Genomic DNA, 115,343 nt, shown 5'->3' with positions numbered 1-115,343 from the left:
ATCGACCTGGTCGCCCACACCGGCGGGCTGAGCACCTACCACCAGCAGGTCGACTGGCTGTACTACGCCGACCGACAGGTGCTCACGCCGGCCGAGGTGGCGACGCGGGTCGCCGGGCAGCGATCCGCCGGCAGGACGCACACCGACACGGTCGGCACGGGCGGCACCTGCCCGACCCCGCCGCCGACGACTACGCCGACGACACCGCCCCCGACAACCCCGCCGCCGACCACTCCGCCCCCGACCACGCCGCCGGCGAACTGTGCCGGCGTACCGGCCTGGGACCGCAACACGGTGTACCTCGGCGGGCAGCGGGTGCGGCACAACGGCCGACTCTGGGAGGCGAACTGGTGGACGCTCGGCTCCGAGCCGGGGCTCACCGCCCAGTGGCGCGACCTCGGCGCCTGCTGAACCCGGTACGGGAGGCGCCGCCGTCACCGGGCGGCGGCGCCCTACCGCCCGCGACCGTCGGGCGGCCGGCGACGCCAGCCGGCGGCTGGACGAGTTCATCGTCTGCCTCAAGGTCTCGCTCGGCCCGCAGACCAACAAGGGGTGTCCGCACATCCTTATCGGCCGCGATACGCGGGTACGGCGCGGAGGGCTGCCGTGCGGTTCACCGGCGAACGAGGCCCTGGTCGAGTTGCCCGGTTCGTTGATGATGATGGGGTGAATCTGCGCCGTCCGGTCAGCTCCCGCGTGCTCGCGGGGGTTTTCGCGGCGTTGCCGGCGGGAGGCCTCGGTCCTCTGGTGAGCCTGCAATTCACTGCCGGCGGCTCGGTGTCCGGACGGCTCTGCACCGGCCTGATCTCGCTGATCGCCCTGTTCATGGCGGCCAGCTTCCTCTCGTACGCGTTGCAGCGGTTTCAGGTTGATGTCGACCGGGACGGCTGGAGGGTGCGGATCGGCCGGTACCGACGTGACCTGCGATGGGCCGAGATCTCAGCGGTGGTGATCGAGAACCGGGAGCGTGGCCGCCGTCAGATGGCTCCCGCGCTCTACCTGGTCCCAGACCCGGGCGTCAACCTGGATGTTCCGAGTGGCCTGCGGGCCACCGTGGACGGGCGACCGGCGGTGCGGCTGTTCGACCTGGACGAGCCGAAAATCGAGGAGAGGCAGTTCGTCCGCGACCTGGTGGGTCTGGCCGGTGACCGCCTCGAGGTTCGGGTCCACCGCCTCAACGTGATGCTGCCGAGCGAGGACGCCCGGCAGCGGTTGAACGGCGGGAAAGCTCTCCCCGCCTTCCCGCCTGGCGCGGAGGGCGTGCGGACGCAGCGCTGGCTGAACCGGCGGCGCTTCCTGCTCTTCGTCGGCTGGTACCTGTTCGTCGTCGTCCCCGCGCTGCTGCTCACCGGCTTCACGGCCGAGCTGCACGAGCTGCTCGGTGCCGTGGTCGCGGTGCTGGGCCTGCTTGCGGTCGTCGCCGCGTACGCCCAGTTCGTCACGCTGTTCAGCGATGCCACCAACCTCGTCGACACCAAGGTGGCGATCGCCGGCACGGAACTCGTTCGGGTGATCGGCGACCGCACCTTCCGCGACGACATGCACGGCGGCACGATCGTGGTGCTGCCACCGGGGGCTAAACGTGGCTACGGCAGGGCGTGGCTGCTCGGGGTCCCGTACGCCGTGGCGCTACTCGGCGATCCGCGGACTGGACGGCTTCGCCACCACGACGACCTGCGCGCCCTGTCGGCAGTGCTGGGCGAGTCGCCACACGAGACCGATCGGGCCGCTGCCCGGGACATCGACAGCCTCGCCCTTCAGTCCCAGGTCGGCGACTCGACGGAGCCAGACGGCGCCGAAAACGCCCGCCTGTGGATGTCGCTGACCAAAGCCGGCCGCATCCTGGCCTGGGCCGTCGTCCTGGGCTCCGTCCTGCTGACCGGAGGCTGGCTGTTGGAGAGCACCCACCACCTGGGTGACGCGGTCCTCCTCATCGGTGTGCCTCTGGTCGCCGTGTGGGCGCTGTACGCGCTGTACCGGATCCTCGAGCTGCTCGGCGCGGCGTGGGACGCGGTCCGGAAGAACCACTGACCAGCTACAAGCGCCCCACCGCCGCTGTTCCTCGGCGGGGATGATTATCTCTTTTACACTTTTGATCACCCTTGGGCTTTGTGCCCGTAACCGCCCGCCAGCTCACCACGCCAGGGCGGCAGCCAGCGACCCGGCCACCCGGCGCTGCGCCGTGTCAGCGGCAGGTGAAGACGCGGCTGGTGCGGAGAATGATCTCGACGGGCACGGGCGCCTCAGGATGATAGGTGCCGAGCGGCGGAAGTCCAAAAGGTTTCCGGCGCGGTGTCGGATCTGCCGTGGGTCGTTCGTAGAACAGGTGAGGGCAGTCGGTTCTGGCCTTCCGGGACAAGGGCGTCGCGAGACAGCCCGATAATTGATCTGGTTCGATCGACCATCGAGAGGGAACGGCATGGGCAAGCTCATCTACGTGACGAACGTGTCGCTTGACGGCTACATCGAGGACGAACGCGGCGCGTTCGACTGGTTCCCCGTCGACGACGAGGTGTTCGCGTTCACCACCGACCTCCTGCGGTCGGTGGGCACGTTTCTCTACGGACGGCGCCTGTACGAGGCGATGGCCGTCTGGGAGACCGACGCCGCTCTGGCCGCGCAGTCCGACCTCATGGCCGACTTCGCGAGCGCCTGGCAGGCGGCGAGCAAAGTCGTGTACTCCACGACCCTCGCCGCGGTGTCAACTGCCGACACCCGACTCGAACGCCGTTTCGACCCCGCCGCAGTACACGAACTGAAGGCCACGGCCGGCAGCGATCTCACCGTAGGAGGTGCCAACCTCGCGACGCAGGCTTTCCGGGCCGGGCTGGTCGACGAGTGCCAGCTGTTCGTCCTGCCCATTGTCGTCGGCGGGGGCAAGCCAGGGCTGCCGACCGGCATGCGCGCAGACCTCGAGCTCCTCGATGAGCGCCGATTCCGAAACGGCGTCGTACACCTCCGCTACCGCCCTCGGGCAGTGCACGACACCCCTGTCCGTTCGCCGGCGGCGCTTGCCTGACAGGCGGAGCGCTGACGACTGATTCGGCCGGATGAGGTCGCCCACCACGAGCTCGGGTTGCGTCACGTCGCAGTATGCGCAGGCGTCAACCGCCGCGTCGGGACGACGGTGGCGACAGCGAACCTCAGTCCGGGGAACGCCCCGGTGGAGTGCAGGATCAACCGGCTGAAACGGGACCGGGCCGTAGCCACGAGATACGACGAACGTGCTGTTCGCTATGTATTGAGCGTGCTGGTCGTCGCTGTCAACGAGTGCCTGTAACCAGCACAGCGCAACGGACCTTACGACCTCGTGCACGGTTAGGGGGCGGGGCTCGTGGCGAGTCCGGTGCAGGCGTGTAGGACCGTGTACTCCCGGCGGATCCGGGCCGCGTCCTCCCGGCCGGCGAGTTCGGGTCGACCGGTGCGGCGGGAGATCGTCGCGGGCACCAGTTCCGTCTTCGAGATCGCCGAAGCGTCGAGGGTCACCCGCAGCACACCGGTGTCGTTGCTGTACGCGTCGTCACGCCACCACAGGAAGTTGCCGAGTCCGTACTGGACGAAGGTCTTGCCGAGCCATCCGTCGCCGAGTAGCAGGTGGGCGTGGGTGCCGACCACGATCGTGGCACCCGCCTCGGCCATCTCGCCAGCGAATGCGCGAGCCTCGGCGGGTGGACACGCGTCGCCCTCCGTACCCCAGTGGACGTAGACGACGACCACGCTGGCCTGGCTCCGAGCGGCGCGTACCGCCGCGACGGCGCGCGGCAGGTCCCGGGTCATCGCGATGCCGGCCCGGGTGTCCGTGGCTCTCCACTCCGACCACAGCTCGGAGACCTGGTTGAAGCCGAGGACAGCGATTCTGGTGCCGCGTATCTCGGTGAACCACGGCGCGTAGGCGGCCGCCGCGTCGGCGCCGGCCCCGACGGCGGGCATCCCGGCAGCCCTGGCTGCGTCCACGGTGTCGGCCAGCCCCGTCCGCCCGTAGTCGAGCGCGTGGTTGTTAGCGATCGACACGACGTCGATGCCGGCGGCCTTTACCGCGTCATACGCGCTTGCCGGCGCCCGGAAATGGAACTCCTTCGGCTCGGGCGTCCCGCGGGTGGTGACCGCCGTTTCCAGGTTGACCATCGCGAGGTCCGCGGCCGACAGGGTCGCCGAGATCGGCCCGAACGCGGTCGCTGGGTCGCCCAGCAGATCGCCCGTACGATCGGCGAAGTGCACGTCGCCCGCGAAGGCCAAAGTGATCTCGGTGGAGTGCGACGGGGAGCCCGCAGGGGCGGAGCGGGTGGGCGCACCGGCCGGCGGGGTCCGGGCTGCATCGCACGCCGTAACAGTCAGGGTCGCCGCCAGCGCGACGAAGGAACGTGCCCACTTCACTCTGCGCAGCGTACGGAAACCTGCCCAACCCTGGGCCTGTTTGTCCAGGAATGCCCTCGGCCTGATCTGTATGATGTCGGGGCCGAGATGGCGAGGTGGGAGATGACCGGGCGATGGTCCGCTGGCCGGCACCCGAAGTCTCCGGTGCCGGCCAGCGGAAGATCCAGTCATGGTGACGGCTCATCCGGCCCTGCCGGGGCAGAACCCTGGCGTACGGATGAACCGGCTCAGGCTATGCGACGAAGCGACGACGCCGTTGCGTGAGGAGCAGTACGAGGCCGACCACGATGAGACTGCCGCCCCCGCAGCGAGCTTGCCGAGCGTCGGACCGGAGATTCCCGCGCCGGTCGCCGGCAGGCCCGGGCTGGGTGTCCCGCCTGTCGCCGGGCAGGTCTGCGCCAGGTCGAATGTTCCGTCGGTGCCCGAGATCACCGCCGTGGCGTTGGTGAGGGCGAACGGATTTACCAGCTCGCCGGTCGAGGACAGGCCGGCTGGCGTCCTGATCCACGCCCTGTCGCCGACAATCGCGCGGTCATCGGCGGGTGTGGTCGTGATGGTCTCCGTGACGGGGCCACCCTCCGTGGCGAACTCGATGGTCAGCGAGGTGAAGGTGCCCTGCTGCTTCGCGGCCGGCAGGGCGAAGACCCAGACGTCCTCGGCCTGGAAGGGGCCACCCCCGAGGTTCGGGTCGCACGCATGGGTGCCGAACGCCGCCGCCGTCGTGCCGGTGTCAGCCGGATCGATGTTGATCGTCGTGCCACCCCCAGCCAACACTGGTGCGGCAGACCCAAGGCCGATCACGGCGGCCAGCGCGGCGGCCCCCGCAAGGCGGGTGAATGATGGTTTGGTCAACTAAATCCCCCCAGACGGCACATTTCTCCTAATGGCTCATGAAGCGGGGCGCGACCCAATGCCAGGCAACCACGGATGGCGCCTGTTGATTGCCAGAATCCAGCTCTTCCCTTGAGGGGCAGAGGGCCGTGATAAGCCATCTGCGAGCTGCGACTCCCGGGAAAAGCCTCCCGGCCCAACCGATGTAGCAGCTCGGCCGCAGTCACCCGTGCTCGTTGGGTGAACCCTCGCGGCCGATGGCCAGGACATCAATCAACGCGCGGGACAGGCCCGTCAACCGCCGGCTCAACATGATCGCAGCACCACGGCACGGACAGCGATCATCGATACTCAAGGAATCGCAACCATGCACGAGGTCGTCAGTCGACCCTGACCACGTACTTGCCCCGCACCCCGCCCGCCTCCAGCGCCCGGTGTGCCGCCGCTGTCTCCTGCAACGAGAAGTACCTGTCCACCACAGGGCGCAGGCCACCCTCCACCACGTGGCGGGCGAGGTCGTCGAGGAGTGCCCGCGTGGGGTTGCCGCTGAAGAAGCGCACCCGGCCGCCTCCGTGTACGGCGCTGGCGGCGATGTAGCCGAGTGAGGCGGCGGGCCGCGCCGGGTCGAAGGCGATAGTGACCATGCGTCCGCCGGGTGTCAGCAGGCGCCGGAAGGCCCGCAGGTCGGTGCCGGCGGTGTCGAGGACCACGTCGAACAGGCCCAGTTCCCTCGGCGGGACGGTCCGGTGGTCGATGGCGTGGTGGGCGCCGAGCGTGCGGACGAAGTCAAGGTTGGTGGCGCGGGCCAGGGCCGTCACCTCGGCGCCATATGCCTGTCCGAGCTGGACGGCGGCGTTGCCGACGCCGCCCGCAGCGCCGCGTACGAGCAGTCGTTCGCCGGGGCGCAGCCTGGCCTTGTCGCGCAGCGCCGTGACGGCCGTGGTTGCCACCGGCAGTGCGGCGGCTGCCGCCAGATCCAGTCCGTCCGGGACCCGGCCGAGCCGCTCGACGCGGACCGTCACGTACTCGGCGGCGCTGCCGAATCCGGTACGGCCCACGATGCCCCACACACGGTCGCCGACCGCGAAGTCCGTCACGCCGACGCCGAGTGCGGCGACCTCGCCGGTGAGGTCCAACCCGACGCGCTGCGGGAACTTCCGTCCGGTGAAGAGACGGAGGCTGCCGGAACGGGCCGCCAGTTCGCCGCCGTTGATGCTGAACGCGCGCACCCGCACGAGCACCTCGCCGGGCGCCGGTTCGGGGCGTGGTACCCGGCCCACGTACAGCACCTCGGGGCCGCCGAAGCGGTCGAAAAGTATTGCTTTCATCATGCGGTCGTCCATCGTTCTCACCTTCGCCACCAGTGGCCCTGCGGGGGACCTGGCGCCGAGCGTAGGCTATTAAGTGGACGACATCGTCCGGTTGAAGCGGAGGTGAGAAACAGTGGTGGAGGAATCCTCTCGGATCGCGGGCCCGGCCAGGCTGCGGGCCGACGCCCGGCGCAACCAGGAGCGCATCCTCGTCTCCGCCCGCGCGGTCTTCGCCGAGCACGGGATCGACGCGCCCATGGCGACCGTGGCCCGACGGGCCGGGGTCGGCGTAGCGACGCTGTACCGGCGTTTTCCGACCCGGGATGCTCTGGTGCGGGCCGCGTTCGCGCAGCAGATGGAGACCTGCGCCCGAGCGCTCACCGAGGCACTGGCCGACCCCGACCCCTGGCGGGGCTTCCAGCGCCTGGTCGAGACGGCCTGCGAGCTTCAGCGGGAGGAACAGGGGTTTTCGGCCGCGTTCGTCGCGGCCTTTCCGGACAGCACGGTGGAACACGCGCAGGCCCGAGAACGGACCGAGCGGGATCTCCTGACCCTGGTCCGCAGAGCCCAGGCAGCGGGCGTGTTGCGGGCCGACTTCCACCCTTCCGACCTCGCCGTGGCCCTGTTGTCCCACTGCGGTCTGGTCACCGCGCTGCCGCGGGACAGTGCTGCGTCCCGGCGCCTGGTGGCGTACCTGCTCCAGTCGTTCCGCGCTGAGGCGGCTCACTGGGCCCTACCTCCACCGAGCACTCTGTCGCTGCGCAGTCTCCCGCTCGCGGCCGACAGCTCCCCAGGGCGGCGGCCCTCCAGAGCCTGACGAGCTGCCCCAGCGACCGATCACCGCAGAGGCGATCGGCGAGCGGTCCGCACTGCAGCGGGTGCTGCCCGCCCTCAACGACGTCTCGTTCGACGAACGGTTCGCCTTCGGCGTCGCCCGGATGCTGGCACGCTGACTTGCCTGGCGACCGCTTGGCTCGGCCGATCTTCAGCCGATTAGAAGATCGTGAAGCGCTTGGCCGAAATCGTGCGCAGGCGCTCGGTCAGGCGGGACCGGTCGACATTTCGCTCGGGCTTGTCTTTGCGGAGTAGCAGAGAGGTGTCCCGGTCGGCGGGTCGACCCGGGGCGCCGTCTCTGGTGCCCGGGCCGACCCGCCCTGGAAAGCCGTTGTCGTCACATGACGTGTATGAAGGTCGCCCAACCGTGTCCGATTTTCGTCGGGTTGGCGAGGCCGGTTCCGCTGTGGGGGTAGTACCAGAGGTTTCCGTTTGCGTCGACTCCGAGGATGTCGGCGGCGCCGTCGCCGCTCCAGTCGGCGGCCATGACGTGCTTGAAGGTCGCCCAACCGTGTCCGATTTTCGTCGGGTTGGCGAGGCCGGTTCCGCTGTGGGGGTAGTACCAGAGGTTTCCGTTTGCGTCGACTCCGAGGATGTCGGCGGCGCCGTCACCGCTCCAGTCGGCGGCCATGACGTGCTTGAAGGTCGCCCAACCGTGTCCGATTTTCGTCGGGTTGGCGAGGCCGGTTCCGCTGTGGGGGTAGTACCAGAGGTTTCCGTTTGCGTCGACTCCGAGGATGTCGGCGGCGCCGTCACCGCTCCAGTCGGCGGCCATGACGTGCTTGAAGGTCCCCCAGCCATGTCCGATCTGCGTGTAACCAGACAGTTTGTAGCTGTTGTTGGGGTAGTACAGCAGCCTCCCGGAAGAATCGACTCCGAGGACGTCGGCCGCGCCGTCACCGCTCCAGTCCGCGGCCATCACGTGCTTGAAAGCCGCCCAACCGACCCCGATCTTGACCGGGGTGCTGAGGCCGGCGAGATTGTGCGGGTAGTACCAGAGGTCACCGTTGGAAGAGACGCCCAGGACATCGGCGACACCATCACCACTGAAGTCGGAAACCCGTTCGCCGTCAGCCCCGGGCAGGCTGGTGGAAAGGCGATTCTGGCTCACGGGTGCGGTGCCGGTGGGATAGTTGATGCCCGTCTCCACCGTATTGGGGATTTCGCGGCTGAGATGAGAGTCGCAGTAGACGACATTCCAGTGAAGATGCGGCCCGGTCGCGTTTCCGGTGGCGCCGGACGCGCCGATGTGCTGCCCCTGTGCCACCCGCTGCCCTCTGTTGACGATGGTGCTGCTCAGATGGGCGTACTGAGAGCAACGATTGTTGCCGTGGTCGATCAAGGCGATGATGCCTCCGCCGGTGCTCCATCCCTCGTAGTAGACGGTGCCGGCCGCCGAAGCGACAATCGGGGTGCCTTGCGGCATGGCGAAGTCAACGGCATGTCGATTGTAGCCATCGTTGTGTGAAAAGCCGCTGCCGGGCGTCTGGGTGATGGTGTACGCGTGTCCAGCCCGGTAAGGCAGCTTGAACGGTGCGCCATTGCCGGCGAGTGCGGGCTCCTGCGGAATCAGGATTCCGAGCACGGCGACAAGTGCAGCCAAGCTGACTGCGATATCACGCCGCAAATGAGCCTCCTTGTTTCTGCGATGGATGCGAACTTTGAATTGTTGACCGTGCAACTGCATGCCCATGTGCTGCGGACTTTCGGGCGCGATCTTGCCCAGAGGGTGTCCCAACAGGACTGAGGCTGTCAAGAGTGCAAATGTTTATCTGCGTGACGACCCGTTGCCCGCCGTGGGCGGCGTTGCGGGACTCCGAGAGCGGAAGGACGCAGCGCGGTGTGCGCACTCGGGGGACCGTAGGGGATCGGACGTCCCGGAACGAGATGATGCGGCTCCGGCGCAGCGCTTGGCACGTACGTCACCGCCGGGTCGGACGGCTCACGACGGACGTGTGGCGTTGCCGTGCGCCGCCAGCGCGTCGAGGATCAGATCGAGACCGAACTCGAACTGCCCGCCGAAGTGGTAGCCGGGCTGCTGGACGTGCTGCGTGGCGAGTTCGACCAGATGTGGGTACTCGCCGGCCGCGAAACCCTCCATGATCGCTCCCGCGACCGCGTCGGCGGAGTCCGCATTGTCGAACGGCAGCGACGCCTCCTGGAGCACGAAGCCGTAGACGTACGCGTCGACGACCGCGTACGCGTGGGCCGTCATCTGCAACGAGAAACCCCCGGCCCGCAGCGTGCCCAGCATGGCATCGTGATGGCGCAGGGTGGCCGGCCCGGGACTGGTCCGGCTTTCGACCAGGGTCAACGCCCAGGGGTGCCGGGCGAGGACCGTGCGGGCGGAGAGCGAGCGCCGACGCACCTCGGCACGCCAGTCGCCGCCGACCTTCGGCAGTTCGATCTCCGCGAAGACCCCGTCGACGAGGGCGTCGAGGAGTTCGTCCTTGTTCCGGATGTAGTGGTACAGCGACATCGGCTTGGCGTCCAGCTCCGCGGCCAGCGACCGCATGGTCAACCCACCCAGGCCGCGCGTGTCGGCGATGCCGACCGCAGCCCGCAGCATCCGCTCCCGACTCAACTGCCGTGCCGGTTCGCCCACTGTGTGTTCCCGTCCCCTGACCTGCCGTTGACCAGTGTTGCCGGCAGAGCCTATCGTACTTAGTACCACGTACTTAGTACGATTACCCTGGGAGGCAAAGATGTCCCTCCGCGTCGCCGGCAGACTCGTCGGCGCGTTCGTCCTGTCGGCGTTCGTCTTCTACGGCATCGGCAGCGCTCTCACCGGGCAGTTCGCCGGGACCATGCTCGTGGTGCTCAACTCCGTCCTGGTGGCGGCCATCGGCGGGCTGGTCTTCCGGGCGCTGCGCCGACCGCACCCCGGAAGCGCCTGGACATACCTCGTCGCGCGTGGCGCGGAGGCGTTCCTGCTCACCGCCGGGATCGTCCTGCAAGACCGGGTCGGGGCCGGCGCGGCCGACATCGCCTACCAGGTGGCCATGTTGTCGCTGGCGCTGGGCAGTCTGCCGCTCTGCCTGGCGCTGCGTCGGCGGCGCTGGCTGCCGGGTTGGCTGGCGATCTGGGGATTCGGCGGATACGCGCTGCTGGCGACGGGCGCGGCCGCAGAGCTGATGGGGGTCGGGGTGGGGCTCGTGCTGGCGATCCCGGGAGGCCTCTTCGAGATCGTCTTCGGTCTGCTGTTGCTCGCTCGTGGCTTCGCGCCGTCCACCGTGGCGGATCCGGGCACCGCGCTCGACGGGGCGTCGAACGCGAACGCGGACCGCGACTCCCGGGTGAGTCGGGCGGCGTGGGCCGCCGGGCTCGGCCTGCTGGTGATGGCGGTTCTCGCCGGGCTGGCCAACTTCGGCGTGGTGGAGCGGATGGTCTCCACCGACGCCGCCGGGAGCACCACCCTTGCGCTGTCGAACGGCCGTGCGCTGGCCCTCGCCGTCGTCGCCCTGTGCACGGTGGTCTGCCTCGACGTGCTGGTCGCCTGGGCGCTGCGGGCGTTCTTCGCCGACACGCACCGCACCGTCGCGCTGCTCTCGGCGTGGTGCCGCACCGTGTACGCGGTCGTCTTCGCCGTCGCGATCACACACCTGATCGCCGCCGCTGGTCTCCTGCGTGACGAGCCGGCAACCGACCGGATCAGCTCCAGCGTGTACGCGCAAATCAGCGAGTTCCAGGAGATCTGGAGCCTGGGTCTGATCCTGTTCGGCGTCCACCTGCTCCTGGTCGGGTGGCTGGCGTGGCGGTCTCCGTCCGCGCCGACCTGGGTGGCGGTGCTCGTGGCGATCGCCGGTGCCGGCTACCTCGCCGACTCGATCGGAGCACTGGTCTCGGCCGCGTACACGATCGAGGTCGCCGCCGTCACGTTCGGCGGTGAGGTCGTCCTCATGGGGTGGCTGCTCGTGTTCGGCGTGCGCTCGCGCAGCCACCGTCGGTCCAGTCTGGACGGGCCCGTCGCCCGACCGGCGCAGCTGGAGGCGGCCTGAGGGCCACCTCCGGCCAGCAAGCCGCGCACCGGCGTGGAACCGACTGGCGGGTCAGGTGCTGATCCAGTACCGGCGGGTGGCGCCGAGTTCGGTGACCTGGGTGCCTTCGAGGACGCCACCGCAGCGTTCGATCGTCCTCGCCGAGGCGATGTTGTCCGCCTCGCAGATGATCAGCACTCGGTCCAGGCCGAGCCCTCGTGCCTCGTCGAGCATCCGGCCCAGCGCCCAGGTGGCCAGGCCCCGCCGACGTGCGGACGGCCGGATGCCGTAGCCGATGTGCCCGGCGGCCCGGAGCAGGGAGTCGTCGGGTGCGTGCCGCAGCGCGATCCCACCGAGCACTCGGTCGTCCTCGACGATCCACCGGTGGGTGCACCGCGCCCGGCCGGCGTCCGGCGGCCCCGTCGGATCCGACTGGTCGACCAACCGGGCCACCCAGGCGGCGAATCCGGCCGGGGAGTCGACCTCGTCGGACGGCCGCAGCCCGAACCCGTCCTCGTGGAGGCCGGGGCCCCACTCGCGGTGCGCCTCAAGCCAGGCGGCGTGCAGCCGGACGGTGGGTGCGACCAGTTCGGGCATGCGGCGACGATAACGCTCGCGCGGTGGCCGAGGCGCGGCTCATCGCGGGCCCGCCCCGGTCGCACCCCGATCGAGGTTCGTCCGGAGCGCTTCCATGACCTGCGCGGCCACGGCCTCGTGGCGGCGGGCGCGGAGGTCCAGGACGTTGTCGGGGACGCTGACCTGGTGCGCCACGAGCAGCCGCATGATCGCCAACAGCGGGTCGAGCCGGCCGGTGAGGTCGAACTCCCGGCCGTCCGGAGCGATCACGAGAGCCGGGGTGACCCCAGCGGCGAGGTTGCTGCGGTTCCAGTCGATCTCGTAGCGCCGGCGGTCGGGGCTCACCAGTGCGACGAGGTCCTTCGTGCGGTGCAGCAGCGCGAGGTAGTTCATCGGCACCGTCAGCTTCTTCCGCGCGTCGAACGGCTCTCCGCCCTCGACGGGCCAGATCCGCAGGACGGTCTCCAGTACCGGGCCGTGGTACTGGTAGGTCGTCGTGCCCCGCAGTTCCAGGAACCGGGCGCGGGTGAGCTGGCCGCCGTGGCGCGCCCACCGGCGGTCGACGTCGCCGAACGCGCCCGCCTCGCCGGGTAGGTCGTCGACCACCCACCGGGGCCGCCCGTCCGGCGTCGGTTGAAGCGCAGGTCGCTCGGCGGGTTCGCCGACCCGCTCGACGAGGCCCTGGAGTCGTGTCGCCACCGGGGGAGCGAGGTTGCGGAGGTCGATCGTGTCGACGTCCATCCGGATTCCGCCGACCGTGCCGGCGATCCGTATCTGCTCCACCAGGAGGTCGGGGCGTCCGGTCAGGTCGACGCGTCGGCCGTCGAGACCGATCAGCCGGCAGGGCCGGGCGCCGGCCAGCAGGGCGCTGCGCGGCCAGTCGATGCGGACCTCGGCGGGACGGGTCGACTCGACGACGGCGACGAGACGTCCGGCGGTGACGGCGGAGAGACACAGGGACGGCACGCGCCGTTCGCCGGTCCACTCGAACGGCGCGCTGTCGTCGGGGTGGATCCGCAGCCGTAACCGGATGAGGGGTTTGACCTCGTCCGGGTCCAGGTCGCCGCCGTAGCTCTGGTAGGTCGCCTCCCAGTCGCCGCCGTATCGGACGAACGCCGCCTCCAGGACGTCGGCCGCGGTGAACCGGCCCTGCGGGGTGGGGACGTCGGCGCGCGGCGCCCACAGGGCGAAGCTGTCGTCCGGCCGGACCGGGGCGTCGTCCAGCCGGTCGCGGCGGGTGACGGCCCGGTAGTCGGCCCGTGCGCCGGAGAGCGCGAGGACGGGTATCGCCAGCGTGCCGGCCAGCCCGACGAGGAGGAAGACCAGTGGGATCCGGCGGTCGGACTCCCCGGGATCGGCGACACCGAACGCGCCCAGGACGAGCAGAATCGGTCCGGCCACGGTGCAGACCGCGGCGACGACGAGGTTGCGGGCGAACGTACCGGCGAAGCTCTGCACTGCTGCCCCTCCTCCGCTGGCGTCGGTTCTTGATACCACCGCGACGGCGTCGGTGTCCCGCCCGAAACCCGGGCGGCGACTACCGGAGCCGGCGACGGGTAACGGTGGCCGGTGAGCCCGGAGGAGATCCTGCGCCTGGGTGACCAGGTTCTGGTCGCCCTGGTGGAGGTCGCCGGAGCGGTGGTGATCTTCGTCGGCGCGTGTTGGGCGGCGGCGCGGTTCGTGGTGGAGGGGCTGCGGCACCGCAGCGCGGCCGTGTTCACGCCGATCCGGCTCTCCCTGGGGCGTTTCCTCACCCTGGGACTGGAGTTCCAGCTCGCGGCCGACATCCTGCGGACGGCGGTCTCCCCGACGTTCCCCCAGATCGGTCAGCTCGCCGCGATCGCGGCCATCCGGACCGCGCTGAACTACTTCCTGCGTCGGGAGATCGCCCAGGAACAGCAGCAGGTCGGTGCCGCCGGCCGGACCGACCGGTGATCCGCGTCGGGGTCACCATGCTCGGCGCGGCGGCGTCGGTCTGTGCCGTGGTGGTGCTGCTGACGTCCGGCTCGTGGCGTGCCGCACTGCGGATCCTGCTGGATCTGCTGACCGCTGCCGGGCTGCTGCGTCTGAGCGGGGCACCCGGGTGGGGCGCCCTCGCCGCGGCAGCGGCGATCGTGGCGCTGCGTCGCCTGCTCTGGGCCGCCCTGGCCGCCGCCGAGCCGACCGTCGACGGGGCGCCGGACGACCGTCGTGCCCCGACCCCGGCCCACCGGTGCTGACGGGGCCGGGCTCCTCACCGGTTGGGGTGATAGCAGGGGGCCTCGGGGTGGTAGCAGGGGTCCCCTGCACGACAAAAAGCGGTAACAAGGGCCCCCTGCTACCACCCCTGCTACCACCAGGGCGGGCCGGCGCGGACGCTGTCGACGACGATCGGAGGCCGACGGCCGGGCGTCGACGACGGTCCGGTCAGCCCGACGAGGCCGGTCGCTGCTGGTAGACGTCCGGGACCCCGTCGCGGTCCTCGTCGCGCCGGTCCTGTTCGTCGAGGCGTCGGTAGACCTTGTTGCGCCGGACCAGCAGCACCGACGCCACCACGGCCGCGATCAGCGAGCCGGCCAGCACGCCGGTCTTCACCTTGTCCTCGGCGGCGGTGCCCGCGCCGAAGGCCAGCTCGCCGATGAGCAGCGACACGGTGAAGCCGATGCCGGCCAGGCACGCGACGCCGAGCAGGTCGGACCAGCTCAGCTCGCGGTCGAGTTCGGCGCGGGTGAAGCGGGCCATCAGCCAGGTCGAGCCGAACACCCCGATCGCCTTGCCGAACACCAGCCCGACCGCGATGCCGATCACGATCGGGTCGGTGAGCAGGCCGCCCAGGTCGGTGCCGCGCAGCGAGACCCCGGCGGCGAAGAACGCGAACACCGGCACCGCGAAGCCCGCCGAGACCGGCCGCCAGCGGTGTTCCAGGTGCTCGGCCAGGCCGGGGCCCGAGCCGCCACCGAGGACCGGGACGGTGAAGCCGAGCAGCACCCCGGCGATCGTGGCGTGCACCCCGGAGGCGTGCACCAGCGTCCAGCTGGCCACCGCGAGCGGGAGGAGCGCCCACCACCAGGTCTTGCGCCGCTGGACCAGCAGGGCGAACGCGGCGATCGGCAGCAGCGCCGCGACCAGCGGCAGCGGGCTGAACCCGGAGGTGTAGAAGATCGCGATGATGACGATCGCGAGCAGGTCGTCGACCACGGCCAGGGTGAGCAGGAACGCCCGGAGCCCCTGGGGCAGGTGGGAGCCGATGACCGCCAGCACGGCCAGGGCGAACGCGATGTCGGTGGCCACCGGGATGGCCCAGCCCTGGAGCGCGTCGGTGCCGCTGACGAGCATGACCCCGACGTAGAACAGCGCCGGCACCAGCATGCCGCCGACGGCGGCCACCACCGGCAGGGCGGCGCGCCGGGGGTCACGCAGTTCCCCGGCGACGAACTCGCGTTTGAGTTCCAGCCCGACCACGAAGAAGAAGACGGCCAGCAGGCCGTCCGCCGCCCAGGTGGCCAGGTCCAGGTCGAGGTGCAGCCGCTCGCCGCCGGACCAGGGCACCCACGCGCCGAGCGCGGCGTAGGTGTCCGACCAGGGGGAGTTTGCCCAGACGAGGGCGAGGACCGCACCGAACAGCAGCAGGCCGCCGCCCACCGTCTCGGTACGCAGGACGTCGCCGAGGAAACGGGCCTCCGGCCACGAGGAACTACGGGTGAAGAGGCGGCGCTTGTCGTCCGGGCGCGGGGGAGTGGGGTGGCTCATCGGCGTGGCTCTTCTCGGGTGTCTGGGGTCGGCAGGGCACATCGCCGACCAGACTTCCCGGCACACCGGCTCCGACCTTACCGACCAGGGCCGGAACCGGCGAGCGGTGGTGCTGGGACGCAGCTCACTCGGTTCCGGCCAATGCCGTTGGGCGGGATCCGCCGGCCAATGCCGGCGGGCGGATCAGCCGGGCAACGCGCGGGGGCGTGGACTCACCCGCGGGGCGGGTGCGCCCCGTCCGAGTCGGTCCGGGGCGCAGAGGGCGTCGAGCCGCTTCACCAGTTCCTCCGGGTCCGCGTACGGGTCGAGGGCGTGCAGCTCCTCCGGTGCCAGCGCCGGCACCGGTACGTGCGAGATCAGCGGGTGCAGCGGGCGGCTGTCGGCCTCCCCGGGGCCGAAGAGGTCCTCGTGCAGCTTCTCGCCGGGGCGCAGCCCGGTGAAGACGATCTCGGTGGGGTGCGGGGCCTCGGCGGCGAGCCGGCGGGCCACGTCGGCGATCCGGACCGGCGCCCCCATGTCCAGCACGAGCGCCTCGCCGCCCCGGCCGATGCTGGCGGCCTGGAGGACCAGGTGCACCGCCTCCTGCACGGTCATGAAGTACCGGGTCACGTCCGGGTGGGTCACCGTGATCGGCTGGCCGGCCTCGATCTGGGCGCGGAACGCGTTGAGCACGGAGCCCCGGCTGCTGAGCACGTTGCCGAACCGTACGCTCAGGAAGGCCGCGCCCAGGGCCCGGGCGTGGTGCGCGGTGAGCCGCTCTGTCACCCGCTTGGAGTAGCCGAGCACGCTGATCGGGCTGGCCGCCTTGTCGGTGGAGATGTTGACGAACCGGGCCACGTCCCGGCAGGCCTCCAGCACGTTCAGGGTCCCGAGGACGTTGGTCTTGACCGCCTCGCCGGGGTGCCGTTGCAGCAGGGTCAGGTGCTTCAGGGCGGCGGCGTGGAACACCACGTCCGGCCGACGTTCGGCCACGATCCGGGCGATGCCCTCGGCGTCGCGGATGTCGGCCAGGATCAGCTCCGGCCCGTCGAGCAGGGCCCGCCCGTACAGGGACATCTGGAGCGCGTGCAGCGCGGACTCGTCCCGGTCGAGCATCATCAGCTCGCCCGGCTCGTACCGGGCGATCTGCCGGCAGAGTTCGGAGCCGATGGAACCGCCGGCCCCGGTGACCAGCACCCGCCGTCCGGCCAGCCCGCTGCCGCCGACGGTCAGGTCGGCGGCCCGGTGTGCCCGGCCGAGCAGGTCGGTCAGTTGCAGGTCCCGCACGTCGGTGACGGCGACCGGCCGTTCCAGCAGTTCGCGTACCGGGGGCAGCACCTTGAACGCGGCCCCGGTCTCCAGCGTCCGGCTGCGGACATCACGCAGCAGGTCGGCGTCGGTGCCGGCCATGGAGAAGATCACGGTGGTGGCGCGGGTGCGGCGGATGACCTGTTGGATGTCGGCCCGACCGCCGAGCACCCGCAGGCCGTGCAGGCGCAGCGGCCACCGGTCGGGGTTGTCCTCCAGCAGGCCGACCGGCAGGTACCGGCTGCGCGGGTCACTGAGCAGGGCGCGGATCAGTCGTTCGCTCGCCGCGTCGACGCCGTAGACGAGGGTCCGGCTGGCCGAGGGCACGGGCCGGTCCCGGCGGTCGCGGTGGTGCCGGTAGCCGGTCCGGGCGGCGACCATGAGCAGCAGCGCGACCGCGCCGCCGAGCAGCGGCGTGGTCGCCGGTACGGGACGCGCGGCCATGGGCAGCAGCGAGGCGAGCATGGCGGCGGTGGCCAGCGTGACGGTCGCCGCCAGGCAGCGCGCCTCGTCGGCGCTGCCGACCGGGTGCCGGCCGCCGACGGTGAGCCAGAGTTGGTTGATGCCGGTGTGGACGACGGCGCAGACCAGCGCGCTGGCCAGTACCAGCGCCGCGTACCCGGCGGTGAGGTCGAACTCGAACCGGGTCCAGGCGGCGGCCATGAAGCCGGCGACCCAGGCCAGGACGTCGAACGTGATCAGGGCGAGGGTCGCGGTGCGCCGGGTCACCCAGTCCCGGTGCGGCGCCGGATGCTCCGGTTCGGCAGGAGAAGCCTGGTCCATCTTGTGCCCTCAACGGTAGGTGAGTAATGGTCGGTGTCCCATTGAGGGGAATGGGACCTATTGCGGCGATTCATCGACTACATTCGGCGAGATGGTTCCTACGGCCGGTGAGCGGTCTTCATCCTGTCACGGCTTATATCCAGTTTGGGGGAATTTCGTGCAGTTCATCCACGTGCTGGTCGGGATGCGGGGGCGCGCCTGATGGATCTCCGTACCTACCTCCAGTTCGTTCGCCGCCAGTGGTGGATCGTGCTGGTCACGGTCCTGCTCGCTCTCGGGGCGGCCGGCTGGCTCACCGTCCGGGCCGAGCCGCGCTACGTGGCGTCGGTGACCTTCTTCGTCACCACGCCGTCCCAGGGCGTCACCGACGCCTACCAGGGCAACCTCTGGCTTCAGCAGCGGGTGAAGTCCTACGCCGACCTGTTGCGCAGCGACCGGCTCGCGCGCACCGTCGCCGCCGACCCCGTGCTGCGGCTGACCCCCCAGCAGGTGCAGGACCGGCTGGACGCCAACCTCCAGAACGGCACGGTGCTGATCGAGGCCACGATCACCGACACCGACCGGAACCGGGCGCTGCGCGTCGCCGAGGCGGTGTCGGTGAAGTTCGCCGACCTGGTGAAGACGGTGGAGACCCCGCCCGAGGGGCGCTCCTCGGTCAAGATGGAGGTGGTCAGCGGTCCCGGTGTCGGCGCGAACCCGGTCTCCCCGCGTATGGACCGCAACCTGCTGCTCGGCGGACTGCTCGGACTGCTCGCCGGGATCGGGCTGGCCGTGCTGCGGGGTCTGGTCGACACGCGCCTGCGCGACGGGGACACCCTCCAGCGCGCCACCGGCAGCCCGCTGCTCGGCGAGATTCCCTTCGACCCGGTCGCACGAACCGCGCCGCTGGTCGTCGGCGACGCGGCGACCTCGGCCCGCGCCGAGGCGGTCCGCAAGCTCCGCACCAACCTGCGCTTCGTCGACGTGCACGAACCGGCCCGGATCATCGCCGTCACCAGTGCCCTCCAGGGAGAGGGGAAGACCACGCTCTCCTGCAACCTGGCCATCACGCTCGCCGAGGCGGGGTGGCGGGTCCTGCTGGTGGACGCGGACCTGCGCCGCCCCCGGGTGGCCGAGTACCTCGGTCTGGAGCGCGGCGTCGGCCTGACCGACGTGCTGCTCGGCGACGTGGAGGTCGGTGACGTGGTGCAGCGGTGGGGAGACCGGTCGATGCTGGTGCTCCCCAGCGGCTCGAACCCGCCCAACCCCAGTGAGCTGCTCGGCTCGAAGGCGATGGCGGACCTGCTGCTCGCCCTGCGCGAGTCGGCGGACATCGTCATCATCGACACCGCGCCGCTCCTGGCGGTGACCGACGGGGTGGTGGTGGCGGTCCAGGCCGACGGCGCGCTGATGGTCAGCCAGCAGGGCCGTACGTCCCGCAACCAGGTGGCCCGGGCGGCGAAGGCGCTGCACGCGGTCTCGGTGCGCACGCTCGGCTGCGTGCTCAACATGGCCCGGGTGGCGAAGGCCGACGCGTACCAGTACGAGGCGTACCGGGTGGCCGCGGACCGCCGGAACGTGCCGGCCGACCGGGCCACCGCCCGGCACGGCGCGGGCCACCGCTCCGGCGCTGGTCAGGCCGCCCAGGACCTCACCCGGCTGCCGCGATGAGCACCCCGATCGGCGCCATCGACCGTTCGATCTCCTCGGCACACCGCTGGAAGTCGGCTGCGGTGCCGCCGATCGGGTCCACCAGGTCGTCCGCGTCCGGCATCGGTTGCAGCCGGCTCCGGGCCCGGGCGGCGGCCTCCACCGCCGCCCGCACCGGCCGATCCGCCGTCCTCGGCGGCGGGTCGGCCACCGCGGCGAGGCGGGCGAACTGGTGCAGCGTGAACGTCCGGTGCAGCGTCGCCGGGGCCAGCCCGACGCAGACCGAGCGCTGCCGCCGGGTCGCGGTCAGCACCAGCGTGGCGTCGGTGAGCTGGTCGGCCCGCAACCGCCGGCTGCGGAACCCGCTCGCGTCGATGCCCCGGGCGGCGGTGATGACCGCCGCGTACGGGTGGATCGGCCGGCCCGGGACGGCGTCGGTGCCGGTGCTCGCCACCGTCACCGGCCACCGCTCCAATGCCCGTCGGGCGAGGTACTCGGCCATCGGTGAACGGCACAGGTTGGCGTGGCAGACGAACAGCACCTGCTCGGTCATGGGGGCCCCTCGGTCACGGCACGTCCTGGAGCCGGCCGCGCCAGGTGGCGACCGGCGATCGGGTGAGGGGATGCCGGCATCGTATGCGGTGGGCCGCCCGGTGTGCCCGGGTGCCGCGCCGACGGGCGGGACGGGGGTGCTCCGGTGCGCGTCGGCGTCCTGACCTACCACTTCCCGCCCGAGCCGGCGTTCCTGCCCGGGACTCTGGCCGAGGAACTGGTTGCCCGGGGCCACGAGGTGCGGGTGCTGACCGGGTTCCCGCACCACCCGGGCGGCCGGATCCACCCGGGGTGGCGGCAGCGCTGGCGGTACGAGACCCGCAGCGAGCGACTGACGGTGCGGCGGGTGCCCCGGTACGCCGCCGACATCTCGCCCCGCGCGCGGCTGGCCGGTCAGCTCACCTTCGCCACCGCCGCCGCGCTGGCCGGACACGGGTTCCTGGCCGGCGTCGACGCCTTGGTCGTCTGTCAGACGCCGGCGGTGACCCTCGCCGCCGCGGCCCTGCGGCGGGCTCTGTCCGGGGTGCCGGTGCTGCTGCACGTCCAGGACGTCCGGCCGCGCGCGGAGCTGACCGGGGAACCGGGCGGCGAGCGTACCGCCGCGGTCCTGCGCGGACTCCTGCGCGCCGCCGACGCGGTCGCGGTGAGCGCGCCCTCCATGCGGGACATGGCGACCGTTGCCGGCGCGGATCCGTCCCGGGTGCGGCTGGTGCTGCCCTGGACCGACGAGCGGATCTTCCGGCCGGTCCGGCCGAGCCCCGCCGTCCGCCGCCTGGTCGGCGGCGCCGGGCGCTGCGTGGTGATGCACACGGGTGCGATCGGCGAACGGCAGCGGCTGGAGACCGCCGTCCGGGCGGCCGCTGCGGTGCCGGACCGGATGGACCTGGTCCTCGCCGGCTCCGGTGCGGACGAGCCCCGCCTGCGGGAGTTGGTGGCCGACTGGGGGGTCCGCAACGTCCGCTTCGTCGAGCGGCGGTCACCGGCGGAGCTGGCCGACCTGTACGCCGCCGCCGACTACCAGTTGGTGGCGCTGCGGGACCTGCCCGAACTGCGCGGCGTGGTGCCCGCAGAGCTTCCCGCCGCCTTCTCCTGCGCCACGCCGGTCATCGCCGCCGCCGCCGGTGACCCGGCGACGATGGTGGAGCGGGCCCGGGCGGGCCTGTCCTGCCCACCGGAGGACTGGGCGGCGCTGGCGGACCGGTTCTGGCTCGCCGCCACCATCGACGCCGAGGCGCGCACCGGGATGGGCCAGCGGGGCCGGGAGGCGTACCAGCGGGACATGTCCCTGCGGGCCGGCGTGGACCGGATCGAACGGATGCTCTACGACGTCGCCGCCGGACGGGCGACGGCACCGAACCCGAATTGAAGTCGTAAAACCTCCATATCGCCAAATCTTGTCAAAACGCCACGCATGGCCCACCGGACCAGGTAGAAAACGGGGAGAAAGCGCTTTTCGTCCTTTTCCCTGGAGGTCGGGTGACCACACGCGCAGCGCCGTGGTGGCGACGCGGTCGGTCCCGGTCGCGGCTGCGCCGAGCGGCGGTCGCCGGGTTGCTGGTGGTCTCGCTGGCGCTGGCCGCCGTCGGCTGGGTCGGATTCCGGGCCTGGCAGGCGCGGGATCACCTGCTCGGCGCGGCCGGGCTGGCGCGCGAGCTGAGTGTCCAGGTGCTCGACGGGGACGTTGCCGGCGGTCGGGGCACCCTGGCGGAGCTCCAGGAACGGGCCGCCGCCGCCCGACGGGCGACCGCCGATCCCGGCTGGGCGCTCGGACGGCGGGCGCCTCTCGCGGGCGACGACCTGACCGCGGTCCGCCAGGTGGCGGTCACCGTGGACGACCTGGCCCGACACGCGTTCCCCCGGCTGCTCGGCGTCGACCTCGACGCGCTCCTGCCCCGGGAGGGCCGGCTCGACCTGGCCGGGCTGCAGGCGGCGGAACAGGAGCTGTCGGCGGCCGACGAGGTCGTCCGGGCGGCCCGGACCCGGCTGGGCGGGGTGGCGACCGGCGGTCTCACCGGGCAGGTCGACGCGGCCGTCGCCGAACTGCGCGGCGAGGTCGACCGGCTGGCCGGACTGACCGGCGCGGTGAGTCGGGGGGCCGCGCTGCTGCCCCCGTTGCTGGGCGTCACCGAGGGCCGGGACTACCTGCTGGTCTCCCAGAACCTTGCCGAGTTGCGTGCCACCGGGGGCATGTTCGGCGCGTACGCGGTCGTCCGGGCCGAGCGGGGACGGATCCGACTCGTCCGGCAGGGCACGGCGGGCCAGCTCGGCCATTTCCTGCCGGCGCTGCCGGGGGTCGGCCCCGAGATGCGTGCCCTCTACACCGACCTGCCCGGCATCTGGCCGGCGGACGTGAACCTCACCCCGCACTTCCCGACCGCTGCCGCGCTCTACCGCGAGATGTACCGCCGTCGTACCGGCGAGACGGTCGACGGCGTCCTGGCCACCGACCCGGTCGCCCTGTCGTACCTGCTGGCGGTCACCGGACCGGTCGAGGTGCCCGGGTTCGGCCGCCTGACCGGCGACAACGTGGTGCGGTCGCTGCTGTCGGAGAGCTACCTGAAGCTCGACCTGCGTCGCCAGGACGAGTTCTTCGCCCGGTCGGCGGCGGCGGTGTTCGAGGCCCTTCTCGCCAGACCCGTCCCGCCTAAGCCGCTTTTGTCAGCATTCGACCGATCTGTTGCCGAAAGCCGGATATTGTTCTGGAGTGCCCACCCGGAGGAGCAACGGATGCTCGGCGAGAGCCGACTGACCGGCGTGCTTCCGGAGCGGGAGGCCGAGCCGACCGTCGGCGTGTTCCTCAACGACGGCAGCGGCGCGAAGCTCGGCTACTACCTGGAACCGGGCGCGGAGCTGACGGTCGGCACGTGCCGACCGGACGGTCGACGCGAACTGCGGCTGAGGATATCGCTGCGCTCCTCGGCGCCGAGGTCGGGGCTCACGCCTTCTGTGCTCGGAGTCGGCCGGACGGGCGACCCGTACGTCGTCCGCACCCTGGTCCACGTGTTCAGCCCGGCGGGCGGCGCGATCGTGCGGGCCCGGCTGGACGGCGTCGACACGGCGCTGGGCAGCGGGACCGAGCGTCGCCGTCACGTCGCCGTCGCGACCGTCGACACCGGGCCCGGTCAGACCCGGAACCTCGAGGTCGACCTGCTGACCGACCGGAGCGGCACCGGTGGGGCCGGGTTGCGGCTCACCCCCACCGCCACTCCGTGGACCACCCACATCCAAACCGCGTCACCCTGTGACCAGTAGGAAGGATCCATCATGCGGCTATCCCGCATCATCACGACCATCGCGGTCGGCCTGGCCGCGGCGGCCATGCCGGGCGCTGCGGGGGCGGCACTGTCCCAGCCGCAACCGCCGCCGCAGCCGTCCCAGTCGGCGCAGCCGCCGCCGTACCAGCCGCCGCAGCGGGGCCTGACCGTCTCGCCGAGCACCGTGGAGGTCGGTGAGATCGCGACGGTGACCGGCCGGGGCTACTACTACGAGGAGCAGGTGGAGATCACCATCACCAGCGGTCCGCTCGCCGCCGGCCTGCCGGGACAGGAGACCGCCCGGCGCGGCGACGGCAGCACGGTGGCGCTCGCCCCGGTGTCGTACCACCGCGCCGCCCCGCAGCCCGGCGAGCCGAACGGCCCCGAGCACGTGCCGAGCAAGGGCCCGTGGAACGGTTCCCCCGACGGGGCGCGGCAGGTCTTCTGGATCCGCGCCGACGACGACGGCGGATTCCAGTTCGCCTTCCGGCCACGTCACCCGGGGACGATCACCATCACCGCGCGGGGCCTGACCAGCGGTTACGTCGGGACCGCCACGCTGACCGTCCTGCGCCCCCACCAGGGTGACGACGACGACCCGTTGCCGGTGACCGGCAGCAGCCTGGAGACCCCGCTCAAGGTCGGCGGCGGTCTGGTCGGCGTCGGCGCGGTGCTGCTGCTGACGACGTTCGCCCTGCGGCGGCGCAACCGGGTCGGCGCGGACACCGCGAGCTGAGGCGCACCCGACACGCGGACGGTCGCCCCGCCGGACCCCTCGGTCCGGCGGGGCGACGCCGTCGTGACCGGCACGCCTCAGCGGTCGAGGTACCGCCGCAGGTGCCGGGCGGTCACCGTGTCGGCCCGCGCGACCAGGTCCGCGGGGGTGCCGGTGAACACCACCCGCCCGCCGTCGTTACCGGCGCCCGGCCCGACGTCGACCAGCCAGTCGGCGTGCGCCATGACCGCCTGGTGGTGCTCGATGACGATCACCGTGGCGCCGCCGTCGACCAGCCGGTCCAGCAGGGCCAGCAACTGGTCGACGTCGGCCAGGTGCAGGCCGGTGGTGGGCTCGTCGAGCACGTAGACACGGGACCGCTCGGCCATGTGGATGGCCAGTTTGAGTCGCTGCCGCTCGCCCCCGGAGAGGGTGGTGAGCGGCTGGCCGAGACCGAGGTAGCCGAGGCCGACGTCGGCGAGCCGGTCGAGGACGACCCGGGCCGGTCCGGACGGGAAGAAGTCCCGGGCCTCGCTGACCGACATCGCGAGGACCTCGCTGATGTTCTTCCCGCGCAACCGGTAGGTCAGCACCTCCCGGGTGAACCGCCGGCCCTCGCACTGCTCGCAGACCGACGCCACCCCGGCCATCATCGCCAGGTCGGTCCAGATCAGGCCGATGCCCCGGCAGGCCGGGCAGGCCCCCTCGGAGTTGGCGCTGAACAGCGCGGCCCGGACCCCGTTGGCCCGCGCGAACGCGGCCCGGACCGGGTCGAGCAGGCCGGTGTACGTCGCCGGGTTGCTGCGCCGGGAGCCCCGGATCGGGGACTGGTCGACCACCACCACCCCGTCCCGGCCGGACAGCGAGCCGTGGATCAGGGAGCTCTTGCCCGATCCGGCGACCCCGGTGACCACGGTCAGCACGCCGAGCGGGATGTCGACGTCGACGTCCCGCAGGTTGTGCAGGTCCGCGCCACGGATCTCCAGCCGGCCCCGGTGCGGACGGACCCGTTCGCGCAGGGTGACCCGGTGGTCGAGGTGCCGCCCGGTGAGCGTGTCCGCGCGGCGCAGCCCGGCGACGTCGCCGGTGTAGCAGATCCGTCCACCGGCCGGCCCCGCGCCGGGGCCGAGGTCGACCACGTGGTCGGCGACGGCGATGGTCTCCGGCTTGTGCTCGACCACCAGCACGGTGTTGCCCTTGTCCCGTAGCCGCAGCAGCAGGTCGTTCATCCGGTCGATGTCGTGCGGGTGCAGTCCGACGGTCGGCTCGTCGAAGACGTACGTGACGTCGCTGAGGCTGGAGCCGAGGTGGCGGACCATCTTGACCCGCTGCGCCTCGCCGCCGGAGAGGGTGCCCGACTCCCGGTCGAGGCTGAGGTAGCCGAGCCCGATCTCCACCAGCGAGTCGAGGGTCTCCTGGAGGCTCGCGACCAGCGGTGCGACGGACGGCTCGGTCAGCTCCCGGACGACCGTGGCGAGCTCGTCGATCTGCATCGACGAGCACTCCGCGATGGTGCGTCCGGCGACCCGCGCCGACCGGGCGGCGGCGTTGAGCCGGCTGCCTCCGCAGTCCGGGCAGGTCGTGAAGGCGACCGCCCGGTCCACGAACGCCCGGATGTGCGGTTGCATCGACTCCCGGTCCTTGGTCAGGTAGAGCCGGCGTACCTTGACCACGAGCCCCTCGTAGCTGAGGGTGCTGCCGTCGATCTTGAGTTTGGTGGGCTCCTTGTAGAGGAAGTCCTGCCACATCTGCGGCGGGAAGTCCTGCACCTTCAGATCCGGGTCGACGAGTCCGGACTGCACGAAGACCCGCCAGTACCACGAGTCGACGCCGAAGTTCGGCACCGTGATCGCGCCGTCGTTGAGGGAACGTTCCACGTCGACGAGTTGGCGCACGTCCACGTCGGAGATCCGGCCGAGCCCCTCGCAGGTCGGGCACATCCCGTCCGGGGTGTTGAAGCTGAACGCGCTCGACGTGCCGACGTACGGGGTGCTCAGCCGGCTGAACAGGATCCGCAGCATCGCGTACGCGTCGGTGGCGGTGCCCACGGTGGAGCGGGAGTTGGCGCCCATCCGTTCCTGGTCGATGACGATCGCGGCGCTGAGGTTGCGCAACGCGTCCACGTCGGGTCGGCCGATGCTCGGCATGAAGGACTGGAGGAAGGCGGTGTACGTCTCGTTGATCAGCCGCTGCGACTCGGCGGCGATGGTCCCGAAGACCAGTGAGCTCTTGCCGGATCCGGAGACCCCGGTGAAGACGGTGAGCCGGCGTTTGGGGATGTCGACCGAGACCGAGGCGAGGTTGTTCTCCCGGGCACCGCGTACCTCGATCATGTCGTGGCTGTCGGCGGCGCGTGTCGGCTGCTGCATGGTCACCCTTTCCGGGCAGGGTGGGTCCCGCCCGAGCTACGCGATGAGCTGGCGGGATTACATTCTCCCATTGACGAGCACGTTGAGGGTTTCGCGGACGATCCCCGGTGATCGCCGAAAGAAAGGGCGGAAAAGTCTCAACCGAGGGGGAGGCGCTAAGGTGGGCCGGTGGTGGAACCGTCGCGGCTGCGCGCCGTGGACCTCGCGGCGAGCGTCGGGATCTCGGTGCAGCAGGTCCGTAACTACGTCGACCTCGGGGTGCTCCCGCCGGTGACCCGCACCCCCGCCGGCTACCGGGTCTTCACCGCCGCGCATGCCGAGGCGCTGGTGGTCGTCCGGCGGATGGCCGAGGGGCACGGGTGGGCCCGGACCCGGGAGGTCATGGCCGCGGCGCACGGGGGAGACCTGGCCACCGCGCTGGCGGCGCTCGACCGGGGCCACGCCGAGCTGGACCGGGAACGGGCCGAGATCCGGCGGGTGCTCGGCGCGTTCGACACCGTGGTGGCCGGCCCGGCGGTCACCGTGCCGGCCCGCCGCCGGGGCGTGCGCATCGGCGAGGTCGCCGACCTGGTCGGGGTCCGGACCTCCCTGCTGCGGCTCTGGGAACGACGCGGGCTGCTGCGACCGGTCCGGGAACGGGGTACGTCCTACCGGCTCTACGACGCGGCCGAGCTGCGCGCCGCCCAGGTCGTGGCGCTGCTGCGCCGGGGCGGCTACCCGTTCGACATCGTCGCGTCGGTGCTCGGTGAACTGCGCACGACCGGCAGCCCGCAGCGGGTGCGGGCCGAGCTGGCCCGCCGGGAGCAGGAGCTGCACCGGCGCAGCCTGACCCGACTGGCCGCCTCGGCGGCCCTGTACGACTACCTCCGACGCCGGGGGCTGGTCGGGGGCGACGGTCCCGGCACCCGTCCCGCGACCGGCGACTGGACCCGACCGCTGGTCCCCGTGACGGACGCGGCGCCGTCGACGCCGTAATCCACGAACCGGGCCCGGGCCGGCTCGCCGTCGAATCCGCCGTCGCCCTCGTCTCCGGGTCGTCCGGCCGCTGCCGCGTCTGGTCCGGCGTGCCGGGTCAGCAGTCGCTGATCTCCCCGCACGCCTTCGCCCCGTGCGTCGTGGCAGCGGTGATGGCTCTGGCGGCGTCGCCGAGCGCGGAGAGCTGCTCCGGGGTGAGCACGTCGACGACGAGACGACGCGCCTCGCGGACGTGACCCGGGGCGACTTCCTGGAGCTTCGCCCAGCCGTTGTCGGTGAGCAGGGCCTTCGCGCGCCGGCAACCGTCGGCGAGGTGGCGCCGCTCCACCCATCCCGACCGTTCGAGCCGGGTGAGCGCGTGGGAGAGCCGGGAGAGTGACCCCTGGGCCGAGATGGCCAGCTCGGTGAGCCCCAGCGTGCGGTCGGGCGCTTCGGACAGGGCGGCGAGTATCTGGTACTCGAAGCCGTTCACGCCCGCGTCCCGCTTGAGTTGCGCGTCGAGCGCCGACGGCAGGATCGCCAGCAGTTCGACCAGGGCGCGCCAGTCGCGCTGCTGGTCAGGCGACAGCCACGGCACGTCGTCCGTGACCACGGTTTCGCTGGTGCTGTCGGTGCTCACAGGAGCCATCCTACCGGCAACTTGAATGTTCAAGTATCGTGATAGCCTCGACTTGAACATTCAAGCTTTCACCGGGAGATCCGCATGTCCTTGCTCCGCGTTGACGCCAGCATCCAGGGCGACCGCTCCGCCAGCGGCGCACTTGCCGACCTGGTCCTCGACACGTTCACCGCCGCCCGCCCCGAGGTGCCGGTCGTGCGCCGTCACCTCGGTCAGGACCCCCTGCCCGCGGACGCCTGGGCCGCCGCGATCTCCGGCAGCTTCACACCGGTTGGGGACCGTACCGCCGCCCAGCGCGAGGCGCTCGCCACCGCCGAGCGGATCGCCACCGAGTTGCAGCAGGCCACGAGCGCCGTGCTCGCCCTGCCGCTCTACAACTACGGCATCTCGCAGCACGCGAAGAGCTGGATCGACCTCGCCCTCGCCGGCGTACCCCAGGGCACCCGTCTGCTCGACGGGACGCCGACCGTCCTGATCACCACCCGCGGTGGCGCCTACGGCCCGGGCACCCCGCGCGAGGGCTGGGACCACAACAGCGACTACCTCCGGCGGATCCTCGTCGACGTCTGGGGCGCCGACCTCACGGTCGTCGAGCGAGAGTTCACCCTCGTCGGCGTGAACCCGGCCCTCGACGAGTTCGCCGAGATCGCTGCGATGATGCGCAAGACCGCCGAGGACGCAGCGGTCGAGGCCGGCGCGACACTCGCGAACCGTCACGCCGCCTGAGTCGCCGTTCGCCGGCGCTGACTCCAGAGAAGAAAGGCCGCGTAGCGGTTCACCGGCCCCCGGCAGCACTCTGGTCGGCTGGTCGTACGGCACCGCCGTACGACCAGCCGGTCCCGGTGCCCCGGTACCGGGACACCGGGATCACCTCGGCCCCCGGTGGCATCCGCTCCCGGTACAGACGTCCCTCCAGATGGTCGACCTCGTGCGCCACCAGCCGGGCCAGCCCGTCGCGGAACCCGGTGACCGTCGTCCGCCCGTCCACCTCCTGATGGGCCACCTCGATCCGGGACGGCCGCCGCACCAGGCCCCGGACGTCGAAGAAGCTCAGGCATCCCTCGAACTGCTCGTCGACCTCCGGGGACTCGGCGACCACCCGGGGATTGAGCAGGACCAGTTCCGCGCCGTCCGGTGCCCGGACGACCGCGGCGGCGCGGCCGACGCCGATCTGCGGCGCGGCCATCCCCATCCCCTTGGCGAACGGGTGCACCGAGGCGACCCGGGACATCGTGGCCCGCAGGCGCTCCACCACCCGCAGCGCGTCCGGTGTCTCGGCGGGCAGCGCGAAGGGCACGGCCGGACGGGTCAGGACCGCCGCGCCCTCCTGGGTGATGCCCAGCTCGATCATGTGCTGGCTCGGTGTCGGCATCCTCTGGTCGCTCCCGTCCGTCCCCGGTCCGGCGGGCTGATTCTGCGTCGCCCGGCGTACCGCCCACCACGCCCGTCGGCTGTCGGGTATCCGTCACCGAACGTGCCGGCGCCGACACCGCCTCCGGTGGGCGGTCGCGTCGACAAGCCCGAACCGAGTCCATAGACTGCGATCTTTCCGCCCACCGTCGTGCAGGAGGACCCGTGTCGCGCACACCCCGACCACCATCCGCCGCCCCCGCCCGGACCCGACTCCTCGGCGGCGTCCTGGTCGCCGGGGCGCTGCTCGGCGCCGTCGGCGTCGCCGTGCCGGCCGGCGCGGCCGAGCCCGCCCGGACCACGCCCGGCCCGTGCGGCTACACCGCCACACCGGACGACCCGCCCGCCCGGAAGGTCCCGCTGCCCCCGGACCCGCGCCGCACCCCCGACCACGGGACCGTCCGGGTCACGCTGCGCACCAACCAGGGCCCGATCCCGCTGGTCCTCGACCGTGAGCAGGCCCCCTGCACCGTGCAGAGCTTCCTGCACCTCGTCCGGCACCGCTTCTACGACGACACCTCCTGCCACCGGCTCACCGCGTACCCGACGCTGAAGGTGTTGCAGTGCGGCGACCCGTCCGGCACCGGCGCGGGTGGCCCCGGCTACCGGTACGCCGACGAACTCCCCACCGACCTGCCGCCCGTCCCGACCGACCCGACCGGTGAGCGTCGCCTCTACGCCCGGGGCACCCTGGCCATGGCCAACGCCGGCCCGGACACCAACGGCAGCCAGTTCTTCCTGGTCCAGTCCGACTCGACGCTGCGGCCGAACTACACCGTCTTCGGCTCGATCGAGCCGGCCGGACTGGCCACCCTGGACCGGATCGCCGCCGCCGGCATCGCGCCGACCGACGAGGACCCCGCCCCCGTCGACGGCGCGCCCGCCGTGCCGGTCGACATCGACCGGGCGGTCCGCCGGCACTGAGCCCGTCCCGGGGCGGGACCGGTCCGGTCCCGCCCCGGCGATATGTGTTGCGGGTCGCCGGGCGCGCCCCTACCGTGAACGACACCCGTCCACCGACGATCTTCGGGAGTCACCGTGACCCGCCTGCCCCGTACCGGCACACCACGCCCCTGCCGGCGTGGGTCGGTCGCGGTGCCCGCGCGGGCGCGTCGTGTCCGCGTCGTGGGCTATCCGCAACGTTCCCGGGGTGGCGGCGCGTGACAGCGCCCGTGTGACGGCGCTCCCGCCGCCCACCCCCAGCCGGGTCGGGCGGCTTTTTCGTGCCCGGCCGGCGGCCCTTCCCCTGCCAGCCGACCTCCAGGAGACGACCATGAGCTTCACCCCGCTGCCCGGCACCCGGGCCCCGGTCCGGGTCTGGACCGACCCGTACGCCATCGAGGCGCAGGCCCTGCGGCAGCTGCGCAACATCGGCGCGCTGCCCTGGGTGGAAGGCGTCGCGGTGATGCCCGACGTCCACTTCGGCAAGGGCGCGACGGTCGGTTCGGTGATCGCGATGCGCCAGGCGGTCTCCCCGGCGGCCGTCGGTGTGGACATCGGCTGCGGCATGTCCGCGGTACGCACCTCGCTGACCGCGTCGGACCTGCCGGACGACCTCGCCCCGCTGCGCAGCGCGATCGAGGCGGCCATCCCGGTCGGCTTCGCCAAGCACGACCGGATGGTCGACCCGCGTCGGGTACGCGGCCTGGAGCAGCGCGGCTGGGACGACTTCTGGGGCCGATTCGACGACCTCGACCGGCGGGTCCGGCAGCTCAAGGACCGGGCCCAGCACCAGATGGGCACCCTCGGCGGCGGCAACCACTTCATCGAGGTCTGCCTGGAGCAGGGCGGCGACGACGAGGGTCGGGTCTGGCTGATGCTGCACTCCGGCTCCCGCAACATCGGCAAGGAACTGGCCGAGCGGCACATGGCGGTGGCCCGGGGCCTGCCGCACAACACCGACCTGCCCGACCGGGACCTGGCGGTCTTCCTCGCCGGCACCCCGGAGATGGACGCCTACCGGCGGGACCTGTGGTGGGCCCAGGAGTACGCCCGGCGCAACCGGGCCGTCATGCTCGCGCTGCTCTGCGACGTGGTGCGGACGCACCTGCCGCAGGTCCGCTACGACGAGCCGATCTCCTGCCACCACAACTACGTCGCCGAGGAGACGTACGACGGCGTGGAGGTGCTGGTGACCCGGAAGGGCGCGATCCGGGCCGGCGCCGGCGACCTCGGCATCATCCCCGGTTCGATGGGCACCGGCTCGTACATCGTGCGCGGACGGGGGAACCCGGACGCGTACTGCTCCGCCTCGCACGGGGCGGGCCGGCGGATGTCGCGCGGCCAGGCCAAGCGGACCTTCACCACCGACGACCTGGCCGCCCAGACCGCCGGGGTGGAGTGCCGAAAGGACCCCGGGGTGGTCGACGAGATCCCCGGCGCCTACAAGGACATCGTCGAGGTGATGGCGCAGCAGGAGGACCTGGTCGACGTGGTCGCCCACCTCAAGCAGGTGGTCTGCGTCAAGGGCTGACCGCTTCGGTGTAGCACCTCAGGCTGGTATCGGACATGCCATGGCGGTACGCCCATTCGGCGCCCGAGCTTCTTGAAGCGCCTGGCCATGACCGTCGAGGCGTGGTGGCCGGAAATCCTCGCGTTCTTGCACACGGGCATCACCAACGCGGGCTCCGAAGGCGCCAATCGAGTCATCAGGACCGTCGCCCGCGATGCCTACGGTTTCCGCAACCCCGTCAACCAGCGCTTACGCACTCGCTGCGCGACCACCCGGCGAGCCCGTGGACACCTCGACGCGCGCCAGTTTTGTTGAGCCCGCACCCTGCTTGGTGTTGGCTGCTGTAGCGGCACCGAACTGTCGGACCGTTGGTGTCCGCTTGGCTGTAGCAGGGAGTTAAACATGCAGGACGTTGTCGACCCCGTTGCCCATAATCGGGCAGCCTGGGACAAGTATGTCGATGAGGGCAACGAGTGGTCGAGGCCGGTGAGTGCTGAGGATGTCGAACGCGCCCGCATGGGCGACTGGTCGATTGTCCTCATCGGGCGTGAGCCAGTAGACCGCTCCTGGCTGCCGGCGGACGTGACCGGCAAGGACGTGTTGTGCCTGGCCTCCGGCGGTGGCCAGCAGGGTCCGATCCTCGCTGCCGCAGGGGCGCGGGTCACCGTCTTCGACAACTCGCCCCGCCAGCTCGGCCAGGACCAGATGGTGGCGGCGCGCGACGGACTGGAGCTGCGCACCGTCCTAGGCGACATGCGCGACCTCAGCGCCTTTGGCGACGAAACATTCGACGTCGTATTCCACCCGGTCTCGAACCTATTCGTACCAGACTTGGCACCAGTGTGGCGTGGGTGCTTCCGCGTCCTGCGGCCGGGCGGAACTCTGCTCGTGGGCTTCCTAAACCCTGATGTGTACTTGTTCGACCACGAGGCGCTCGACGAGCGCGGAGAGCTAGTCGTCGTGCACAAGCTGCCCTACAGCGATGTCACGCAGTACTCCGCCGAGGAACGCGCCACGAAGTTCGGCGCGGATGCCCCTCTTGAATACAGTCACACCCTCACCGACCAGATCGGCGGGCAACTCGCCGCGGGGTTCGTCCTCACCGGCTTCGCAGAAGCACCGGACCAATCCAACGCATCCGCTCAATACATGTCGAACTATTTTGCGACTCTGGCGGTCAAGCCGGGCTGACCCAGCCACGGGGCTGGCCAAGATGGCCGTGTCTCCGAATGGCCAAGTGGAGCGCTGTGCCAGCCCGACCCCCACCAACTTCGCTGAGCCGGTATACGTGGAAGCCGGTCTCGTTGTTGGACTGGTCGATGACGGTGAAGGTGAAAGCCCCGTTGACGAACGCCGCGCTCTCCACGATGAGGGGGAGGGGCTTGACCTCGCCGGAACCACCGGCTACCAGGTCCTGGGACTCCAGCACGGCCACCGGCGGCTTCTCGGTGGGCTCGGGGTCTCCGGTGCAGATCGGCCTCGGGTCGTTCAGCTCACAACCGGGGTGGTCGGCGGCGGCCGGACCGGGAGCCGCCACCAGCATCCCCAGCACCACCGCGGCGGCAGCGACTCCTGACAGTCCTTTTCATGTTCCGACAGTACAAGGCGACCCACTGGCATCCGTCTCACATCGGACTGGCGGCTGCGAGATCAAGACCCTGAACACGACGAAACGACCCCGCCCTCCACCAGGCAGAGCGGTGCCGTCGATCGTCTGGTCGGTCCTCACCGGCACGTCACCGGGGAGCCCATCGGTGGTGTCCAGTCGGGTGGTCAGCGACTGCAGATGATTGCCGCCCGCACCGAGTAGAGGCCCGGCCACGGAGTCGTCACGAAGCTTCCGCCAGGGCTGCACTGCCCGTTCGGATCGAACCCGTCCGCGCGGGCAAGGGAGCGCGCGTTGTTCTGGGCGTTGAACAGTGCCGTGTAGTAGTTGTTGCTCATTCCGGACCCATAGAAGGTCTTGGTCTGGAACACATCCGGGTCAAGTACGCGATGCGTCGCCGGGCGGCTCCCACCAAGGCGGCGCTGGTAGCGCGCGCCATTCAGGACGGCTTTGTCCAGATCGACGATCCGTAAGGGTGTACGCAGTAAGGTGCAACTGCCCTGAATAGCCGTGGTCGAACACACGATGTCTGCGGGGCGGTGCCCTGCCTAGGTTACGAGCGCACAGCACCCTCGAGGGGGTAGACGGTTGAGGGCGGGCGACGGATTCAGCAGGCGGACTTGCTTGCACGCAACGGTGGCGGCCGGTGCCGTCACCGCGGCCACCGTCGGTACGCCGCGGAGTGTGGCATCAACCGCCTCAAGCGGAACCGGGCCGTAGCCACCCGCTTCGACAAAGTCGCGTCCGCTACGAAGCCGCCATCCACCTCGCCGCTATCAACGAGTGGCTGTGGGCGACTTCGACACAGGCCCTATGGTGGGCCCTGCCGCCGATCGAGGGAGAGACCGTTGTCGCCGTCGCACCGTCCACCCCGTTGGAGTCTGGCAGGGGCAGCCCTGAGCCTGCTCGTCGGGCTCGCCGCCTGCACCGGGCCCCGGGCGGAGCCGCCCGAGCGGCCGGCGCCACGGGTCGAGGTGACCCAGGAGAGCCTGCGCGGCAGTGAGACCGGAGCGGAGCGGCAGGGCCCGGAGCCAGCCTGGTCGGTGACGGCCGGCCGGCTCGACCAGCCGTTGGCGCAGGTCGGCCAGCTAATCCTGGTGCCCGACGGGCGCGAACTGCGGGCGGTGGACCGCTCCACGGGTCAGGACCGGTGGCGTCACCCGTTCCCGGGGAGCTACCAGTACGCGGTTGCCGGCAGCCTGATCGTCGTCAGCGCCAGCAACGGAGGGCCGCTGGAGGTGCTCGACGCGGCCACCGGCGTCACCCGCTGGCGGGCCGAGGACACCCAGAGCGTCGTCGTCCAGCAACAGGTCGTGTACGACCGGGAGTGCGTCGGCACCGGACGGTCGGCGAAGTGTGTCGTCATCGCCCGGGACGTGCGGGACGGTCGCCAACTGTGGAAACTGCCCGCCGACCGGTTCGCCCGGGTGACCGACGAGGCGCTCGGTGTCCGGATGCCGTATGCCGCGCCCGCCGGGCGGTACGTGGCGGTGCGGCTGAACGAGCGTACCTACACCACCGTCGCGGCCACCACCGGCAAGGCCGGCGCCGGACGGTTGCCGAGCCGGGCCTGGCACGGCTTCGTCGCCGACGGCCTGCTGGTGACCACCGACCACGATCCGCCCCGGGGCGACCGGCGGTGCACGGTCAGCATCGCCACCGTCAACGCGGCCACTGGCACCAGAGGCTGGTCCGGCGAGGTCTTCAGCGGGCGTCGCGAGGACGGGGAGTGCGCCAAGCGACTTGCGCACGACCGCAGTGGGCTGACCCTGATCGGGGCCGGCACCCGGCTCGTCGCGGTCACCGCCGCCGGCCGGCCCCAGGTGGTCGACCTGCGGACCGGCAGGACGCAGTGGGAGGGTGTCGCCTCCGGCGTGCCGATCGACGGCGACGACCGGTCCCTGCTGGTGCGGGGCACCGCCGACGCGGGCGAGCTGGCCCTGCTCGACATGGCCACCGGCGCGACGCGGTGGACCGCGCCGGACCCGGGTTTGTCCGGCACCTCGGCTAGCTGGCGGTCGAGCGTGACCGGACGCCTCGTGGTGGTCAGCGGCGCGGTAGAGGAACGACTGGTCGTGCTCGTCCACGATGTGTCGACCGGTCGCCAACTCGGCCGGTACCCTGGTTGGCTAGCCGGGGTCGGGGACGACTGGGTCGCGGTCAGCCACTCCGGGGGACCGGGCGGGATCGCCCTGGACCTGTACGCCTTCTGAGCCAGATCCGTGAGCGCGGGGGCATGCGCTTCGGGTGGCGCTTGGCCGGCCCGCCACACCGGTCGCGGTCGGCCAGGCGCGTCCACCACCAGCGCGCCCTAGTGTGCTGAGTCGTTAATTCGTTGGTAGATTGCGGGTATGGGTGATGGCCGTGGTCCGAAGCTGGCGCCGCTGGAGTTGACCGCCGAGGAGCGGGAGGCGCTACGAGGGCTGGCTCGGCGGCCGAAGACGGCGCAGGCGTTGGCGGTGCGGGCGCGGATCGTCCTCGCCTGCGCGGAAGGCCTGTCCAACAGCGAGGTGTCTCGCCGGCTTAGTGTGTCGCTGCCGGCGGTCGGCAAGTGGCGTAAGCGGTTCGTGGCCGATCGGGTGGACGGGCTGCGCGACGAGCCGCGACCGGGCGCGCCACGGAAGATCGGCGACGCCCAGGTCGAGGCCGTGATCACGAAGACGCTCGAAGAGCTCCCGCTCAATCAGGACAGTCATTGGTCGACGCGGTCGATGGCCACGGCGGTGGGGCTGAACCAGACCGCGGTCTCGCGGATCTGGCGGGCGTTCGGCCTCAAACCGCACCAGGTCCAGAGTTGGAAGCTGTCGACCGACCCGCTGTTCATCGACAAGGTCCGCGACATCGTCGGGCTGTACCTGGACCCGCCGGAGGCCGCCATGGTCCTCGCCGTGGACGAGAAATCGCAGATCCAGGCCCTGGATCGGACCGCGCCGATGCTGCCGATGATGCCCGGTGTCCCCGGCCGGGTGACCCACGACTACGTCCGCCACGGCACCACCAGCCTGTTCGCCGCCCTCGACGTGGCTACCGGCAAGGTCATCGGCCAGACCCAACGCAAACACCGCCACCAGGAGTTCCTGCGTTTCCTGCGCACCATCGACCGGGCAACCCCGCCCGAGCTGGAGCTGCATCTGGTGCTGGACAACTACGCCACCCACAAGACGCCCGCCATCGGGCAGTGGCTACTCAAGCACCCCCGGTTCCACCTGCACTTCACCCCGACCTACTCGTCGTGGCTGAATCTGGTCGAGCGCTGGTTCGCCGAGCTAACCAACCGCAAACTCCGCCGATCGACCCACCGCAATGTCGCCGCACTGGAAGCCGACGTCACCGCCTGGATCGAGGCGTGGAACGCCGACCCGAAACCGTTCGTGTGGACCAAGACGGCGGACGACATCCTCGAAACGATCGCCGCATACTGCCAACGAATTAACGACTCAGCACACTAGTAGTGCTTTGTCACGTTTCGGCATAGCTTGATAGCTGTTCGGGAATCGTCTCGTTGCATCCGGTGTGGATGTTCGTGAGGTGGAGCGTCTTGGCGACGTGTTGGTCGAGTTCACCGGGGACGTGTTCGGGTCGTTGACCCGGGCCGGGTGGTGCGACCGTGCGGGGCAGTATCTGCAAGGGCTGATGCTGGACGGGCGGCGTAAGTCGGTGCAGCCGATGGCGGGCCGGCTGGTGGGTGTGCACGATCAGGCGTTGAACCATTTCGTGACGAACAGTCCGTGGGCGGTGGAGCCGGTGCGCCGCCGTCTGGCCCGGCGGATGGACGCGGCGATCGGGCCGGCGGCGTGGGCTTTGGACGACACCGGGTGGCTCAAGTGCGGATCGGCGTCGCCGGGGGTGGCCCGGCAGTACACCGGCACGGCGGGGAAGGTCACCAACTGCCAGATCGGGGTGAGTCTGAACCTGGTCACCGATGTTGCGTCGTGTCCGGTGGACTGGCGGCTGTTCCTGCCCGGGTCGTGGGATCCCGCCTCACCCGAGGCCACCGACGATGTCGAGCGGCGACGCGCCCGAGCGCAGATCCCCGACGATGTCGGGCACCGGGAGAAGTGGCGCCTCGGGCTGGACATGATCGATGAGGTGACCGGGTGGGGTCTGACGGCGCCGTTGATCGTGGCCGACGCCGGGTACGGCGACAGCGGCGAGTTCCGCCTCGGTCTGACCGAGCGGGGCCTGTCCTATGTGGTGCAGGTGGCCACCACGATCAGTGTGTATCCGCAGACGGCGGTGCGGACCGCACCGCCGTACCGTGGGGTGGGACAGCGACCGAAACAGCGCTACCGGGAGCCGGCCGTCTCGGTCAGGGACCTGATCGCATCCGTCGGCCCCGACGCAGCCCGGACGATCGCCTGGCGGGACGGTTCCCGCACCCGTGCGGGCAAGCCGGTGAAGATGCGTTCCCGGTTCGTGTTCCTCCGCGTCCGTCCGGCCGGTCGGGTCCTGCGGGCCGCCCACCGCGACCGCGACCTGCCCGAGGCGTGGCTGATCGCCGAATGGCCGGCCGACCGCTCGGAACCCACCAAGTACTGGCTGTCGAACCTGCCGGCCACCACGACGAAACGCACCCTCATCCGGTGGGCGAAACTCCGGTGGCGCATCGAGCACGACTACCGCGAACTGAAGACCGGACTCGGCCTGGACCACTACGAGGGCCGCACCTGGCAAGGCTGGCACCACCACGTCACCCTCGTCTCCGCCGCTCACGCCTTCTGCACCCTGCAACGCCTCGACCCAAAAGCCCCCGCGCCGGCCTGACCCTCTACGCCGTACTCCGCGAACTACAGGCCCACCTCGTCCGCCTGGCCGGCGCCTGCCCCACCTGCAAAACCCGCTTCCCCACCAGACGAAAACCCCGAGACCAACCCCGATCATGACAAAGCACTACTAGTGCCTCGTCTTGGAACGTTGATCGTGTAATCCGTCGTTTCTGAGGATCTGTCGGGCAGGCCGTCTCTCAACGGTTCGACCTTGTGGCCGGTGGGTAGGCGGCCGGAGGTGTTCGTCCGGCAGGTGTCGATGGCCGAGGGCCAGCGGTTGCAGAAGATCACCCGGACCGCTTACTTGCGAGGCTCAGCCGATGCGCTCGGCGAGCGAGACGATGATCCCTTCCGGCCCCCGGACGTAAGCCATCCGCCAACCACCCTCGTACTCACCGATGCCACCGACCAGTCCGTAGCCCTCGCTGGCTGCCCAATCGACAGCGGCCTGCAAGTCGTTGACCTCGAAGGAGACGTTACGCAATCCCAGCTCGTTTGCCATGGCGGCCGGCGAGCCCGGCACGGACTCCGGTCGCACGAATCTCGCGAGCTCCAGGCGGGCGCCATCTCCGGGCGACTTCAGCATGACGATCTCGGTGCGGGAGTCGGGAATGCCGCAGACCGTCTCCAGGAACTCGCCCTCGACGAACGCTCTGCCCTCGACCTTTAAGCCGAGCGCCACGAAGAAGGCGGTCACGGCATCGAGATCTGCGACCGTGATGCCGACGTGGTCGAAGCGTCGTACATGCGGCATGAATCGTGCTCCCGTCGTATCGATCATGTATCTGCCACGGTAGGCGTTCCCAATACCAGGCCGGCCTGGGATGGTCGTAACCATGTGGACGCGCAGCTTGTCACGAGGGAGCACCGAAGGGTGGGCCGGCTCGCCCGCACCAAGGTACCGAGCGTAACGGCCACCAGCGATCCGCAGCGCATGGTCTGCGGCACATCCGGATGGCTCTCGGCATGCGGCGCAGACTTCGCGCTCGACCTTGCCGGTCTTCGCTGGCCGTGTAGGAAGGGCCATGGCATCAGCGAATCTTCACAGTTGAGGGTGTAGTCGCTGGTTGGATGGTGGCTGGCGCGTCGGTCCCGGGGTAGGTGTCGAGGTCTTCCGAGGATGGAGGTTCCTACACCGCCCATCTGGAAGACGTCGACGTGCCTGACACTGCCTTGGGCTGCCCTGACCTGACTCCGTTCTGCCGCCTGGATGAGCTCGGCCTGGCCGTGGTCGGCCAGCGTCTGGAGCCCGATCGCGCGAGCCTGGCGTGCTGGATCCTGGAGGCTGATGACGGCACCGACGACTGGCACCCTACCCGCCGCGGGGGCAAGCACGTCACCGTGATCATCGACCTCACGCCGGTGCGCGCCGGTACGGGTCCAGCGAGACTGCTGGACATGATCCCGGGCCGCTCCAAGGCCGTGTTCGACCCGGGCTTATCCAGCGCCCTCAGGCGTGGCGCGAGGCCGTGGAGGTCGTCGCGATGGGCGGGTTCACCGGCTTCAAGACCGCCGCCGCTGAGGAGATCCCCAACGTGGTCGCGGTGATGGACCCCGTCCACGTGGTGCGCCTTGCCGGCGATGCCCTCAACGACTGCCGCCGCCGCGTTCAGCAGACCACCCGCGGCCGCCGCGGCCGTAAGAACGACCCGCTCTACCGTGCCCGGCGAGCCCTGCACGAGTCGCTCAGCGCCGGCGTCCCCAGGCCGCTGGTCGAGATCGCCAAGCTCGGCCGCATCCTGAGCAAGCGAGCCGCTGGCGTACTGGCCTACTTCGACCGGCCGGCACCAGCAACGGTCCAACCGAAGCGGTCAACGGCCGCCTGAAGCACCTGCGCGGCTCCGCCCTCGGCTTCCGCAACCTCACCAACTACATTGCCCGATCCCTAGTCGAGGCAGGCGGAATCGGACCCGACTGCACCCTGCATTGGTGACGAGCCGCTCTTCCTGGGATCGGTCAAGATACGACGGAAACCGGCATCCCTGTCTTGAGTTGAAATTGCCGCAGGTGAGGTGCCGGGGAGGATCGGCGTCGGCTGCCCGACCAGGGACAGCGATGCGCAAACGCAGCCGGAGGCCCGATCTTGTGTCACCGTTCGCAGTACGCTTCTTCGCGTACCCGCTCAAATCGATCAACGGCGCACTCGATAGCGCAGGTGAAGCACCCGGTTGCCGTGAATCACCACGTCAGGATCCTCCAGCAGGTGCTGCGCGTGGACCGACCCGAAGTAGCGCTTGCCGGACCCGAACACCACGGGTACGACGTCCATGCGCACCTCGTCGACCAGGCCCGCGGCAAGCACCTGGCCACCGACGTCGCCAGCGGCGACCTCGACCATGCGGTCACCCGCAAGCTCCTGCGCTTTGGCCACGGCTGCCTCGACGCCGTCGACGAAGTGGAACGGTGCCTCGGGGTTCCAGCCCTCGGGCTCCGGCCGGTGCGTCACGACGACCACGTGGTCGATTCCGCCCGGCGGCTTCCCGTCCCAGCCGTCCGTCATGTCGAAGACGTGGCGACCGACGATCGTGACTCCGATCTGGTTCCAGTACGGCCGGGTGTAGTCGTAGGACGTCTGCGACACCTTCAGCTCGCCGCTCTCGTCCAACGGGACGTCACCGTTGGACAACCAGTCGAACAGCGGTCCGGGCTGGTCACTCTCGTCCGCGACGAAGCCGTCCACCGACACCGAGCTGTACATGACCACCTTGCCCACAGGGCTCTCCTCTGCTTTGGATTTCCCTAAATTAGCGTGTCGTCAGCTGTCGCTCTTGTAAGAGGCCGGTTCGTTAGGTTAGGTCCGTTTCGGGGTGAGGGTGAACACTCCGGGTTGGTTCTCGGTCAGGACGTGATGCTTGACCATGCGTTTGAGCTTCGCGCGGGCGCTCTCGACGTGTTTCGGGATGGGGTCGACGCCGAGGGCGAGGCAGATGTCCTTGGCCCGCATGCCGGTGGTCGTGGTGTCGAGGACCGTCAGGATCTGCTGGTAGGGGGCGCTGGCTATCGTCGGGTCATCGGCGGTGAACTCGGCGGCGGTGAGGATGCGCAGCGTGGTGCGGGTGACCTTCAGGTCAGCCAGCTCGCCCTCGATGCGGGCGAGGTCGGCGGTGAGGGCGGTGATCTGCTCGCGTAGCCGGTCGGCGGCCTGATCGGCGGTGGCTTCGCGTGCGGTGATCAGGTCGAGGATTACGGCGAGGTTCACCGGTGTCGCCAGGACGGTGTGCTGGTGCCGGTCAGCCGGCGCACGATGGTGACCATCGACGCCCACAACGTTCGTGACACGGCCGATTCTGGGCGGCTCTCGTACTCGCGCACGAGCCGGCGGTGCAGCATCAACGTGCCGTAGGTCTGCTCGACGATCCACCGCTTGCGTACTGGCACGAACCCGGGTCGGGTGTCGGATCGTTTGACGACCTCGACGTCGATCCCGAGGACGGCGCCGTGCAGCGCGAGGTCCTGCTTGAACCCGGCGTCGACCCACGCCCGGGTGACCGTCGGGGCGCGCTCGACGACTGTGTCGAGCAGTCGGATGCCGATGGCGTTGTCGGTGACCGAGGCGGCGGTCACCACGACCGCGATGACCAGACCGAGGGTGTCCACGGCCAGGGCGCGCTTGCGGCCGGACACCTTCTTGCCGGCGTCCTTGCCGGTCGTGGCGGCCGGGACATGGTTCGCCGCCCGGACCGACTGGCTGTCCAACACGACCGCGGTCGGATCCTCGGTCCGGCCGGCCTTCTCCCTGGCCTGGCAGCGCAGCAGATCATGGATCGCCTGGTCGGTGCCGTCGTCCCGCCACAGGGCGAAGTAGTAGTAGGTCGCGGACTTCGGCGGCAGGTCGTGCGGCAGGTACGCCCACTGACAGCCGGTCCGGTTCTGGTAGAGGATCGCGTTCACGATCTCCCGCAGGTCGTAGTCACCCTGATGCCCCGACACCGAGACCCGCTTGGCCTTCCACGCCCGCAGGAACGGCCCGATCAACGCCCACTGCGCGTCGGTGACATCGCTGGGGTACGGCTTCCGATCACCCATGAACGGCCTAACGCCACTACCGCCCGACGGTCACGACCAGGATTCACATTCCCCGACATCGAGAGACCGCTATCCGTGGCGAACCCGCTGAAGGACCCTCAACCGGACGCAAAGCATAGATCAAATCAAAAGCCCTCGAACCGGCCTCTAAGAAATCAATCGGCCGGCAGCGGCCAGCCGTCCAGCACGTGGCCGGGATGTTCGCGCAGGAACCGCCGCCGGACTTCGACATACCGGGTCGGCGTGAGCCCGGTGAACGCCCGGAACTCGTGACCGAAGTGGGCCTGGTCGAAGTAGCCTGCGTCACCGGCGAGGTCGCCCCAGTCGATCGGCCCGGCGGGGTTGATCGCGAACACGGTGGCGGCGAAGCGGTAGGTGCGGGCCAGCCGCTTCGGCGTGACTCCGATGAGCTCCTTGAACCGCTGTGCCAGAGGCCAGGACCCAGCCGACCACACTGGCCACCGCCCACCTGAACCGGCCCTGGGTGAAGCTCGGCTGACAGCGAGAGGATGTTTCACGTGTGAGTCAGTCGGGTGTGTCGAGGGTGCGGCGTCGTTGACGGGTGGCGGTTTCGCCTCGGATGAGGCGATGGAGCGTCCCGCTGATGGCGGCCCGGCCGCTTCCACAAGCGTCTGTCAGGGCCCGCGAAGAGCCGCTGTGGCAGACCAGAAGCCCGCCGGGCAGCCCGGTCCAAGCGAAATCCAACGCCAATTCAATTGCAATCCAGCCGCAGTGCCTAACGTCCGCCTCACGCTTACCCAGAGGAGGCACGGATGATGTTTGCCAGGCACCGAACAAGATTTGCGCTCGTGGCGGTGGCGATGGCGCTGCTGACGGTGTTCGTGGGGGCCCCGGCCACCGCCAGCCCCGCCGACAAAGCCAATCCCGCAGTCGCCGCAGCACTCGCGAAGATCGCCGCCAACAAGCACTCGGCGGCCGACATCGCGCTCATCAAGCGCTATCCCGAACTCGCCCGGGTGGTCGCCGACCCGAGCCGTACCACCATCACCAAGACGTTCAGTCCCAACCTGGTCGAGGACGGGAGCGGGTTGAAACCCGCCGGTCCGGTCTCGCCCAACGGACTGTGCGGCTGGGTCGCGGTGACCATCACCGTCGAAACGATCCTCGGCTTCGACCTGTTCAAGTGGAAGCACCGCGCCGAGGCCTGCATGGACGGCGCCAACGTCACCAGCTGGACGAGCCGGTACGACCAGATGGACTACGCCGACGTGACCATCTACGTCCGGAACCTGGAAAGCCACGCCAGCCCCGTCCCGGCATACCAGGCCTTCTCGCATATGCAGCGGCACCTTGAGCAGTGCGTCGTCAAGTACGGCTGCTACGCCAACTGGTACCCGTGGAGTGACATCACCTTCTACGGCGACTACTACTACTCGTGGAACTGGGGCGTCGCCTGACGGTCACGTCTACGCGCCGCTCCCGCCGGCCCGGCCGGTGGGGCAGCCCGGTCACCGTTGCAGGCGGTGATCGGGCCATCACCGTTGCGTAATCGTAGCCCTTGATGCGCTCGTGGCCGGTGTGGAATATTGGCGGACATGGCCGGTGGTGGCGCCGTGCGGATCCAAGTTCTCGGCGCCGTACGCGCATGGCGTGACGGCGCCGAAGTCGACCTCGGACCCACCGGCCGGCGGGCCGTGCTCGGGCTGCTCGCCCTCGCCGGGGCGCAACCGCTGCCGAGAGCCGAGATCGTGCAGACGCTCTGGCGGGACCGGCCACCGCCCAGCGCCATCAACATCATCCAGACCCACGTGAAGCACCTACGCCGGCTGCTGGAACCCGGACGGCCGCCACACAGCCGCTCCGACCTGCTTCCTTCCGTCGGCGACGGGTACGCGCTACGCGTCGCCGACGTCGACGTACAGCGGTTCCGCGAGCTGACCGCCGCTGCGGGCGACCTGATCCACGACGGTACGGGGCATTCCGCGTCGAGCCTGCTCCATCAGGCGCTCCAGCTGTGGCGCGGCGCCCCGCTGACCGACGTGCCGGCGCTGGCCAGCCATCCCAAGGTGATCGGGCTGCTCGGGGAGCAGCGGTCCGCGCTGCGTCGGTACGCCGATTTGATGATCTCGGCCGGCACACCGATCGACGTACTGCCCATGCTGGAGGAGGCGGCGGCGAACCATCCGCTGGACGAAGCGGTGCAGGCTCGCCTGATCCGCGCCTACCGGGCTGCGGGCCAGCAGGCGCGAGCCTTCGCCGCGTACCACGCAATCCGTCGGCGGCTGGTCGATGAACTCGGCGTCGATCCCGGGACCGAACTCGCCGCGGCGCACCGCGCCCTGCTGAACGACGAACCGCCGACGCCCGGCGCACCCACGCCCGGCGGTGTGGTCGAAAGCGAGCCACCAGCGGCCACCGTACTGGCCGCCGACCCTCCCCGGCCGGTGCCCAGCCAGCTACCGGCGGACGTACCCGGCTTCGTCGGCCGGGGCACCGAGCTGGCCGAACTCGACCGCGTCTTCGCCGAGTCGGCCGCCCGGACCCCGACCCGGATCTGCGTCATCTCCGGTATGGCGGGGGTCGGCAAGACGGCGCTCGCGGTGCACTGGTCGCACCGGGACCGTCAGCTCTTCCCCGACGGGCAGCTCTACGTCAACCTGCGTGGTTACGACCCGGATCGCCCGGTGGCCCCGGGCGACGTCCTCGCCCGGTTCCTCAACGCCCTCGGGGTCACCGGCGAGGCCGTCCCGCTCGACCTGGATGAGCGTGCCGCCCGGTACCGCACCGAGATCAGCGGCCGGCGGATGCTGCTCATCCTGGACAACGCGGCCTCGGTCGAGCAGGTCCGTCCGCTGCTACCCGGAACACCGTCGTGCGCGGTCGTGGTGACCAGCCGGGACAGCCTAGCCGGGCTGGTCGCTCTGCACGGCGCCCGCCGGCTGGTGCTGGACGCGCTGCCGCTGCCCGACGCGGTAACGCTGCTGCACGAGCTGATCGGAACCCGGGCGAACGCCCAGCCCGCAGCGGCCGTGGCGCTGGCCGGGCTGTGCGCCCAGCTCCCGCTGGCGCTGCGGGTGGCGGCGGCGCTGGCCGCCAGCCGTAACCTGATCGCGTTGGCCGACCTGGTCGACGAGTTGGGCGACCAGCGGCGGCGGCTGCGGTTGCTGGACGCCGGGGGCGACCCCCGGGCCGCCGTACGCGCCGTCTTCTCCTGGTCCTACCAGCACCTGGCCGCCGACACCGCCCGCGCCTTCCGATTGCTCGGCCGTCATCCCGGTCCGGAGATCGAGACATACGCGGTGGCCGCCCTCACCGGCGCGCCGCTCGACCGTGCCGACGAACTGCTCGACCAACTCGCCCGCGCGCACCTGGTCCAGCACTTCGGCCTGCGACCGGTACGGGATGCACGAACTGCTGCGCGTCTACGCCGCCGACCTGGCCCGGACCGAGGAGCCCGAGGCGGCTCAGACCGAGGCGCTGTCCCGGCTGCTCGACTACTATCTGGCCACCGCCGCCGCCGCGATGGACGTGCTGTATCCCGCCGAGCGGCACCACCGCCCCCGGATCGCGGCCCCTGCCGGAACGCCGCTGCCGGTGTTCGCCGAACCGGCCCTGGCCCGCGCGTGGCTGGACGCCGAGCGTCCCACCCTCGTTGCGATCAGCGGCTACGCGGCCGACCACGGCCGGCCGGCGCACACCGTGCGGCTGGCCGCGACCCTGTACCGCTATCTCGAAAGCGGACACCACTCGGACGCGCTGACCATCCATGCCCGCGCGCTGCACGCCGCCCGCGCTGCCGACGACCTGTCCGGGCGGGCCCACGCGCTGACGAACCTGGGGGCGGTGCACCGGTTGCTCGGTGGGTACGAGTGCGCCACCGGCCACCTGCGTCAGGCCCTCGCGCTGCACGAGCTGACCGACGACTCGTACGGCACCGCGCGTACGCTGTCCAACCTCGGCATCGTTGATGACCGGTTGGGGCGCCACGAGTCGGCCGCACAGCAGCAGCGGCAGGCGCTCGTGCTGTTCCGGGCCATCGGCGACCGGTACGGCGAGGCCGGCGCGCTGACCAATCTGGGCAGCGTGGAGGAGAGCCTGGGCCGGCACGAGTCGGCTGCGGAGTACCACCGGCAGGCGTACACCCTCTTCGGCGCGCTCGGCGACGCGGTGGGGGAGGCGATCGCGCTGGCCAATCTGGGCGATGTCGAGATCCGACTGGCCTGGTACGGGCGGGCGGTTGAGCATCTCGGGCAGGCGTTGGCGCTGTTCCGGGCCGCCGGGCACCGGTACGGCGAGGCCAGCGTCCTCAACGCCCTCGGTGAGGTCATGCAGGCCGTCGGCCGACCGGGCGACGCGCTCGCCCGGTACACCGCCGCGCTGCGGATCGCGGCGGAGACCGGTGACCGGGACGAGCACCTGCGAGCCCAGCACGGCATTGACCTGATCAGCACGACCGGGGCGGAGATCCCCGACGGTCGGCCGCCGGGGCCAGAGGACCGCCCTGGTCCGTCCGGCGTCCCCGTCGTCCGGCGCGTTGTCGGATAATCGATGGCGTTGTCGCCAGCGACGCCGACGCAGCATCACCGTCGTCTGCGCGATCGGCACCCGGATCCGCCGTGTGAGTGCGGTCAGTGGGTATGGGTCTCCCCGAGCGGCTGGTGGGGCTCGTCGTTGCGCACGACGATGTCGAACTGATCGGTCGGGCGGATCGTAGCGAAGTAGAACCGATGGGCGGGGAAGTAGCGCTCGCGCCAGCGCCGTTCGACGTAGGCCCGGGATGACACCCGGCGCTCCCGGACCAGGGCACGATCCACGGTCTTCTCGAGCGTAGTCGACACGAAGATGCGCAGGTCCCACCGGTCGATCAGTCCCGGACGCATGAGGAAGACGCCGTCGAAGACCAGCACGGCGTCGGCGAGGGTGGTCTTGCCGGCGGCGGGCGGTCCGTCGACGGCAACCCGCGTCGGGTGCGCGACGGTGACGGACCCGACCGCCTCAGCGGGAAGGCGCGTAGTACTTTCGCCAACGCGTGCAGGTCGTCCCTGCTGCGTAGCCGTCCGGAGCGGGGCGGTGGCCGCGCCGCTGGTCGTGACCGCGATCGGCCGGGGGAAGGTGTACGCCCCGGCGACCGTGGCGCGGCTGCTGGCCGGCCGCCGGTAGGATCACCAGCGCGGTGCTTCCGATACCGGCCAGCCTCAGCGGCCCCCACTCTCCCCTGGCGGGAGGGCGGGGCCGCTTCGTGCAGTAGTTGATGTTCGTCGATTCATCTGTCAAGCTCGGGCTTCGGATCGAAGAGACTGGAGTTCGCATGCCTGCACTTCGTCGGATCGTCGCCACGGCGTTGGCCGGGGCGGTGTCCGCGTCCGTTCTGCTCTCCGGGCCGGCGGGCGCCGCCGAAACCAAGACCTTTTACGGCAACGGAATGAATAACAACTACTTCACCGCGCTGTTCAAGGCCCAGGAAAACGCGCGTTCCCTCGCCAGCGCGGACGGGTTCGAGCCGAGCACGCAGTGCAGCCCTGGCGGAAGCTACACGACGCAGCCGTGGCCGGGCCTCTACTCTGTGACGGCGCAGATCATCTGCACCCGCTGACAACCCAGCGCCCCGCCGCCGCAGGTTCTAGCGATCCCCGCAACACCCTGGGTTTCAGGGGGTTGCGGGGATCGTGTCGTCATCGGAGTTGCGGGTGGGGTTCTTCGAGCCGCTGGACCGTCAAGGCTGCAACGTCTCGGCGGCGATGCGGTGCTGCGTGTCCGGGCCCGGACGTCGGTGGCCTGCCGACCGGTGCCGCCCCATCGCCTTCGGGTGTGGCCGGCGGCTCGGAGGGGGCCGCGCCGACCCGGTCGGCGTGCCGGGTACCGGGCGGTCCGTCCAGCGGATCCAGGCCGCCTGTGGGCAGCGGGACATCCTTTGGATAACCGCCTGATCAAGCGGGCGGCGTGCTATGGGGGCCGGTTGCCCGACCTCCGAGGTGTCAGGAGAGGGCGGCCAGGGCGTCGATCCTGGGTTGCCGCCACTCGTACCGCCTGCACCGCCGGCAGGCGTCCATCTCGCCGCCGCTGGGGGCGGGGACGGTCTGGGTGCCGTTCGCGCCGTAGCACTCGCACTGGATGGTGGTGATCGTGGCCACGAGGACCCTGCACGCCCACGATTCTCCTGGCCGGGGGAGAATCGGGGGAGTGGTGCCGCCCGGCCAGAGAGCTTGCCTGGTCCTCACCTCACCTGCGTCGGCGATCTGTCCACTGTTACGTCCGTGACCTCAGGTGCGCTGCCGAGTGGATGGCCGCGCAGGTGCGCCGGTCCGGGGGCGCTAATCCGGCCACTCCTCCCACATCCACGTGCCGGCGCCGACGGCGAACATGTCGTCGTCCGGTGCGATGACCTCCCGGACGCCCTCGTCGTGAAGCAGGAGCACTTCGCCGCTGGCGAGTAGCTGTCCGGGTATGGAGTCGAGTTGGGTGCCACCACGGTGCCACTGCGCGTTCAGGTCGGCGATTAGCCGTGCGACGACATCGCGGGTGAAGCGGGGCTTGGCCCAGCCACTCCAGGGCGGGTCCGATCTGGCAGGGGTAGGGCCCTCCATGGGCGCCGGCGAGCCGGACCACGGCGGGACGCCAGGATGAGGAGTCGGCGGCGCGCGAACCGATGCGCGGCGACGGCCAGGTCGGTGGTGGTGCCGGCCGTCGGTGTCGGCCAAAAAAACTCGGCACCTCTGAAATCGGCCGCGTGTCACGGACGTGTCTGTTGTATCGAACCGGTGCTAGGTGCCGGATCGAGCCGGGTCAACCCGTCCTGGCACTCCGACGGAAAGGAAGCATCCGATGATCCGGAAGCTGATTGCCGGTGCCACGCTGGTGGCGTCTACCGGCGCGATGATCGCGGCGTTTGGCGTGTCGCAGGCCAGCGCCACGACTACGCCGCAGGCGGGCGCGAAGCCGGCGGCGGTCCAGGCGCCGGTCAACGCCGCCGCGCCGGTAGCCGACCCGATCTTCAAGGGTAAACGTCAGGTCGCCATCGTCCGCGCTCAGGCGTCCGAGGGTGCGCTCTCGCTGATGGACGACGGCCGGCTCGGCGAAGTGGACGGTGTGGAGGGCAAGTCGCTGTTCGTGCTGGCGCCGCTCGGCGGGGACAAGTACCTCATCCGGACCGCCACGCCGGACTCCGCGACCGGCGGCGAGCCGTCGTGCTGGAAGGTCCACAACCCGAACACCAGCGCGCCGCTGACCGTGCGCAAGGCGGCGTGTGACACGCGCGTCGCCGCCCAGCGGTTCACGATCAGGGCGTACGGCGAGAAGGACGGCAAGACGACGTACGCGATCAGCAATGACTCGGCGTACCTGCAGTACTTCCCGACGTCCGGCCTGATCATGGAGGAGCTGGGCGACGCCCCGCTGGTGTCCACGTTCAGAATCGTCGACAACGGCCCCGCCCCGATCCTCGACTGACAGGGTGTGGTCGCGGCAGCGCGAACAACGTGGTTGAGAATGCCGCTGGCAGGTGACGTCGGGGCTGGTGCGCCCGGGGTCACGACCACGCTAGGCGGGTAGCTGGCGCATGCCGGCCCCCCGCAGCGCCCTTCCGGGTGACTGCGGGGGGTCGTGTGGGGCCCACTGTCAGTACCGGACCAACGGCAAGGGCCGCACCGGGCCCGCAGAGCATCCGTTCGCCGGCTGATCCCCCACCCGTCTGCCCGGCCCGAGAACGGAACTCACCTGTAGATGCGCGACGCCGAGGACTTCGACACCTTCTACGCAACGACCTCGCGTCGCGTGCTCGCGCACGTCGCCATGATGGTGAGCAGCCGGGCCGAGGCCGAGGACTCGGTGGCTGAGGCGTACCTGAGGGCCTGGAACCGATGGGACAAAATCAGCAAGTACGAGAACCCCGAGGCCTGGGTCCGACAGGTCGCCTACCGCCACGCGGTGAGCGCCTGGCGCAAGGCCGTCAACCGGCTCTCCGCCCACCGCCGCGACACTACCCCCGGACAGCACGTCGAAGCGCTGAGCCCGGACCACGTCGCGATCGTCGCGGCGCTGCGCCAGCTCTCCGCCAACCAGCGCCGCGTGATAGTCCTGCACCACATCGCCGGTCTGAGCGTCGCAGAGATCCACCACGAGACCGGCGTCCCGGCCGGCACCGTTACAACCTGGCTGGCCCGGGGACGCCGGACCATGGCCGCCTACCTCACCGACAGTGAAACCTACGAGACGGGCCGGGGGCGCCGTGATGTCTGACGACCGCATCCAGTACGGCCTCGACGCGTACGCCGACCACCTTCAGCGTTTCGCCGACCTGGCCCCCGCCGCGGAGATCCGCCGCCGCGCCGCCCAGCGCCGCCGCAACCAGGCGGCCGGCGCAGCCTTCGCCGCCGTCCTGATCGCCGTGGTCGGCCTTGGCGCGATCCTGAAACGGGCGCCGGAACCCGCGCCGAATCCCGCCGCCCCCTCGGTGTCCCCGTCCCCGTCCCCGTCCCCGTCCCCATCCTCGTCCCGCACCAGCACCAGCACCAGCACGGTGAAGTCGGATGTCACCCAGTTGCGGCAGCTTGGCATCGACCTGGAGGCCGACGTGCTGATCGATATCGCCGACGACGGCGTAGACCACTGGGTGCAGATCGGCGCGAACGACACCGTCGACTTCACCGGCACCGCCAAGGACGCCTCCACCAGGATGGTCCTACTGCCCGCGCCAGTGACCGCCCGGAACCGGGTAGTGATCACCCCATCGGCCCGGCCCGGCTTCTGCGTGGCCGCCACGCCGCAGCCGCCGCTGGCCCTGCAAACCTGCCAGGACGGCGACGAGACACAGACCTGGCAGGTCCTGCCGGCCGGCGACTCCGGCCAGTTCAACCTGGCGGGTCCGTACGGCGTCATCACCGTCGACGAGGCTCTCGTCCCACCCGGACAGAGCGGCCGCACTGGGCTACAGACCATCCGCTTCGACAAATAACCAGGGCCGAGGCTCTCCGCAGCCTGCTCGTCGTTCGGGGGGCAGGCTCCGAGTTCCGCGTTGGCTCCTGTCGGACAGCGTTTGGCAGACCTGGTGACGATCCGCACCACCCTGCCCGCGCTCACCGCCACCGAGTAACCCACCATCGTCAGTGCCCCCTAACCGCAGATCCTGGCAGTCCTCAACACCGCGACCACCGGCATGCGGGCCAACGACAACTGCCTCGCACTCGGCGGTCAACGCTTCACGCTGAGCACGGTGACATAGCCGGACGGCCCGTCGGTGGGGCCAGCCGATCGGGCAGGTCGGTAACGGCAACCCCGGGCTGGACGTCACCTCCGCCGGCCCCGCCCCCAGCCTTCCCGGGCCGATGGTCCAGCCAGCGAGCAGCCCACCGGGCACCTACCTGGCCGGTGACTCGAATGTGTGCTGACCAGCCAACCGGCCCCGAACATTGGCTGGGCTCGGATCCTGCCGATACCCATGTCGCTGGGCGTGGTCGTCGCCAACTACGGGGACTCGGGCGAGAGTTCCGGCAGCTTCCTGGGCAACGCGGCACTGTTTCCCGCAGTGCTGTCGCGGGATCACGGAGCCCGGCACCAACCGCAGCGTGAAATCCTGCACACCTGACACTGTGGATCGGCGACCGTCGGCGGCGAAAGGCCAAGATTCTATATCCGTCATCGCTCCTCAGGCTGTGCCCGTCACCGCATCGGGCGAGGACCGACTACGTCGCTGCGTCCGGTCTCCGCCGGGCGATGATCCCAATCCTCGAAGGCTCACGGCCTGCGGCTGCTGCGGCCGGCCACCGCCGGACGGGGACCGCAACTCACCTACCGGGTGTGCTTCTGCACCGACGACGAAAGCTATGCTCCGCTATCGCGTCGGGCGTCCATGTAGTTGATCCTCTACTTGGCGAACCGGCACCGTTTCGGACACCGGCGTCGGTGCATGACGTCGCTGGTCGGACGGATTCTCCCGACTGGGTCGGAGCTCGGGTCATCCCCGGTGGGGAGGCCGATATGGGTCCGCAGACCGACGTTTTCGGTTGGTGGCCCAGGGCACCATGAGCAGCAGTTACGTCACACGGGAGGCGACATGCACCTGTCACGCCGCAGTTTCCTGCTGGCCACCACCGGTACGGCACTCGCGACGCCCCTGCTGGCCGGTGCCGGCCCGGCACTCGCGGCCGGCCGTCCGCCCGCCGGGTCGCTGCCGGACGCGGCGCTCACCGCTGACCTGCGCGCGATCACCGAGGCCGGCATGCCCGGCGTGTTCGCCGAGGCGCGGGACGGACGGGACCGGTGGCGGGACGCCAGCGGAGTGGCCGACGTGACGACCGGTCGACCGGTGCTGCCCGGGTTCCAGCACCGGGTCGGCAGCATCACCAAGACCTTCGTGGCCGCCGCGCTGCTGCAACTCGTCGGTGAGCGCCGGATCGCGCTGGACGCCCCGATCGGCCGGTACCTTCCGGAGTTCGCGGTCGCCGGGGTGACCGTCCGGATGCTGCTCAACCACACGAGCGGAATCAGCGACTACGACCACGTCATCTTCGCCACCCCCGAGGACATCGAGCGGCACCGCTCCACCACGTTCACGCCGCGCCAGCTCGTCCGGGCCGGCCTCGGTCAGCCGCCGACCGGGGCACCAGGCGCAGCCTTCTCCTACTCGAACACCAACTACATCCTGGCCGGGCTGATCATCGAGCGGGTCACCCGCCGGTCCGCCACCGACGAGGTGCACCGGCGGATCCTCCGGCCGCTCGGGCTGCGGCAGACGTACTTCCCCGGCCTGCGTCCCCGGATCGCCGGCCCGCACAGCAGGGGCTACGTCCCGTGGTACGAGGGCGAGCTGCGCGATTTCAGCGTCAGCAACATGTCCTGGGCCTGGACGGCCGGGGCGCTCGTCTCGACCATGGCCGACCTGAACACCTTCTTCCGGGCGCTGCTCGGTGGTCGGCTGCTCCGCCCGGCTCAACTGGCCGCGATGAAGACCACCGTGCCGTTCGACCCGGCCCAACCGGAGGCCGCCGGCTACGGGCTCGGCCTCTACCGGATGACCTGGCCCACCGGCGACGTCTGGGGGCATGACGGCCTGGTCTTCGGGCACAGCGCCATCTCGCTGCACACCCCGGACGGTCGGCGGCAGGTGAGCCTCGCTCAGAACGTGACGCACTACGCGCTGCCCGGCACGCCGGACCCGATCGGCGAGGCGGTCGGCAGGTTGCTGAACACGGCACTGGTCGGTGAGAGCGTCGTCGCGGCGCGGACCGCCACCGCCGCCCGGGTGCCGGCGGTCGTTCCGGCGCCGGGCGCACCGACCCTGGTCAGGCCACTTCCGCAGCGCTGACGCTGTCGCCCGGCAGCCGCGCCCGGACACCGTACTCCGGTCGCGGCTGCCGCGCGGCCGGGCTGTGGCGTTCCCGCCACGCCGGATCGCGCCGCTCGGGCGCCGTGTTCGATCGACGTCGATCGCGCCGGTCGGGGACGGGCCGTCGAGCGGGGGCGGATCGACACCGTCCGCCCGCCGGATGCCCAGCCCGATCGCGCTGGTCGGATCGGGTCACGCCTCAGCGGGTCGGGGATCGCCAGTAGCCGGTCCTCGCCAGGATGCGGTCCGCCACCGCCCGGGGATCGACCAACTGGTGCAGATTCCGGCCTGGTACGTGGTCGACGGGCCGGCCGCGTCCCCCCGCGTCGGCGACGTCCAGCAGTGACGGCACGATGGCGACCGCACCCGATTCCTCGAGCGCCTGCGCGGTCGACGTCCAGGGTCAGCGGCCCGACCGACGGGCTGTGCACGAGAACGAACGTAACCCCATCAGCTCACCCTGCCCGACCGGGCCACCGGACCACACCCCGCTCGGCGCGCCGGCCGTCCTCGGGCTCGCCCGCGTGACCGGTTCAGCAGGTCATGTCGATCTCCAGGACTGCGACCTCGTGCCGGTCGACCAGCAGCACGGTGGTCTGTGGTTCCTCCTCGAAGTCCTCGTCGTCGGGTGGCCAGGTCGTCGGCAGCAGGCCGGCGTATCCGATGTGCACGTCGGCACCCATCCGGGCCAGGACGAGATCGATCAGGTGGTCGCCCAGGAACGCCGCGAGGTGGTCGGCCGGAAGCTCCGGGAACTCGTCGATGCCGTCCCAGCTCCCGTCGAACAGCTCGCTCAGGTGCATGCGTACCAGATTGCGGAGACCGGCACGCAGGTCGGCGGCCGGTACGGGCCGGAACGCCTCCTCGTCGTGTTCGTCGGCGTCCTCGCGGTTCTCGACCCACCAGCGGGCTGCGGCGGCCACCGGAGCGCCGTCCCCGGGGTCGAGCCGGCCGATCCGGAACCGGAAGGTGACCGGGCTGTTGTTGTTGACCCAGAGCAGGTCGCTCAGCAACGTCATGATGCAGGCCAGCCGGGTCCGTAGGGCGGCGTCGGCGCCATCGGAGTCGGTGACCGGCGGCTGTCGAGTCTCCGGAGCCGGATGCAACGAGACCCGCAGGGTGCTGCCGTCGAAGTCGCGTTGCAGCAGGTGCAGCGGCTCCGGCCGGCCCGGCTCGTCCGGCCGCTCGCTGTCGGTGGTCAGCCGGAGCAGATCGGCGTACGGGCCGGCGAGCTCGTCGGCGAGGAACCGCACCAGCACCTCCGCGCGCCGGTCGGGTGTCCCCACCACGGCCGAGATCAGGCTGACGAGTTCGGTCGCCACCTCCTCGTCGGTGCGCACCGGCTCGTACGACCGTCCCGGCCCGACCGACACCCGACTGGTCAACACCGTCGCGCCGGTGACCTCCGGAAGGCCGGCGGCGTCCGCGATCTCCGTCAACGGCGGCGGCTCCGGCCACTGTTGATCCCGGCGGGACCTGGTCCGCCCGGCCACCACCGTTGACGACCAGCCGGCAGCCTGCTCCGGCGACCACGTCGCCAGCAGCCACACCGCCGCCACGCGTACCCAATGCTGGTTCGTCAGCCGGCGGCCATCCTCCCGCTCGACCGGGTCGGGCTGTCGGTACCAGGAGTCGGTGTAGGCCGTGGTGCGTTCCACTGCGGCAACCCTTTCCGCGTTGGGGAGGTGCGAAGGTAACAAGCGACGGTGACATTCCTGTCCACAGTGCGACGACGTCTGCCGAGGTCCGCTTGCGGCCGACGGCGTCACGGCCGGAACTGTCGGTCGGGGCTCCTACGATCACGGCCGGGTGGGCTGCCTTCTCCGCGCTGTGGACCCAGGACGTGCCGTCCGGTGACCGGTGGGACGCTGACGGGCAGACCGTCGCTGCGGCAGCTCGCACCTGGGCAGGGCTTTCGCGCGGGCGTCAATTCCGGGTTCGATCGCCGCCAGCTGCGCGTCGAACACGGCCGCTGCCGTCTCCGCCAGATTATCGACTTCTACCTTCTGGTGACGTGAATCAAGCGCACTCTCTGTGTTGCTGCTCCAAAGCTGAGGTCTTCTGCTAGGCCGCGAGCGGGCAATTTGGATAGTGGATTCTGGAGTTGGGCGCGAAGCCGCTCGTGGTGTCCACGACGCTATGGCTTGTAGCATCCCATCCATGTATCTGCCGAGGGCTGCGAACGCTGGTCGGGTCGTCCCATATTCAGGCAAAGCCGTTGTTGACAAGGTCCTCTGTTACATCGTGCGCGAGGGGCGGTTGCTCGTCTTCCGCCACACCGATTACAGCTACGAAGAGGTGGGGATCCAGGTGCCCGGAGGCAGCGTGCGCGTCGGTGAACAGCCGGAGGACGCGGCGCTACGCGAGGCCCGTGAAGAGACCGGGCTGACGGGCTTCGCGGCCGTCCGGAAATTGGGTGAGGTTGAGTACGACATCAGCCCGCTGCGGTTCGAGATCCAGAATCGTCACATCTTCCAGTTGAAACTGACCGGGCCTACGCCTGACCGGTGGGCGAGCCAGGAGGAACACGACGGCAAGCAGGAGCCGACCCGGTTCGAGTGCTTCTGGGTACCGCTGGAGGCCGCGCACGTCCTGCAGTCCGGCCAAGGTGCTCTCCTCGGACGCCTGTTCGACTGATCAGGCGGCTCGTGAGTTTTCGTCAGCGAGCTGAAGTTGTCTTCGGCTCTCTTTCAGCCGTAAGGCAACTCCTAGCTCACCGAGCGGCTCTGAGCGTGCGGGTACGGGAGCCGTCGATCCCCGTCCAGGCTCAGCAGCCATGGAGCCCTCCCCATGACGGCCGGAGGCACAGACGAGACGGTTCTCTGTTCGGCTTATTTGTACAGTCCCGTTCCGCGCCTCACGGACCCTCCTCGAACAACTTCCCGGCCGCTGCTGGTCGAGCGCGGCCGAGGGTTCGCGATGGCGTTCGGCTCCGGCCCCTCACCGACGCGGCTCACCTCGGGCACCACCAGCAGGCGTTGAGGCTCAGCGGGGGGTGTTGAGGGTGCGGCGTTGTTGGCGGGTGGCGGCTCGGCCTCGGGTGAGGCGGGCGAGCATGCCGGCGACGGCGGCCCAGCGGATCATGGCTTCGAGGTGGCGGGGCGGGTTTCGTGGTCGCGGGCGAGGCGACGGTGGGCGGTGAGCCAGGCCAGGGTCCGTTCGACGACCCACCGTCTGGGGTGCACGACGAACCCTCGCTGGTCGGCGGGTTTGCGCACGATCTCGAGGGTGGTGCGCAGCGTGTCGAGGGCCCAGTCGACCAGGCGGCTGGCGAAGCCGGAGTCGGCGAAGACGTGCCGGAGCGGGGTGGCCGCGTCCACATCCCAAACGCGCTCTGAGGCGTGCAAGTGCAGGAATCGATTTCATGTGACCGGAACGGACTGATCGATGTCATGGCGCCCGGTCGCGCGCGCCCGGCCGGGACCGTCTGGGCGCTCGGCCCCTACCACCCGTGCCGTTGTCGCCCGTCTACCGGCCGATGTGGCCGGTGTCGTCTGTGCCTCCGCGCTGCGGCGGGAGCTGCTGCGGATCTGTAGCCGGGTCGGCAGGACGAGCCGCTGCGGCTCGATGTCGGGCGCGTGCCGCCGCTTGAACAGCAGTTCGGCGGCGGCCTGGCCGATCTCGTATGCCGGCTGGTGAACGGTGGTCAGGGCTGGCTGCACCAGATGCGCCCAGAATGTGTCACCGAAGGTGGCCACGCCGATCTCGGGCGGTCGCAGGTCGCGGTCGTAGAGCGCCTCCAGAGCGCCCGCCGCCATCAGGCTGTTGGTGGTCAGCACGGCGTCCGGCGGCTCGGCGAGATCGAGCAGTTCACCCATCGCCTGGTAGCCGCCACGGACCCGGAAGTCGGCGTACGCCACCCGGGGGCGCCGTCGCGGTGCCTCGCTCTCGCGGTGGGCGCGAAGGAAGCCGCGTAGCCGCTCCGTCGCCGCCGACGAGGCGCGGGGACCGGTGATGCAGGCGACCCGACGATATCCCTCGTCTAGCAGGTGTCGGGTGGCGACGTACGCGCCGTTCTCGTCGTCGGCGGTGACCGTGTCGATCGCCGCCGACTCGGGGGAGCGGTCGACGGCGACAACCGGGACGCCGCGGTCGAGCAAGGCCGTGACATCGGTTTCAGCGAGCGACGCCGGGAAGATGATGACGCCCGCCATGTGTTCGGCGAGTGCGACGTCGAGGTACTCCGCTTCTTTCTCTGGGTTGTCGTCGGCGTTGCACAGCACGACCGAGAGGTTGCTTGCCCGGGCTACGTCCTCCACGCCTCGGGCCAGCGCCGTGAAGAACGGGTTCTCGATGTCGGAGATGATCAGCGCAAGCACGTCGCTGCGCTGTCGGCGCAGGCCACGGGCCACCCGATTGGGCCGGAACCCCAGGTCCTCGCAGGCGGCCCGGACCCGAGCGGCACGTTCGGAGCTGACGCTGCCGCCGTTGAGTACCCGGGAGACGGTGGCGGGGGAGACGCCGGCCGCCTTCGCCACGTCGTAGATGTTGGCCATCGGGTACCTCTCCGATTCATCGAGCCCCGGAAGCTCCGGTTCACACGATCAGGATCGCCTCTTGACATGGCCCCGGCCAGGGCGTTAACTCTTGCGAAACCATCCTGAAATCGATTCCAAGATAGTACCCCACCGCAGGTTCAGGAGGTACTCCTCAGTGGTCATCATTCTCACGCAGCCGTCCGTCCCCGGCTGGCTCCCGATCGCCGCCGGCGTCCGCGCGCCTGCCGCCGCTGGTCTCGTCGTGGCCCACCGGTCGGGCATCCGGTGAGCTCCACGTCTACGGTCGTGCCGACCGGCACGGGCCGCCGGCAGCCGGCCGCTGGCCCGCACGCCGGTCGTGGCCCGGTGTGGCGGCGCCGACTCGGTCCGGTGGCGCTGTACCTGCCGGCAGTGGCGCTCGTCGCGCTCGTCTCGGTCTTCCCGATCGCCTACGCGCTTCGGCTCAGTGTCTACCGGACCCGGGCCCTGCGGGTCGTCGAGTTCATCGGCTGGGACAACTTCACCACGGTGCTGGGGCCGGCCGGCTGGGCCGACATCGCCCGGACCTTCGTGTACGTCGTCGTCTCGCTGGTGCTGGCCGTGCCGCTCGGGCTCGGGCTGGCGGTGTTGCTGAACAAGCAGGTGCGGTTCGTCCGGATGTTCCGGGTGGTCATCCTGCTGCCGTGGGTCGTCTCCCAGACCGTCGCGGCCCTGCTCTGGAAGTGGCTGCTCAACGGCCAGTACGGTCCGCTGCACAGCCTCTTCGGGGGCGACGGCCCACTGTCGTCGCCGTGGGGATCGATGGCGTCACTGATTGTGGTGAATGTCTGGCTCAGCTACCCGCTCGCCACGATCCTCTGCCTCGCCGCGCTGCAGACCGTTCCAGCGGAGCAGATCGAGGCGTCCCGGGTCGACGGATGCAACCCACGCCAGTCGTTCTTCCTCGTCGTCGTGCCGGCGATCCGGTCGACGCTGCTGATTCTCGTGATCATGTTGACCCTGCTCTATTTCAACATGGTCACGCTGGTCTACACGCTCACCGGTGGTGGCCCGTTCTCCGGCACGCAGGTGCTGAGCCTCAACGCGTTCCTCCAGTCCTTCCAGTTCTTCAAGATCGGTATTGGCGCTGCGTACAGCGTTGTGCTGTTTGTCTTCAACATCGTCTTCGGCGTGGCGTACATCCGGGTTCTCAAGGGGAAGAACGATGCCTGACACCCTGACCGATCCCGCAGCCTCCACCAGTGCCCAGGCCTCCCGGTCGAGCGGCGCCGCACCGCCGGATGCCGCTGGCCGGCCCGGCCGCCAGCTCAGCCGTACGAGCGGGCATCCGGGTCGGATCCGGCGGGCCGGCATCTATCTCGGCCTGTTGGCCGCCTCCGGGTTCGCCGTCCTGCCGCTGTTGTGGGGACTGAGCACCTCGCTCAAGCCGGAGTCGACCGTGCTCGCCACACCAGTGCGGTGGATCCCGGAACATTTCACGCTGGCGAACTACGAAGCGGTGCTGTTCCACTCCCAGATTCCACTGAACCTGCTCAACAGCGTGATCGTCAGCGTCGTCACGGTCGTGGTCACCCTGGTCATCGCGGTACCGGCCGCTTACTCGGCGGCACGTTACCGGTTCCGCGGAAAGGCTGGGCTGCTCTTCTTCATCCTGATGACCTCGATGGTCCCCGGCATCGCGGTCCTGGTGCCGCTCTACTACCTGGCTGTCAAGCTCGGCGTCTACGACACCTACCTGGTCATGATCGTGATCTACTCGGCGTGGCAGGTGCCGACCATCGTGTGGATCCTGCGCGGCTTCTTCGAGTCGATCCCGCCCGAGATCGAGGAGGCTGGGCGGGTCGATGGCATGTCCGCGGCCGGCGCCTTCCTGCGACTGGTGCTGCCATTGGCCAAGCCCGGCCTCGGTGCCGCCGCCATCATCACCTTCGTCTACGTCTGGAACGACTACCTGATCGCCAGCACCTTCGTCAGCGATCCGGACCTACGGCTGATATCCGTTGGCCTCTACACCTACCTCACTCAGTACGGCACGGTCTGGGGCCAGTTGACCGCCGCGGTCATGGTCACCCTGCTGCCGATGATCATCGCATTCGTCCTGTTCGAACGTCGCCTGGTGGCCGGTCTGTCGGCCGGTGCCAGCAAGGGCTGACCCCTCAGCCCCGAGCCCTTGGAGACCACAATGACCATTCGGCTGGACAGACGACGGCTGTTGACGCTGGGCGCCGCCACCATCGCTGCCGCAGGCACCGGTGGCCTCGTCGGGTGCGGCTCCGGCAACGGCTCCGGTGACGGAGTCGCCGAACTGCAGCTTTGGACCTTCCTCGACCCGACCGGCACCGACCCGCGCGGCAAGGCGCTCCAAGAGATCATCGATGGATTTAACGCCAGCCAAAGCGCCGCCAAGGTCACCGTGACCAGCATCAACTACGCCAAGATCGACGGCGAGGTGATCCGGGCGGCCAACACCGGCGGTGGCCCGGACATCGTCAACATCTACCTCCCGCAGCTTGCCCAGCACGTCGAGGGCGGCAGCATCCAACCGATCGACGACTTCGCCAAGGACTGGCTGGCGCAGGCCGGATCCGCTTATCTCTTCCCGATCGACAGCGCCAGAATCGACGGCCAACTGATGGCCCTGCCGTGGGAGTCGCGGGTCTGGTTGTTCTGGTACCGCAAGGACCTCCTCGACCGGTACGGTGTCACCCCGCCCACCACCCTCGACGAGGCAGTGGCCGCCGGCGCCGCAATCCGGAGAGCCTCCGGCAATAAGATCACCGGCTTCGCGATCGGCCTCTCGGAGCAGTCCCTCGGCGCCGACTTCATGGAGAAGTTCGACCCGCTGACCGCCGGCTACGGGGGAGCGGTCATCGGTGCCGACGGCAGGGCGACCTTCGCCAGTGACGCCGGAGCCCAGGCCATGTCGGTGATCAAGAAGTTCGCCGACGCCGGGGCCTTCGGCCGGGAGGCGCTCACTATGGGCGCCGACGAGGTGGTCAACGGCGTCAAGGCCGGCACCGTGGCGATGGCTATCGCGGGCAGCTTCCGGGTGGCCGCCACCCGCACCGCCGACGGAGTCGGCGACAACCTCGTCACCACCCCCGTTCCGGGAGTGACCGCCGGACGCCGGCTGCCCACCGCGGTCGCCGGACAGACCCTCGCGATGGGCGCGAACACCGAGCACCCCGAGCAGGTGTGGGCCTTCATCCGGTACTACCTGAGCGCCGAGTCGCAGGCCAAGTTCGCCGCGGCCGGAGTGTTGCCGGTGCTCCGCAACGTCTACGACCAACCGGCGGTCACCCAGGCGCAGAACGCCAAGGAACTGCTGGAGTGGCGCGACTACCTCGCCAGCGACGGCAAGGTGTCCCTGTACCCCGCTGACTACAGCGAACTCAGCACCAACCTGGTCAAGGCCGCCCAGAAGATGGTCTTCGACGGCGCTCCCATCCCTGCCGGGCTGACCGAGGTCCAGAACCAGTACAACCAGAAGAGGAAGTGAGCCGGTGGTTATCCGGATGCCCCAGCCCGACCCGCAGCGCTCGTACGACGTGATCGTCGTCGGGGGCGGGCCCTCCGGCTTCATCGCTGCCATCGCGGCGGCCCGCCAGGGAGCCCGTACGCTCGTGGTGGAGAAGTACGGCTTCCTCGGCGGAATGCCGACCAGTGCAGCGCTCGGCCCCATCTCCCCGTTCCACTTCGGCGACGAACAGGTCGTGCGGGGCATTCCGCAGGAGTTCGTCGAGCGGATGATGTCCATCGGTGGCAGCACCGGTCACCTGCGTACCACCAACCCGCACGGCAGTGGCGCCTACCTGTGCTTTTATGACCGGGAAGCGTACAAATGGGCGGCCCTCACGCTCGCCCTCAAGGCCGGCGTCGTGCCGCTGTTCCACTCGTTCGTCAGCGGGGTATGCAAGGACGGCGACAAGGTCACCGGTGTCACGGTCACCAACAAATCGGGCAACCTGGACTACCACGCGAAGGTCGTCGTCGACGCCACCGGCGACGGCGACGTGGCGGCGCTGGCCGGGGCCGAGTTCGTGCTCGGCCGGGGCGGCGACGAAAAGGCTGCCCAGCCCAGCACGATGATGTTCGACATGGCCGGCGTCGACACCCGCGCCGTCAAGGACTACATGGACGCCCACCCGGAGGAATTCGAGTGGGCCTCCGAACTGGTCGCCGTCAAGCCGTACGCGGCCAACCTTCCCCAGGAACACTTCGTCGGCCAGGGCTTCAAAACCCTGATCCGGCGGGGCCTGGACTCCGGTGAACTCTACCTCGGCCGGGACACCATCCTCTTCCTCACCACCACCCATCCCGGCGTGCTGCACTTCAACAGCACCCGGATCAGCGGCGTCGACGGTACCGACGCGGAGAGCCTCACCCGCGGCGAAATCGACGGACGCCGCCAGGTCATGTCGCTCAGCGAGTACCTGGTCAAGAACGTGCCCGGCTTCGCCGACGCCCGACTTATCGCCACCGGCGTGCAGATCGGGATCCGGGAGAGCCGGCACATCCTCGGCGAGCACGTGCTCACCGGCGAGGAGGTGATGAGTGGCACCAAGGTGCCCGACGTGGTGTCTCGCGGCTACTTCCCGATCGACATCCACAATCTCAAGGGCAAGGAGGGCTACGGCGCGGACAAGGACCAGGGCACCTGGAGCGACCTCGACGACTCGTACGACATTCCGTACCGCTGCCTGGTGCCGCGTCGGCTGGACGGCCTGGTCATCGCCGGACGCGCCATTTCGGCCACCCACGAGGCGCACGGCTCCTTCCGGACCCAGGGTGGCGTGATGGGCATCGGTCAGGCGGCCGGTACTGCCGCCGCACTCGCGGCACTCGACGGGGTGGAGCCGCGCAAGGTCGACGTGCCGCGGTTGCAGGCGGCGCTGGTCGCCCAGCGTGCCTCACTGCGCCGTGACCCCGAGCAGGTCCAGCAGCAGCGAGAGGCGGCCGTCGAGGCGGTCCGGCAGGCGCTGGCCGAGGGACGGATCTCGCCCCAGTACCTGGCCGACGCGGGCGCCTTCACCGGCACCGCTCCTCGGTTGTAGGCCCCGCCGTGCCGCCGGTCCGGGCCGCGAGCGATGCGGCCCAGGCCGGCGGTGGTGGCCGTGGTCGGTGGTCCGGTGCCACTGCTGCGGCAGCTGGCCCAGCTTCCCTACTGCGGCCCCCTGTCTTTGTCCGGCCACGAGGGCAATGCCCGTCCGGCATGCTGGTCACCCCCGCGTTGGTGATGTCGTGGCCTTCGCTGCCGGCTCGGGACTGAAAGACGAACGGCTCTGTCTCAGGATCTGCCGTACCTCGCTGACGGGAAGTGTCAAGTGACGGCTGATCTTTGGTTGTTGTGCTGGTCAGTGGTTGCCTGGGGTGAGCCGGCCCTCGAAGGCGATCTGGAAGCAAAGCTCCTGCGTCCGGTGTCGACACCACCCGGCCCAGCATCGCCCGGATCTACGACTATTACCTGGGCGGCAAGGACAAGTTGGCCCGTAGAGTTCCTGTGTCAACCCGGCGAGAACGGGATCCAGGCACCCGCCCGACAGTGACAGCCGAGCAGGCCTCCACCGGCTCGGTGACCCGGATGCGCCCGGTCACCGCCTCCCGCGCGTCGACCCGGTAGCGGGACAGCCGACGACGGTGCAGCCTTCCCGAGGGGCGAGTTCCACCACCACCGCGACGGTGCTCGCGCTGGCAGCCTTCGTGGCGAGGGCGCCGATGTCGAGGCTCCGGCCGTCGCCATCGGTGATGACGCCGGCCTTCAGCCGCAGGTCGACGACGGGCGAGCCGAAGGCGGCCGACGCAGCTTCCAACAGCCGCTGACGGGCTACGGCCGCGGCGACCCGGAGGGGAGCGTAGGTCGACATGGTCGTGTCTGGTCCGGCGGTCCCCTGGTGGGACACGTGTTCCGGCCACGCGTCGATCAGCGTGACCCGGACCCGTCCCCTCGGTACGGACAGTTCCTCGGCGATCAGCGTGGCGGTCGAGGTGGAGGCGCCCTGTCCCAGCCTGGTTCGGGGCAACGTGAACGACACGGTCCCGTCCTGGCTGACCTCGACCGAGATCAGTCCCGATGTCGGCAGTGCCGCCGCGGTCATGATGTCGTTGAGGCCGAGCAGCTCCGTCCCGTCTGACGACGGTGGCCCGGCGGTCGTGGTGGAGGCCGCCAGTTCGGCGGCGGTCACGAGGATCGGGGCGGCCAGCACGTACCCGGAGAAGTGTCGCCGGGAACTGGGTTCGACCATGGTGGCTCACTCGGGACGGTTCGTCGGGGGAACTCGATCGTGGTGTCGTGGCCTGTGGTGTGGTCGGCGGCAGCACCGTGAGCTGAGTCGCGGTGCTGCGGGCGGTGCGCGGAGAGGACCGAGGACGCGGGGCCGGTCCGCGCCCTCGGCGGTGATGTTCCGGATCAGAGGGGCTGTCGCGTGTCAGGAAGGACGGTTGCCGAGCGGGATCTCGATGTTGATCTGCTGCCCCTCGGACAGGAAGAGCAGGGCCAACTTGCGCAGGAACTCGTCGAAGAGCCAGAAGCACTCCGGCGCGAGCGGAAGCGGAAGCAGGGCCTCCCGGACGGCGATGAACGGCCCCCAGGATGTCTGCAACAGGGTGTCCCAGAGCAGGTCCCGGGGGATCTTGAGCCAGTTGGCGATCTGGTCACCGAGCAGGAATCGCGTGAACGAGCCGAGGATGGGTTTGCTCAGGATTCCGCCGTCGATCTCCTTGCCGAGGCCGAGCAGGATGTCCGCCAGCGCGATGCCCTCGGGCGTCGGCGCCAGGATGGGGTCGAGGACCTGGGTGGCCTGGGAGTTGGCCTCACTCCACGACGCGGGGATGTACTCGTCCTTGATGCCCAGCATGTGAGCGGCCACCTGCCACAGGTGGAGGAAAGCGTCCGACTCGCGGGTGGGGATCGGAACCCTCCAGGAGTTCAGCTCCCGCATGACCGTGGTCGGCAGGCTGTGCCAGGTGATCATCATGTCCCGCTGGCTGATCGGGATGTCCTCGGGGGCGGCACCCACCCACCTCGGCGACTGCGGCAGGAGGTGCCGCACGCCGGCGTGGGCCAGTCGGGTCTTGACGGCGGTCACGATCATCGAACCGTTGGGCTGGTAGGCGTTCGCCGTCCCGATGTCGTACCCGAGCTTGGCCGTCTTGGCGATGCGGTCCTTCATGTCCGCGCCGCCCTCGGAGTAGTAGACGGCACGGGCCTCCTGTGGGATGACCGTGCTCATCATGCCGCTGGCCAGTCCGTACAGCACGCCAAGGTAGAGCCCCCGCTTCTCGTTGAACTGCACCGCGGTGGTCAGCTTGCCCTGGTCGACCCATGACGGCAGTTGGCGGGCGCGCTCGATGAACTGGCGCACGTCCCCCGGCAGCCCGTCCGGCAACGGCTGACCGTTCCTGGTCCAGGTCCGTAGCAACTGGTTGACCAGGGGCGCCTCGCCCCGGTCGAGCAGCGAGGCGACCAGCGGGTCGGCCTCGTCGTCCCACACCAGCCGCGGGTCGACGCCCGCTCCGGCACCCGCCACCGAGCCCGAGGGGGACCAGGTCCACGTCGACTTGGCCTGCGCCGGCGCGGCGATGCTCAACGCGCCGAGCGCGCCTAACGCCCCACCAGCCTTCAACATGTTGCGTCTGCTGAGTGGTTCCACGGTGCACTCCTCGGAGTCGAGGGCTACTGATACGGTGAAACGCATGTTGCGCCCGTGTTTCACATGAGAGCACACTTGTGTCGACGGTCACAAGGCCGATCGTGACAGTGATCTATGTTTGTTTAGCTGGAACACCCGGACACCGAGACCACCCATCTACCGCACCAGCGCACTCCGCGTCACCCGACGAGCCCACCCGACGAGCCCACCTGAGCCGGCCGCTGCCGGCAGGCAGGGCGGCCACGGCACGGTGGATCGCCAACCGGAAACCGTTGATTGGCATTCTCGAAAATAGGAATTCCCGAACGCTGGCACCATGCTCGAGCGTCCGGTCGACGCCGTACGGCGGAGAACTGGTCAGCTGGTCGGTTCCTCACTCGACCACCGGGCGCCGCGTGACGCTACTCGAGCGAACAGGAGGCACAGGGTGAGTACGAACGCGACGCCCGGCGAAGTCCCGGAGGACCTGACGAAACGGGTGACAAGCTTCGTCGACCATCAGGTGATTCCCGTCGAACACGAGATCGAGACCGACCGCGAACTCCTCGCGCGGCTTCGCGGGGCCGCCCGAGCCGCCGGCGTGTTCGCCCCGTCGGCACCCACCGAGTACGGCGGTCTGGGATTGTCGATGCGCGAACAGGCCGACGTGCTCGAAGAGTCCGGCCGGAGTCTGCTCGGCCCGCTCGTCATGAACTGCGCAGCGCCCGACGAGGGCAACATGACGCTACTGGAACACGTCGCCACGCCTGCGCAACGCGAGCGGTACCTCCGACCACTGGCCGCTGGCGACGCTCGTTCGGCGTTCGCGATGACCGAGCCGGCACCGGGTGCCGGATCGGACCCCGGCACGCTCACCACGAGGGCGGTGCGTGACGGCGGCGACTGGTTGATCGATGGCCGGAAGTGGTTCATCACCGGCGCCGACGGTGCCGCCTTCTTCATCGTGATGGCAGGCACGGGTGCCGACGCCGCGACGATGTTCCTCGTCGACGCGGGCACTCCCGGTCTCTCGGTCGGCCGACACATCCCGACCATCGATGCCGGATTCACCGGCGGTCACTGCGAGGTGGTGTTCGACCGTTGCCGGGTGCCGTCGTCCGCCGTGCTGGGTGAGGTCGACCGTGGCTTCGCCAATGCCCAGGTCCGGCTCGGGCCCGCTCGCCTCACGCACTGCATGCGCTGGCTCGGTGTTGCCCGCCGCGCTCACGAGATCATGCTCGGCTACGTCGTCAAGCGGGAACTGTTCGGTAGCCGGCTCGCCGATCTCGGCCTGGCGCAGCACCTCATCGCCGACAACGAGATCGACATCGCGGCGTCCCGGTCGCTGATCCGTACCACCGCCGCGACACTCGACGAGCGTGGACGCGCGAACCACGAGACATCGATCGCCAAGACGTTCGTCTCCGAGGCCGTCGGGCGCATCGTCGATCGCTCGGTGCAGTTGTGCGGCGGGCAGGGTGTCTCCCACGACCTGCCGCTGGCGCGGTTCCTCGCCGAGGTGCGCCCGTTCCGCATCTACGACGGCGCGTCCGAGGTGCATCGCTGGTCGGTGGCCCGCCGCGCTGTCCGGCGGTACGAGGCCACCCGGACCGGCGGAACGACGCATGGCTGACGAGGGCCGCGGTCCGGTGGGCGACGGCCCGCTCCACACGGAGTCCGGCACCAAGATCGGGCCGGCACCCGCGAGCGTCGGCGTGGATCCGCCGGGCCTGTCACTCGACCGGCTGGCGACCTACCTCGGTGAGCGGCTGCCCGACGCCGATCCGGTCGCGCCGTGGCACGCCGAGCTTCTCGCCGGCGGCCGGAGCAACCTCACGTACCGGATCAGCCAGGGCGCCGGCTCCTGGGTGCTGCGTCGTCCGCCACTCGGCCACGTGATGCCCAAAGCGCACGACATGGCGCGCGAGTATCGCGTGCTACGCGGCCTCGAACCGACGGCGGTGCCGAGCGCCCGGCCGTACCTGCTCTGCGAGGACCGGTCCGTCATCGGCACACCCTTCCTCGTCATGGAGCACGTCGACGGCGTCGTGCTGTCCTCGGCGGCCGACTGCGCCGGTCTCTCCGTGGAACGCGCGGCGGTGATCACCGATGTCCTCGTCCGGACGCTGGCGACGCTGCACGACGCGGACCTCACCGGCACCGGTCTGGAGACGTTCGGTCAGCCGGCCGGCTACCTGAGCCGGCAGGCCGCGCTGTGGACCGCGCAGTGGGAGCGGACCAAGGTGCGTGACCTGCCGGGGTTCGACCGGCTCGGGCGCTGGTTGGCCGCACGCACGGACGCGTTCGCCGACCGGGCCTGGGCGCTCGTGCACGGCGACTACCGCCTGGACAACCTCATCCTCGCGCCGGACACCGCACGCGTACGCGCGGTGCTGGACTGGGAGATGGCCACCCGCGGCGATCCGGTGTGCGACGTCGCGCTCCTGCTCGTCTACTGGACCGAGCCCGGTGACACCCTACGGCGGCACGTTCCGGTGGCTCTCGGCGTGACGGACCGGCCGGGTTTCGGTGATCGCGCAGCCGTTCTGCGCGCCTACACCGCCATCCGCCCAGTCGACCGCGACCACCTCGACGTGTGCCTGGCTCTCACCTGCCTCAAACTCGCGGTCATCATGGAATCGATCTACTTCCGCCATCTTCAGGGCAAGCACATGGGATCGGACGCGGCGGACATGGCCGGGGCAGCGGCGGCGCTCGTGGAGATGGGCCTGCGGGTCGCCGACGGGCAGGGCGTCGCGGCGCTGGGTTCGTGACGAGACCTCCACCGAGAGGAATCCGACACATGTTCAAGGGACTACTTCAGGGCAAGGTCGCCTGGGTGACGGGCGCCGGCCAGGGCGTGGGAGCGGCGATCGCCGAAGGACTGGCGGAGGCCGGCGCGTCCGTGATCCTCCAGTCACGCCGGCGGGACGCGCTACTGGCGGTGCGGGACAGGATCGTGGCCAACGGTGGCACCGCGGACGTCGTCGCCGGTGACGTCACCGACGAGGCCACCGCCGATGCCGTCGTGACGTTGGCCCGACAGCGCTGGGGTCGGCTGGACGTCCTGGTGAACAACGCCGGGATCAGTCCGGCGCTGCACCGCAGCGAGCAGGTGAGCGTCGCGGACTGGCAACAGGTGATCGACACCAACCTGTCCGGGGTGTTCGTCTGCGCCCGCGCCGCCGGCGCGTTCATGATCGAGCAGGGCGCGGGCAGTATCGTCAACATGTCCTCGGTGCACGGTCAGGTCGGCTTGCCGCGACTGGCCGCCTACAGCGCCAGCAAGGGCGGGGTCGAGCAGCTCACCCGGACGCTGGCGTTGGAGTGGGCGGCTGCCGGTGTCCGGGTGAACGCGGTGGCGCCCGGTTACCTGGAGACGCCGATGACGGAAGGACTACGCAGCCACGACCAGTGGTCGAAACGGCTGCGCGAGCGGATCCCGATGGGCCGGTTCGGCCTGCCGCACGAGGTTGTCGGCGCGGTCGCGTTCCTCGCGTCGGACGCGGCCAGCTATGTCACCGGCAGCGTTCTGCACGTGGACGGTGGTTGGACCGCGCAGTGACAACCAGCGGTCCATCGGCCCCGGTCAGCGCAATCGCGGCCCGGCGCATCGCCTGAGGCAGCCTCGGCCGTTCGGCGCCACGGCGACCGGCGATGTGATCAGCGAGGTCGTCGGCGCCACGATCGTGATGGGCGGCCGACCGTCCGTTCTCCAGGGCACCCGGCACGGGGCGCGGCCACGGCGGCCGCGCCCCGACCATGACTGGTTAGTCAGCGTTCGCTACCCGGTCGACCCTCCGGCTCGACTGAGCACCTGATCCCAATCGCTTCTTCCCAGAAAGTTAGCCCTCGTTTACAGTGCTGTCAGAGGCTGCGGCACCCTCGACACCACCACGATGAGGGGTACACCGGCCTCACCACCACCAGGCCTGGTTACGGTCGAAGGAGTAACCCATGGACCCTGCCGACACCCTTGCCGACCGATGCGCCAAGACGGCTGCTGACCTGACCGTCCCCGCTCTCCTGCACCGCAACGCCACCGAGTTCGCCGACCTGCCGGCGCTGACCACGCTCGACCGCGACGACACCCGCACGTGGGCCGAGCTGCGCGACGAGGTTGCCGAGTTGTCCGGCGGACTGGCCGAGATCGGCCTGCAGCCGGGTGGCCACATGCTGATCATGATGTCGAGCCGGCCGGAACACTGGCTGGTGGATCTCGCCGCAACCCACCTGGGTGCGGTGCCCTCCACGGTCTACCCGACGCTGAGCACCGACCAGCTGCGGTACCTGGCGCTGCACAGCGGCGCCCAGGTGTTGGTGCTGGAAGGCGCCACCGAGCTGGCCCGCTGGCGCTCGATCCTGCCGGACCTGCCCCACCTGCGTCGGATCGTGCTGGTCGACGCGGCCGAACCCGACGATCTGACCCCGAAGACCGTGCCACTGTCACAGGTGCGTGCCATCGGCCAGGCCGCACACCAGGCCGAGCCGGACGCCTTCGAGCGGCGCTGGCGCGCGATCCGACCCGAGCAGCCGGTGACGTTGCTGTACACGTCGGGGACGACCGGTGACCCGAAGGGCGTCGTGCTCAGCCACCACAACGTGATCTATCAGGCCGTGGTCCTCGAGGCCACCGTGTCCGTCCCCGATCACGCGCCGTCGGTGGCCTACCTGCCGCTGGCCCACATCGCCGAGCGGATCCTGGGCATCTACAACCCCATCTACCGGGCCGGTCACGTAACCATCTGCCCCGACCCCACCCAGCTCATCAGGGCCCTACGCGCGATCGGTCCGCCCTCGTTCTTCGGGGTGCCACGGATCTGGGAGAAGATGGCCGCCGGCGTCGAGGCCCAGCTGGCCACCGCGGAACCGGCCGTACGGGCCGCCTTCAGCGCCGCGAGCGCCGTGGCCCTCGAGGCGTACGAGCTGCGCGCGGCGGGCCAGGCTGTGCCCGAAGAGTTGGCTGCCCGGGTGGCGCAGGCCGAAGCCACGGTACTGCGACCGCTCCAGTCCACGCTGGGCCTGCAGAACATGGTCTGGGCCGGCAGCGGCGCCGCTCCGATCCCGGTCGACGTCCTGCGGTTCCTCGCCGGGCTCGGTGTCGACGTGCTGGAGGTGTGGGGTATGACCGAGACCACCGGTACCGCCACCATCAACACCCCGGAGCGTTTCCGCACCGGGACCGTCGGTCGGCCCAACGCCGGCATGCAGGTGCGCCTCGCCGACGACGGTGAGATCCTCGTGCGCGGGCCGTTGGTCTGCTCCGGGTACCTGCGCGGCGACGGCAGCATCGAGCCGGTCGTCGACGCCGACGGCTGGCTGGCCACCGGCGACGTCGGCACGATCGACGAGGACGGCTTCCTCAGCATCACCGACCGCAAGAAGGAACTCATCATCACCTCGAGCGGCAAGAACATCTCGCCGGCGCACATCGAGGGGCTGCTTCGGGCGCATCCGCTCATCGGTCAGGCGGTCGCGATCGGCGATCGGCGGCCGTACGTCACGGCGCTGATCGTGCTGGATGACGAGGTCGCGCCCCTGTGGGCGCGGGCGCGCGGCATCAGCGACGCGCAGCTGCCCGGCCTGGCCTCGGATCCGCTGCTGCTCGCCGAGATCCAGGCCGCCGTCGACGCTGCCAACGCCAAGCTCGCCCGACCCGAGCAGGTCAAGACCTTCGAGGTACTGCCGTTGGCCTGGACGCCGGAATCGGGTGAGCTGACCCCTACCCTGAAGCTGCGGCGCCGCGTCATCGTCGACCGTTACCACGACAGCATCAACGCTCTCTACCCGTCGGCAGGAGCGGCCTGACGGGTCGGTGTCCTGAGCCTTCCAGGGCTCTCCTGGCGGTCAGTCAGGCTCCGGCCCGGCGGCCGGTGGCGGTACCGGGCGGGCCAACCATGTCGGGTCGAGGTCGGGCGGCGGTGGCGGCGACCCCAGATCGGCGGGTTGGTACCCCCGGGGGTAGCCGGGGTAGGTGCGGTTCTGCGGCGCGTGGGTCAACCGGCTCGTGGTGCGCGGCGGCATCAGCCGCACCACCGCCGCCCGGGTGCGCAATCCGCCCTCGACCACTGCGGAGAGCCAGCGCGGCGCGGCCGGGAATCCGAAGGCGGCGCGTACCTCGGCGGGAAGCAACGCGAGCACGCCGAGCCGCGCGGCGCGGCGCAGCGGCCCCGGGTACCACGAGCCGAACAGGTCCAGGGTGTAGGCGCCGATCCGCTGATTGGTCGGGGCGAAGCGGAAGGAGGCACGCTCGTACTCGCGCTTGAAGTCCCGGAACGCGTCGTAGTCGTCCGGCACGTCGCGGACGTCCATCCGCGCGCCGACGGCCCGGTAGTAGTGGAACGCGGCCAGTCGCTCGTGCTCGTGCAGCCGACGCCAGCCGAACCGATCCAGCCAGTCGACGGGCTCGTACACGAACGTGGACAACACGTAGCGCATGTCGTCGTTGGAGATCGCGTACCGACGGTGCGCCCGGTTGACGACTCTCAACGCCTGCCTGCCGCGCGGCGAGTCGTATCCGTGCTCTGCGATCTCCGCCATCAGCAACGCGGTGTCGTCGTACCGCTGCTGCGTCCGCAGTCGGAACTCGCCGGTCGCGTCGAGCAGCGCCGAGATGCTCGGCACGCAGTACGTGCGGAGCAGCGCGAGTTCCAGCGCCCGCTGGTAGTCGAAGGGAAACTCGTATCCGGCCGAGATCCGGTAGATCTCGTGATGGTCACGTACCGGATCGAGTGCCTCGATACGACGCAACCAGCGGTACCGGCCGCCACCGGCCATCGTGACCACCTCGCCACCAGACTTGGTGACGGCGCGGCCCGTGTCAAGGGCCAGGTGGGGTGCCTGAAGTCGCACGTACGGAGAGAGGAAGCCATCATGAATGCGAGCAGAGCCCGAGCCCGGTTCTCCGAGCTGCGCCGACAGGACGGCCCGGTGTCGGCCGCCGAACTCGACGAGATCTGGGCCGCGTTGGACACGGTCCGTCCCGAAGAGATCCTCGGCGAGTGGAAGGGCAGCGGGTTCGACACGGGGCACCCGGTCAACGGGCGACTCGACCAGGTGGGGTGGTACGGCAAGAGCTTCGTCACCGTCAAGGACGTCAAGCCCCTGATCTGCCAGGACGACAACGGCGAGCTGTACTCCAACATCGTGCTCGGCAAGGGCGAGGCCAGCCTGTGGACCGTCGAGTTCCGTGGCGAGTCGACCGCGACGATGGTCTACGACGGTCAGCCGGTCTTCGACCACTTCAAGCGAGTCGACGAGAGCACGCTGATGGGGATCATGAACGGCAAGAACGTTCCCGCCGACGGCCCCTTCTTCTACTTCCTTCTCGATCGCGTCGGCTGAGCTCGACTCCAGAAAGGAGTTGATCATGCGGATCCGGGCAGCCGTCACCGAAACCCCGGGCGGACCGTTCGTCATCCAGGCCGTGGATCTCGAAGCCCCACGGCCGCACGAGGTGCTGGTCAGGATCGCCGCGGCCGGCCTCTGCCACACCGACCTCAGCATGCAGGCGAGCTGGCCCCGGTGGCGCACTCCCATGGTCTTCGGGCACGAGGGGGCCGGTGTGGTCGAGGCGGTCGGCGCGGACGTGACCGGTCTCGCGCCGGGCGACCACGTCTGCCTGACCTTCCACAGCTGCGGTCGTTGTGAGCAGTGCGCGGCCGGCCACCCGGCCTACTGCCACTTCCAGCAGACCTTGAACATCTCCGGCGGTCGCGGCGACGGCACCACCCCGCTGTCCCGCGACGGTGCCCCCGTACACGGCGCGTTCTTCGGCCAGTCCAGCTTCGCCACCTTCGCGCTCGCCCATGAGCGCAACGCCATCCGGGTTCCCGCCGACCTGCCGGCCGTCGTCGCCGCGCCGTTGGGCTGCGGTGTGCAGACGGGGGCGGGTACGGTGATCCACCGTCTGCGTCCCGAGCCGGGAAGTTCCCTGGTCGTCATCGGCGCCGGCGGGGTCGGACTCAGCGCGCTGATGGCCGCGGTCGTCCTGGGCTGCGACCCTGTCATCGTCATCGAGCCGGTCGCCTCGCGACGCGCCCTGGCCACCGAGCTCGGCGCCACGGCAGCCCTTGATCCGAGCGCGGCCGACGACCTCGGCGCCACCGTGCTCGACCTCACCGGCGCCGGCGCACACCACATCGTGGACACCACCAGCCGACCGGAGATGCTCCGGCAGGCCGTCACCGCGCTACGTCCCCGGGGCGACCTCGCCCTCGTCGGCATCGGCAGCACGGTCGCATTCGACGTCATGAGCCTGCTCGGCAAGGGGATCCGGGTCCACGGCGTGATCGAGGGCGACGCGGACCCGGCGCGCTTCATTCCCGAACTGGTCGACCTGCACCAGCGCGGCCTCTTCCCGCTGGACCGGATCATCGCCACCTTCCCCTTCGAGAACATCGGTGACGCCGTGGCCGGCATGCGCGACGGCACGGCGATCAAGCCCGTCCTCACCTTCGGCTGAGGGCGGCCCCGGTTGCCCGGGCCCGCACCTCTAGCCCGGAGCCGGTCAAGGTGGCGTCGCATCGAAGTTGCCCTCTTGCAGGCCGGTTCAAGCTCCTCTATGTTAATAGAAAATCACATGCTCGGATCGCTCGAAACCTGCCTGTAGCACCTCCGCAAGCTGGTGTTCAGGGCGATATCTGGCCGACCGGGAAGTGGTGCGAATGGAGAATCTCAGCAGAAGAAGCGTCTTGACCCTCGGTGCCGCGCTGGGTTTGGTGGCCGTGACGGAGACCCCCAAGGCCTGGGCGTGGTCGTCCGCCAACTCGATCGCCGGGACCAACACGGTCACCGATCCGTGGGACGTGTGGGATGACGACACCGACCCGCTCGTCGCCGCACTGCTCGACAACGGCCAGGTTCCGGCCGTCAACGCCGCGTTCAACTCGTTCATCAGGAACGGCGACCCGGTGCCGAGCGGCCTGCCCCCCGCGCTCACCACCTACCTCAACAGGTTCAACAAGCTGCCGTCCTGGGCCGACCAGGCCAAACTGGACCGTGCCGCCCAGTTCAACAAGCGAATGAGCATGTACCTGTTCCTGCTGTACGGCCTCGGCAGCGGAATCATGAGCACGGTGATCCCGCGGGAGGCCCGCAACGTCTACTGGTCCGAGGGCGGCGCCGACATGAAGGCGCGCGCGGCCAAGACCTTCACGTACGGCTACGACATGAACCCGGTCGACGCCTTCAAGCCGACCGGCAAGTTCATCACCACCTCCACCAAGACCCGCCTGACGCATGCCGCCGTGCGGCACCTGCTGCCGCAGTCAGCAGCGTGGCGGGGAGTCACGGACCACCCGATTCCGATCAGCAACGGCGACATCCTGATCACCTTCCACAGCCTGGGCACCTACGTGCACCGCAAGCTGGTGGAGTGGCGTCGGTACGGCCTCCGGATCTCGGCTGCGGAGGAGGAGGCCTACCTGCACATGTGGCAGGTCGCGCTGCATCTGCTGGGCGTACGGGACGAGTTCATTCCCGCCACCTGGGCTGCCGCGTACGAGCAGTCGGAGTACGCGCTGACACCGCTGCTCGCGCCGACGCGGGAGGGCATCGACCTGGCCGACATCCTGTTGAACCTGACCTCGTCGGTCGACCTGGGCATCACCAAGGGGTTCCAACGCGAGTTCGCGCGCTACCTGCTCAGCGACGAGATCGGCAACTGGCTGAAGTTGCCGCGTGACTTCATCTCGCGGGGCGTGATCGAGGCCGGTTGGCCGACGTACATCATGTTCCGCGAGGGGCTGTCGCCGATCATGCCGGACACCTTCTCCATGTTCGACAGGTTCATCCGCGGCCTGGCGATGCTGTTCCTCAACAACGGCACCTCGCCGAGCCACACCCCCATCACCATCCCCACCCAGAACCGGCCCGGCTCCTGAGCAGGGAGCCCCTGCTCACAGGGTCAGGGCACCGGTGACCAGGGCGGTCACGGCGTCCCGGTGGCCGGGCGCGTCCTGCCAGCGCAGGGCGCGTCCGGCCTCGACCACCACGCCGAACCCCGCGTGGACCAGCAGGCGGGTCTGTCGTGAGTCCAGCTCCGGCCGGACCCTCCGCAACTGTTGCTCCCAGACGGCGATGTGCTCACGTTGGGCGAGGATCACCGGGCGCTGCAGCTCGGGCGGAAGACCGGCGACCTCGGCCTCGGCCACGCTGTTGAGGGCGTTGTGTTCGAAACAGTAGGCGACGTACGCCGCTGCCAGCGCGACCACGGCCTGACGCGGATCGGTCGCCTGACGGAGGCTCCGGTCCACCGCCTGGGCCAGCAGTCCCGCCGCCTGTAGGCAGGCGGCCACCAGGATGTCGACCTTGCCGGGGTAGTGGCGATAGATCGCGGACGGGGCCAGCCCGACGGCCTGAGCGATCTGCGCGTTCGTGACGTTGGCGAACCCGTCCCGCGCGAACAACGGGATGGCCGCGGTCAGGATCTCCGCGCGCCGGGTGCGCGGCACGGGCTGGGCGGGCAGTTCGACCAGGCGCGCGCTGCCCGCTGCCGCCGCCGGGTCCGAGGTGACCACGCCCAGGGCGGAGGCCAGCAACAGCTCCTCGATCCGGCGTTGCGCGATCGAGGTGCGATGCGACGTGATGGAGCCGATCGCTCCGAGCGCCGCCACCGCCCGCAGGCTCTCGTCGGGTCGCGGGTACTCGCGCCGCACCAACTCGGTGACCCGACCCACCACGTGCGCGAACTTGGTCCGGAGCAGCCGGCGGTCCTCGCGTTGGAGGTAGCGGGCCTCCCACCGGTAGAGGCCGCCGGACGCGCGGTGCGTGACCGTGACCCGGGTGAGGGCGACGAGCACGTCCGTCAGGGCCGCCTCGGGCGGCCACTCGTCGACCACGGCGACGAGCTTGTCCACGATGACGTTGGCGCACTCGGCGAACAGCGCGTACTTGTTCGGGAAGTGCCGGTACAGTGCTGCCGCGCTGGTACCGACGACGGCGGCGATCTCCTCCATGGACGCCGCGTGGTAGCCGCGCTCACTGAACACCTGGCCGGCCGCTTCGACGATGACCTGCTTGCGGTTGCGGGGTCGGGTGGCCGCGGTCGACCCGGTGGTCACCGGATCGATCGATCAGGTGTGGGCGGACACAGGAACATACGTGCTAGTCAATCACAGCGCCATCCGAGCCCTCGACGTCGTGGGGGAGTGCGCGCGGTCGGGATCGACGGTAGTCGGGACGAGGCGGTCGGCCCGTGGTGGTCAGGCGTGCAGCACCGCGAGGGCCAGGCGGGCCGTCTGGGCGTCGTAGCCCTCGGTGCGGTCGAAGCGGCCGAGCCGGCCCATGTCGGTGACGACGTTGAGTGCGGCGTGCACGAGCACCCGGGCGTCGGCGACCGGCAGGTCCGGTCGTACCGCGTTGACGAGTCGCACCCATTCCTCGACGTGCCGGCGCTGCGCCCCGCGCAACTGGTGGCGGTCCTTGTCGGGCAGGTTGTTGTTCTCCGCCAGGTAGACCGCGACGAGGTCGCTCTGGCCGAACGCGTAGGCGACGTAGGCCTGCACGACCCGGCGCAGCGCGTCGGCCGGGTCGCTCGCCTCGGCGATCGCCGCGCTGGTGGCCCCGGTGAGCAGTTCGGTGGCCCGGTAGTAGGCGGCCGCGAGCAGGTCGGCCTTGCCGGGAAAGTACCGGTAGACGCTGGATGCCTGCATGCCGGCCGCGCGCCCGATGTCCTCGACGGCGACGGCGTGGTAGCCGTGGCGGTGGAACAGGCGGATCGCCTCGATCAACAGCAGTTCACGACGCGACGCCGGGCGCACCGGCGCGGTGCCCGGCGTGGCACGCTGCGGTGGCGGCAACTGTGGCGCGTCGGCTCGCAGCAGGGTCCAGGCGACCCGGTTGAGCAGCTGTTCGGTGCCGGTGCCGGTGGCCGCCGCGCGGTAGGTGGCCACGCTGCCGAAGGCGCTGAGCGCCGCCTCGACCAGTAGTTCCGCCTGCCCGGCAGTCAGCTCGGGCCGAAGCGCGCGTAGGGGCCCGGCAAGGCGGCCGACCAGCGTGGCCAGGGTCACGGCGAACTCCCGCCGATGCTCGGGGGTGAGGTAGCGGCCCTCCCACTGGTACAGCCCGGCGACGCGCCGTTTGCTCACGGTGACTCCGGCGACGGCGTTCAGCAGCTCGTCGAGGACACCCTCGGTGGTGCTCGACTGCGGGGCGGCGGTCGCGGCGAGCAGAACGCCGACGACCTCCCGGGTGGCGTGCACGAGGATCGCGTACTTGTTCGGGAAGTGCCGGTACACCGCCGGGCCGCTGATGCCGACGACGGCGGCGATCTCGTCGACGGAGACCCGGTGGTAGCCCCGCTCGCAGAACAGCTCCGCACCCGCCAGCGCGATGCGGTCCTTGCGGTCTTTCGGCCGCTTCGTCGCTACGGGGCCCGTGTCGCTCGCTGCCGGTCTCACCCCTACACGTTAGCGCCACATCGCGAGAGGTCGGCGGTGACCACCGGTCTTCTCGCGCACCGCGAGCGGAGGCAGTCGGTCAGCATGCTTCGTGTGGAGGCTCCTTGACAAGCGACCGTGGACTGCCCGAAAGTTAGGCGAGATTCGCATCGGACGAGCAGCGAGGAGCTTGGCCATGACGACCGAGGCGTTCATCTACGACGCGCTGCGCACACCGCGCGGCCGAGGGAAGCCGAGCGGATCGCTGCACGGGGTTAAGCCGGTTTCGCTCGTCACCGGTCTGATCGAGGAGACCCTGCGGCGGATGCCCGGTCTGGATCCGGCACTGATCGACGACATCGTGCTCGGGGTGGTGTCCCCGCTGGGTGACCAGGGCGCCGTCATCGCCAAGACGGCTGCCGTCGCCGCCGGCCTGCCCGACACGGTGGCCGGCGTCCAGCTCAACCGCTTCTGCGCCTCGGGCCTGGAGGCGGTGAACACCGCCGCGCAGAAGGTGCGTTCGGGCTGGGAGGATCTCGTCCTCGCCGGCGGCGTCGAATCGATGTCCCGGATCCCGATGGGGTCCGACGGCGGAGCGTGGGCGTTGGATCCGGAGACCAACTTCATCACCGGCTTCGTGCCGCAGGGCATCAGCGCGGACCTCATCGCGACCATCGGGGGCTATGACCGCGACGCGGTCGACGGCTACGCGCTGCAGTCGCAGGCCCGGGCCGCGAAGGCGTGGGCCAACGGCTACTTCAACCGCTCGGTGGTACCCGTGCGGGACCGCAACGGACTGACCGTTCTCGACCGCGACGAGCACATCCGGCTGGACTCGACCGCCGAGGGCCTCGCCGCGCTCCGTCCCTCGTTCTCGGGCATCGGAGAGCAGGCCGGATTCGACGCGGTCGCGCTTCAGAAGTACCACTGGATCGAGCGGATCAACCACGTCCACACGGCGGGCAACTCGTCCGGCATCGTCGACGGCGCCTCGTTGGTGGCCGTCGGCAGCGAGGCGGTCGGCGCGGCCGCCGGTATCACCCCACGAGCCCGCGTCGTCGCCACCGCGATCAGCGGCGCCGATCCGACGATCATGCTCACCGGCCCGGCCCCGGCCGCGCGCAAGGCACTGGCCAAGGCCGGCCTCGGCGTCGAGGACCTCGACCTGGTGGAGATCAACGAGGCGTTCGCGGCCGTGGTCCTGCGGTTCGTGGCCGACCTGGGCCTGAGCATGGACATCGTCAACGTCAACGGCGGCGCGATCGCGATGGGACACCCGCTGGGGGCGACCGGAGCCATGATCCTCGGCACGCTCGTCGACGAGTTGGAGCGACGCGGTGGTCGCTACGGGCTCGCCACGCTCTGCGCCGGCGGCGGCATGGGCATCGCGACCGTCATCGAACGAATCTGAGGAGTCACGAATGGTCAACACCATCCGGTGGGAGTACGGCGACGATGGCGTCGTCCTGCTCACCCTCGACCACCCCGGGCGTTCGGCGAACGTGATGAACGCCGAGTTCGGTGCGAGCCTCACGGCGACCGTGGATCGGCTCGAGGCCGAGCGCGGCCAGATCGCCGGCGTGATCGTCACCTCGGCCAAGAAGACGTTCTTCGCTGGCGGCGACCTGGACGCCCTGCTGCGGCTGACGCCGGCCGACGCCGAGGCGTCCGAGGCCGACACGCGTCTGCTCAAGAACACCGTCCGCCGGCTGGAGACACTCGGTCGTCCGGTCGTGGCCGCCATCAACGGATCGGCCCTCGGTGGCGGACTGGAACTCGCGCTGGGCTGTCACCACCGCATCGTGCTCGACGACCCGGCCATCGAGATCGGCTTTCCCGAGGTCACCCTCGGCCTGCTGCCGGGTTGCGGGGGAGTGGTACGCACCGTTCGGCTGCTGGGTGTGGCCGACGCACTGGTCAACTGGCTGCTACGTGGCCAGCGGCGCCGACCGCAGGACGCCCTCGCACACGGGCTGGTCGACGAGATCGCCACCGACGAGGCCGGCATGATGGACGCCGCCCGCGCCTGGATCGCCGCCAACCCCGACGCGGCACAGCCCTCCGACCGCGAGAGCTACCGGATTCCCGGCGGCACCCCGTCCAGCCCGGCGCTCGCCGGCCAGCTACCGGCCATGCCCGCCATGCTGCGCAAGCAGCTCAAGGGTGCGCCCTACCCCGCCCCGGTCAACATCCTCGCCGCCGCCGTCGAAGGCGCGCAGGTCGACCTGGACACCGCCTTCACCATCGAGGGGCGGTACTTCACCGAGCTGGCCACCGGTCAGATCGCCAAGAACATGATCAAAGCGCTCTTCTTCGACGTGCAGACCGCCAACTCGCGGGACATCGGTGACGGCCACCCGCCACTGGAGCGGGTGGCCGTCATCGGCGCCGGCATGATGGGCGCCGCCATCGCCTACGTGTGTGCCCGCGCCGGCATGCAGGTCGTACTCAAGGACGTGACCGTCGAGGGGGCGCTGCGGGGCAAGGCGTACTCGGCGGGCCTGCTCGACAAGGCCGTCGCCCGGGGCGTGTCCACCCCTGACCAGCGCGACGCGATCCTGGCCCGGATCCAGGCGACCGGGGACCTCGCCGACCTCGCCGGCGTCGACCTCGCCATCGAGGCGGTCTTCGAGGATCCCGCGCTCAAGCACAAGGTGTACGCCGAGATCGAGCAGGTCGCGCCGGGCGCGCTCATCGCCTCCAACACGTCCACCCTGCCCATCACCATGCTCGCCGAGGGCGTCAGCACGCCGGAGGAGTTCATCGGGCTGCACTTCTTCTCGCCGGTGGACAAGATGCCGCTGGTCGAGGTGATCCGGGGCGCGCGGACCGACGAGGCCACGCTGCGACGGGCCCTGGGCGTCGTACGTCGGCTGCGCAAGACGCCCATCGTCGTCAACGACAGCCGTGGCTTCTTCACCAGCCGGGTCATCGGGACGTTCACCAACGAGGGCGTGGCGATGCTGGCCGAGGGGATCCCGGCGGCCACGATCGAGCAGGCCAGCAGCCAGGCCGGCTACCCTGCACCGGTGCTCGCGCTGATGGACGAGCTCACCCTCACCCTGCCCCGCAAGATCCGGCAGGAGACGGCCGCGGCGACGGTCGCCGCTGGCGGCACCTGGCAGCCGCACGCCGCCGACGCGGTCATCGACCGGATGATCGACGACTGTGGCCGGCCCGGACGCTCGGGTGGCGCGGGCTTCTACGACTACCGCGACGGCAAGCGGGTCGGCCTCTGGCCGGGCCTCCGGGACACCTTCGGCGGTACGAACCTCGACACGCCCTTCGAGGACCTCAAAGAGCGGATGCTCTTCATCGAGGCGATCGAGTCGGTGCGGTGCCTCGAAGAGGGCGTGCTGGTCTCGGTGGTCGACGCCAACGTCGGTTCGATCCTGGGCATCGGCTACCCGAGCTGGACCGGCGGCGTCCTGCAGTACATCAACCAGTACGAGGGCGGATTGCCGGGCTTCGTCGCCCGCGCGCGGGTGCTCGCGGAGCGCTACGGTGACCGGTTCGACCCGCCCCCGCTGCTGGTGGCCATGGCCGACCGGGGCGAGCGGTTCGAATAGGGTCGTCAGAGTCCGGCCGCGAGACGTTGGGCGTTCATGTACGCGATGGCCTCGACCGAGATCATCAAGTTGACGCCCAACGACGCCGGAAAGGAGCCCTCGCCGCGTTCCCAGATCCTGCCGCGCTGAAGGCCGGAGCGGGCCGGGGTAGCCGATGGCGTGCCACAGCGGCGAGTGACCGGTCGGTCCGGGTGCCATGTGGGAGGAGAGGGCGGCGGCGCCCTCGAGCGCCTGGAAGAGGGCCGGACCGGTGAGCACGACCCGGCATGCGAGCGACGGAGGACCCGGCGGGCGGATCCGAACCGACGGACAGTACGGCCGGCGAGTGTTCGACGCACTCACCGGCCGGGGCATCCGCGCGGCGAAGGTGTCCGCCGACAGGCGTCACCGCAACTGGTCGGACAGTCCGTAGGTCTTCGCGATGATCTCGCGCTGGATCTCGCTGGTGCCGCCGTAGACGGTGGACACGATCGAGGAGCGGACCAGGCGCTCCATGTCGAACTCGGTCGCGTACCCGTAACCGCCCATCATCTGCATCGCATCCAGGGCGACCCGGCGGGCGGTCTCGGTGGCCTTGAGTTTCGCCATCGAGCTCTCCCGGGGTAGCACGGTGTCCGGCGACCGGTCGACCTGGGCGGCGGTGTGGTAGACGAGTAGCCGGGCGCACTCGATCTCGGTGGCCAGGTCGGCCAGGCGGTGCCGGATCACCTGGAACGACCCGATCGGCCGGCGGAACTGGCGCCGGTTCCTGACGTAGTCCACGACGTCGTCGAACGCGCGCTGCGCGGTGCCGAGCATCGCGCTGGCGAGGATCAGCCGTTCCATGTTGAGCCCGGCCATCAACTGCCGCCAGCCGTGGTCGACCTGGCCGACCACGGCGTCGGCGGGCAGCACGCAGTCGGCGAAGTAGAGGTCGTTTACCTCGCGGCCGCCCATGGTCTCGATACCGGAGATGGTCAGTCCGGGTGCCGTGGCGGGGACCAGGAACATGGTCAGGCCGTCGTGGTCGCCGGCCCGGCCCGATGTACGGGCGACCAGCAGGATGTGCTCGGCGAGATGGGCGTTGGAACACCAGGTCTTCTGGCCGTTGATCACGAACCCGTCGTCCCGGCGTTCGGCGCGGCAGCTCAGGTTGGCCACGTCCGAGCCGGCCTCGGGCTCGGACATCGCGACCGCCTCGATGACCCCGCGGGCCACCCCACCCAGGATGAGCTTCTTCTGTTCCGGTGAACCGAAGCGCTGGTAGGTGGCGGCGACGATGATCGACGTGGTGAAGCCGCCGATCGGCGCCATCGCTCTGGCGGTCTCCTCCAGGAAGAGGCACAGCTCCACCATGCCCGCGCCGCCGCCGTCGAACTCCTCCGGCAGCGACAGGCCCAGCCAGCCGAGGTCGGCCATCTTGCGGTACAGCTCCGGGCTGTGGGTCTCCCGTCCGCCGTTGGTCAGTTTCTGCCGCTGCTCACGGGTTCCGGCCTCGCGGCGGCAGAAGTCCTGCACGGCCGCGACAAGTGATCGTTGCTCGTCGCTCCATTCCACGGCTGCACCTCCAGCGTTACAACGGGGATTGACAGCAAGGCTAGACTATCGAATATCAAATGTCAGGAGGCCGCCGATGACGTCCCTCGTCGAGCACCCCCGCCGGCTCCACGTCGTCGACCCGATAACCGGCGAGTCCCGCGCCGACCACGACATAGCCGACGAAGCCGCGGTCCGCACCGCCGTCCAACACGCGCGCGACGCCGCACACTGGTGGGCCAGCCTGGACGCCCGGCACCGCCGGCGTCATCTGCTCGCGTACAAGGCACTCGTCGCGAGCCGCATCGACGAGCTGGCCGACCTCGTCCGGAGCGAGACCGGCAAGACGGTCGCGGGGGCCCAGCTGGAGGTGATGCTCGCCGTCGAGCACCTGGACTGGGCCGCCCGACACGCCCGGCGGGTGCTGAGACGGCGGGCGGTCTCCTCCGGCCTGCTCGCGTTCAACCAGGCCAGCTCCGTGGAGTACGTGCCGTACGGTGTCGTCGGTGTGATCGGGCCGTGGAACTACCCCGTCTACACGCCGATGGGGGCGATATCCCATGCGTTGGCGGCCGGCAACGCGGTGGTGTTCAAGCCCAGCGAGTTCACCTCGGGCGTCGGTGCGTGGCTGGCGCAGCGCTGGAGTGAACTGCTTCCCGACCGACCGGTCCTCCAGGTCGTCACCGGTGACGGCACGACCGGGGCCGCGCTGTGCCGCGCTGCCGTCGACAAGATCGCGTTCACCGGATCGGCCGCGACGGGGCGTGCGGTCATGGCCGCCTGCGCCGAGAGCCTGATCCCCGTCGTGATCGAGGGCGGAGGCAAGGACGCGCTCATCGTCACGGCCGACGCCGACCTCGACGCGGCTGCCCAGGCGGCTGTGTTCGGCGGCCTGGGTAACGCCGGGCAGACATGCGCCGGAGTCGAGCGCGTCTACGTCGAGCAGGCCGTGTACGAGCCGTTCCTGGCCAAACTGGCCGATCTGGTGCGGCAGGTCCGGCCGGGTGCCGAGCCGGACGCGCCGTACGGGCCGATGAGCACACCGGCCCAGCCCGGCGTCGTGCTGAGCCACATCACCGACGCGATCGACCGGGGCGCCCGGGCGGTGGTCGGTGACGCGAGTTCGGTGCGGCCCCCGTTCGTCGAGCCGGTGCTGCTGGCCGAGGTTCCCGAGGACAGCACGGCGGTCACCGACGAGACGTTCGGGCCGGTGCTGGTGGTCAATCCGGTGGCCGACGCCGACGAGGCGCTGCGCCGGACGAACGCGACCACCTACGGGCTCTCCGGCTCGATCTTCACGCGGCATCGCCGTCGCGGACTGGCGCTCGCCGCACGGCTGCGGGCGGGTGCGGTGTCGGTCAACTCGGTGCTCGGGTACGCCGGCGTGCCGTCACTGCCCTTCGGCGGCGTCGGCGACTCGGGTTTCGGACGGGTCCACGGCGCGGACGGTCTGCGCGAGTTCAGCCGGCCCCGGTCGGTCACGTGGCAGCGGTTCCGGCCACCGATCGACGTGATGACGTTGCAGCCGGCCGCTTCCGCCATGCGGGCCTCGTTGGCGATGTTCAAGTGGCGTCATGGTCGCCGGTGACTCAACCGTTCCACACCCCCAGACCGTCGAGATGCTTGATCAACCGCTCGGCACCATCGGTGAAGTGGCGGGCCATGACCGGCCGGACGGCGACCGGGTCGCGGGCCTCGAGCGCGCTGAGCAGGGCCTCGTGATCGGCGACCATGCCCGCCCGCCACTCGGGGTTGGCCGCGTAGAACCGCGACGGCGTGTAGCGCGTCGCGGTCCGCAGCAGCCAGGACAGCTTGCGGGCGTCGGCCAGCCGGTTGATGCTGCGGTGGAACTCGAACTCGAGCTGTTCGACCCGGCTGATCTGCCTGGCCTGGGCGGCCCGACGCAGCCGTTCGTGCTGCTGCCGCAGGTCGTCGAGCTGGTCCGGCGTGATGGTGACGGCGACCCGGGCGGCGAGCTCACCGGCGACGTCGCCCTGCAGGCCGAACATGTCCATGATGTCCTGCCTGGACAGCGGCGCGACCACGTGACCGCGGCGGGGCTGCAGCTCGACCATGTCCTCCGCGCGCAGCATCAGCAGGGCCTCGCGCACCGGCGTGATGCTCAGCCCGGTCTCCTGGGCGACCTCCTCGAGCCGGATCCGCTCACCGGGACGCAGCTGGCCGGACATGATCCGGTCACGCAACAGACTCGCCACCGTCTCGGACAGTTGAGGATGAGAAACGTCCTGGATCTTGCTTCGCGCCGCCACCGAATGAGAGTATCAAATATCAGATGTCACAAGGGATGCGCTGATGAGCTTGTCCGTGCTTGAGGCCGAACCGGCCGGTTGTGGTTTGCGGGCCACCACCCGCGCCGGAGTCCGCACCATCTGGTTCGACCGGCCCGACCAGCGGAACACGATGACCCTGGACATGTTCCGCGACTACTACGCGGCACTGCGGGCCGCCGACGCGGATCCGCAGGTGCGGGCGATCGTGGTGACCGGCGCGGGCGACTGGTTCTGCGCGGGCGCCGACCCGGAGGCGCTGCAGGCGCTGCTCGACGAGCGCCACCGCGACCGGCTCATGGACGAGTTCGGCTTCGCACCACATCTGCCGATGACGCTGGGAACGCCGATCGTCGCGGCGGTCAACGGCGGTGCCGCGGGCCTCGGCCTGGTCCACGCACTGTATGCCGACGTGCGGTTCCTGTCGGCGCAGGCCCGCCTGTCCACCGCGTTCAGCCGGCTCGGCCTCATCGCCGAGTACGGCAGCGCCTGGCTACTGCCCCGGCTGGTCGGCGTGGGCAACGCGCTGGATCTGCTGGTGTCCGGCCGCAAGATCGACGCGGCGGAGGCGTTCCGGATCGGACTGGCGCAACGGGTGCTCCCACGCGACGAGGTGCTGGCCGAGGCACAAGCCTATGCCGCCGCTCTCGCCGCGCACTGCTCGCCGGCCTCCATGGCGGTGATCCGGCGGCAGGTGTGGTCGGGCCTGGAGACCGGAGCCGCCGAGGCGGCCGCCGACGCCGGCCGGCTCATGGCCGCATCCCTCGCCGGGGCCGACTTCGGTGAGGCACTCGCCAGCCAGCTCGAGGGGCGTGCTCCCCGCTTCGCCGCCCGGGCCGGCGCATGAGCGGCCCGCTGGCCGGGGTCCGGGTCCTGGAGCTCGCCGGGATCGGCCCAGGACCGTTCGCGGCGATGCTGCTGGCTGACCTGGGGGCCGACGTCGTCCGGGTCGACCGCCCGGAGCCGGGCGCGCTGTCGGCCGGCGACCCGAGGCGGGACCTGCTCAACCGGGGCAAGCGGTCGGTCGTCGTGGACCTGAAGCATCCCGACGGGGCCGAGGTGGTCCTCGGACTGGCCGACCGGGCCGCGATCGTGATCGAGGGCTGGCGTCCCGGGGTGGCCGAACGGCTGGGCATCGGGCCGCAGGCCGCGCTGGAGCGCAACCCGGGCCTCGTCTACGGACGGATGACCGGATGGGGACAGCAGGGGCCGCTGGCCCGCGCCGCCGGTCACGACATCGGCTACATCGCCGTCGCCGGGGCACTCCACCCGATCGGCCGCCCGGGCGGGCCGCCTCAGATCCCGCTCAACCTCGTCGGTGACTTCGGTGGTGGCGCGCTCTACCTCGTCGTCGGCTGCCTGGCAGCGCTGCACGTGGCCGGGACCACCGGCCGCGGACAGGTCGTCGACGCCGCCATCGTCGACGGCACGGCCCACCTCACCACGATGTTCGCCGGTCTGCTCGCCGACGGCGCCTGGCAACCCGAGCGTGGCCGCAACCTGCTCGACGGCGGGGCACCGTTCTACGACGTCTACGCGACCGCCGACGGCGGGCACATGGCCGTCGGCGCGCTGGAACCCCAGTTCTACGCCGAGCTGCTGCGGCTGCTCGGGCTGGCCGACGCGGACCTGCCGGCCCAGCACGACGTCGCCGGGTGGCCGGTGCTCCGCGCGCGTTTCGCGGAGGTCTTCGCCGGTCGCACCCGCGACGAGTGGACCACCGTGTTCGAGGGCACCGACGCCTGCGTGGCGCCGGTGCTGTCGCTCGCCGAGGCACAGCGCCATCCGCACCTGGTGGCGCGCGCGACGTTCGAGGAGCACTTCGGCCTTCGGCAGCCCGCGGTGGCGCCCCGCCTGTCGCGGACACCGGGGGTGATCGGCGGCAGCCCGCCCGTGCCGGGCGCGGACACCGAGACCGTGCTCACCGAATGGGGCCTTGCCGCACACCTGCGGCAGTGGCTGGACAACGGCGCCGTCAGCCAGACACAGGGAGCCCGCTGATGCGTATCGCGACACCGCTGGCCTATGCCACGGACCCCAGGAGCGGCGCGGACGCCGTGGCCGCCTGGGAACAGGACGGCCTCGACGTGGTCTGGGTGTCGGAGGCCTACGGCTTCGACGCGCCGACCATCATGGGCTACCTCGCCGCGAAGACCACCCGGATGCAGATCGGCTCCGCCATCCTGCCCATCTACTCCCGGACCCCGGCGCTGCTGGCACAGACCGCGGCCGGCCTGGACGCGATCTCGGGCGGCCGCGCGATCCTCGGCCTGGGCGCGTCCGGACCACAGGTGATCGAGGGATGGCACGGCGTCGCCTACGACCGGCCGCTCACCCGGACGCGCGAGGTGATCCGGATCTGCCGGCAGGTGTGGCGACGCGAGACGCTGGTCCATGACGGCATCTACCAGCTGCCGCTGCCCGCCGGGGAAGGCACCGGCCTCGGCAAGCCGCTGAAGATCCTCACCCACCCGGTCCGCGACCGCATCCCGATCCACGTGGCGAGCCTGGGCGACAAGAACGTACGGATGACCGCCGAGCTCGCCGACGGGTGGCTGCCGTTCCTCTTCGACCCCGAGCGTGCGGCCGATGTCTGGGGTGCCGCGTTGGCGGCCGGCCGGGCCAAGCGGCCCGGCGATCTCGGGCCGCTCGAGATCGTGGCCGGCGGTCCGCTGGCCATCGGCCCGGACGTGACCGGCCTGCGCGACCTCGCCCGGCCGCTGATCGCCCTGTACGTCGGCGGTATGGGCGCCAAGGGCCGCAACTTCTACCACGACCTGCTGTGCCGCTACGGCTACGCCGCCGAGGCGGACCATATCCAGGACCTCTACCTGGCTGGCCGTAAGACGGAGGCAGCTGCGGCGGTGCCGGCGGAGCTATTGGAACGTACCAGCCTCATCGGGCCGGAGAGCTACGTGCGGGACCGCGTCCAGGCCTATCGCGACGCCGGCGTCACGATCCTCAACGTCACGCCGCTGGGTCCCGAACCGCAGCGCCTCATCGCCACCGTCAAGGACATGGCCCGGTAGGGACCAGTTCAGCAAGGAGCTGACGCACATGGTGGACCGCACCATCTTCTCCGCCGACCACCTCGCGTTCACCGAACTCGTACGCGCCTTCATCGACCGGGAGATCGCACCGCACCATGACCGCTGGGAAGCCGACGGCATCGTCGACCGCAGCGTGTGGCGGGCCGCCGGCGCTGCCGGTCTGCTGGGCTTGTTCGTCGACGAACGGTACGGCGGCGGCGGGGTGACCGACCGGCGCTTCGGCGCCATCCTCACCGAGGAACTGGCCCGGGCGGGCGCGAGCGGCCCGGCGTTCGGCCTGCACAACGACATCATCGGGCCGTACCTCACCGACCTGACCAACGACGAGCAGAAGCAGCGGTGGCTGCCGGGTTTCTGCTCCGGCGACATCATCACCGCGATCGCCATGTCCGAACCCGGTGCCGGCAGCGACCTACAGGGAATCACGACCACCGCGGTGCGCGACGGAGACAGCTACGTCCTCAACGGGCAGAAGACCTTCATCAGCAACGGCATCCTGGCCGACGTGGTCATCGTCGTGGCCCGCACCGACCCGGCAGCGGGGCACCGGGGGATCAGTCTGCTGGTGGTCGAGCGGGGCATGGCCGGCTTCGAGCGGGGCCGCAACCTCGACAAGATCGGGCAGAAGGCGCAGGACACGGCCGAACTGTTCTTCGCCGACGTCCGGGTGCCCGCCGCCAATCTCCTCGGCGTGGAGGGCGAGGGCTTCGCCTACCTGATGCGCAACCTTCCCTTCGAGCGGCTGTCGATCGCCGTCGCGGCGCTCGCCGGTGCCGAGGCGGTGTTCGAGCAGACCCTGGACTACTGCAAGCAGCGCCAGGCCTTCGGCCGACCCATCGGCACGTTTCAGCACAACCGGTTCGTGCTGGCCGAACTCGCCACCGAACTGCGCCTCGGCCGTGTCTTCGTCGACCAGTGCCTGGTCGAGCCCGCCCTCACGGCGGAGACGGCGGCGATGGCGAAATGGTGGTGCACCGAGCTGCAGCACCGCACCGTCGACCGTTGCCTGCAGTTGCACGGCGGCTACGGCTACATGCGCGAGTACCCGGTGGCCAAGGCGTATCTGGACGCCCGCGTCCAGACGATCTACGGCGGCACCACGGAGATCATGAAAGAGGTGATCGGCCGGTCACTGGGCCTGTGAACCGTACTCCAGCATGGGCACGAGGAACCGCCGGGCCACGGCGCGCAGCTGTTCGGTGTCGTCGAGATCGACGACGTGGCTGGGAGTGAGCAGGAAGGAGCAGGACAGCCGCGTCATCAGTTCGGCCACCACCTCGACGTCCACCGTCTCGGAGATGTTGCCGGCGTGTTGTTCGCGGCGGAGTTGGCCGGCGACGAACCGTTGCACCGTGGCCAACGTCCGTCCGCCGTCGCTGATCATCGAGGGGATGATCACGTCCGGTTCGGCGGTCATCAGGCCCCCGATCAGCGGGTTACGGCGGATGGCCTGCAGGGCGCTGACGAAGCCCAGCACCACCCGGTCACCGACGGTCGCGGCCTGCTGGATGTCGATGAGAAACTGGTCGAAGTACCGGCGGAACTCCCGGCGCACCACCTGCTCGACCAGCCGGTCCTTGGTGGCGAACCGGCGGTACGCCGTGATCCGGGAGACGCCGGCCCGCCGGGCCACGTCCTCCATGGTGGACCGCCGGACGCCCATGCGGCAGAACTGCTCGTAGGCGGCGTCGAGAACCCGCATGGTGACATCGTCGTTGTCGTCGGCGTGTTCGAGCGCCTCAGTGAAGGCACGTTCCAGCAGCGACTCCGAGCCGGACGGGGTCCCCAGCAGTTCTACGGCGCGCCCGTCGTGACCGGCCCCGGACACACCGGGGGATGATGCGTTCGCGGGGACGGTCCGGGCCATGGCTGCCCTCTCGTGAGGTACGTTGACGCGAGTCCTGCATCACGGTACCAACCATGCACCCGGAACTTCGAGTGCTGTGTGGCCTACCCGCCGTAGCGGGCGATGATGCTCGCGCGGTGACGGCCGACGATGACGCGGCGCCGTAGGGTACTCAAGGCGACTGTTTCATGAGACGTTGTCGTAGCGGCGGCGCATCGTTCGGTAACGGCCCGGCGCGGCACCGTGAGAACGGGCGAAGGCACGGCTGAACGCCGGCACGGAGTGGTAGCCGACGGCGGCAGCGATAGATTCGACGGACTGATCGGTTGTGGTCAGCCGACGCGCTGCGAGGTCCAGTCGCCATTGGGTGAGATAGGTCGCGGGCCCCTGGCCGACAGCTGCGGGAAAGCGGCGGGTAAGGGTCGACCGGGAGACGGCGACCGCGGCAGCGAGGGCTTCGGTGGTCCATCGGCGGGCAGGATCGGCATGCAGGTGCTGCAACGCGCGATGGACCACCGGGTCACCCATCATGCCCAGCCAGGTGCCACGGCGTTCGCCGGCGCGGGTGGGCAGCCAGGCGCGCAGCACCTGGATCAGGACGATGTCGACAAGGGAGGCGAGCACCGCGGTGGTGGCGAGCTGCGGGTGGGCGAGTTCGTCGTGGAGCATACGCACGGTGCCGTCGAGGCCGTCCGCGCCGGTGCCGCCGCGGACATGCATCAGCTCGGGCAAAGCGAACAGAAGCTGGGTCCGTACGGTGGGGTCGCAGTCGTAGGCGATGGTGATGATCCTGGTGTCCGGGGCCTCGGTCCCGAACCGGACCGGCTGCCCGGTCCGCCGGGACCGGGTCAGCTCGGCCGGATCACATGCCGTCACCGGCGAGCCGGGCGCGTCACCCAGCACGTAGCGGACTCCTGCCGCGAGCAGAACGACATCGCCGGCGCGGAGCCGCAGCGGCGGGTGCTCCGCAGGGGTCAGCCAAGCCTCGCCCGCCGTGATGGCGTGCAGACCCGCCGCCGAGCCCTCCTCTCCTGCGACGGCCCACCGTCCGCCAGCCTCGACACGCGCCCCGAGCGTGCCACGTACCCCGGTCACCCTCAGCACATCACTCACCACGTCCATGACGCACAAGGTTAAGTAGTTGACCCACGAGAGCATCGATTGAGTCAGAGTCAGCCCCATACGGTTTCGACATGATCGACAAGACGAAGCGGCCCCTGGTGGCCACCGACGATCGGCGAGATCGGCGTCACCGCATGAGGGCTCTGCAGTTCGACCGATTTGGAACCCCCGAGGTCATCGTGCTGCGCGACGTCCCGAGGCCCGATCCAGCCCCCGGCCAGATCCGGATCGCGGTACGGGCGTGCGGCCTGAATCCTGCCGACTGGGCGAATGTCGGTGGACTCTTCGCCGACCGCCTGCCGCCACCGCCGCGCGGCCTCGGGCTTGAGGTCTCCGGCATCGTCGACGCGCTCGGCGAGGGCGTGGCGGGCGTCGAGATCGGCGACCGGATGTTCGGGCCTGTGCCCCACGACGGCCCGACAGCCGGCGCCGCCGAACACGCGCTGATGGCCACCTGGGCACGCATTCCCCAGGGAGTCACCGACGAAGAGGCCGCCGCGTTGCCGATGGCCGCCGAGACGGCGTGGCGCGCCCTCGACGACCTCGGTATCCGGCCGGGCGAGATGCTACTCGTCCACGGCGCGGGCTCCACCGTCGGCGAAGCGGCAGTACGCCTCGCACTGCACCGCGGCATCCAGGTGATCGCCACCGCCGGACCGGCCAAGGCCGCCGCTCTGCGAGCGGCTGGGGCCACCGTGACCGGCTACGGCGACGGCATGACCGAGCGTGTGACCGCCCTGGCGGCCGACCGCATCGACCGCGCCCTGGACGCCACCCCGTCCGGAGGCCGGGCCGACCGCCCCGGCGACGTCAGCCCGGCTGGTGGCTCCCTGCCGGCCCTGATCAGGCTGACCGGCGACCCCGACCTGGTCCTGACCATCTCGGACCTCGCCGCCGCGGCCGAACTCGGCACCCGGACCACTCAGATCGACATGCGTTACGACCTGCTCGACGAGATCGCCCGACTGGCCGGGGACGGCGTCCTGTCCGTCTCGATCGCACGTACCTTCGCTCTCGAGGACATTCAGGAGGCCGCCGAACTCAGCCGATCCGGGCGACCCGGCGGCAAACTCATCCTCCTTCCACAAGCTCAGCGACTCTGTCCCGGTCGTGCGTGACTGACCTCGTTCCGGTGCTCACAGGGTGGACGCGTGCCCCCGGGGTCTGTACGACCGCCGGCCGATCGTCCCGAAGACGAGAGGATGACCAGCGTGATCAGCCGGCTGCGGCTGGCGGAGAACCTGCCGATCCGGGACGGACTCCACCGGGCGGACGGGACGGCGCGTGACGCATGGGCCGACCCCACCCGCCGGGAGGCCCGGCTCAGGGGGAGCCGTTCGACCTGGCGGAGTTCCTGGCACCGGCCCCGAGCAGGTCACCACGATCACGGTGACGTTGAACGAAAACTGTCGGATGGGTCGGGCCACCGGGAGTTCCGCCCAGTCCTGCTCTGACGGTCTGTGTGGCCCGGGGTCACGGCACGGCGTCGTGGCCCAGGCCGCGCTGCTGATCGCCAGCGTGGTTCCCACCCGCCGTCGATGGGGCCGTCCGTCTGTTTCCCCTGCCGCCCGGCCCCCACGTTCGGCGAGTCCGGGCCGGGTTCACTCTTCGCCGGATACGTCAGGGCCGTTCGACTCCGTCCAGACACGGACTGAGCAGCCCGAACACGGCGGCCGGGTCCTCGACGTGGGCGTTGTGGCCGAGCCCGGGCAGGGTGACCGGTGCCGGGACCAGCCGGGTCAACTGCTCGCGGCTGACCATCTGGTCGCGTTCTCCCCGGGCTAGCGTCACCTCGGCCCGTGATCCCGCCAGTAGCTCCACCATGTCCGGCGCGCCCACGGCGAACGCCGAGGAATCCAGCGCCAGCCGCCATCGGCCGTCGTCGGAGCGTAGACCGGCGTCGACGGTGGGGGAGGCCGGGTCGAGGAGTCCGTCCAGGCCCGCAATTCGCAGGTAGCGGGCGGCGGCCTCGGGCCGGGAGTCGAACCAGGTGACCGGACGTTGGGCCAGTGCCGCGAACCGGGTCAGTTCCTCCTCGCTCCACGCGACCTTGACGCCCAGGCCGACGACGGCTTCGATCGGCAGGGCGAACTTGTCACCGGCCAGGGTCAACCCGAGTACGCCGCCCAGCGAGTGGCCGAGGACGACCAGCCGTTGCCCCGGATCGAGGATGCGGGCGACCCCGGCGGCCAACCTGTGGAACGTGTAGTCGTCGAGCGGGTCCGAGCCGCCGTGACCGGGCAGGTCGGGCGCGAGCCACCGGCCCGGCCAGTGCCGCCGGAGCACCGGCCGCCACCCGTCCCACACCGCGCCGTTGGCGGCCAGTCCGTGCAGCAGCAGAAGGACCGGCTGCCCGGCCCCGTCGCCGATGGCCGGCCCACCACCGCGTACCCGTATCCCGTCCCGCGTCCACGACTCGTCGTCCATGGGCCCACTCTGCCGTCGGCACGCTCCGGCCGCTGTCGCCAACCCGCCGCGCGCCGGCTTGTACCGTGCCAGAACCCGTTTGTGGCCGTGCCTGGACAGTCGTGGCCGTCGTCGTACTCAGAAATCTGCTCGATCTCGACCAGTTCGGCGAAGCCGGGCTGGTCCGGCAGTTCGGTGTAGGTCAACAGGGGCCGCCATTATCCAGGTCTGCTGGCCGTGCCTGGTGGCCAGGTCAACAGGGCCGGGAGGTACGGCTCCAGCCGCGACCAGCCGATCAATGACGCCCTCGTAGCCGCACTCAGCATGTGCCCGTCGATCAGGATCGGGTCGATCGGCCTCGGTCCGGTGGTCGGGGCGGGGACGGTCACGAGACGCAGGTGGGTCACAGAATCTCCGATCGGGACTCGGCGTACGCGACGCCGGGTGTCGTGGTTCTGGGGCCTGCCGGGGCTCCGCCCTTGCGGATGTGCTCGCCAGCCGGCTGACCGACCCGTTGCAGCGGGGGCAGCGAAGGGCCTCCACGCAGCCATGCGACCACTCGGTCACGGGGTGGATTCCACCGAGGGCTGCGGTTCACCCAATCGTGCTTGCGGAGCGTCCGCATCGCGTCCCGCACGGCCTTCTGCATGAGCCGCAGGCCCGTCTGCCAACTCCCGAACCCGCTGCCCCGGCTTGCGCAGCATCTTGGCGTGGACGCGGGTGGCGGTGGTTCTCCCCCTCCCGCAGTCGACCTGCTGGGCTGAGCGGGCCGGCCGCCCCGGCCGGATGGTGGCACCCGGCCGGGGCGGCGTCGTACCGGGCGGTGCGAGGTGACCCGCCTACCGCGTCGCGTACGGGTCCTGACTGAGCAGGTGGGCCCGGTAGCCCTCGCCGACGCCAGGTTCAGGGGTGCCCTGCCAGTCCTTGATAAGGACGGCGCCGGTGCTGCACCCCCATGGGTTCCACGTCCACGCCAGGTGAGACAGGCCGTGCGCGGTGGCCCACTCCATCAGCGTGTCCATGTAGTCGTAACCACAGTTGTCCTGTCCGAACTCGCCGAGCACCACGGGCACCTCCTCGGCCAGCGGGGCGATTGTGGCGTCCCAGCAGGTCGTGCTGGCGCAGGCGTTGAAGCTGTACGCATGCCAGGACGCGGCGATGTTGTCGAGCGGGTCGCTCGGCTTGTACGTCAGCCACTGGCCCATGTCGTTGGTCCACTCCAGGCCGCCGACCATGAGCATGTTGGTCGCGCCGGTCGCGCGGACCGCGTCGACCAGGTCCTGCATGCCGGCTACCTCGTAGGGGATGCCGGCGCAGGTGCCACCGTCGCGCAGACACTGCCATCCCAGGGTCTTGTTCCAATCCGCGCCGATCTCCGGGTAGGGCTCGTTGAACAGGTCGAACACGACGGCGTCGTTGCCCTTGAAGGTGTTCGCCACGCCGGTCCAGAACTGTGGGGCGTACCGGGCGTCGGGCATCGGCTTCTGGCACGTGGCGGTGGTGTCCTTGCAGTGCCAGTCCGGCCCGGTGCTGTAGGCGCCCCAGGTCCAGTGCAGATCGAGGATGGGGTTGATGCCGTTGGCGACTAGCAGGTCGACGTAGTCCTTCACGCCCTGTTGGTAGATGGCACCACTCGGGGTGCCATTGACGCCGAGCCAGCACTCCTCGTTCAGCGGAATCCGGACAGCGTGGATGTTCCAGGTCTTCATGGCATCGACCGACGCCTGGTCTACCGGGCCGCCGTCCCACTGGCCCTTGCCCTGCACGCAGGCGTACTCGCCGCTCGACCGGCTGACACCGAGCAGGCGGTAGGGCCGTCCGCTCGCTGTGACGATCTTATTCCCCGACACCCGCAGCTTGGGTGCGGGTCCGCCGGGGTCGGGGGGGTTGCTCGCGGTGGGCGACGGGTCCGCGGTGGTGGGGCTGGCCGTCGGCGTGGTCACCGTGCCGGTGCAGGTGGTGCCGTTGAGCGCGAACGATTCGGGTACCGGGTTGGTCCCGCGCCACGTTCCGGAGAACCCGATGGAGGTGGACGAGCCCGTGTCCAGTGAGCCGTTCCACGCCATGCTGGTGGCGGTGACCTCGCTGCCGGACTGGGTCCACTTGGCGCTCCAGCCCTGACCGACTCTCTGGGCCGCGTTCGGGAAGGTGAACCCCAGCGTCCAGCCGGTAACGGCGGAGCCGAGGTTGGTGATCGTGATGTTGGCGGTGAAGCCGTCGGGCCACTGGCTCGCCACGGTGTAGGTGACCGCGCATCCGGTGGTCGCCGCCGACGCCGGCAACGTGACCGCTGCCATGCTGCCGAGCGCCAGGACTCCGGCGGCACTGGCGGCCAGCACGGCATGACGATGTCTCATCTGGTTCCTCTCCTTCGATTCTGCTGCCCGGGGCGTGTTCTGCAGCGGTCGGGACCGCTAGCCGGCCCGGCCCGCACCGGTCCCGGCAGCCGGCGTCACCGAGCGGCCACCACCCCAAGGAACTCGACATTCATCGATGGAAGCGCTCCCATGAACCTTAGTTAATCAACACAGCTAAGTCAACGGAATCGGGACGGAGCCGGGTAACCGGCCGGTAGCTGCTCGTGCGGTACGTTGGCGGCGTGTTGCCTGACGGCCTGTCGCCGAGGGCCCCTAGCGAGGGAGTACGGCATGCCGGTCGGTCGCTCCGGCGGCGGTGCTGCCACCACGCGCGGGCTGGCTCTGGACATGATCCGGGCCGCCCGCACCATCAGCCGGGTGGAACTGGCGGCTGGGCTGGGGTTGACGTCGCCAGCGATCACTCGCATCGTCCGGGATCTGCTGGTCGAGGGGCTCGTCCGGGAAACCGGACGGGGGCCGTCGACCGGCGGCAAGCCGCGTACCCTCCTCCAGATCAACCCGACGTCCCGCTACGGCGTTGGAGTCCACCTCGAACGCAACACGTGCGTCATCGTCGTGGCCGACCTGGCCGGTCAACCGGTCTGTCGTGCGGTGCTGCCCGGGGCCGCGCACATGCCACCGGAGCGCATGTTGCCCCGGCTCGCCGACGAGATTCACGCCCTCCTCGCCGGGACCGGGGTGAACAAGGCGGCCGTGGTGGGGTTGGGCCTGGTGACCTACGGCCCACAGGACTGGCGTTCCGGGGTGTTGTTGACTCCGCAGCCGAACCCGCAGTGGTTGGACTACCCTGTCGCGGAACGGATGGCCGAACTCGTGCGGCTGCCCGTGCTGCTGGACAACGACGCTAACGCCGCCGCGATCGGCGAGTACTGGTTGGGCACGGTCGACCTGACGAGCACGTACGGCTGCATCTACTTGGGCACCGGCACCGGCATCGGTGGCGGTGTGGTGGTCGCCGGTGAGGTCTACCGGGGCAGCTCCGCCAACGCTGTGGAAATCGGGCACATCTCCATCGACGTCGACGGCGCGCCGTGCACCTGCGGCAACACCGGATGTCTGGAACGTTCGGCCGGTCCCGAGGCCGTGGTGCGCCAGGCCTGGACGACCTCGAACCTGGCCCGGCGACTGGGCCTCGACCCGAAGGGACGTGACCCACAGGGCGGCGACTTTCTTGTCGACTTCTCGAAGATCACGACCGCGGCCAGTTCCGGCGACCCGATCGCACGAAGCCTGGTCGAACGGTCTGCCCGTTACCTCGGCGGAGCGGCCGTCACGCTGACCAACCTGTTCGACCTCGACTTCATCGTGCTGGCCGGGCCGGGGTTCGGCTCGGCTGCCAGCATCTACCAGAGCATCATCCAGTCCGAGGTCGACCGGCGCTGGTTCTCCCGCCGCGCCCATCCGGTACGCGTCGTGCCATCGGCCAACGGGTCCGACGCGGCCGCCATCGGCGGCGCGGTGCTGATCCTGCAACGCGAACTCGTCCGGCCCCAGGCGGCCTCGTCAGCCGACCGCACTACCCCCATGGTGTAGCACGCATTAGTAGTGCTTTGTTAGGTTGGGACGAGTTGGTGGCAGAGGGGGCAGAACCCGAGCCAGGTCGCGAGTAGGTATTGCAGTTGCCGTAGGACGGCGTAGAGGCTCAGGTTTGCCCTGCTGCTTTTGGGCGTGTCGTCCGTAGTTGGGTGAGGAACAGTTGGGCGGCTGCGGCGAGGGTGACGTGGCGGTGCCAGCCGATCCAGGAGCGGCCTTCGAAGTGGTCGAGTCCGAGGGCGGTCTTGAGTTCGCGGTAGTCGTGCTCGACGCGCCAGCGGCTCTTGGCCAGGCGGACCAGTTCAGTCAAGGATGTGTCGGCGGGCAGGTCGGACAGCCAGTAGTCGCTGGGCTCGTCCTGGCCGGGAGGCCATTGCACGAGCAGCCAGCATTCGGGCAGGACACCGTCGTCGCCGCGGTGCGGTCCGCGTCGTACGGCCCGGCCGGCGGGACGCACCCGCAGCGCGAAGAAGTGCCCGGACAGCTCACCGACGGGCCGGTCCGGGGCGCGGTCGGGTGTGGGTAGCCGGGCACGCCAGCGCACCGAACGTGTCGCGTCGGCGCCGTGGGCGAGGGCGAGGTCCTTCAGGCTGCGGGCGGGCTGGGAGTACTTCGGTGTGGGGTGCTTGCCGACTCCGGCGTAGGGGACCTCGACGGGTTGCGCGTCGCCAGGTTGAGCGGTCGTGGACGACGTGGTCGCCACGATGTAGCCGATGCCGCGTTCGGTCAGGCCCTGGCGGAACTCGGCGGCCTGGCCGTAGCCGGCGTCGGCGGTCAGCAGCGGAGGACGCAGTCCCCACTCGGCCAGCTCGTCGAGCATTTCCAGGGCCATCAGCCACTTCGGCCGGTACCGCTCGGTGTCGGGGATCTTTGACGCCGCCCGCCGCCGGAGGATCTGCTCGATCTGCTCGGCGGGCGGCACCTGCACACGGGTGTGTGGTTTCTTCGCTCCGGCCTGGTCGCGGGTGACCGGCTGCTGGCGCAGCCTGCGGGCGTGCACGTTCGCCGGCTTGCCGCCCGGGCCGGCCACGCAGGTGTCGTCCCAGGACTCCGGCACGAACAACCGCCAGTTCAGCACCGCCGAGGCGGCGTCGGTCGCCGCGTGGACGCTGACAGCGATCTGGCAGTTGGCGACCTTCCCGAGGGTGCCGGAGTACTGCCGGGCCACACACGCCGAGGCCTTGCCGTCCTTGGGGAACCCGGTGTCGTCCACCACCCACACCTGAGGCGCCACCACGTCGACCGCGGCCGCCGCCAGCCGCCGCCGCACCCCGGCGACATCCCAGGTGGACGAGGTCAGGAACTGCTGCAACTGCTGGTGATCGACCCCGAGCCGTTCCGCCATCGGCTGCATCGACTTCCGCCGGCCGTCGAGCATCAGCCCACGCAGATACCGCAGACCGGTCGCCCGCTGATCCGACCGTCGCAAACCCGCGAAGATCCCGGCCGCGAAGTCCTCCAACCGCGCCCGCACCCGAACGAGATCCCGATCATCCACGCACCGCAGCCAAACATGACCAAACCGCTCATACAAGCGACACACCGACACGACCTAACAAAGCACTACTAGTGTGCTGAGTCGTTAATTCGTTGGCAGTATGCGGCGATCGTTTCGAGGATGTCGTCCGCCGTCTTGGTCCACACGAACGGTTTCGGGTCGGCGTTCCACGCCTCGATCCAGGCGGTGACGTCGGCTTCCAGTGCGGCGACATTGCGGTGGGTCGATCGGCGGAGTTTGCGGTTGGTTAGCTCGGCGAACCAGCGCTCGACCAGATTCAGCCACGACGAGTAGGTCGGGGTGAAGTGCAGGTGGAACCGGGGGTGCTTGAGTAGCCACTGCCCGATGGCGGGCGTCTTGTGGGTGGCGTAGTTGTCCAGCACCAGATGCAGCTCCAGCTCGGGCGGGGTTGCCCGGTCGATGGTGCGCAGGAAACGCAGGAACTCCTGGTGGCGGTGTTTGCGTTGGGTCTGGCCGATGACCTTGCCGGTAGCCACGTCGAGGGCGGCGAACAGGCTGGTGGTGCCGTGGCGGACGTAGTCGTGGGTCACCCGGCCGGGGACACCGGGCATCATCGGCAGCATCGGCGCGGTCCGATCCAGGGCCTGGATCTGCGATTTCTCGTCCACGGCGAGGACCATGGCGGCCTCCGGCGGGTCCAGGTACAGCCCGACGATGTCGCGGACCTTGTCGATGAACAGCGGGTCGGTCGACAGCTTCCAACTCTGGACCTGGTGCGGTTTGAGGCCGAACGCCCGCCAGATCCGCGAGACCGCGGTCTGGTTCAGCCCCACCGCCGTGGCCATCGACCGCGTCGACCAATGACTGTCCTGATTGAGCGGGAGCTCTTCGAGCGTCTTCGTGATCACGGCCTCGACCTGGGCGTCGCCGATCTTCCGTGGCGCGCCCGGTCGCGGCTCGTCGCGCAGCCCGTCCACCCGATCGGCCACGAACCGCTTACGCCACTTGCCGACCGCCGGCAGCGACACACTAAGCCGGCGAGACACCTCGCTGTTGGACAGGCCTTCCGCGCAGGCGAGGACGATCCGCGCCCGCACCGCCAACGCCTGCGCCGTCTTCGGCCGCCGAGCCAGCCCTCGTAGCGCCTCCCGCTCCTCGGCGGTCAACTCCAGCGGCGCCAGCTTCGGACCACGGCCATCACCCATACCCGCAATCTACCAACGAATTAACGACTCAGCACACTAGTACTACGTCTACCCGAGTTGGCAGCGCCGAGGCGGCAGTCAATGAGTATTGTGCCGTCGCGGCCACAGCGGCCACGTCCCCGGGCAGTACACCTAGAGGAAGTGCCCTGCGAACGGTAGGCGTCGCGCCGGTGGCGGATCGAGTGGATCTCCACGACTCGTTCTGCCTCGTTGATCCGGTAGACGATCCGGTACGTGCCACGCCGGGCAGAGTGAAAGCCGTCGAGGGGTTCGTCGAGAGGCTTACCTACCCGGTACTGGTTGACCGCGATCGCCCGCTGGATGGTTTCCGTCGCCGCGCCGCGACCCCCAATGGCAGGTCCTGTCCGCTGCGGTGGAGTCCTGGTGGACTCGCTGGGGTGTCCGGTGACGCCGACCCGAATCGCCCGGGACGTGAGCATGGTGGCGATGCTCGGGATCGCGGCCTGGTCGTCCTGGAGCCATCGGTCGCCGTGGCATTGAGATTCGGCGAACGACCTGAGGTCGCCTACGTGCTGCCGCTGCCAGTCGACGGGATGCTCGTCGTCGCCTCCACAGCGATGATGGAGAGTGGGTGCTGCGGGATGCCGCAGACCGCGGCGAATGGGCTGCGGCGCTTCGGTCCGGGCACGCAAGTGATCCGCGATACGAGGGGAAGGCATACCGACGGTGAACGATGAAGTAGCGCAACTGGCTGAGAAATGGGGACCTCCAACCTATTCCGATCCGGTCAGTGCTGATCGGCTGGCCCAGTTCGCGGGTGTTGTGCCCGATCTGCTGCTGACGTGGGCCGCGTGATGTCAGACGATGGCTGCAATGACCGGCTCTACGCGCTGTTGACGTGCCAGGACGGCCGCAATGTTGTGACCAGCCCGTGCGCTGCAGACGACCGGACGGCAACTGAGCACCGCCGAGCACGGCCACGCCTCACCGGCGTGTGCCCGTCAAACAGCCGACGAGGCCAGCGTTGACGGTGTGGCGGCCAGTGCGGGCCACCGACACGGGCCTGAACGGACGTGCCGCGCGTCTACTGACCAGTGAGCCGACCGACGATGCGGGATGGCCGGCCGATCTGCCGGCCGGTACGACGGAAGTGGTCATCGTCGAGGACACTCCCAGCCCGACAGCCACCCTGAAGGTACAGACCAGCGGGGACGCCACGTCGAAGAATGTGCGGGTGAGGTTTGACCAGCTCGCTGTACGTGATGCGTCCGCGGAAGGGTGACTGCGGTGTCAATGGGACTGGCTCAGATCGCGGTCGTCGGACTGGCTGTGCTTCTGCGACTGACAGCTTTCGGCTGGTTCGCCATCATCGCGGCCATCGTGAGCGCCATGCCACTCGGCATCGTGCCCGCGATCGTGCTGGGGCCGCTGATCTACGCCGGATTCTCCGCGCCACAGTCTGCCTGGCCCCTGCTCATCGCGGCCGACCTCCTGCTCCTGGTGTGTGCGTTGATTTTCGAAGACGGCGGCGACAACACCTCCGCGAGTCCGCTGCAGGTGCTCACCGGCAGTCGTGGACTGTCCGGTCGCGCTACGGACAAAGCGTTCCGGTTCTGCGGCATCGCCTACCTACTAACCTTGCCGGCACTGGTGATCTGGACAATTGCCGGTTAGCGCTCCAGCCGTGGTTGGTGGATTCGCTGTCGTCGCTGGTAGTGGGCCCGTTTGGCGCGGTACTAGTGTCGGCGGTTGCCATCGTGACCATCGATGTACGTGGTCGAAGGGTGGGGTGGTGGTGATCAGGTGTGCGATGAGACGGCGGACCTCGCCGAGGCTGAGGGGCGCGAGGTGCTCGTTCTGTGTGCCCACGCCTACCTCGCCGTCACCACCGCCCAGGCGAGAAGGGGGAACCCGGGCCGTGTGGGTGGCATCAAGCTCGTTGAGCTGAAGGTGGGCGGTCGCCTGGTAGACGTGGGCCAGTGCCTCGTCATCACGTGAGCGGGCTTCGGGCGTCTCGCTCTCCCACATCTCGATGGCCTGCCGGGTCGAGCGCTGCACTCGCCCCGTTGGAGTCTCCGAGATTGGCGCGACGTTGATGAGCAGCGGCGTGGAGCCTCAGGGGGTGCAGAAGGCGCTGAGGCACGCCAACCTGCGGATCACGTTGGAAACCCACGTTCACTCGCTGCCGAAGAAGGACCGGCCGCGCGACCTGGTCGGTGACCTTCTGCGGAAGGCAGGCAGCCAGCGGCGGGAAGCTCCCGCATGCCAGGCTCGGAGCTGAGTTGTGCCCTGGTTGTGCCCGATGATCTTCGCTCGGCGTTCTGGCAGCTCAGCGGCGGGGAAGAGTGGGCCGGAGGTACCACCATGCGAACCACACCGCCACAATCCCTGGTGACCCCTTACCGCTGAGTTTCTTCAGTTCAAGGGCATCGGGTGGTGCCCGATGACCTCGGCTCGACCGACCGAACCGCCGGTCCGGTTCGCCGATGCCACCGCCGAGTACCTGCCCGTCGCGTGTTCGAGGCCGTCGACGGTGGGGTGTCCGGCGAGGTGGGGCACGCCGTGGGGCGGGATGCCGAGGTTCCGCGCGTAGGCCTCGCCGGGGCCAAACCACCTGCACGGCGGTGGCGAGGCCGCAGCGGAGGTGGCGGCGACCGCGTCGAGTCGGCGAAGCCGTCGCCGGGTCGGTGCGCTGGGCGTTCGATCATCGGTGTGGCGGCGTCGACGGGGCCACAACCGCAGATCCTGACACCGGTGGCCCGCACCGGTACGTCGAAGGGCCGGCCGCGTAACGGCGGCTACCCAGGCCAGGTCGAGGCGACACCGTCTCGACCAACCGGGGGATGTGGTCGCGGACCAGCTGAGCGCCGACCACAATCGGTCGTCGCCCGGAAGCCGTTCGCGGATTCCGGGCGACGACCTGTTGTTCATGCTCGCGTTTATTCGACGGTTAGGCGGATCCGCCGGCGCCGGGCCGAGAGGATCGCGACGATGCCTACGATCAGCAAAATCACGCCTGCGACGACGATGGTGGCCGTGTTCGCGCCGGTTATCGGCAGACCAGGGCCATCGTCGCCCGCCCCACCACCGTTGCCGGTGCCGTCATTCGACCCGCCGCCCGCGACCGGGGCACCCGGCTGGCCGACGGTGTACGCCCGTTCCACGGTGTCGGCGGTGACCGGGGACTTCGCTTGGAAGTAGTCGACCAGCACGGTGAGGTCGTTGTCGCCGGTGGCGAATGAGTCGCTGCCGTCGCCGAGTGCGGTGAAGTTGTCACCGCCGGAGGCCAGGAACGAGTTCACGGTCACCCGGTAGGTGCCGTTCAGGTCGATGACCTTGCCGTCAAGGAAGATTCGGTCGGCGATGACGCGGTTCCCGGCGGGTCCGTTCGGGTCGTAAACGTAGCTGAAGCCCTTCGAGACACCCAGGTGGAGGAAAGGCCGCGATGCGCCCGCAGGTTGCCACTGCTGCTCCAGCGCTGCCTTGATCTGTTTGCCGGTGTACGACCTCGTGATGAGGTCGTTGGCGAAGGGCTGGACCGCGGCGGCGTCGGCGAACGTCACACTGCCGTCCGGACGCTTGACGAGGTCGGCGCGTAGGCCGCCCGGGTTCATGAAGGCGATCTGCGCCCCACCCCGGTTGTTGGCCTTCGTCGCCTCCAACTGGACGTCCGCGATGAAGTTTCCGAGAACCGACTCGTTGCCGCGGTCCTCCGCACCGTCCGCAGCGACGGCACGCTTGATGTCGGCAGTGATCTCGCCGATCTTGACCTTGCCCTGGATGTCGGCCTCGGCCTTGGCGTCGGCGACGAGCTTCGCGACCGCAGGGTCCTCCGGGTACCCCTTGATCGGCAGGACGGCGCCCTCGGCGGCGGTCACCTTGCCGCCGGCGATGGTGAGCTTGACCTGGTCCAGCGCGTCCCCGTACCGACCGGTCTGCATGACCAGCCGCTTGTGTCCCAGGTTCGGGACGTCGTAGGCGCATTTGTACGAGACGTGGGTGTGCGCGGAGATGATCACGTTGATGTTGGCGCTGGCACCTGTCACGATCTTGCCGAATGGGGTGGCCGGATTCGCCACACCGGTGCAGGCGGTGGTGTCGGTGCCGCTGGTTTCGGAGCCCTCGTGCACGAGCAGCACGACGGCGTCGACCTTGTCGTCCGCCTTCAGCTTCGCCGCGACGCGGTTCGCCTCCGTGGTCGGGTCCTTGAACTGCAGTCCACGGATACCGGCGGGTGAAACCAGCGACGGCGTCTCGACGGTGACCGCCCCGACGACGCCGATCCGGACGTCGCCGACCGTCAGCACAGTCGACTCCTCCAGGCGGCCTGGAGCAGGCTCGCTGCCCCGGTAGACGTTCGCCGCGAGATACGGGAAGCCGCCGCGCGGAATGACCCGGTCGTTGAGGTCGTCGAAGCCGCGGTCGAGTTCGTGGTTGCCTATCGACGATGCGTCGAGCCCGATCATCTTGAGGAAGTCGAGCGTGGGCTCGTCCTTCTGCACGAGCGAGATGAACGGGGAAGCACCGATGTTGTCCCCGGCCGAGAGGACCACCGTCTTGTCGTTGGCCGCCTTCAGTTGCTTGATCATGCCAGCCATCTGCGCGGCGCCGCCAACTCCTGCGGAGGGTGCCTCAAGACGGCCGTGGAAGTCGTTGAAGCCGAGGATCTGCACCTCGGTCGCGGCAGCCTGCGCGGGGCTGGGAGCGACGCCCAGCACGACCAGTGTCGTGGCGACCGTGGCCACGACAGTGCGGACAAGTTTGGAACGCAACTGATACTCCTAACCATGAGCACGCCGACACGGCGTACACGCACGAGAGTGCTGATCCTCGCGCTCCTGATGAATAACTCGGTATGAATGCTGAGTAAACGATTCGCGATGACAGCGCGACCGGACTCTTCTTGCCGACGCGTGAGCGGGATCCTGACCGACGCCTTGAGCGTTGAGGGCTTGCCAGACCCACGCCGCAGCGGAGTCCACCTGCCCGCCGCGGGGATACTGGCACGAACAACAGCGCCGCGACGATCGGTGTCGTGAACCGTCCTGACCGCTACCGATTGCTTAACACATCACCTCCCCGGGTCTTCCGATGTGGTCTTCGTGACTAGATGCGACGACGGGTGCGTGGGCGATCGACGGCGACGAGGTTCGCGCCCGCCCGTTACCGGATCGTGTGAGTGCCTACTGTGACGGCTCGTCGGTTGCCGTCAGCGCGAGGTACGCCGGCTTGATTACTTCGTCGATGATCCGCAGCCGCTCGTCGAACGGGATGAACGCGCTCTTCATCGCGTTGATGGTGAACCACTGGAGCTCCTTCCAGCCGTAGCCGAATGCCTCTACCAGCAGGGCCATCTCGCGGGACATGGAGGTGCCGCTCATCAGCCGGTTGTCGGTGTTCACCGTGACCCGGAAGCGCAGGTCCCGCAGGAGCCCGATCGGGTGGTCGGCGATCGACGCGGCCGCCCCGGTCTGCACGTTCGAGGAGGGGCAGAGTTCCAGCGGGATCCGCTTGTCGCGGACGTACGCGGCCAGCCGGCCGAGCTGCGGACGGTCGTCGGTCAGGGTGATGTCGTCGACGATCCGCACCCCGTGCCCGAGGCGGTCCGCGCCGCACCACTGGATCGCCTGCCAGATCGACGGCAGGCCGAACGCCTCGCCGGCGTGGATGGTGAAGTGGAAGTTCTCCCGCTGGAGATACTCGAAGGCGTTCAGGTGCCGGGTGGGCGGGAACCCGGCCTCGGCGCCGGCGATGTCGAAGCCGACCACGCCGGTGTCCCGGTGCCGGACGGCCAACTCGGCGATCTCCTGCGACCGGGCGGCGTGCCGCATCGCGGTCAGCAGCGTTCCGACCCGGATCGGGTTGCCCGTCTCGGCGGCCAGGGCGCTGCCCTCCCGGAACCCGGTGACCACCGCGTCGACCGCCTCGTCCAGGGTCAGGTTCTGCTCTAGGTGCTGCTCGGGGGCGAACCGCACCTCGGCGTAGACCACCCCGTCGGCGGCCAGGTCGAGCGCGCACTCCCGGGCCACCCGACGCAGCGCGGGCCCGGTCTGCATGACCGCCACGGTGTGCGCGAAGGTATCCAGGTAACGCTCCAACGACCCCGAGTTGGCCGCTGCCACGAACCATCGCCCCAACGCGGCTGGATCCGTGACTGGTAGGACGTGACCGACCTCCGCCGCCAACTCCACAACCGTCTCCGGCCGCAACCCGCCATCGAGGTGGTCGTGCAGCAGGACCTTCGGGGCATGGACGATCGTGTCGTAGCTGGGCACCGGGTCTCCCATCGGCGAGCAGAAAGGGTCTTCCATGGGCGAGCAGATTTCTCTTCGAATCGGTCGGGCGGCGCGGGACGGCACACGAGCGTCTCCGGCCGCCCGTCGAGCGGCACAACAATCGGATCAACACGGGAAAACGCGAACAATGATCGCCGGGTACGAGAATCGACGGCGCGTGGACGGGGTGTTCGTGCGAAGCGACAGGTCAGTCGGGGGCGGGTTAATGGATTCGGAGCGCGAGGTACAGGTCGACCCGGTCGTCGAACCTGCCCAGGTCCCTGCCGGTGAGCTCCTCAATGCGTTTCATGCGGTAACGCAGGGTGTTGACGTGCAGATGCAGCTGTCGCGCGCACTGGCTCCACGATCCACCGGACTCGAGGAAGACGCTCAGCGTGCGCACGAGGTTGGCCCGGTACCGTCGGTCGTACTCGAGGACTGGTCCCAGCACGCGTTCGTGGAACGAGTTGCGTGTCGCCGTGGGGACACCGGCGATGAGAAGGGCATGCGTCGTGATCTCGCCGGCGCAGCGTACGCCGGTTGGTCCCGTGCTGGCGACGGCGACGGCGTGCAGTGCCTCTTGGACGGCACCGGTCAGTGCCGCGCTACCGGTTGCCACGTTGCTCACCCCGACGGCCAGCTGTCCCCGGCCGATGCCGGGCCGGAGCGTCTCGACGCCGCGGCGCAGCCGCGCGACCACTTCGTCGGCCCGCGGGTCGGTCCCGACGGGACCGTCGCCGTCAAGCCGGAGTATTGCCAGTGCCGTGTCGGTCGACGGGGCGATGGCGGTGGTCAGGCCGGTGGTGGCGGCGAAACCTGTCGTGCTCACGAGGTCGGCGAGGAGCGTGACCACGAGGTCGGCGGGGGTGAGCAGCCCGGTGAGCCGGGCCGCGACGGCGAGGAACGCCGAGCCGGGCTCCAGCCCGCCGGCCCGTAGGCGGCTCGGTAGGTCGGCCGCGTCCGCGGCCAGCGCACGTTCGATCTGGTCGGCGAGCCGTCGCTCGACGCGCGCCGCCTCGTCGACCTGGACGCGCTCCAGCGCCGCGAGCCCGACGAGTTCGGCGGTCACGTCGGGCGGCACCGGCTCGTCCGACCGCCCGGTGCAGGCGAGAATCCAGGAGGCCAGGCGGTGTTCGGGACGGCCCCGCACTGTATGCAGCGAGTAAGTCACGTCGTCGATCCGGACTTCCGTCGGCACCCTGCTGCTGCCCAGGAACGTGGCAGCGAAGCGGTTGGCCAGGGACTGGTCGAGGGGGTCCGTTCCGCACACCAGGCGTCCGGCGGGAGAGACGAGCCAGCACCGCGCCCCGAGATCGGCGGCGACGGAGGACAGCAGGTCCGCAAGTCGTGCACCGCCGGCCATCGCGGCGACGAGACCGCGCTGCCGGCCCAGAACCGTTGCCAGCCCGGTTGCCCGCTGCGCCCAGAACGACGTGGCGACGACGTCGCTGATCTCGCGGAAGGAGACTTCCACCGGGACCTCAAACAGCGGCATCTCGTACTGCTGGCACGCGATGAGCAAATCCTCCGGCACGCATCCGAAGGCTGCGGCACCGGCGCCGATAGCGGTTGCTCCCATCGCGGCACAGGCCGCGACGAAAGCTGCGGAGTCCGCCGGCGACCGTCGCCACATGAGTCCGGTCAGGACGAGCTCGCCGCCCGACATGTAGCGCTTGGGGTCGAGTAGATCGGTCACGAAGACCCGGGTGACCGGTTCGTCGAGCTGCGCGTGGCCGGTCAGCAGCCGCAGGTGCAGTCCGGGCCGATGGAGGATCTCGCGCAGTGAAGTCGGAGCGTTTACCCGCACCCTGCATTCTCCTTCCTCGTGTGCCGCTGGTCGGTGGCTACGCGGCGATCCGGTAACTCCGCCTCGTCACGGTCTGGACGAACCGGGTGCCCGACAGGCAGGTGCCGGCGAGCAAGCGGCGCAACCGGGGGACGGCGACCTCGAGCGTGGTCATCCGAGGTGTCGAAGGCGCAGCCGCTGCGACGTGTCTCCCAACGGGCGAACACGCAGCCGAGCTCCCGAGCCAGGACCCGAAAGGCGACCAACGACGCCGGCTCGCGAACGAGAAGCGCTGCCAACGGGTGGCGTCGTCGCTCCCACGCCGCGACACCGTGAAGCCGGCCATCCTCCCCACGCGCACCTCCTGTCACCTCGACGTGGCCTGTTCGTACTGACCACGGTCAGCTGGCCGGTCGCGTTCACGTCGAGTAGGTGCCAAAGAGTGTCTCGGCAGGACTGCCGTAACCACGCCGACCGCTGATACCGGATCGGTATCGGTTCGCGCAGTGTCGGTGACGAGGCCTTGGCTCTCGCGATGTCGAATCCACGACCTTGCGGACAGGATTGTCGATCGGATCAAGCAGCGAGCCGCAGCGTCGTCGGCGCCGGGCGTGGGATGCCACTCCGGTCGGGCCAGCCGAAGTGGCATCGCGGGTGGGCGGTCGAGGTCGCCGTTACCGGAGCCGGGCGGCCGGAGCCCGGCAGGGGCGGGCCACCCCGACGACCGTCCCACTACGCCCGGTCGCTCCCGTCGGTGGTCGACCCGACGTGGCGTATCCGCGCCCAGACCCGGTCTCGGGTCAGGGGCAGCGCGGTCAGTCGCACCCCGGTCGCGTCACGTACGGCGTTGCCGAGCGCGGCCGCGACGGGGTTGAACGGGCTTTCGCTCATGGACTTGGCGGCGTGTGGGCCGAGGGGATCGGCCGTGTCGGCGAAGAGGACCTCGGTGCGAGGCGCGTCGGCGAACGTCGGGATCCGGTAGTCCCGGACCACGCTGGTGGTGACCCTGCCGTTGTCGTCGATCAGCAGGTTCTCGGTCAGCGTGGTGCCGACGGCCTGTGCCACGCCGCCCTCCACCTGACCGCGGCACTGCACCGGGTTCAGCACCGTTCCGGCGTCGGCGGCGTGGACGCTCCGGAGAATCCGGATCTCGCCGGTGACGACGTCGACCGCGACGCGGAACCACTGCACGTTGAACGCGACCGACCGCTCCGCGCCGTCGGCATGTCCGCTGGCCTCCAGGCGGTCGCCCACCCTGTCCGCAGCCTCCTGGAGGGCGCGCAGCGAGATCTCCCGGTCGCCGGCCCGGACCGCGCCGAGGACCAGTTCGCACTCGTCGGGCCCGACGTCGAGGCAGGTGGCGGCGAGGGTCAGCAGGCGCTGCCGTAACCGGGTCGCCGCGCGGAACACGGCGAGCCCGCCGACGACGGTGCCGGTCGATGCGAACGCGCCGGTGTCGTGTTCCACCAGATCCGTGTCGGACTGCCGGATGCCGATGTGGTCCAGCTCCGTCGCGAGGACGTCGGCGGCGATCTGCCGATGAACCGTCGTCGATCCGTTTCCGAACTCCGCGATGCCGGTGTCCAGCTGGAATCGACCATTCGTGGTCAGCCTGATCGCGGCGCGGCCGTGGTGGCCACCGGGCGGCCCGGTGGCGATCATGCCGATGGCGAGACCTTCCCCGAGGCGCCACCCGGACGGGAGGTCGGACCCCGTGGTGTCCCCGTCGACGGCGCCGTGCACGAGGTCGAGGCACTGGTCCAGGCCGTAGCTACGGATGCTCAGGTCCTCGGCGTGCCCGATGGGGGTGACCAACGGGTCTTCGGGGCGGACGACGTTGCGCCGGCGGACCGTGACCGGGTCGAGTCCGAGACCGTGGGCGATCTCGTCGATCGCCGACTCGACGGCGAACATCACCTGACCCAGGCCGTATCCGCGGAACGCGCCGGCCGGCACCGTGTTGGTGTAGACGGTGCGGCCGGCGACTCGCTTGTTCGCGCAGCGGTAGATCGCCATCGACTCGGCGCAGCCGTGGGCGAGGACCGCCGGGCCGTGGTTGCCGTAGGCGCCGGTGTCGGTGACGACGTTCAGACACATGGCGGTGAGCGTGCCGTCCCGCTTCGCTCCGAGCCGCACCCGAACTGTGAAGGGGTGTCGGGTCGTGGTCGCGACGAACTGCTCCTCGCGGGTGAGTTCCCACCGGGCCGGCCGGCCTGTGGCCAGCACGGCGAGAAGGACGATGTCCTCGACCAGCATCTCCTGCTTACCGCCGAAGCCGCCGCCCACTCGGCCGGCCACCACGCGGAGGCGTTCCGGTGGGATGTCGAAGACGTGGGCGAGACGTCGACGGGTCAGGAAGGGCGTCTGAGTGCTGGCGCGGATGGTGACGCGCCCGTCCGGCGCGATCCACCCGAGCGCGCCATGGGTTTCCAGCGCCATGTGCTGCACGCGCTGGGTCTGGTAGGTCTCTTCGTAGACGAAGTCCGCCTCGGCGAGCCCTCGGACGACGTCGCCGACCTCGCCGCCGACCTCACCGGCCACATTGTCCGGGCGGTCGTCATGCAGGATGGGTGCGCCGGACGCGGTCGCCGCCCGCACGTCGGTGACCGCCGGCAGCGGCTCGTACGTGACCCGGACCCGCCGCACGCCTTCCTCCGCGGCCGCCTCGGTCTCGGCGACTACGACGGCGACTCGTTGGCCGACGAACCGCACCACATCGTCGAGCACGCGGGTGTCGGCCGGGTCGTCGTCGAAGTGCTCGTGCAGCGCAGTCGAGAACCGCCGGTCGGGCGCGTCGCGGTGCGTCAGCACGGCCAGCACCCCGGGAACTGCCACCGCCTGCGTGACGTCGATCCGCGTGATCCGGGCGTGCGGGAGCGGGGACCGCACCACCTTCAGATGTGTCACCCCCGGAAGGTCGACGTCGAACGTGAACCGGGCGGCGCCCGTGACGACGTCTCGGCCAGCCGGAGCTCCGACGTTGCTGCCCACTGCGTTCCCCGCCGCCGGATGCTCGACGTGCGAGTTCCCGGCCAACGCGTCCTCGATCGACCGGTAGCCGGTGCACCGGCACAGGTTGCCCTTGAACGCGCGCGGCCGGTCGTCGGCCAGACCCTCCGCATGGTCGAGGGCCGCTGCCGTCATGACGAACCCGGCCGTGCAGTATCCGCATTGAAACCCCTGCGCTGCCAGAAACCGCTCCTGCGCCGGATGCAGATCGTTCCCGCGCGCCAGACCCTCGATCGTGGTGACCGTGCGGCCCGAGGCCCGGACTGCTGGGAAGACGCAGCTGTGCACGGGCACGCCGTCGACGTGGACGGTGCAGGCGCCGCAGTCTCCCGCGTCGCAACCCTTCTTGACCCCGAACCAACCGTTGTCGCGCAGATAGGTACGAAGGCACTGGCCGGGCGCCGGCAGGTGCGCACCCGGGCGTCCGTTGACCGTCGGGGTCACCGTGCCGCTCCCAGAAGGTCCGCTCGAACCTGCTCGACCAGCCGCAGCGTCATGTGCCGGCGCCACGCGGGCAGTCCGTGGACGTCGTCGTGCCAACCCTCGGCGGACACCTGTGCGTCCACCATGTCGACCAGACTCGCGGCTGCCGTCGGGGCCGGGACGCTGACGGTGACCGGTCGGGGGGTCGCCGCCGTCACCGTGAGACGCAGTCGACCGGATTCGACGTCGAGGTGACCGGTGACGAAAGCCGCCGACCGTCCGAGCGGGTGCAGGCTCGCACGCCGCACCGCGATCCGTCCGGTCAACTCCCGCTCGGGCAGGTGGATGGCGTGCAGGTATTCACCCGGCTGCAACGCCGCCACGCCGGGCTCGACCACGAATGCGTCAACGGGAACCAGGCGCCGCTCGCCGGAGAGCCGACGAACGTCGCAGCGTGCGTCGAACGCCGCCGCGAGGGAGATCATCGGACCGGCGGGCAGGGCGGCGCACAGGTTGCCGCCGACGGTCGCGACGTTCCAGATCTTCCAGGACGCGAGGAACGCGTCGCAACAGCGCCGGATGGCCACCGCCAGATCGGGCCACCGGGCCGGCGGCCGGTAGCGGGCGAGTGTCGCCACCGTGCAGGTGGCGGCGATGTCCAGCCCGGGCCTGCCTTCGTCGTCGGCAGCCGCCAACGAGGGCCAGCCCAGGACGGTTAGGTCGCGCAGCCTCCGGACCCCTTGCTGGGGACGGGAGAACAGCACCGTGCCGCCGGCCAGCCAACAGTCACCGGGGCGCCAGTCCGCTTCGTCGCCGGGCACCATGGCCTCGACAGTCGGAAGATCCACGTGTCGATCCCATCAATCGCGGACCGGGGCCGACTATTCGTCGCTCCTACAACAAACGGGTTGGTCGAGCGGCCCCGGCTGGACGAACTGACGAGCGCGGTACCGGCCCACCGGTGCCACGCCCGGGATGAACCTCTCCGCGTCAGCTCGCGCCCGGCGTCGGCCGAAGCGACACCTGGCGCCGGCCGACTCCGATCAGGTAGGTCGGAACCCTGCCGAGGGCTCCCTCCCCAGCGCCGATCGCGCAATGAGCGTCCTTGACAACGCCGCCCGCCTCGGTCCGTCCCCGTTGGACGAACCTCCATGCTCCGATGTGCAGGCCCGGGAGCAGCGCGAACCAGCCTTGACAGCATGGCGGACCGCTCCGCATGGTGGTCTGATCCGCCGCCCGCCCCGGTGCGCCCGCGACGACCGGGCGCCGTGGGAGACCACGGACGCCAGGGTCGAGCGAGCCGCGGTTCCCTGTTCCCGCGCGAGGGAGACGTCGTGCAGATCAACAGCAGGTTCGGCTCCGGAATGTCCCCGTGACCGTCGCCGGTCTGGTCCTCGCCGCCGGTGCCGGTCGCCGGTACGGTCGGCCCAAGGCTCTCGTGTACCACCACGGCTCGCTGCTCGTGGAGCGGGCGGGCCGGACCCTGCGGGCGGGGGGATGCGACCCGGTCCTGGTGGTGCTCGGCGCGGCGGGCGATCAGGTTCGCGCAGTCGCTGACCTGGGTGGCGTCCGGGTGGTCGACAACCCCGGTTGGGCCAGCGGCATGGGCTCTTCACTACGGGTGGGACTGACGGCACTGACCGCCACGCGCAGCGTGGCGGTGGTGGTGCTCCTCGTGGACATGCCCGGCATCACCGCCGAGGCGGTGCGGCGAGTCGCGGCGGTGGCGGCCCCGGACGTGCTCGCCGCGGCCGGCTACGCGCCCGGCCGGCGGGGTCATCCGGTGCTGCTGGGCCGGGACCATTGGGCCGGGGTGCTCGAATCGGCCGTCGGCGATACTGGTGCGGCCGGCTACCTGCGCGCCCACCGTGACCGGTTGAGGATCGTGCCCTGCGCCGACGTGGCCGACGACCGGGATCTCGACATGCCGGTCGACGGAATCGAGGACCACCGTGGATGAGCTGCTCGCCGACCTGCTGCGCTGGTGCGACACCGGTGCCGCCGTCGGCCTCGCGACCGTCGTCGGGACCTGGCACAGCGCCCCCTATCCGATCGGCACCGCGATGCTGGTCGCGCCGGACGGCGCCATGACCGGAAGCGTCTCTGGCGGGTGTGTCGAGGCGGCGCTCTACGAAGCCTGCCAGGAGGTCCTCCGGACCGGGCGGCCATCCCTGCTCCGCTACGGGGTGACCGGGGATGACGCGCTCGAGGCGGGGCTAACCTGCGGCGGCACCATCGAGGTGTTCGTCGAACGGGTCGACCGCGCCGGTTCCCCCTGGGTGGCGGTGCTGGCCGAGGCCGTCCGGTCGGCCGCCCCGGTGGCGGTGCTCACCTGCGTGCGGGGAACACCGGAGCAGCGCGGCCGCCGGATCGTGGCCGGGCCGGACACCCACCACGGCACGTTCGGCGACACCCGGTTGGACCGCGCGGCGGTGGACGCGGGCCGCCGGTTGCTGGCCGCCGGGGAGAGCGCACGGGTGGACCTCTCGTCCGACGGCCGGGCGGAGCCGGTAAGCGTGCTGGTGCGCGCCTACGCCCCGTCGCCCCGGCTGATCGTGTTCGGCGCGGTCGACGTGGCGGCCGAGCTGGCCCGCTTCGGCTCCGCCCTCGGCTACCGGGTCACCGTCTGCGACGCCCGCCCGGTCTTCGCGACCGCGCGTCGGTTCCCGCTGGCGCAGGAGGTGGTGGTCGACTGGCCGCACCGGTATCTCGCGGGCGAGGCCCGGGCCGGCCGGCTGGACGCCCGTACGGCGGTCTGCGTGCTCACGCACGACGAGAAGTTCGACGTGCCGGTGCTGCGGCTGGCCCTAGAGGACCTCGACCTGTCATTCGTGGGGGCGCTGGGATCCCGGCGTACGCACCACGACCGGCTCGGCCGGCTGCGGGCGGCCGGGGTCGGGGAGTCGGCGCTGGCGCGACTGGCGTCCCCGATCGGCCTGGACGTGGGCGGCCGAACCGCCGCCGAGACGGCGCTCAGCATCGCCGCGGAACTGGTCGCGGTGCGGCACGGCCGGTCTGGCGGCCGGCTGCGCGACAGCTCCGGCAGCATCCACGGCTGACGGCCCGCGTGCCACCGCACCCGGCTACTGGAGGAACGTACGACAGCGGTGCCGCCAACCGAGCCGGGTTTGGTCATCGCGGCGCTGTCCCCGCCCTCGCGACGGCTGCTTGACTCCTTTCGACGAGCGGGGAGGAGCAGGGGTGGGTCGGATCGAGGACTTCAACGGGCTCGCCGCCAAGTGGGCCGAGCGAGAGCTGATCGCCTGCTGTGCGGCGCCCCGCTGGGCTCGTCTGCTCGTCGCCGGTCGGCCGTACCCCGACCGGGCCGCGCTGCTGGCCGCGGCGGACGCTGCCAACGCCCAGCTCACCTGGCCGGAGGTGCGTGCGGCGGTCGACGCCCACCCGCGTATCGGCCAGCGACCGGACGGGCAGCGCCGCGAGGACCGCTGGTCGCGGGGGGAACAGTCCGGCCTCGACGGCGCGACCGAGCCGGCCCGCGCCGCCATCGCGGAGGCCACCGTGGGGTACGAGCGTCGGTTCGGTCACCGCTTCCTGGTCTGCGCCACCGGTCGCAGCGACACGCAACTGCTTGCCGCGCTGCGTGACCGGCTCGGCAACGACCCGGACATCGAGCAGGCCGTGGTCCGGGAGGAGCTGCGGAAGATTGCTGCGCTGCG

The 115,343-nt window shown here is 70.2% G+C and carries 100 protein-coding genes and 5 pseudogenes (2 of these 105 running past the window's edge); 60 read left to right on the top strand and 45 right to left on the bottom strand.

All coding sequences use genetic code 11. The features are described from left to right. From GA0070618_RS27140 to GA0070618_RS27130, 3 genes are all read left to right on the top strand, one after another. Window positions 1-411, top strand: partial view of a carbohydrate-binding protein gene (locus GA0070618_RS27140; protein ID WP_088984147.1) — the 3' portion only. 750 nt of this gene lie to the left of the window's left edge; the window shows 411 of its 1,161 coding nt (coding positions 751-1,161); its start codon lies beyond the left edge, outside the window; it ends in the stop codon at window positions 409-411. 336 nt (window positions 412-747) lie between these two features. Beyond that, complete coding sequence (locus GA0070618_RS27135; RefSeq protein WP_231931479.1) at window positions 748-2,031, top strand: hypothetical protein; 1,284 nt, start codon at window positions 748-750, stop codon at window positions 2,029-2,031. A gap of 388 nt (window positions 2,032-2,419) precedes the next feature. After that, window positions 2,420-3,019, top strand: coding sequence for a dihydrofolate reductase family protein (locus GA0070618_RS27130; RefSeq protein ID WP_088984146.1), 600 nt, complete (start codon window positions 2,420-2,422; stop codon window positions 3,017-3,019). Between the two features lie 299 nt (window positions 3,020-3,318). On the opposite strand, the gene GA0070618_RS27125 is transcribed toward GA0070618_RS27130, so the two are convergent. From GA0070618_RS27125 to GA0070618_RS27115, 3 genes are all read right to left on the bottom strand, one after another. Further along, a complete protein-coding gene (locus GA0070618_RS27125) occupies window positions 3,319-4,374 on the bottom strand; it encodes a CapA family protein (protein WP_231931478.1) in 1,056 nt (351 codons plus the stop codon). Between the two features lie 180 nt (window positions 4,375-4,554). Beyond that, entirely contained in the window at window positions 4,555-5,175 is a 621-nt protein-coding gene (locus GA0070618_RS27120; RefSeq protein ID WP_143740267.1) for a hypothetical protein, read from the bottom strand. A gap of 410 nt (window positions 5,176-5,585) precedes the next feature. Then, window positions 5,586-6,548, bottom strand: a complete 963-nt coding sequence (locus GA0070618_RS27115) for an NAD(P)-dependent alcohol dehydrogenase (protein ID WP_088984143.1) — start codon at window positions 6,546-6,548, stop codon at window positions 5,586-5,588. 103 nt (window positions 6,549-6,651) lie between these two features. Between GA0070618_RS27115 and GA0070618_RS27110 the strand changes: the two genes are divergently transcribed. Then, window positions 6,652-7,332 (top strand): TetR/AcrR family transcriptional regulator, encoded by a 681-nt coding sequence (locus GA0070618_RS27110; protein ID WP_088985875.1) that lies wholly within the window; start codon window positions 6,652-6,654, stop codon window positions 7,330-7,332. Between the two features lie 354 nt (window positions 7,333-7,686). On the opposite strand, the gene GA0070618_RS27105 is transcribed toward GA0070618_RS27110, so the two are convergent. Together GA0070618_RS27105 and GA0070618_RS27100 are read right to left on the bottom strand one after the other, a co-directional pair. After that, window positions 7,687-9,087: a peptidoglycan DD-metalloendopeptidase family protein gene (locus GA0070618_RS27105; protein ID WP_197701656.1), complete on the bottom strand. Its 1,401-nt coding sequence runs from the start codon at window positions 9,085-9,087 to the stop codon at window positions 7,687-7,689. A gap of 204 nt (window positions 9,088-9,291) precedes the next feature. Then, window positions 9,292-9,954 carry a TetR/AcrR family transcriptional regulator gene (locus tag GA0070618_RS27100; RefSeq protein WP_231931477.1) on the bottom strand — a complete coding sequence of 221 codons (663 nt, stop codon included), beginning with the start codon at window positions 9,952-9,954 and terminating at the stop codon, window positions 9,292-9,294. A 100-nt stretch (window positions 9,955-10,054) separates the two neighbouring features. On the opposite strand from GA0070618_RS27100, the gene GA0070618_RS27095 reads away from it, so the two are divergent. Then, window positions 10,055-11,347 (top strand): DUF4386 family protein, encoded by a 1,293-nt coding sequence (locus GA0070618_RS27095; protein WP_088984140.1) that lies wholly within the window; start codon window positions 10,055-10,057, stop codon window positions 11,345-11,347. A 51-nt stretch (window positions 11,348-11,398) separates the two neighbouring features. Here the strand turns inward: GA0070618_RS27095 and GA0070618_RS27090 are convergent, their stop codons facing one another. Together GA0070618_RS27090 and GA0070618_RS27085 are read right to left on the bottom strand one after the other, a co-directional pair. Beyond that, window positions 11,399-11,923, bottom strand: coding sequence for a GNAT family N-acetyltransferase (locus tag GA0070618_RS27090; protein ID WP_088984139.1), 525 nt, complete (start codon window positions 11,921-11,923; stop codon window positions 11,399-11,401). A gap of 39 nt (window positions 11,924-11,962) precedes the next feature. Then, the gene (locus tag GA0070618_RS27085) at window positions 11,963-13,360 is read right to left on the bottom strand and encodes a hypothetical protein (protein WP_197701655.1); all 1,398 of its coding nucleotides are present in this window, start codon (window positions 13,358-13,360) and stop codon (window positions 11,963-11,965) included. 111 nt (window positions 13,361-13,471) lie between these two features. Between GA0070618_RS27085 and GA0070618_RS27080 the strand changes: the two genes are divergently transcribed. Continuing rightward, complete coding sequence (locus GA0070618_RS27080) at window positions 13,472-13,837, top strand: DUF1622 domain-containing protein (protein WP_088984138.1); 366 nt, start codon at window positions 13,472-13,474, stop codon at window positions 13,835-13,837. After that, on the top strand, window positions 13,834-14,121 hold the full coding sequence (locus GA0070618_RS27075) for a hypothetical protein (RefSeq protein WP_088984137.1): 288 nt from the start codon (window positions 13,834-13,836) through the stop codon (window positions 14,119-14,121). The genes GA0070618_RS27080 and GA0070618_RS27075 overlap by 4 nt, the downstream gene beginning before the upstream one ends. Before the next feature lie 187 nt (window positions 14,122-14,308). On the opposite strand, the gene nhaA is transcribed toward GA0070618_RS27075, so the two are convergent. After that, window positions 14,309-15,631, bottom strand: a complete 1,323-nt coding sequence (gene nhaA, locus GA0070618_RS27070; protein WP_088984136.1) for a Na+/H+ antiporter NhaA — start codon at window positions 15,629-15,631, stop codon at window positions 14,309-14,311. Between the two features lie 183 nt (window positions 15,632-15,814). After that, window positions 15,815-17,701: a polysaccharide biosynthesis protein gene (locus GA0070618_RS27065; protein WP_088984135.1), complete on the bottom strand. Its 1,887-nt coding sequence runs from the start codon at window positions 17,699-17,701 to the stop codon at window positions 15,815-15,817. 201 nt (window positions 17,702-17,902) lie between these two features. On the opposite strand from GA0070618_RS27065, the gene GA0070618_RS27060 reads away from it, so the two are divergent. Beyond that, entirely contained in the window at window positions 17,903-19,351 is a 1,449-nt protein-coding gene (locus GA0070618_RS27060; RefSeq protein WP_088984134.1) for a tyrosine-protein kinase domain-containing protein, read from the top strand. Here the strand turns inward: GA0070618_RS27060 and GA0070618_RS27055 are convergent. Continuing rightward, entirely contained in the window at window positions 19,332-19,883 is a 552-nt protein-coding gene (locus GA0070618_RS27055; RefSeq protein WP_088984133.1) for an arsenate reductase/protein-tyrosine-phosphatase family protein, read from the bottom strand. The genes GA0070618_RS27060 and GA0070618_RS27055 overlap by 20 nt on opposite strands. Window positions 19,884-20,027: 144 nt before the next feature. On the opposite strand from GA0070618_RS27055, the gene GA0070618_RS27050 reads away from it, so the two are divergent. From GA0070618_RS27050 to GA0070618_RS27040, 3 genes are all read left to right on the top strand, one after another. Further along, complete coding sequence (locus tag GA0070618_RS27050; RefSeq protein ID WP_088984132.1) at window positions 20,028-21,248, top strand: glycosyltransferase family 4 protein; 1,221 nt, start codon at window positions 20,028-20,030, stop codon at window positions 21,246-21,248. Window positions 21,249-21,358: 110 nt separating this feature from the next. Continuing rightward, window positions 21,359-23,134, top strand: coding sequence for a DUF4012 domain-containing protein (locus GA0070618_RS27045; protein WP_231931476.1), 1,776 nt, complete (start codon window positions 21,359-21,361; stop codon window positions 23,132-23,134). A gap of 12 nt (window positions 23,135-23,146) precedes the next feature. Next, window positions 23,147-23,872 (top strand): hypothetical protein, encoded by a 726-nt coding sequence (locus GA0070618_RS27040; RefSeq protein ID WP_088984131.1) that lies wholly within the window; start codon window positions 23,147-23,149, stop codon window positions 23,870-23,872. Window positions 23,873-23,949: 77 nt separating this feature from the next. On the opposite strand, the gene GA0070618_RS27035 is transcribed toward GA0070618_RS27040, so the two are convergent. Then, the gene (locus GA0070618_RS27035; protein WP_088985873.1) at window positions 23,950-26,220 is read right to left on the bottom strand and encodes an ATP-binding cassette domain-containing protein; all 2,271 of its coding nucleotides are present in this window, start codon (window positions 26,218-26,220) and stop codon (window positions 23,950-23,952) included. 168 nt (window positions 26,221-26,388) lie between these two features. On the opposite strand from GA0070618_RS27035, the gene GA0070618_RS27030 reads away from it, so the two are divergent. Further along, entirely contained in the window at window positions 26,389-27,195 is an 807-nt protein-coding gene (locus GA0070618_RS27030) for a MerR family transcriptional regulator (protein ID WP_088984130.1), read from the top strand. A gap of 97 nt (window positions 27,196-27,292) precedes the next feature. Here GA0070618_RS27030 and GA0070618_RS27025 read toward each other — a convergent pair whose 3' ends face one another. Then, a complete protein-coding gene (locus GA0070618_RS27025; RefSeq protein WP_231931475.1) occupies window positions 27,293-27,814 on the bottom strand; it encodes a MarR family winged helix-turn-helix transcriptional regulator in 522 nt (173 codons plus the stop codon). 84 nt (window positions 27,815-27,898) lie between these two features. On the opposite strand from GA0070618_RS27025, the gene GA0070618_RS27020 reads away from it, so the two are divergent. After that, window positions 27,899-28,540 carry an FMN-dependent NADH-azoreductase gene (locus tag GA0070618_RS27020; RefSeq protein WP_088984128.1) on the top strand — a complete coding sequence of 214 codons (642 nt, stop codon included), beginning with the start codon at window positions 27,899-27,901 and terminating at the stop codon, window positions 28,538-28,540. 49 nt (window positions 28,541-28,589) lie between these two features. On the opposite strand, the gene GA0070618_RS27015 is transcribed toward GA0070618_RS27020, so the two are convergent. After that, the gene (locus tag GA0070618_RS27015; protein WP_088984127.1) at window positions 28,590-29,186 is read right to left on the bottom strand and encodes a peptide deformylase; all 597 of its coding nucleotides are present in this window, start codon (window positions 29,184-29,186) and stop codon (window positions 28,590-28,592) included. Between the two features lie 203 nt (window positions 29,187-29,389). Between GA0070618_RS27015 and GA0070618_RS27010 the strand changes: the two genes are divergently transcribed. The 4 genes and pseudogenes from GA0070618_RS27010 (at window position 29,390) to GA0070618_RS26995 (ending at window position 32,867) form a co-directional block, all read left to right on the top strand. Further along, the gene (locus tag GA0070618_RS27010; protein ID WP_088984126.1) at window positions 29,390-30,148 is read left to right on the top strand and encodes a peptidylprolyl isomerase; all 759 of its coding nucleotides are present in this window, start codon (window positions 29,390-29,392) and stop codon (window positions 30,146-30,148) included. Between the two features lie 349 nt (window positions 30,149-30,497). Further along, complete coding sequence (locus GA0070618_RS27005) at window positions 30,498-31,697, top strand: RtcB family protein (protein ID WP_088984125.1); 1,200 nt, start codon at window positions 30,498-30,500, stop codon at window positions 31,695-31,697. Between the two features lie 72 nt (window positions 31,698-31,769). Next, window positions 31,770-31,991: pseudogene (locus tag GA0070618_RS27000) on the top strand (transposase); the annotation flags it as partial. Between the two features lie 87 nt (window positions 31,992-32,078). Continuing rightward, complete coding sequence (locus GA0070618_RS26995; protein ID WP_088984124.1) at window positions 32,079-32,867, top strand: class I SAM-dependent methyltransferase; 789 nt, start codon at window positions 32,079-32,081, stop codon at window positions 32,865-32,867. Here GA0070618_RS26995 and GA0070618_RS26990 read toward each other — a convergent pair. Together GA0070618_RS26990 and GA0070618_RS34125 are read right to left on the bottom strand one after the other, a co-directional pair. Next, window positions 32,854-33,231, bottom strand: coding sequence for a hypothetical protein (locus GA0070618_RS26990; RefSeq protein ID WP_088984123.1), 378 nt, complete (start codon window positions 33,229-33,231; stop codon window positions 32,854-32,856). The two genes, GA0070618_RS26995 and GA0070618_RS26990, sit on opposite strands and share 14 nt — an antisense overlap. A gap of 218 nt (window positions 33,232-33,449) precedes the next feature. Continuing rightward, a complete protein-coding gene (locus GA0070618_RS34125; protein ID WP_172900340.1) occupies window positions 33,450-33,806 on the bottom strand; it encodes a hypothetical protein in 357 nt (118 codons plus the stop codon). A gap of 324 nt (window positions 33,807-34,130) precedes the next feature. On the opposite strand from GA0070618_RS34125, the gene GA0070618_RS26980 reads away from it, so the two are divergent. The 3 genes from GA0070618_RS26980 to GA0070618_RS26970 all read left to right on the top strand — a co-directional run bounded on the left by GA0070618_RS26980 (window position 34,131) and on the right by GA0070618_RS26970 (window position 38,046). After that, the gene (locus GA0070618_RS26980; protein WP_143740261.1) at window positions 34,131-35,495 is read left to right on the top strand and encodes an outer membrane protein assembly factor BamB family protein; all 1,365 of its coding nucleotides are present in this window, start codon (window positions 34,131-34,133) and stop codon (window positions 35,493-35,495) included. Between the two features lie 138 nt (window positions 35,496-35,633). Beyond that, complete coding sequence (locus tag GA0070618_RS26975) at window positions 35,634-36,731, top strand: IS630 family transposase (protein ID WP_088984080.1); 1,098 nt, start codon at window positions 35,634-35,636, stop codon at window positions 36,729-36,731. Window positions 36,732-36,795: 64 nt separating this feature from the next. Beyond that, window positions 36,796-38,046, top strand: a complete 1,251-nt coding sequence (locus GA0070618_RS26970) for an IS701 family transposase (RefSeq protein WP_172900339.1) — start codon at window positions 36,796-36,798, stop codon at window positions 38,044-38,046. Between the two features lie 315 nt (window positions 38,047-38,361). Here GA0070618_RS26970 and GA0070618_RS26965 read toward each other — a convergent pair whose 3' ends face one another. Beyond that, window positions 38,362-38,829: a VOC family protein gene (locus GA0070618_RS26965; RefSeq protein WP_197701654.1), complete on the bottom strand. Its 468-nt coding sequence runs from the start codon at window positions 38,827-38,829 to the stop codon at window positions 38,362-38,364. Window positions 38,830-39,341: 512 nt separating this feature from the next. Between GA0070618_RS26965 and GA0070618_RS26960 the strand changes: the two are divergent. Further along, a pseudogene (locus GA0070618_RS26960) lies at window positions 39,342-39,960 on the top strand (ISL3 family transposase); the annotation flags it as partial. A 219-nt stretch (window positions 39,961-40,179) separates the two neighbouring features. Here the strand turns inward: GA0070618_RS26960 and GA0070618_RS26955 are convergent. The 4 genes from GA0070618_RS26955 to GA0070618_RS26940 form a co-directional block, all read right to left on the bottom strand. Further along, the gene (locus tag GA0070618_RS26955) at window positions 40,180-40,761 is read right to left on the bottom strand and encodes a dihydrofolate reductase family protein (RefSeq protein WP_088984119.1); all 582 of its coding nucleotides are present in this window, start codon (window positions 40,759-40,761) and stop codon (window positions 40,180-40,182) included. Between the two features lie 78 nt (window positions 40,762-40,839). Next, entirely contained in the window at window positions 40,840-41,247 is a 408-nt protein-coding gene (locus GA0070618_RS26950) for a hypothetical protein (RefSeq protein ID WP_088980870.1), read from the bottom strand. Continuing rightward, window positions 41,244-42,074 (bottom strand): IS5 family transposase, encoded by an 831-nt coding sequence (locus GA0070618_RS26945; RefSeq protein ID WP_088980358.1) that lies wholly within the window; start codon window positions 42,072-42,074, stop codon window positions 41,244-41,246. Before GA0070618_RS26945 ends, GA0070618_RS26950 begins: the two co-directional genes overlap by 4 nt. Window positions 42,075-42,229: 155 nt before the next feature. Beyond that, window positions 42,230-42,529 carry a helix-turn-helix domain-containing protein gene (locus tag GA0070618_RS26940; RefSeq protein ID WP_231931473.1) on the bottom strand — a complete coding sequence of 100 codons (300 nt, stop codon included), beginning with the start codon at window positions 42,527-42,529 and terminating at the stop codon, window positions 42,230-42,232. A 354-nt stretch (window positions 42,530-42,883) separates the two neighbouring features. On the opposite strand from GA0070618_RS26940, the gene GA0070618_RS26935 reads away from it, so the two are divergent. After that, window positions 42,884-43,492, top strand: coding sequence for a hypothetical protein (locus GA0070618_RS26935; protein ID WP_088984118.1), 609 nt, complete (start codon window positions 42,884-42,886; stop codon window positions 43,490-43,492). Between the two features lie 138 nt (window positions 43,493-43,630). After that, window positions 43,631-44,320 (top strand): annotated as a pseudogene (locus GA0070618_RS34955) (AfsR/SARP family transcriptional regulator); the annotation flags it as partial. Window positions 44,321-44,938: 618 nt separating this feature from the next. Here GA0070618_RS34955 and GA0070618_RS34950 read toward each other — a convergent pair. Next, a complete protein-coding gene (locus GA0070618_RS34950) occupies window positions 44,939-45,415 on the bottom strand; it encodes a hypothetical protein (RefSeq protein ID WP_231931472.1) in 477 nt (158 codons plus the stop codon). Window positions 45,416-45,437: 22 nt separating this feature from the next. Between GA0070618_RS34950 and GA0070618_RS34945 the strand changes: the two genes are divergently transcribed. After that, window positions 45,438-46,580: a tetratricopeptide repeat protein gene (locus GA0070618_RS34945; RefSeq protein WP_231931471.1), complete on the top strand. Its 1,143-nt coding sequence runs from the start codon at window positions 45,438-45,440 to the stop codon at window positions 46,578-46,580. An 83-nt stretch (window positions 46,581-46,663) separates the two neighbouring features. Here GA0070618_RS34945 and GA0070618_RS26925 read toward each other — a convergent pair whose 3' ends face one another. Further along, window positions 46,664-46,942: a nucleoside/nucleotide kinase family protein gene (locus GA0070618_RS26925; protein WP_088984117.1), complete on the bottom strand. Its 279-nt coding sequence runs from the start codon at window positions 46,940-46,942 to the stop codon at window positions 46,664-46,666. 401 nt (window positions 46,943-47,343) lie between these two features. On the opposite strand from GA0070618_RS26925, the gene GA0070618_RS26920 reads away from it, so the two are divergent. Then, window positions 47,344-47,628 (top strand): hypothetical protein, encoded by a 285-nt coding sequence (locus GA0070618_RS26920; protein ID WP_088984116.1) that lies wholly within the window; start codon window positions 47,344-47,346, stop codon window positions 47,626-47,628. A gap of 382 nt (window positions 47,629-48,010) precedes the next feature. Here GA0070618_RS26920 and GA0070618_RS33730 read toward each other — a convergent pair whose 3' ends face one another. Beyond that, window positions 48,011-48,166 carry a hypothetical protein gene (locus tag GA0070618_RS33730; protein ID WP_157749023.1) on the bottom strand — a complete coding sequence of 52 codons (156 nt, stop codon included), beginning with the start codon at window positions 48,164-48,166 and terminating at the stop codon, window positions 48,011-48,013. A gap of 691 nt (window positions 48,167-48,857) precedes the next feature. On the opposite strand from GA0070618_RS33730, the gene GA0070618_RS26910 reads away from it, so the two are divergent. From GA0070618_RS26910 to GA0070618_RS26895, 5 genes are all read left to right on the top strand, one after another. Beyond that, window positions 48,858-49,481: a hypothetical protein gene (locus tag GA0070618_RS26910; RefSeq protein WP_088984114.1), complete on the top strand. Its 624-nt coding sequence runs from the start codon at window positions 48,858-48,860 to the stop codon at window positions 49,479-49,481. A gap of 273 nt (window positions 49,482-49,754) precedes the next feature. Beyond that, a complete protein-coding gene (locus tag GA0070618_RS26905; RefSeq protein WP_088984113.1) occupies window positions 49,755-50,270 on the top strand; it encodes a sigma-70 family RNA polymerase sigma factor in 516 nt (171 codons plus the stop codon). Next, on the top strand, window positions 50,263-50,985 hold the full coding sequence (locus GA0070618_RS26900) for a hypothetical protein (RefSeq protein ID WP_088984112.1): 723 nt from the start codon (window positions 50,263-50,265) through the stop codon (window positions 50,983-50,985). The genes GA0070618_RS26905 and GA0070618_RS26900 overlap by 8 nt, the downstream gene beginning before the upstream one ends. Window positions 50,986-51,468: 483 nt before the next feature. Beyond that, entirely contained in the window at window positions 51,469-51,615 is a 147-nt protein-coding gene (locus tag GA0070618_RS33725; protein WP_157749022.1) for a hypothetical protein, read from the top strand. A gap of 468 nt (window positions 51,616-52,083) precedes the next feature. Further along, a complete protein-coding gene (locus GA0070618_RS26895) occupies window positions 52,084-53,334 on the top strand; it encodes a serine hydrolase domain-containing protein (protein WP_088984111.1) in 1,251 nt (416 codons plus the stop codon). A 554-nt stretch (window positions 53,335-53,888) separates the two neighbouring features. On the opposite strand, the gene GA0070618_RS26890 is transcribed toward GA0070618_RS26895, so the two are convergent. Continuing rightward, window positions 53,889-55,013 carry a hypothetical protein gene (locus GA0070618_RS26890; protein ID WP_088984110.1) on the bottom strand — a complete coding sequence of 375 codons (1,125 nt, stop codon included), beginning with the start codon at window positions 55,011-55,013 and terminating at the stop codon, window positions 53,889-53,891. Window positions 55,014-55,208: 195 nt separating this feature from the next. On the opposite strand from GA0070618_RS26890, the gene GA0070618_RS34120 reads away from it, so the two are divergent. Both GA0070618_RS34120 and GA0070618_RS26885 read left to right on the top strand, forming a co-directional pair. Next, complete coding sequence (locus tag GA0070618_RS34120) at window positions 55,209-55,373, top strand: hypothetical protein (protein ID WP_170107822.1); 165 nt, start codon at window positions 55,209-55,211, stop codon at window positions 55,371-55,373. Between the two features lie 142 nt (window positions 55,374-55,515). Further along, window positions 55,516-55,992 (top strand): NUDIX hydrolase, encoded by a 477-nt coding sequence (locus GA0070618_RS26885; protein ID WP_088984109.1) that lies wholly within the window; start codon window positions 55,516-55,518, stop codon window positions 55,990-55,992. Window positions 55,993-56,453: 461 nt separating this feature from the next. On the opposite strand, the pseudogene GA0070618_RS34940 reads toward GA0070618_RS26885, so the two are convergent. Together GA0070618_RS34940 and GA0070618_RS26875 are read right to left on the bottom strand one after the other, a co-directional pair. Continuing rightward, window positions 56,454-56,654 (bottom strand): annotated as a pseudogene (locus GA0070618_RS34940) (transposase); the annotation flags it as partial. Between the two features lie 63 nt (window positions 56,655-56,717). Next, a complete protein-coding gene (locus tag GA0070618_RS26875) occupies window positions 56,718-57,851 on the bottom strand; it encodes a LacI family DNA-binding transcriptional regulator (protein WP_088984107.1) in 1,134 nt (377 codons plus the stop codon). A 372-nt stretch (window positions 57,852-58,223) separates the two neighbouring features. Here GA0070618_RS26875 and GA0070618_RS26870 point away from each other — a divergent pair, with 372 nt between their 5' ends. The 5 genes and pseudogenes from GA0070618_RS26870 to GA0070618_RS35595 form a co-directional block, all read left to right on the top strand. Further along, window positions 58,224-59,045 (top strand): carbohydrate ABC transporter permease, encoded by an 822-nt coding sequence (locus tag GA0070618_RS26870; RefSeq protein ID WP_157749020.1) that lies wholly within the window; start codon window positions 58,224-58,226, stop codon window positions 59,043-59,045. Further along, window positions 59,038-59,985: a carbohydrate ABC transporter permease gene (locus GA0070618_RS26865; protein WP_088984105.1), complete on the top strand. Its 948-nt coding sequence runs from the start codon at window positions 59,038-59,040 to the stop codon at window positions 59,983-59,985. Before GA0070618_RS26870 ends, GA0070618_RS26865 begins: the two co-directional genes overlap by 8 nt. A 30-nt stretch (window positions 59,986-60,015) precedes the next feature. After that, window positions 60,016-61,332, top strand: a complete 1,317-nt coding sequence (locus GA0070618_RS26860) for an ABC transporter substrate-binding protein (RefSeq protein WP_088984104.1) — start codon at window positions 60,016-60,018, stop codon at window positions 61,330-61,332. Window positions 61,333-61,348: 16 nt separating this feature from the next. Continuing rightward, window positions 61,349-62,887 (top strand): FAD-dependent oxidoreductase, encoded by a 1,539-nt coding sequence (locus GA0070618_RS26855; RefSeq protein ID WP_088984103.1) that lies wholly within the window; start codon window positions 61,349-61,351, stop codon window positions 62,885-62,887. Between the two features lie 362 nt (window positions 62,888-63,249). After that, a pseudogene (locus GA0070618_RS35595) lies at window positions 63,250-63,453 on the top strand (SAM-dependent methyltransferase); the annotation flags it as partial. Here the strand turns inward: GA0070618_RS35595 and GA0070618_RS26850 are convergent. Together GA0070618_RS26850 and GA0070618_RS26845 are read right to left on the bottom strand one after the other, a co-directional pair. After that, the gene (locus tag GA0070618_RS26850; RefSeq protein ID WP_197701653.1) at window positions 63,425-64,075 is read right to left on the bottom strand and encodes a molybdopterin cofactor-binding domain-containing protein; all 651 of its coding nucleotides are present in this window, start codon (window positions 64,073-64,075) and stop codon (window positions 63,425-63,427) included. The pseudogene GA0070618_RS35595 and the gene GA0070618_RS26850 sit on opposite strands and share 29 nt — an antisense overlap. Before the next feature lie 183 nt (window positions 64,076-64,258). Next, window positions 64,259-65,482 (bottom strand): oxygenase MpaB family protein, encoded by a 1,224-nt coding sequence (locus GA0070618_RS26845; protein WP_088984102.1) that lies wholly within the window; start codon window positions 65,480-65,482, stop codon window positions 64,259-64,261. A 427-nt stretch (window positions 65,483-65,909) separates the two neighbouring features. On the opposite strand from GA0070618_RS26845, the gene GA0070618_RS26840 reads away from it, so the two are divergent. From GA0070618_RS26840 to GA0070618_RS26825, 4 genes are all read left to right on the top strand, one after another. After that, window positions 65,910-67,094 carry an acyl-CoA dehydrogenase family protein gene (locus tag GA0070618_RS26840; protein WP_211296296.1) on the top strand — a complete coding sequence of 395 codons (1,185 nt, stop codon included), beginning with the start codon at window positions 65,910-65,912 and terminating at the stop codon, window positions 67,092-67,094. Next, on the top strand, window positions 67,087-68,235 hold the full coding sequence (locus GA0070618_RS26835; protein ID WP_088984100.1) for a phosphotransferase family protein: 1,149 nt from the start codon (window positions 67,087-67,089) through the stop codon (window positions 68,233-68,235). Before GA0070618_RS26840 ends, GA0070618_RS26835 begins: the two co-directional genes overlap by 8 nt. 29 nt (window positions 68,236-68,264) lie before the next feature. Then, on the top strand, window positions 68,265-69,026 hold the full coding sequence (locus tag GA0070618_RS26830; RefSeq protein WP_088984099.1) for an SDR family NAD(P)-dependent oxidoreductase: 762 nt from the start codon (window positions 68,265-68,267) through the stop codon (window positions 69,024-69,026). 392 nt (window positions 69,027-69,418) lie between these two features. Next, entirely contained in the window at window positions 69,419-71,269 is a 1,851-nt protein-coding gene (locus GA0070618_RS26825; protein WP_088984098.1) for an AMP-dependent synthetase/ligase, read from the top strand. A gap of 39 nt (window positions 71,270-71,308) precedes the next feature. Here GA0070618_RS26825 and GA0070618_RS26820 read toward each other — a convergent pair whose 3' ends face one another. Next, a complete protein-coding gene (locus GA0070618_RS26820) occupies window positions 71,309-72,238 on the bottom strand; it encodes an oxygenase MpaB family protein (protein WP_088985872.1) in 930 nt (309 codons plus the stop codon). A gap of 96 nt (window positions 72,239-72,334) precedes the next feature. On the opposite strand from GA0070618_RS26820, the gene GA0070618_RS26815 reads away from it, so the two are divergent. The 3 genes from GA0070618_RS26815 (at window position 72,335) to GA0070618_RS26805 (ending at window position 75,345) form a co-directional block, all read left to right on the top strand. Continuing rightward, entirely contained in the window at window positions 72,335-72,805 is a 471-nt protein-coding gene (locus GA0070618_RS26815) for a DUF4334 domain-containing protein (RefSeq protein WP_088984097.1), read from the top strand. 25 nt (window positions 72,806-72,830) lie between these two features. After that, window positions 72,831-73,925: an NAD(P)-dependent alcohol dehydrogenase gene (locus GA0070618_RS26810; protein WP_197701652.1), complete on the top strand. Its 1,095-nt coding sequence runs from the start codon at window positions 72,831-72,833 to the stop codon at window positions 73,923-73,925. Window positions 73,926-74,187: 262 nt separating this feature from the next. Next, on the top strand, window positions 74,188-75,345 hold the full coding sequence (locus GA0070618_RS26805) for an oxygenase MpaB family protein (RefSeq protein WP_231931470.1): 1,158 nt from the start codon (window positions 74,188-74,190) through the stop codon (window positions 75,343-75,345). A 15-nt stretch (window positions 75,346-75,360) separates the two neighbouring features. Here the strand turns inward: GA0070618_RS26805 and GA0070618_RS26800 are convergent, their stop codons facing one another. Both GA0070618_RS26800 and GA0070618_RS35260 read right to left on the bottom strand, forming a co-directional pair. Next, window positions 75,361-76,524 (bottom strand): TetR/AcrR family transcriptional regulator, encoded by a 1,164-nt coding sequence (locus tag GA0070618_RS26800; protein WP_170107823.1) that lies wholly within the window; start codon window positions 76,522-76,524, stop codon window positions 75,361-75,363. A gap of 141 nt (window positions 76,525-76,665) precedes the next feature. Further along, a complete protein-coding gene (locus tag GA0070618_RS35260; RefSeq protein ID WP_088984094.1) occupies window positions 76,666-77,862 on the bottom strand; it encodes a TetR/AcrR family transcriptional regulator in 1,197 nt (398 codons plus the stop codon). 175 nt (window positions 77,863-78,037) lie between these two features. Here GA0070618_RS35260 and GA0070618_RS26790 point away from each other — a divergent pair, with 175 nt between their 5' ends. Then, on the top strand, window positions 78,038-79,252 hold the full coding sequence (locus GA0070618_RS26790; RefSeq protein ID WP_088984093.1) for an acetyl-CoA C-acetyltransferase: 1,215 nt from the start codon (window positions 78,038-78,040) through the stop codon (window positions 79,250-79,252). Between the two features lie 10 nt (window positions 79,253-79,262). Further along, the gene (locus GA0070618_RS26785) at window positions 79,263-81,410 is read left to right on the top strand and encodes a 3-hydroxyacyl-CoA dehydrogenase NAD-binding domain-containing protein (protein WP_088984092.1); all 2,148 of its coding nucleotides are present in this window, start codon (window positions 79,263-79,265) and stop codon (window positions 81,408-81,410) included. A 384-nt stretch (window positions 81,411-81,794) separates the two neighbouring features. Here the strand turns inward: GA0070618_RS26785 and GA0070618_RS26780 are convergent, their stop codons facing one another. After that, window positions 81,795-82,946 (bottom strand): acyl-CoA dehydrogenase family protein, encoded by a 1,152-nt coding sequence (locus GA0070618_RS26780; RefSeq protein ID WP_088984091.1) that lies wholly within the window; start codon window positions 82,944-82,946, stop codon window positions 81,795-81,797. A 76-nt stretch (window positions 82,947-83,022) separates the two neighbouring features. Between GA0070618_RS26780 and GA0070618_RS26775 the strand changes: the two genes are divergently transcribed. After that, window positions 83,023-84,513 (top strand): aldehyde dehydrogenase family protein, encoded by a 1,491-nt coding sequence (locus tag GA0070618_RS26775; RefSeq protein ID WP_088984090.1) that lies wholly within the window; start codon window positions 83,023-83,025, stop codon window positions 84,511-84,513. 1 nt (window position 84,514) lies between these two features. On the opposite strand, the gene GA0070618_RS26770 is transcribed toward GA0070618_RS26775, so the two are convergent. Then, window positions 84,515-85,141: a GntR family transcriptional regulator gene (locus GA0070618_RS26770; protein ID WP_231931469.1), complete on the bottom strand. Its 627-nt coding sequence runs from the start codon at window positions 85,139-85,141 to the stop codon at window positions 84,515-84,517. A 97-nt stretch (window positions 85,142-85,238) separates the two neighbouring features. Between GA0070618_RS26770 and GA0070618_RS26765 the strand changes: the two genes are divergently transcribed. Genes GA0070618_RS26765 through GA0070618_RS26750 form a run of 4 tightly spaced genes read left to right on the top strand, consistent with a single transcriptional unit; the run spans window position 85,239 to window position 89,407 of the window. Then, window positions 85,239-86,060, top strand: coding sequence for an enoyl-CoA hydratase-related protein (locus tag GA0070618_RS26765; RefSeq protein ID WP_088984088.1), 822 nt, complete (start codon window positions 85,239-85,241; stop codon window positions 86,058-86,060). After that, window positions 86,057-87,214, top strand: coding sequence for a CaiB/BaiF CoA transferase family protein (locus tag GA0070618_RS26760; RefSeq protein ID WP_088984087.1), 1,158 nt, complete (start codon window positions 86,057-86,059; stop codon window positions 87,212-87,214). The genes GA0070618_RS26765 and GA0070618_RS26760 overlap by 4 nt, the downstream gene beginning before the upstream one ends. Next, on the top strand, window positions 87,214-88,242 hold the full coding sequence (locus GA0070618_RS26755) for an LLM class F420-dependent oxidoreductase (RefSeq protein ID WP_088984086.1): 1,029 nt from the start codon (window positions 87,214-87,216) through the stop codon (window positions 88,240-88,242). Before GA0070618_RS26760 ends, GA0070618_RS26755 begins: the two co-directional genes overlap by 1 nt. A gap of 31 nt (window positions 88,243-88,273) precedes the next feature. Further along, window positions 88,274-89,407, top strand: coding sequence for an acyl-CoA dehydrogenase family protein (locus GA0070618_RS26750; protein WP_088985870.1), 1,134 nt, complete (start codon window positions 88,274-88,276; stop codon window positions 89,405-89,407). On the opposite strand, the gene GA0070618_RS26745 is transcribed toward GA0070618_RS26750, so the two are convergent. After that, the gene (locus GA0070618_RS26745) at window positions 89,393-90,091 is read right to left on the bottom strand and encodes a TetR/AcrR family transcriptional regulator (protein ID WP_231931468.1); all 699 of its coding nucleotides are present in this window, start codon (window positions 90,089-90,091) and stop codon (window positions 89,393-89,395) included. The genes GA0070618_RS26750 and GA0070618_RS26745 overlap by 15 nt on opposite strands. Window positions 90,092-90,295: 204 nt before the next feature. Further along, complete coding sequence (locus GA0070618_RS26740; RefSeq protein WP_197701651.1) at window positions 90,296-91,291, bottom strand: AraC family transcriptional regulator; 996 nt, start codon at window positions 91,289-91,291, stop codon at window positions 90,296-90,298. Between the two features lie 74 nt (window positions 91,292-91,365). Between GA0070618_RS26740 and GA0070618_RS26735 the strand changes: the two genes are divergently transcribed. After that, a complete protein-coding gene (locus GA0070618_RS26735) occupies window positions 91,366-92,349 on the top strand; it encodes an NADP-dependent oxidoreductase (RefSeq protein WP_088985868.1) in 984 nt (327 codons plus the stop codon). Between the two features lie 502 nt (window positions 92,350-92,851). Here the strand turns inward: GA0070618_RS26735 and GA0070618_RS26730 are convergent. Both GA0070618_RS26730 and GA0070618_RS26725 read right to left on the bottom strand, forming a co-directional pair. After that, window positions 92,852-93,658 (bottom strand): alpha/beta fold hydrolase, encoded by an 807-nt coding sequence (locus tag GA0070618_RS26730; RefSeq protein ID WP_088984084.1) that lies wholly within the window; start codon window positions 93,656-93,658, stop codon window positions 92,852-92,854. 818 nt (window positions 93,659-94,476) lie between these two features. Further along, window positions 94,477-95,994, bottom strand: coding sequence for a cellulase family glycosylhydrolase (locus GA0070618_RS26725; protein WP_088984083.1), 1,518 nt, complete (start codon window positions 95,992-95,994; stop codon window positions 94,477-94,479). Between the two features lie 291 nt (window positions 95,995-96,285). Between GA0070618_RS26725 and GA0070618_RS26720 the strand changes: the two genes are divergently transcribed. After that, the gene (locus tag GA0070618_RS26720) at window positions 96,286-97,548 is read left to right on the top strand and encodes an ROK family transcriptional regulator (RefSeq protein WP_088984082.1); all 1,263 of its coding nucleotides are present in this window, start codon (window positions 96,286-96,288) and stop codon (window positions 97,546-97,548) included. Window positions 97,549-97,657: 109 nt separating this feature from the next. Here GA0070618_RS26720 and GA0070618_RS26715 read toward each other — a convergent pair whose 3' ends face one another. The 3 genes from GA0070618_RS26715 to GA0070618_RS26705 form a co-directional block, all read right to left on the bottom strand. After that, a complete protein-coding gene (locus tag GA0070618_RS26715) occupies window positions 97,658-99,046 on the bottom strand; it encodes an IS701 family transposase (protein ID WP_088984081.1) in 1,389 nt (462 codons plus the stop codon). Window positions 99,047-99,114: 68 nt separating this feature from the next. Beyond that, window positions 99,115-100,212: an IS630 family transposase gene (locus GA0070618_RS26710; RefSeq protein ID WP_088984080.1), complete on the bottom strand. Its 1,098-nt coding sequence runs from the start codon at window positions 100,210-100,212 to the stop codon at window positions 99,115-99,117. 20 nt (window positions 100,213-100,232) lie between these two features. Further along, the gene (locus GA0070618_RS26705) at window positions 100,233-100,652 is read right to left on the bottom strand and encodes a type II toxin-antitoxin system RelE family toxin (protein ID WP_231931952.1); all 420 of its coding nucleotides are present in this window, start codon (window positions 100,650-100,652) and stop codon (window positions 100,233-100,235) included. A gap of 247 nt (window positions 100,653-100,899) precedes the next feature. On the opposite strand from GA0070618_RS26705, the gene GA0070618_RS35255 reads away from it, so the two are divergent. The 4 genes from GA0070618_RS35255 to GA0070618_RS26690 all read left to right on the top strand — a co-directional run bounded on the left by GA0070618_RS35255 (window position 100,900) and on the right by GA0070618_RS26690 (window position 102,171). Continuing rightward, window positions 100,900-101,028 (top strand): hypothetical protein, encoded by a 129-nt coding sequence (locus tag GA0070618_RS35255; protein ID WP_269148444.1) that lies wholly within the window; start codon window positions 100,900-100,902, stop codon window positions 101,026-101,028. 187 nt (window positions 101,029-101,215) lie between these two features. Beyond that, window positions 101,216-101,455 (top strand): DUF7161 family protein, encoded by a 240-nt coding sequence (locus tag GA0070618_RS33720; protein ID WP_157749019.1) that lies wholly within the window; start codon window positions 101,216-101,218, stop codon window positions 101,453-101,455. A gap of 5 nt (window positions 101,456-101,460) precedes the next feature. Next, entirely contained in the window at window positions 101,461-101,847 is a 387-nt protein-coding gene (locus tag GA0070618_RS26695; protein WP_143740262.1) for a hypothetical protein, read from the top strand. Between the two features lie 93 nt (window positions 101,848-101,940). Then, the gene (locus GA0070618_RS26690) at window positions 101,941-102,171 is read left to right on the top strand and encodes a hypothetical protein (RefSeq protein ID WP_143740263.1); all 231 of its coding nucleotides are present in this window, start codon (window positions 101,941-101,943) and stop codon (window positions 102,169-102,171) included. Between the two features lie 941 nt (window positions 102,172-103,112). Here GA0070618_RS26690 and GA0070618_RS26675 read toward each other — a convergent pair. The 5 genes from GA0070618_RS26675 to GA0070618_RS26655 form a co-directional block, all read right to left on the bottom strand. Next, window positions 103,113-104,945, bottom strand: a complete 1,833-nt coding sequence (locus GA0070618_RS26675; RefSeq protein ID WP_088984074.1) for a bifunctional metallophosphatase/5'-nucleotidase — start codon at window positions 104,943-104,945, stop codon at window positions 103,113-103,115. A 411-nt stretch (window positions 104,946-105,356) separates the two neighbouring features. Beyond that, entirely contained in the window at window positions 105,357-106,448 is a 1,092-nt protein-coding gene (locus GA0070618_RS26670) for an adenosine deaminase (protein ID WP_414467536.1), read from the bottom strand. A 223-nt stretch (window positions 106,449-106,671) separates the two neighbouring features. Next, on the bottom strand, window positions 106,672-108,255 hold the full coding sequence (locus GA0070618_RS26665; protein WP_088984072.1) for a helix-turn-helix domain-containing protein: 1,584 nt from the start codon (window positions 108,253-108,255) through the stop codon (window positions 106,672-106,674). Window positions 108,256-108,966: 711 nt separating this feature from the next. Next, window positions 108,967-111,687 (bottom strand): molybdopterin-dependent oxidoreductase, encoded by a 2,721-nt coding sequence (locus GA0070618_RS26660; protein WP_088984071.1) that lies wholly within the window; start codon window positions 111,685-111,687, stop codon window positions 108,967-108,969. Beyond that, the gene (locus GA0070618_RS26655; protein WP_231931467.1) at window positions 111,684-112,514 is read right to left on the bottom strand and encodes an FAD binding domain-containing protein; all 831 of its coding nucleotides are present in this window, start codon (window positions 112,512-112,514) and stop codon (window positions 111,684-111,686) included. Before GA0070618_RS26655 ends, GA0070618_RS26660 begins: the two co-directional genes overlap by 4 nt. 524 nt (window positions 112,515-113,038) lie before the next feature. Here GA0070618_RS26655 and GA0070618_RS26650 point away from each other — a divergent pair. The 3 genes from GA0070618_RS26650 to uraD form a co-directional block, all read left to right on the top strand. Continuing rightward, window positions 113,039-113,626, top strand: coding sequence for a nucleotidyltransferase family protein (locus tag GA0070618_RS26650; protein ID WP_231931466.1), 588 nt, complete (start codon window positions 113,039-113,041; stop codon window positions 113,624-113,626). After that, window positions 113,619-114,725 carry an XdhC family protein gene (locus tag GA0070618_RS26645; RefSeq protein ID WP_088984069.1) on the top strand — a complete coding sequence of 369 codons (1,107 nt, stop codon included), beginning with the start codon at window positions 113,619-113,621 and terminating at the stop codon, window positions 114,723-114,725. Before GA0070618_RS26650 ends, GA0070618_RS26645 begins: the two co-directional genes overlap by 8 nt. 142 nt (window positions 114,726-114,867) lie before the next feature. Then, on the top strand, window positions 114,868-115,343 hold the 5' portion of the coding sequence (gene uraD / locus GA0070618_RS26640) for a 2-oxo-4-hydroxy-4-carboxy-5-ureidoimidazoline decarboxylase (protein WP_231931465.1). 31 nt of this gene lie beyond the right edge of the window; only the first 476 of its 507 coding nucleotides appear in the window; it begins with the start codon at window positions 114,868-114,870; its stop codon lies beyond the right edge, outside the window.

Origin of the sequence: Micromonospora echinospora (assembly GCF_900091495.1) — a bacterium.
GTDB lineage: Bacteria > Actinomycetota > Actinomycetes > Mycobacteriales > Micromonosporaceae > Micromonospora > Micromonospora echinospora.
This window is presented reverse-complemented; position numbering and strand designations above follow the sequence as displayed.

What these genes read in the sequence shown, in the direction of transcription:
- GA0070618_RS26835 (WP_088984100.1), top strand. Translation starts at nt 67,087, where the DNA reads ATGGCTGACGAGGGCCGCGGTCCGGTGGGCGACGGCCCGCTCCACACG.
- GA0070618_RS27020 (WP_088984128.1), top strand. Translation starts at nt 27,899, where the DNA reads ATGTCCTTGCTCCGCGTTGACGCCAGCATCCAGGGCGACCGCTCCGCC.
- GA0070618_RS34945 (WP_231931471.1), top strand. Translation starts at nt 45,438, where the DNA reads ATGCACGAACTGCTGCGCGTCTACGCCGCCGACCTGGCCCGGACCGAG.
- GA0070618_RS26755 (WP_088984086.1), top strand. Translation starts at nt 87,214, where the DNA reads ATGCGTATCGCGACACCGCTGGCCTATGCCACGGACCCCAGGAGCGGC.
- GA0070618_RS27095 (WP_088984140.1), top strand. Translation starts at nt 10,055, where the DNA reads ATGTCCCTCCGCGTCGCCGGCAGACTCGTCGGCGCGTTCGTCCTGTCG.
- GA0070618_RS27005 (WP_088984125.1), top strand. Translation starts at nt 30,498, where the DNA reads ATGAGCTTCACCCCGCTGCCCGGCACCCGGGCCCCGGTCCGGGTCTGG.
- GA0070618_RS26720 (WP_088984082.1), top strand. Translation starts at nt 96,286, where the DNA reads ATGCCGGTCGGTCGCTCCGGCGGCGGTGCTGCCACCACGCGCGGGCTG.
- GA0070618_RS27115 (WP_088984143.1), bottom strand. Translation starts at nt 6,548, where the DNA reads ATGGACGACCGCATGATGAAAGCAATACTTTTCGACCGCTTCGGCGGC.
- GA0070618_RS26690 (WP_143740263.1), top strand. Translation starts at nt 101,941, where the DNA reads ATGTACGTGGTCGAAGGGTGGGGTGGTGGTGATCAGGTGTGCGATGAG.
- GA0070618_RS26885 (WP_088984109.1), top strand. Translation starts at nt 55,516, where the DNA reads ATGTATCTGCCGAGGGCTGCGAACGCTGGTCGGGTCGTCCCATATTCA.
- GA0070618_RS26730 (WP_088984084.1), bottom strand. Translation starts at nt 93,658, where the DNA reads ATGGACGACGAGTCGTGGACGCGGGACGGGATACGGGTACGCGGTGGT.
- GA0070618_RS26900 (WP_088984112.1), top strand. Translation starts at nt 50,263, where the DNA reads ATGTCTGACGACCGCATCCAGTACGGCCTCGACGCGTACGCCGACCAC.
- GA0070618_RS26810 (WP_197701652.1), top strand. Translation starts at nt 72,831, where the DNA reads ATGCGGATCCGGGCAGCCGTCACCGAAACCCCGGGCGGACCGTTCGTC.
- GA0070618_RS26710 (WP_088984080.1), bottom strand. Translation starts at nt 100,212, where the DNA reads ATGGGTGATGGCCGTGGTCCGAAGCTGGCGCCGCTGGAGTTGACCGCC.
- GA0070618_RS26910 (WP_088984114.1), top strand. Translation starts at nt 48,858, where the DNA reads ATGATCCGGAAGCTGATTGCCGGTGCCACGCTGGTGGCGTCTACCGGC.
- GA0070618_RS26865 (WP_088984105.1), top strand. Translation starts at nt 59,038, where the DNA reads ATGCCTGACACCCTGACCGATCCCGCAGCCTCCACCAGTGCCCAGGCC.
- GA0070618_RS26875 (WP_088984107.1), bottom strand. Translation starts at nt 57,851, where the DNA reads ATGGCCAACATCTACGACGTGGCGAAGGCGGCCGGCGTCTCCCCCGCC.
- GA0070618_RS27055 (WP_088984133.1), bottom strand. Translation starts at nt 19,883, where the DNA reads ATGACCGAGCAGGTGCTGTTCGTCTGCCACGCCAACCTGTGCCGTTCA.
- GA0070618_RS26965 (WP_197701654.1), bottom strand. Translation starts at nt 38,829, where the DNA reads ATGATCGATACGACGGGAGCACGATTCATGCCGCATGTACGACGCTTC.
- GA0070618_RS26850 (WP_197701653.1), bottom strand. Translation starts at nt 64,075, where the DNA reads ATGGTCGAACCCAGTTCCCGGCGACACTTCTCCGGGTACGTGCTGGCC.
- GA0070618_RS26860 (WP_088984104.1), top strand. Translation starts at nt 60,016, where the DNA reads ATGACCATTCGGCTGGACAGACGACGGCTGTTGACGCTGGGCGCCGCC.
- GA0070618_RS27090 (WP_088984139.1), bottom strand. Translation starts at nt 11,923, where the DNA reads ATGCCCGAACTGGTCGCACCCACCGTCCGGCTGCACGCCGCCTGGCTT.
- GA0070618_RS27130 (WP_088984146.1), top strand. Translation starts at nt 2,420, where the DNA reads ATGGGCAAGCTCATCTACGTGACGAACGTGTCGCTTGACGGCTACATC.
- GA0070618_RS26895 (WP_088984111.1), top strand. Translation starts at nt 52,084, where the DNA reads ATGCACCTGTCACGCCGCAGTTTCCTGCTGGCCACCACCGGTACGGCA.
- GA0070618_RS26735 (WP_088985868.1), top strand. Translation starts at nt 91,366, where the DNA reads ATGAGGGCTCTGCAGTTCGACCGATTTGGAACCCCCGAGGTCATCGTG.
- GA0070618_RS26820 (WP_088985872.1), bottom strand. Translation starts at nt 72,238, where the DNA reads ATGGCCGGTGGCGGCCGGTACCGCTGGTTGCGTCGTATCGAGGCACTC.
- GA0070618_RS26995 (WP_088984124.1), top strand. Translation starts at nt 32,079, where the DNA reads ATGCAGGACGTTGTCGACCCCGTTGCCCATAATCGGGCAGCCTGGGAC.
- GA0070618_RS26975 (WP_088984080.1), top strand. Translation starts at nt 35,634, where the DNA reads ATGGGTGATGGCCGTGGTCCGAAGCTGGCGCCGCTGGAGTTGACCGCC.
- nhaA (WP_088984136.1), bottom strand. Translation starts at nt 15,631, where the DNA reads ATGAGCCACCCCACTCCCCCGCGCCCGGACGACAAGCGCCGCCTCTTC.
- GA0070618_RS27035 (WP_088985873.1), bottom strand. Translation starts at nt 26,220, where the DNA reads ATGCAGCAGCCGACACGCGCCGCCGACAGCCACGACATGATCGAGGTA.
- GA0070618_RS27015 (WP_088984127.1), bottom strand. Translation starts at nt 29,186, where the DNA reads ATGCCGACACCGAGCCAGCACATGATCGAGCTGGGCATCACCCAGGAG.
- GA0070618_RS27040 (WP_088984131.1), top strand. Translation starts at nt 23,147, where the DNA reads ATGCGGCTATCCCGCATCATCACGACCATCGCGGTCGGCCTGGCCGCG.
- GA0070618_RS26825 (WP_088984098.1), top strand. Translation starts at nt 69,419, where the DNA reads ATGGACCCTGCCGACACCCTTGCCGACCGATGCGCCAAGACGGCTGCT.
- GA0070618_RS26855 (WP_088984103.1), top strand. Translation starts at nt 61,349, where the DNA reads ATGCCCCAGCCCGACCCGCAGCGCTCGTACGACGTGATCGTCGTCGGG.
- GA0070618_RS26765 (WP_088984088.1), top strand. Translation starts at nt 85,239, where the DNA reads ATGAGCTTGTCCGTGCTTGAGGCCGAACCGGCCGGTTGTGGTTTGCGG.
- GA0070618_RS26830 (WP_088984099.1), top strand. Translation starts at nt 68,265, where the DNA reads ATGTTCAAGGGACTACTTCAGGGCAAGGTCGCCTGGGTGACGGGCGCC.
- GA0070618_RS26705 (WP_231931952.1), bottom strand. Translation starts at nt 100,652, where the DNA reads ATGCTCACGTCCCGGGCGATTCGGGTCGGCGTCACCGGACACCCCAGC.
- GA0070618_RS26740 (WP_197701651.1), bottom strand. Translation starts at nt 91,291, where the DNA reads ATGGGGCTGACTCTGACTCAATCGATGCTCTCGTGGGTCAACTACTTA.
- GA0070618_RS26790 (WP_088984093.1), top strand. Translation starts at nt 78,038, where the DNA reads ATGACGACCGAGGCGTTCATCTACGACGCGCTGCGCACACCGCGCGGC.
- GA0070618_RS27065 (WP_088984135.1), bottom strand. Translation starts at nt 17,701, where the DNA reads ATGGACCAGGCTTCTCCTGCCGAACCGGAGCATCCGGCGCCGCACCGG.
- GA0070618_RS26945 (WP_088980358.1), bottom strand. Translation starts at nt 42,074, where the DNA reads ATGGGTGATCGGAAGCCGTACCCCAGCGATGTCACCGACGCGCAGTGG.
- GA0070618_RS26905 (WP_088984113.1), top strand. Translation starts at nt 49,755, where the DNA reads ATGCGCGACGCCGAGGACTTCGACACCTTCTACGCAACGACCTCGCGT.
- GA0070618_RS27060 (WP_088984134.1), top strand. Translation starts at nt 17,903, where the DNA reads ATGGATCTCCGTACCTACCTCCAGTTCGTTCGCCGCCAGTGGTGGATC.
- GA0070618_RS26785 (WP_088984092.1), top strand. Translation starts at nt 79,263, where the DNA reads ATGGTCAACACCATCCGGTGGGAGTACGGCGACGATGGCGTCGTCCTG.
- GA0070618_RS26775 (WP_088984090.1), top strand. Translation starts at nt 83,023, where the DNA reads ATGACGTCCCTCGTCGAGCACCCCCGCCGGCTCCACGTCGTCGACCCG.
- GA0070618_RS26815 (WP_088984097.1), top strand. Translation starts at nt 72,335, where the DNA reads ATGAATGCGAGCAGAGCCCGAGCCCGGTTCTCCGAGCTGCGCCGACAG.
- GA0070618_RS26920 (WP_088984116.1), top strand. Translation starts at nt 47,344, where the DNA reads ATGCCTGCACTTCGTCGGATCGTCGCCACGGCGTTGGCCGGGGCGGTG.
- GA0070618_RS26725 (WP_088984083.1), bottom strand. Translation starts at nt 95,994, where the DNA reads ATGAGACATCGTCATGCCGTGCTGGCCGCCAGTGCCGCCGGAGTCCTG.
- GA0070618_RS26760 (WP_088984087.1), top strand. Translation starts at nt 86,057, where the DNA reads ATGAGCGGCCCGCTGGCCGGGGTCCGGGTCCTGGAGCTCGCCGGGATC.
- GA0070618_RS33725 (WP_157749022.1), top strand. Translation starts at nt 51,469, where the DNA reads ATGTCGCTGGGCGTGGTCGTCGCCAACTACGGGGACTCGGGCGAGAGT.